We start from the raw sequence: 110010 nt of genomic DNA, 5'->3' as shown, positions 1-110010 counted from the left end.
CGCGACGTCCCCATCTCGGGTCATGCCGTCGAGCAGAGCATCGAGGAGTACGACGAGTGGAGGGGCGCCGCTGCGGCGCTCCCGCGGATCACCCTCGACACGTCCCTCCCGCTGGGCCAGAACGTCGAGGCGGCGATCGCCTTCGTGGAGCGCTAGGGTGCTCATCCTCCTTCCGCCCTCCGAGACGAAGAGGGACGGGGGTACCGGCGCGCCTCTCGCTCTCGATGCGCTGAGCTTCCCCTCGCTCGCACCCGTCCGCCGCGAGATCATCGATGCGGTCCTCGCGCTCTCCGCCGATCGGGACGCTGCGGTGCGTGCGCTCAAGCTGGGCCCGAAGCAGGCGGGGGAGGTCGACCGCAATCGGGCGATCCTCACGTCGCCGACGATGCCGGCGCTCCACCGCTACACCGGTGTGCTCTACGACGCGCTCTCGCCCGAGACGTTGTCTCCGGAGGCCGAACGCTTCGCCGCGTCGACCGTCGCCGTGAAGTCGGCGCTGCTCGGCCTCGTCGGTGCGGCCGACCTCATCCCGGCCTATCGGCTGTCGTTCGATTCGCGGCTCTCGCTCGAGCGCGGGGTGCCGTCGCTCAAGAAGCGATGGGCGCCCGCCTCCGGCGCCGCTCTGCAGGAGCACGGCGGCCTCATCCTCGACCTGCGGTCGGAAGGATATGCCGCCCTCGGCCCGATTCCACGGCGCGACGGTGCCCACTACGTACGCGTGCTGGCGCGGGACGAGAGCGGGAACGTGCGCGCCCTCAATCACTTCAACAAGCAGGCCAAGGGGCTGCTCACGCGTGCTCTGGTGGAGGCCGGCGTCGACTTCGCCACGACCGCGGAGCTGCTCGACTGGGCGGCGTCCGAGCGCTACGAACTGACCGAGACCACGGACGGCTCGGGGGACCTCGAGCTGGTGGTGCCCGAGGTGGCAGGTTCGCCGGGAAAGCTCATGGCCGTCCTGCGCACTGCAGGCGCCTGACGATTTCGCTCGCGCGGAGCATTTTCCTCTTGCATTGACGCAAAAGTGAGATAAGCTCATAATAAGCGAGAGGGTCCTCCAAGACCCGAGAAGCGGGACGCCGCGGGGGTGTCAGCGCGACTCGCAGAATAGTCGGGCCGACGAAGCTCTCGACGTGTCATCCCACGTCGACGTCGGGGTCGTGTGTGAGGGAGCGGAGAGCCGCGTGCGGTCGGGCACGAGCGGACGCTCCCATCGCCAGCGAGAACGATCCCGTCGACAGAGTGTCGGCCCGACTTTTCGTTGCGTCCCTAAGGGTGTTGCGCGCGGAAGCAGCCGACGAAGTGGTCGTCGACCATCCCGGTCGCCTGCATGAGCGCGTACATGGTCGTGGGACCGACGAACCGGAACCCGCGGCGGCGTAGCTCCTTACTCATCGCCGTCGACTCCGGGGTGACCGCGGGGACGTCCGCCCAGGCGCGCGGGCGCGCGCTCTCGGGTGCTCGAGGGGGTGCGAAGCTCCACATGAGCTCATCCAGCGGCACGTCGAGCGCCAGGGTCGCACGTGCGTTCGAGATGGTCGCCTCGATCTTGCCCCGGTGCCGGATGATGCGCTCGTCGCCCAGGAGGCGCAGCACGTCCGCCTCCGTCATCGCCGCGACGCGCTCCGAATCGAAACCGTGGAACACCTCCCGGAACGCCGGCCGCCGGCGCAGGATGGTGATCCAGGACAGCCCGGCCTGGAAGCCTTCGAGGCACAGCTTCTCGTAGAGCGCGCGCGGGTCGCGCTGCTCGCGCCCCCACTCCTCGTCGTGGTAGCGGCGGTACTCCGCATCCGCGCCCGGCCAAGAACAGCGGTCGAGGCCGTCGTCGCCGTGGATGATCGCGGCGCGTGCGGAGGGCGGGGGTGTGGTCTCGGTGGTCGTCGAACCGGCGGCGGTCGTGTCGTCGGCGCTCATGCGGCCAGCATGATCCCTTCGTGCTCGAGCAGCCACAGTTTGGTCGGCACCCCTTCGCCGCCGCTGTAGCCGGTGATCTTGCCGCTCGTGGACAGCACGCGGTGGCAGCCGACGATGATGGGGACGGGGTTCGCCCCGACGGCCCCTCCGATCGCGCGCCCGTAGCCGGCGTAGCCGAGGGAGAGCCCGAGCTCGCCGTACGAGGTCAGGGTGCCGAACTCGAGGCTCTGCAGTCTCTCCCACACGGCGACGCGGAAGGGGGTCCCTTCGAACCGCACGGGGACGTCGAACTCGCGCCGGTCGCCGGCGAAGTACTCGTCGAGCTGCCGCACCGCCTCGTCGAGCACGGCGGTACCGCGCTCGGGGTGCTCGTCGAGCGGGAGGCGGCCGCCGCGCTCGATGGAGAGCGACGTCACGGCCTCACCGTCGCTCGTCAGCTCGATCCGCCCGATCGGGCTCGGTGTGCGAAGGAGGTACGCGAAGCTGGTCATGAGTCGACTCTAGAAGCAGCCACCGACGGAGTCTCGCGGAAATCGGACATCGGGGAGAACTCTCCGATCGCTCCCGGCTGTGGAGCGGACGATGCCCTTTCGGGCTCCGGCGTGGCCCCGAGCCCGGCCTAGACTCGGACCATGGCGAACATCGAATACCGCACCCTCGGCCGTTCCGGCCTCGTCGTCTCGACCATCGGTCTCGGCTGCAACAACTTCGGCCGCACGGGGACCGCCACGGAGACCCAGGAGGGCACGGACGCCGTGATCGGCGCCGCCATCGACGCGGGGGTCACGCTCTTCGACACGGCCGACATCTACGGGGCGGAGCGCGGCCTCTCCGAGTCGTTGATGGGCAAGGCGCTCGCCGGCAAGCGCGACCGCATCGTCCTGGCGACGAAGTTCGGGATGGACATGGCCGGCACCAACGGTCCGGACTGGGGCGCCCGCGGCTCGCGACGCTACATCCGCCTGGCCGTCGAGGCCTCCCTGCGCCGGCTGCGCACCGACTGGATCGACCTCTACCAGCTGCACCGCCCGGACGGCGTGACGCCGATCGAGGAGACCCTCGACGCGTTGGACGACCTCATCGCCGAGGGGAAGATCCGCTACATCGGCCACTCGAACCTCGATGGCTGGCAGATCGCCGAGGCCGAGTTCACGGCCCGGTTGCACGGCCACCCGAAGTTCATCTCGGCTCAGAACGAGTACAGCCTCCTGGTGCGCGACGCGGAACGCGAGGTGCTCCCGGCCGTCAACGCATACGGTCTGGGCTTCCTGCCCTTCTTCCCGCTCTACAACGGCCTCTTCACCGGCAAGTTCTCGCGCGACGGCGGTCCGGCGGACAGCCGCATCATGTCGATCCGCAAGCACCTGCTCGACGACGCCCCCTGGGACCGAATCGAGGAGTACCGGGCGTTCTGCGACGAGCGCGGCGTCAGCATGCTGGCGGCGACCTTCGCCTGGCTGCTCGCCCAGCCGGGGCTCACGAGCGTGATCGCCGGCGCGACGAAGCCGGAGCAGATCGTCGCCAACGCGGACGCGGCCACGAGCTGGACCCCGACGGCGGACGAGGTCGCCCGGATCTCGGAGATCTTCGCGCCCACCGCTTAGACCGGAGCGAAGTTCGCTCTGAGCGAACGCATGGACCGTTGTGAGTGAGCACTCACTCCGCGTAAAGTCACTCCGTGATTCCCGAAGAAGTCGCGCCCGATCAGGATGAGGTCGTCGACGCGTCCCCGCGCCAACGTGCCCAGCCCCTGTCTCCGGACGAGCGCAAGGCGATGATCATCGACGCGGTCATCCCCCTGCTGATCGAGCACGGACGCGCGGTCACGTCGCGCCAGATCGCCGAGGCGGCGGGCATCGCCGAGGGGACCGTCTTCCGCGCCTTCGGCGACAAGGAGACCCTGGTCACCGCGGCGATCGAGAAGTACCTCGACCCGGAGCCGCTGCGCGACGCGCTCCGCGCCATCGACCCGGCCCTGCCCCTCGAGCACAAGGTCCGGGCCGTCATCCTCCTGATGCGCGAGCGCTTCCAGAGCGTCATGCGCATCATGGCCGTCATCGGTGCCGAGCGCCCGGCGGTGCCGCAGGAGCGGCACGAGTTCGCGCGGATCATCGCCCGCATCATCGAGCCGGAGGCGGCGGCCCTCAACCTCCCGCCGGAGCGCGTCGCCTACGTGCTCCGGCTCCTCAGCTTCGCGTCCGCGTTCCCCGCCCTCAACGAGGGGATGGAGTTCAGCGTGGACGAGCTCGCCCGGATCGCCCTCCTCGGCGTCGCCGGACGGCCGTTCGTCGTCTTCACGCCCGCGGGCGCATCCACCGGCATCACCACCAGCACCAGCGGCGCCGACGCGGCGCACGAATAGGAGGTCGCACATGCTCCTGAAACTCCTCGGCCGGTACCTCCGGCCCCACTGGCGGCTCCTCGTCGGAGTCGTCGTGTTCCAGCTCGCGCAGTCGCTGCTCTCGCTCTGGCTGCCGACGCTCAACGCCGACATCACCGACAACGGCATCGCCAAGGGCGACACGGGCTACATCCTGATGGTCGGCGCCCAGATGCTCGGGGTGACCCTGGTGCAGGTGGCGTGCTCGATCGCCGCGGTCTACTTCGGCGCCAAGGTCGCGATGCGGGTCGGCCGCGACCTGCGGACGGCGATCTTCCACCAGGTGGGGGAGTTCTCGGAGCGCGAGGTCTCGCGGTTCGGGGCGCCCTCGCTCATCACCCGCAACACGAACGACGTGCAGCAGGTGCAGATGCTCGTGCTGATGACCTGCACCCTGCTGGTCTCCGCGCCGATCCTGGCGATCGGCGGCATCATCCTGGCGATGCAGCAGGACATCGAGCTCTCCTGGCTCATCGCGGTGAGCGTGCCCGTGCTGCTGATCGCGGTCGGCCTGATCATCTCGCGCATGGTGCCACTGTTCCGCCGCATGCAGGAGCGGATCGACCGCGTCAACCGCGTCCTCCGGGAGCAGCTGACCGGCATCCGCGTCATCCGCGCGTTCGTCCGGGAGGACGTCGAGACCGACCGGTTCGCGGTCGCCAACGACCAGGTCACCGAGACCGCACTCAAGGCCGGGCGGCTGTTCGCGCTGATGTTCCCGATCGTCATGCTGGTCCTGAACGTCTCCAGCGTCGCGGTCATCTGGTTCGGCGGCTTCCGGGTCGACGACGGATCGATGCAGATCGGCACGCTCACCGCCTTCCTCCAGTACCTCATGCAGATCCTCATGGGCGTCATGATGTCGACGATGATGGCGGTGCTCGTGCCCCGTGCGGCGGTGTGCGCCGACCGCATCAGCGAGGTCCTGGGCACCGAGGCGTCGGTGCGCGCCCCCGAGAACCCGGTGACCGAGCTGCCCGCCCACGGCACCGTCGAGTTCGTGGACGTCGGTTTCGCTTATCCCGGCGCCGAGCAGCCGGTGCTCAGCGATGTGACCTTCCTCGCCCGGTCCGGCGAGACGACGGCGATCATCGGCAGCACGGGTTCCGGAAAGACCACGCTGGTGAACCTCGTGCCGCGGCTCTTCGATGCCACGAGCGGTCTCGTCCTGGTGGACGGGGTGGATGCGGCCGAGCTCGACCCCGAGCTGCTCTGGTCGCGCATCGGCCTCGTCCCGCAGAAGCCGTACCTGTTCTCCGGGACGGTCGCCACCAACCTCCGCTACGGCAAGCCGGACGCGACCGACGAGGAGCTCTGGCACGCGCTCGAGGTCGCGCAGGCCGAGGACTTCGTCCGGGCGATGCCCGAGGGGCTGGACTCGCCGATCGCCCAGGGCGGCACCAACGTGTCCGGCGGTCAGCGGCAGCGCCTCGCGATCGCCCGCGCGCTGGTGAAGCGGCCCGAGATCTACGTCTTCGACGACTCGTTCTCGGCGCTCGACACCGCGACGGACGCCCGGCTGCGCGCGGCCCTCGCCCGCGACGTCGCCGACGCGACGATGATCGTGGTCGCCCAGCGCGTCTCCACCATCGTCGACGCCGACCAGATCATCGTGCTCGAGGACGGCCGCGTCGTCGGCCGCGGCACCCACGACGAGCTCGTCGAGAACAATCCGACCTACGCCGAGATCGTCTCGTCGCAGCTGACCGCGGAGGAGGCGGCATGAGCCAGGACACCGAAGACCGTCCGGCGCCCGCGCGCCCGCCCGTCCGGCGCGGCCCCGGCGGGGGCGGCCCGTTCGGCGGCATGGGGATGCCGGCGGAGAAGTCCCTGAACTTCGGCCCCTCCGCGCGGAGGCTGGCTAGCCGGCTGAAGCCGGAGCGGTGGGCGATCGTATTCGTCACCCTGCTCGCGGTGGTCAGCGTGTTCTTCGCCGTGCTCGGACCGAAGCTGCTCGGCAACGCGATCAACCTCGTCTTCGCCGGCGCGCTCTCGAAGCAGTTCCCGAGCGGCGAGACGCAGGCGCAGGTGATCGCCAAGCTGCGCGCGGACGGCCAGGGCCAGTTCGCCGACCTGCTCTCGGGCACGACGTTCACACCCGGCGCCGGCATCGATTTCGTCGCCGTCGGACACGTGCTGATGTGGGTGCTCGCGCTCTACATCGCCTCGTCCGTCTTCAGCTACCTGCAGGCCTACGTGCTGAACGGGGTGACCCAGCGCACGGTGTACCGGCTCCGTGAGGACGTGGAGGCGAAGATCCACCGCCTCCCGCTGACGTACTTCGACAAGATGCAGCGCGGCGAGCTGCTCAGCCGCGTCACGAACGACATCGACAACATCTCGCAGACGCTCCAGCAGACGATGAGCCAGCTGCTCACCTCCCTGCTCACGGTGGTCGGCGTGGTCGTGATGATGTTCGTCGTCTCGCCGCTGCTCGCGCTGATCGCGCTGATCACCATCCCCCTCACGCTGCTCGTGACCTCGCTGATCGCCAAGCGCTCGCAGAAGCTCTTCGTCGCGCAGTGGCGCAGCACCGGCGAGCTGAACGGCCAGATCGAGGAGGCCTTCACCGGGCACTCCCTCGTGAAGGTCTTCGGCCGTCACCGTGAGGTGGAGGCCCGGTTCGGCACGAAGAACGAGGAGATGTACGAGGCCAGCTTCGGCGCCCAGTTCATCTCGGGCATCATCATGCCGGCGATGATGTTCGTCGGGAACCTGATGTACGTCGCCATCGCCGTCGTCGGCGGCCTCCAGGTCGCGAGCGGCGCCATGCAGCTCGGCGACGTGACCGCCTTCATCCAGTACTCGCGCCAGTTCACCCAGCCGCTGACCCAGCTCGGGTCGATGGCGAACCTGCTGCAGTCCGGGGTGGCGAGCGCCGAGCGCGTGTTCGAGCTGCTCGACGCCGACGAGCAGTCCGCCGATCCCGAGCGGCCGCAGAGCCCCGAGGGCACCAAGGGCCGTCTCGCGTTCGAGGACGTCTCGTTCCGGTACAGCCCCGACAAGCCCCTCATCGACGATCTCTCGCTGGTGGCCGAACCCGGGCAGACGGTCGCGATCGTGGGCCCGACGGGTGCGGGCAAGACCACGCTCGTCAACCTGATGATGCGGTTCTACGAGCTGGACGGCGGGCGGATCACCCTCGACGGCGTCGACATCGCGGCGATGACCAGAAACGACCTCCGCAACCGGATGGGCATGGTGCTCCAGGACACCTGGCTGTTCAAAGGCACCATCCGCGACAACATCGCCTACGGCCGCCCGGGGGCGACCGAGGACGAGATCGTCGACGCCGCGAAGGCGACCTACGTCGACCGCTTCGTGCGCTCTCTGCCCGACGGCTACGACACCGTGCTGGACGACGAGGGCGGCAACATCTCGGCGGGGGAGAAGCAGCTGCTGACGATCGCGCGGGCGTTCCTCGCACGGCCGAGCGTGCTCATCCTCGACGAGGCCACCTCGTCGGTGGACACGCGCACCGAGCTGCTCGTTCAGAAGGCGATGAGCGCACTGCGGGCCGACCGCACCTCGTTCGTCATCGCCCACCGGCTGTCGACCATCCGGGACGCCGACCTCATCCTGGTCATGGAGGCCGGGAGCATCGTGGAGCAGGGCACGCACGCCGAGCTCCTCGCCCGGGGAGGCGCGTACTACACGCTCTACAACGCGCAGTTCGCGGCCCCTGCGGAGGAGGCCTAGAGCCGGGCGGCGACCGAGCGGACCAGCCAGAAGACGCCGTAGGCGATCAGCCCGAGCGCGATCAGCGCCAGGAGCACGGGGCCGAACGGCAGCCCGACGAGCGCCTTGAGGCTGCCGTCGAGCCCGCCGGCCTTCTGCGGGTCGTACGTGATCGCGCCGGCGACGACCAGGCCGCCGACGAGGATCAGCGCGATGCCCTTCGCGATGTAGCCCACACGTCCGAGCGTCTTCGTGATCCCGGCGATGGCGTTCGGCGGCAGGCGCAGGTCGCGCTCGAACCGATTCGTGATCCCGTTGCGGAGGAAGACGATGCCGCCCGCCACGATCCCGAGGCCGATGAGGGCGAGCACGAACACTCCGCCCGGCATGGCGAGGAGGCGCGCGCTCATCGTCTTCTCGGACGAGGACGCGTCGTGGCCTCCGCCGAGGGCGATCGAGGCGGCGACAACGGCGAGGAACCCGTAGACGACGCACTTGCCGAGCTCGGTGAGCCGCTTGCCAGCGCCCTGCACCGTGACGGCGACGAGGATTTGCCAGAGGGCGAGCACGACGAGCCCGGCGACGGCGAGCCAGACGACGAACAGGCCGCCCGGGACGGCGACGATCGCCTGCAGCGCGCCGGACTGGTCGGCGTCGCCCGTGCCGCCGAAGGCGATCGCGAGGGCGATGCCGCCGATCAGGATGTGGAGCAGGCCGATGGTGGCCAGCCCCACCCGGGCGAGGGCGCGCACGGCGGGGTTGCGTTCGGCTCGGGAGGCGGTTCGGGTCGGTGCGGTCATGAGGGGCACGGTACCCGCTCCGAGGCGGCAGCGGACGAGGGTCCCGCCGCCGCCGAAACTCAGGTACCGTAGATACTCGAGTCCGCCGCGCCGTCGCGCAGCGGCGCAATGTGAATAGAGGAGGCCGGCATGGACATCGACCTCAGCGTCTTGCGTCTCATGGAGCGCGAGAAAGAGATCCCGTTCGACGAACTGGTGCACATCATCGAGCAGGCGATCCTGACCGCCTACCTGAAGCACACCAACCAGGCCGAGCACAAGCACGGGCACGGCCACACCGACGAGGCCCCCGCCGCGCGTGTGCAGCTCGACCGCAAGACCGGCCATGTGACCGTCTACGTACCCGAGCTCGATGAAGAGGGCAACGTCATCGGTGAGGCCGAGGACAGCCCGAGCGACTTCGGCCGCATCGCCGCCTTCGCGGCCAAGCAGGTCATCAATCAGCGTCTGCGCGACATCGCCGACGACGCCGTGCTCGGCGAGTTCCGCGGCCGCGAGGGCGACATCGTCGCCGGAGTGATCCAGCAGGGCCCCAACCCGCGCATGATCCACGTCGACCTGGGCAGCGTGGAGGCCATCCTGCCGCCCGAGGAGCAGGTGCCCGGCGAGGAGTACACCCACGGCTCGCGCATCCGCGTGTACGTCACGAGCGTCGCGAAGGGCCCGAAGGGTCCGTCGATCACCGTCTCGCGCACGCACCCCGCGCTCGTCCGCAAGCTGTTCGCGCTCGAGGTGCCGGAGATCGCCAGCGGCGTGGTGGAGATCGTCTCCCTCGCCCGCGAGGCCGGTCACCGCACCAAGATCGCCGTCCGCGCGACCGAGCCCGGCGTGAACGCCAAGGGCGCCTGCATCGGCGAGCTCGGCCAGCGCGTCCGCGCCGTCACCGCCGAGCTGAACAGCGAGAAGATCGACATCGTCGACTATTCGCCCGACCTCGCGACCTTCGTCGCGAGCGCGCTCTCGCCGGCCAAGGTCACCAGCGCCTTCGTCATCGACGAGTCGCTGAAGGCGGTCCGCGCGCTCGTCCCCGACTACCAGCTGTCGCTCGCGATCGGCAAGGAGGGGCAGAACGCCCGCCTCGCCGCGAAGCTCACGGGCGCGAAGATCGACATCCAGCCGGACTCGATCCTCGATCGCGAGTAGGTGCGCGCCGGGTCACCGGGCGCGCGGGTGTAAGATGGAAGCTGTCAGAACGTGCGTCGGATGCCGTTCTCGCGCTCCCCGATCCTCTCTTCTGAGGGTCGTCGCCCGGAATTCGGAACTCGTGGTGGATCACTCCGCCACGCTCCCCGGGCGAGGCGCGTGGCTGCATCCGGTCGACGAGTGTCTCGACATCGCCCTCAAGCGGCGGGCCTTCGGGCGTGCGCTGAGGGTGGAGGGAGCACTCGACCCGACGGCCATCCGGGCCGCACTGAGAGAACAGGCTGAAGAACCAGTGACTTCACATGAGTGACAACCGATGAGCGGCTCGAAATGAGTTCCGTCCGCTACTAACGCCTGCCCTGTCCGGGGTGGGCCCCAGACAGGAGAATTGTGGCTGCAAAACCACGCGTACACGAGGTCGCGAGCGAGCTCGGCGTCGACAGCAAGGTCGCGCTCGCGAAGCTCAAGGAGATGGGCGAGTTCGTCAAGGGACCGTCCTCCAGCATCGAGCCCCCGGTCGCACGCAAGCTGCGTGCCGCCCTCGAGGCCGAAGGCTTCACCCCCGACAAGGCGGCTGCCGCCGCTCCCAAGGCGCCGGCTCCCGGCCCGCGCCCGGCCGCCCCGCGCCCGCAGGCCGCCGAGGCGGAGGCCGATTCCGGCGCTCCGAAGCCGCAGGCGCCGATGTCCGTCGCCGAGCGTCAGGCCGCTGCCGAGAAGGCCGCGGCTGAGAAGGCCGCTGCCGAGATGGCTGCGGCTCAGACCGCCACGGAGGCCGCGCCTCAGGCCGGCACGCCGGCCGACGGTCCGTCCGACGCGGTGAAGCCGTCGTCGGCTCCCCGTCCCGGCGGCAGCGCCGGCGGCAACAGCAGCATCCCGCGTCCCGGCGCCCCGCGTCCGGGCAACAACCCGTACTCGTCCAACCAGGGCATGGGCCAGCGCCCGAGCACCCCGCGTCCGGGCAACAACCCGTTCTCGAGCTCGCAGGGCATGGGCCAGCGTCCGACCCCCAGCAACATCCCGCGTCCGGCTCCGCCGCGTCCGGGCTCGCCGCGCATCGGCGCGCCGGGTCAGGGTGGCGGCCAGGGTCGTCCCGGCGGCAACCGCCAGGGCGGCGGCGCTCGTCCCGGCTTCCAGCAGCGCCCCGGCGGCGCTGGTGGCGGCGCGGGCTTCCAGCGCCCCGGCGGCGCACCGGGCACGGCCGGAGGCTTCTCCGGTCCCCGTCCGGGCGGTGGCGGCGGTCGCGGTCGTGGACCGGGCGGCGGCACGGCCGGCGCGTTCGGTCGCGGTGGCGGCAAGAGCAAGGCTCGCAAGTCGAAGCGCGCGAAGCGTCAGGAATTCGAGATGCGGGAGGCCCCGTCGCTGGGCGGCGTGTCCGTTCCCCGCGGCGACGGCGGCACGGTCGTCCGACTGCGTCGCGGCTCCTCGATCTCGGACTTCGCCGACAAGATCGACGCGAACCCCGCGTCGCTGGTCACCGTCCTCTTCCACCTGGGCGAGATGGCGACCGCGACCGAGTCTCTCGACGAGGCCACCTTCCAGATCCTCGGTGAGGAGCTGGGCTACAAGATCCAGGTCGTCTCCCCGGAGGACGAGGACAAGGAGCTCCTCGAGGGCTTCGACATCGACCTCGACGCCGAACTGGAGAACGAGTCCGACGAGGACCTCGAGATCCGCCCGCCGGTGGTCACCGTCATGGGTCACGTCGACCACGGTAAGACGCGACTGCTCGACGCCATCCGCAGCGCGAACGTCGTGGAGGGCGAGGCCGGCGGCATCACCCAGCACATCGGTGCGTACCAGGTGTGGACCGAGCACGAGAACATCGAGCGCGCCATCACCTTCATCGACACCCCTGGTCACGAGGCGTTCACCGCCATGCGTGCCCGTGGTGCGCAGGTGACCGACATCGCGATCCTCGTGGTCGCGGCCGACGACGGCATCATGCCGCAGACGGTGGAGGCGCTCAACCACGCCCAGGCGGCCGGTGTGCCGATCGTGGTCGCGGTCAACAAGATCGACAAGCCCGAGGCCAACCCGGCCAAGGTGCGCCAGCAGCTGACCGAGTTCGGTCTGGTCGCCGAGGAGTACGGCGGCGACGTCATGTTCGTCGACGTCTCCGCGCGGAACAACATCGGCATCCAGGACCTCCTGGACGCGGTGCTGCTCACCGCCGACGCCGGTCTCGACCTGCGTGCGAACCCGAACAAGGACGCCCGCGGTGTCGCGATCGAGGCCAAGCTCGACAAGGGCCGCGGTGCGGTCGCGACCGTGCTCATCCAGTCCGGAACGCTGCGCGTCGGCGACGCGATCGTCGCCGGCACCGCCTACGGCCGCGTGCGCGCCATGGCGGACGAGAACGGCGACCCGGTCTTCGAGGCCGCCCCGTCGCGTCCGGTCCAGGTGCAGGGTCTCTCCAGCGTCCCGCGCGCCGGTGACACCTTCCTCGTCACCGAGGAGGACCGCACCGCGCGTCAGATCGCCGAGAAGCGCGAGGCCGCCGAGCGCAACGCGCAGCTGGCGAAGGCCCGCAAGCGCATCTCGCTCGAGGACTTCACCCGCGCTCTGGAAGAGGGCAAGGTCGAGGCGCTCAACCTCATCATCAAGGGCGACGTGTCCGGTGCCGTGGAGGCGCTGGAGGAGTCGCTCATGAAGATCGAGGTCGACGACTCGGTGTCGCTGCGCATCCTGCACCGCGGCGTCGGTGCGATCACCGAGTCGGACATCGACCTGGCGACCATCGACAACGCGATCGTGATCGGCTTCAACGTCCGCCCGGACGTCAAGGCCCGCGAGCGCGCTGCCCGCGAGGGTGTCGACGTGCGCTTCTACTCGGTCATCTACAACGCGATCGAGGACATCGAGAACTCGCTCAAGGGCATGCTGAAGCCCGAGTTCGAAGAGGTCCAGTCGGGTGTGGCCGAGATCCGCGAGGTGTTCCGCTCCTCCAAGTTCGGCAACATCGCCGGTGTCATCGTCCGGTCCGGAACGATCACGCGCAACGCCAAGGCGCGCGTCATCCGCGACGGCGTCGTGGTGGGGGACAACCTCGCCATCGAGTCGCTGCGCCGGTTCAAGGACGACGTCACCGAGGTGCGTACGGACTTCGAAGCCGGTATCGGCCTCGGCAAGTACAACGACATCCAGATCGGCGACGAGATCGAGACGACCGAGCTTCGCGAGAAGCCCCGCGTCTAGATCGATGCTCAGAAGGCCCGGCGGTTCATCCGCCGGGCCTTCCGGCTTCGCCACCACTGCGGAACGAAGGAGAAGCACTCATGGCCGACCCGGCACGCGCGAGGAAGCTCGCCGACAGAATCAAGGTCATCATCGCCAAGCGGCTCGACCGCGGTCTGCGCGATCCCCGTCTCGGTTTCGTGACGATCACGGACGTCCAGGTGACGGGTGACCTGCAGCACGCGACCGTGTTCTACACGGTCTACGGCACCGACGAGGAGCGCGAGGGCACGGCGGCGGCCCTCAAGGCCGCGACCGGCCTGCTCCGCACCGAGGTCGGCAAGAACATCACCGCCCGGCTGACGCCGACGCTGGAGTTCCAGCTCGACGCCATCCCGGAGAACGCCGCGCACATCGAGGACCTGCTCCGCGAGGCGCGCGAGCGCGACACTGCGGTGGCGGGGCTGGCGGCCGGTGCCGTTTACGCCGGCGACGAGGACCCGTACGTCAAGCCGCGCGACCTCGACGACGAAGACGACGAGGCCGACGAAGAGGAATGACCCGGCGCATGCCGCCGGAGACTACTCTGGCGGCATGTACGCCGTCTCGTTCTACGAGCCCGACCCGGACGCCGGGCAGGAGCATTTCGCTCGCCTCGTCGAGGCCTACCCACGGCATCGCGCGTATCTGGACGCGTTCGCCGAGACCGGCGACGTGGTGATGATCGGGACGTTCGGCGACGCGGCGAACGAAGGATCCATGGCGATCTTCCGCACCCGTGAGGCTGCCGAACGCTTCATCGCCGGGGACCCCTTTGTCATGGAGGGCCTGGTGAAGCGCGCCCGCGTGCTCGATTGGGATCCGCTCGTCTTCGCCGAGCGCTGATCGGTTAGGGGAGCGTGTAGCCGCCCTGCGCTTCGACGGCCAGGCCGTCGGCCAGGAGGCCCGCCAGTGCGCGGTCCCGCTGGGCCGCGTCGGGCCAGACGCCATCGAGCTCGGCTGCGGTCACCGGGATGTGCGACGCGCGCAGCTCGGCCATGATGAGTCCGCGCACCTGGCGGTCGCTGCCCTCGTACTTCTTCTGCACGGCTTTGCGCGGTCCCACGTAGGCCGGATAGCCGGCCGCCCGCCAGGCGCACGTCGCTGCGAGAGGACACACGTCGCAGCGCGGGGTGCGGGCGACGCACACGATCGCGCCGAGCTCCATCATGCCGGCGTTGAAGGCGGCCGCAGCCGGTCGATCGTCCGGGAGCAGAGCCTCCATCGCCGCGAGGTCGCGCCGCGCGCTCGGCGGACCGGGCTCACCCTGCCCCTCGACGGCGCGGGCGATCACGCGCCGAATGTTCGTGTCGACGACGGGATGCCGCTCGCCGTATGCGAAGACCGCAACGGCGCGGGCGGTGTAGTCGCCGATACCGGGGAGGGCGAGCAGCTCGGTCACGTCGTCGGGCACCACCCCGCCGTGCCGCTCCGTGATCGCGACCGCCGCGGCGTGCAGCCAGAGGGCGCGGCGCGGATAGCCGAGGGACTGCCAGGCGCGCACGGCCTCGCCGGGCGGCACGGCGGCGAGGTCGGCCGGGGTGGGCCAGCGCTCCAGCCACTCTTCGAGGCGCGGGATGACGCGGATCACCGGCGTCTGCTGCAGCATGAACTCGCTGACCAAGGTGCCCCAGGCGGTGAAGCCGTCGCGGCGCCACGGCAGGTCGCGGCGGTTGGCGTGGTACCAGTCGACGACGGTCTCGGCGAAGGTGTCACGCATCCTTCGAGGGTAGTGCCAGGGCGGTCGGCCTATGCTCGGGGCATGAGACTCCCGCCGACCCCGCGCGTGCTGCTCCTCCGGGAGGTGGTGGGGGCGATCCGTGCGGCGTCTCCGCTCGGCCGGGTCGTCGTCGCGGTGGACGGCGGCGGAGGCACGGCTGCCTTCGCCGACGATCTGGCGGAGGTGTTCCGCGAGGCGGGCGTTGACACGTTCCGCGCCTCCATCGGCGACTTCCACCGCTCGCGTGCCGCGCGGACGCGCCTCGGACCGGAGACGCCCGAGGACTACTACCGGTCGTCGTTCGACTATGTGACGCTGCGTCGGGTGCTGCTCGACCCGTTCCGCATGGCGGGGAGCGCCGGGTTCCAGACCGCGGCGTTCGACGAGGTGCGGGATCAGCCGGTCGAGAGCAGCTGGGAGACGACGGGCCCGGATGCCGTGCTCGTCATCGACGGCGAGTTCCTGCTGCGACCCGAGCTGCGCGGCGAATGGAGCGCGTCGGTGCTGCTGGTGAACGCGCCCGAGTGGGAGCTGTACGAGCGGGAGGCGCGGCCGGCCGAGGTGGCGGACATCCTGGTGGACGACTCCGACCCGGAGCATCCGGTGCGCGTGGCCCGCTGACGTCTCAGCGCTGCAGCAGCGGGCGGAGGCGCACGGCGACCGCCTCCGGCGGGATGAAGGCGCCGGAGCTCTCGACCTCGTGCACGAGCGCGGTGAGCGCGGCATTCACCGGGGCCGCGCGACCGATGGCCGCCGCCTCGGCCACGACGGCGCCGTTCAGGTAGTCGATCTCGCTGCGCTGTCCGCGCCGGATGCTCTGCAGCGTCGAGCCGGGGTTGGGCGTCGCGCCCATCCGCCGCCTCATGAGCAGCGGCACGGCCTGCGCGGCCCAGCGGGGGGCGCCGGCGACGAAGCGCAGGATGCGGTGATCGAGGCCCTGGATGCTGCCGTAGTGGATGCCGCGATCGAGGCCGACGCGCGTCGCCTCCTGCATGCTCGCGGTGATGACGGCCCGCAGCCTCTGGTCGCCGAGTGTCTCCTGCGCGCTGAGGCCGGTGATCGCGGGCATCGCGTTGACCTGGTTGACGATGAGCTTGGTCCACTGGCAGCCCGTGAAGTTCTCGACGGCGAAGGCGGGCATCGCGGCGTCGAGGATGCGCGCGGCCTCCACGGCGGCGGCGGGAGGGGGTCCGTCGCCCGCGCCGAGGTAGGTGTTGGCGGTCGTGGTCACGGTGATGCGGCCGGGGGAGAGGTAGCTGGAGGCGTAGAGGGCAAGGGCGCCCACGCAGTTCGCATCCGGTAGCAGCTCGACCGCCTGGCGCAGACCGGCGAGGCCGTTCTGGACGACGACGACGGTGATGCCGTGCAGAAGATGCGCGTTCTCCTCGATGGCGGCGCGGGCGTCCTGCGCCTTCGTGCAGAGGAAGACCAGCTCGGGCGCGGTCTGCAGCGTCTCGGCCGCCTCAACGCGGGCGATGTGCTCGCCCCAGCCGCCGTCGAGGCGGAGCCCGTCCGCGCGGATGGCCGCGAGGTGGTCGCCGCGGGCGGTCACCTCGACGAGATGTCCGACGCGGTCGAGCAGCGCCGCGACGGCGCCGCCGATCGCTCCTGCTCCGATGACGCCGATCCGCACGACGTCCAGCCTACGACGAGTGCGTCGGTCGGACGGCGTGCGGATCGGTGGTCGGCGATCGGAACGGTCAGGCGATCGGGATGGCCGTGGGGGCGTCGACCGGCGCGCTGGCGGATCCCGACGCGGTGTCCTCCGCCTCGTGGTCGGTGGCGGCCGCTGCCAGACGCGCGGCGAGTCGGCGCCCCGGCAGGGCGAGCGCGAACACGGCGGCGAGGGCGAGTACGGCCGCGCCGACCCACACCGCCGGGATGGCCGCGTCCACGTAGCCGGTCGGGGTCAGGGTGCCGCCCGCTCCCGTGAACACCGCGGTGAGGACCGCGACGCCGAGGGCGACGCCGATCTCGCGCAGGGTGGAGTTCGTTCCGGACGCCTTCGCGTGATCGGCCGGGCGCATGTTCGCGAGGACGGCGGTCGAGCTCGGGGCGAAGACCAGCCCCATCCCGATGCCGGCGAGCAGGAACGGCGGCCAGATCTCGGAGTAGGCGACGGTGGCGGAGAGGGTCAGGGCGATCCAGCCCATCGAGACCGTGAGCAGCACGAGTCCGACGACGATGGGCAGGCGGGTGCCGGTCCGCGACGAGACGAGACCGGTCAGCGGAGCGACGATCATCGGGGCGAGCGTCCACGGCATCGTCATGACGCCGGCCTCGAGGGGCGTGTGCCCCTGCACCACCTGGAGGAACTGGATCAGGATGAACACGGCCCCGAAGATCCCGAAGCTGAACGTCATGCCGACGAGGTTCGCCGTGGTGAAGCTGCGGTCGCGGAAGAGGCGCAGGGGGAGGAGCGGAGCCGGCGTGCGCGACTCCCAGAGCACGAACGCCACCAGCAGCACGCCGCCGCCGATGAGGGAGATGAGCACCTCCGCGCTGTCCCAGCCCGCGTCGTTGCCGCGGACGATGCCGTAGACCAGTCCGAAGACGCCGGGGGCGGCGAGCAGCAGGCCGACGATGTCGGAGCGCACGCGGGCGCCGAAGCTGTTGGGCAGGGCGAGGAGCACCAGTGGCACGGCGATGACGCCGAGCGGGACGTTCAGCCAGAAGATCGCCTGCCAGTTCCATCCCTCGACGACGGCACCGCCGATGAGCGGGCCGAGCGCGACGCCGAGGCCGGAGATCCCGCCCCAGATGCCGATGGCGGCCGGGCGGAGGCGTGCGCTCACGCTGCCGGCGAGCAGGGTGAGGGACAGCGGGAGGAGCGCTGCGGCCCCGGCGCCCTGCACGGCGCGCGCCGTGATGAGCATCCACGGTTCGGTCGCGAGGGCCGCCGCCGCGCTGGAGAGGGTGAAGACGACGATGCCGCCGAGGAAGACGCTGCGGCGGCCGAAACGGTCGCCCAGGCCGACGGCCATCAGCATGAGCGTCGCGAAGCTGAGCGTGTAGGCGTTGACGACCCACTGGAGCTCCTCGATCGAGGCGCTGAGGTCGTGGGCGATCACGGGGAGGGCGCTCGTGACGACGAGGTTGTCCAGGGTCGCCATGAACATCGGCAGCGAGGCCGCCACGATGGCGAGCCACACCGGGATGCGGCGGCCCGCGATGGTGCGGGCCGGTGCGGAGTCTGTTGCGGTCATGGGGCGGGCTTCCTGTTCGCGGATCGGGTACCGGATTTATGTTGTAATCGAATGATTACTCCGCACTTTAGTAATCGACTGATAACCTGTCAAGCGTGACGGACAAGATCAGCGAGCGGATCCCCTCGGCCGAGCGCCGGGAGCAGATCCTCGGCGCCGCGGGCCGCGTGTTCGGCGAACGCGGCTACTTCGGCGCGACCACCGACCAGATCGCCAAGGCGGCCGGCATCAGCCAGCCCTACGTGGTGCGGATGTTCGGCGGCAAGGAGAACCTCTTCGTCGAGGTGCTCGGCCGCGCGCTCGACACGCTGCTCGTCGCCTTCACCGAGACGATCGGGGAGTGGAACGCCCAGGGCCGCCCGGCCGGTGACAACGAGAGCGAGCGCAAGGAGATCAGCCGCCGCCTCGGGCTCACGTACGTCAACCTGATCGAGGACCGCGGCATCCTCCTCTCCCTGATGCAGGCGTTCGGGATGGGCCACGACCCCGTCATCGGCGGCAAGGCGCGCGCCGGCTTCATCGCGATCTACCGCATGCTCCGCGAGGACGCCGGATTCGAAGCAGACGAGGCGCGATCGTTCCTGGCCGAGGGGATGCTGCTGAACACCCTCCTGGGCCTGCGCCTGCCCGACGAGTACGGCGACGACCCGTGCGCGACCGAGCTGCTCGAGAGCACGTTCCGCACCAAGCTCCAGCTCGTGCTCGACACCACCGGGGCCGACGCGTGACCGGCAGCGGTCTGCTCCTGGTCGACAAGCCCGGCGGCATGACGAGCCACGACGTCGTCTCACGGGTGCGACGCCTCGCCGGGACCCGCAAGGTCGGCCACGCCGGGACGCTGGACCCGATGGCGACCGGCCTCCTCATCGTCGGCGTGAACTCCTCCACCCGGCTCCTCACCTACGTCGTCGGTGCCGACAAGGAGTACTTCGCGACCATCCGCCTCGGCTCCACGACCACGACCGACGACGCGGAAGGCGACGAGACCGCCCGCGCCGATGCCGAGGAGATCGCCGCGGTCGAGGGCGCTGCGATCCGCGCCGGGATCGCCGAGCTGACGGGCGAGATCCAGCAGGTGCCGAGCGCCGTCAGCGCCATCAAGGTCGACGGCAAGCGCGCCTACGCCCGCGTCCGCGCGGGGGAGGAGGTCGTGCTCGAGCCGCGTGCGGTCACCGTGAGCGAGTTCGAGCTCCTCGAGGAGCGGCGCTCGGCCGACGCGATCGACCTGGACGTGCGCGTCGTGTGCTCGTCCGGCACCTACATCCGCTCGCTCGCCCGCGACCTCGGCGCCGGACTCGGGGTCGGCGGCCACCTGACCGCCCTCCGCCGCACCCGCGTCGGCGACTACGACGTGCGCGACGCCCACGACCTCGATACGCTCGACCCGGAGACGGCGCTGCTGCCGGCGGTGGACGCGGCCACGGCGCTGTTCGAGCGCCTCGACCTCACCGAGCAGCAGGCGATCGACCTGACGCACGGCCGCCGCATCCACCTCGCCGACCGGGAAGGACCGGGCGGCGTCCCGGTCGCCGCCGTCGCGCCGACCGGCCACCTGGTAGGGCTCGTCGAGTTCCGCGGAAAGGAAGCGCGCACCCTCGTGAATTTCCCGACGGACGAGATCGCCACGGCATGATCGAGTGGTTCACCACGGTCCAGGTGATCGTCGCCTGCGTCGCCGGCCTCCTGTGCCTCGTGCTCGGCTTCGCCGGTCGCGTGCCGAACGACCTCACGATGGGCGCCGTCGCGCTGGTGGAGCTGCTGCTGATCGCCCAGCTCGTCGTCACGATCGTGTCGCCCGCGGTCGGGAACGAGCCGAGCGGCAGCCTCCCCGAGTTCTACATCTACCTGATCTCCGCGCTCATCCTCCCGGCCGCCGGCGGTTTCTGGGCCCTCATCGAGCGCAACCGCTGGAGCACGGTCATCCTGGGCGGCGTCTGCCTCGCCATCGCCGTCATGGTGTACCGGATGGGGCAGATCTGGTTCGTGCAGGGCGCCTGAGCCCGCGCGCGCCGCGAGCTCGCCGCGGACGCGAATAGAATCGTCTTCGATGTCTCCCCTCACCGAGTCCGCGAGCGAGCGCGTGCAGCGCCCGTCGAAGCGGCGCATCTCCGGCATCGGCCGGGTGCTCGTCTTCGTCTACGGCGTGCTGGCGCTCGCCGCCACCGGCCGCAGCGTCTTCCAGATCATCGACCGCTTCGACGAGGCGCCCGTCGCCTTCACGCTCTCCGCCGTCGCCGCCGTCGTCTACATCGTCGCCACGATCGCCCTCGTCGCGCCCGGCCGCGTCTGGTACCGGGTCGCGTGGATCACGATCACCTTCGAGCTGGTCGGCGTGCTGGTCATCGGCTCGCTGAGCCTGTTCGCCCCCGAGACCCTCGGGCTGCACGACGTCGACCCGTTCGGCCGTGACGCCACGGTCTGGTCCGTCTACGGGATGGGCTACCTGTTCATCCCGCTCGCGCTGCCGATCCTCGGCCTGATCTGGCTGCGCGGCCACCGCCCCCGGACGGACGCCTCGTGAAGGTCTTCCGTTCCGTCGAGGAGGTGCCGGACGGCTTCGGCCCGAGCGCGGTCACGATCGGCAAGTTCGACGGCGTGCATTCCGGCCACCGCGCGGTCATCGGCCGACTGCGGCAGGTCGCGGCCGACCGCGGGCTCACCGCCGCCGTGATCACCTTCGACCGCAACCCGCTCGAGCTGATCGCCCCTGAGAAGTGCCCGGCCTCGCTGGTGAGCAACGGGCAGAAGCTCGACCTGCTCTCCGGCACCGGCATCGACGCGACCCTGATGGTCGCCTTCGACCAGGCGCTCGCCGCCCTCGAGCCGGAGGAGTTCGTCCACCGCATCCTGGTCGACCGGCTGCACGCCGCCGAGGTGCTCGTCGGCAGCGACTTCCGCTTCGGCCACCGCGGCGCCGGCGACGTGCGCCTGCTGCGCGAGCTGGGGGAGAAGTACGGCTTCGCGGTCGAGCTGATCGATGACGTGCGGCCCGAGCACGGCCGGCGCGTCTCCTCCACCTGGATCCGCGAGCTCCTCGCCGACGGCGATGTCGCGCACGCCGCCGAGCTGCTCGGCCACATACCGACCCTGCGCGGCGTCGTCGTGCACGGGGCGGCCCGCGGCCGCGAGCTCGGCTACCCGACGGCCAACCTCTCGCCGGAATCCGAGGGGCTCATCCCGGCCGACGGCGTCTACGCCGGCTGGCTGACGGACGGCGACGAGACCTATCCCGCCGCCATCTCGGTCGGCAACAACCCGACCTTCGAGGGCGTGCCGCACAAGCAGGTCGAGGCCTACGTGCTCGACCGCGAGCTCGACCTCTACGGCCACTGCGTCGAGGTCTCGTTCGTGGAGCGCATCCGCGGCATGGTCGCCTATCAGGGCGTCGAACCGCTGATCGCCCAGATCGCCGACGACGTCGAGAAGGCGCGCGGCATCCTCTCGGCCGAGCCCGCGTGAGCGCCCCCGCGCCCGGTGCGCGGCCGCTCTGGCACGGGCGCGCCATCGCGCTCATCGGCATCCTGCTCGTCGCCGCGAACCTCCGCACCGCCGTCGCCGCCCTGTCGCCGATCTACGCCGAGATCCGCACCGAGTTCCCGGTCAGCAGTCTGGGCGTCGGGCTGCTCGGGATGCTGCCGCCGATCTGCTTCGCCGTGTTCGGTCTGATCGCGCCGACGTTCACCCGCCGGCTCAGCCTCGAGGCCGTGATGCTGAGCGCCCTCGGCGTCATGCTGGCCGGGCACCTGCTGCGCGCCTCGGCGCCGTCCTTCGTCGTGCTCGCGCTCGGCTCCGCCCTCACCTTCGCGGGCATGGGTGTCGGGAACGTGCTGCTGCCCCCGCTGGTCAAACGCTACTTCCCGGACCGCATCGGACTCGTCACGTCGCTCTACGCGACCGTGATGTCGGTGAGCACATTGCTGCCACCGCTCATCGCGGTGCCGGTCGCCGACGCGGCGGGCTGGCACGTCTCGGTCGGGATGTGGGCGGCCGTCAGTCTGCTCGCCGTGCTGCCGTGGCTGCGCATCCTGATCTCGCACCGCCCGTCGCATCCCGCGCACGACGTGGAGGTGGAGGGCGCCCCGCCCGCCATGGTCGGGAAGGTCTGGCATTCGCCGCTGGCCTGGGCGATGGCGATCGTCTTCGCCGTCTCGAGCCTGAACGCGTACGCGATGTTCGCCTGGCTGCCGCAGATCCTGCACGACGTCGCGGGCACGCCACCGGCGGAGGCGGGAGCATTGCTCTCCGTGTATGCCGGGATGGGCATCCCGGCCGGACTGCTGGTGCCCCTGCTCGCCGCGCGGCTGCGCAGCGTCGCCGGGCTGATCTACCTCGCCGTCGCGTTCTTCGTCGCCGGGTACCTCGGGCTGATCCTCGCGCCGGGCGCCGCCACCTGGCTGTGGGTGACGTTCGCCGGGCTCGGCCCGCTGCTCTTCCCGCTGGTGCTCGTGCTGATCAACATGCGCACGCGCACGCACGCCGGGTCGGTCGCGCTGAGCGGCTTCACGCAGGGAGTCGGCTACACGCTGGGCGCGCTCGGTCCGCTCGTCGTCGGCCTCCTGCACCAGACGACGGGCGCCTGGACCGTCCCGCTCATCGTCCTCACGGTGACGGCGCTCGCGGCCGCGGCCGCGGGGGCGGTCGTCGCGCGTCCGCGCGCGCTCGAAGACCGCTGACCCGCACCGAGACGGCGGAAGGCTCCGCTAGGCGGGGAGCAGGTTCGCGCGGTGGATGAGGGCTGCCGCTCCGATGAGCGGACCCTCGGACGAGAGCGCCGACGGGACGATGCGCACCTTGCGCACGAACGGGAAGTAGTGCTTCTCGATGACCTCGCGCATGTGCGTGAAGAGGTCGGGAGTCGAGTGCGAGAAGCCGCCGCCGATCGCGACGAGCTCAAGGTCGAGTAGGGCGGTCGCGGAGGCGATGGCGTGGCCGACCGCGCGCCCGGTGCGGGCGATCGCGTGCCGGGCGACCTCGTCGCCGGCGGCATAGGCCGCGGCGAGCTCCTCGCCCGTCGTGCCCGTGAAGCCGTGCTTCTGCGCCCAGGCGACCGTGTGCGGGCCGGAGGCCATGGCCTCCAGTGCGTACGGGTTGCCGAAGGTGTCCTCGCCGCGGATGTCGCCGACCTCCACGTGCCCGATGTGCCCGGCATTGCCGGTCGGGCCGGTGATGACCCGGCCGCCGACGATGAGGCCGCCGCCGATGCCGGTCGAGATGACCATCCCCATGACGTTGTCGACGCCCTGGGCCGCGCCGACCCAGTGCTCGGCCATCGTGATCGCGACGCCGTCCATCTCGAGCGTCACCGGGACGTCGAGGCCGGCGGAGCGGACCTCCGTCCCGATGAAGTCGCGCATGGGGTAGTCGCGCCAGTGCGGAACGTTGAGCGGCGAGACCAGGCCGCGGACGCGGTCGATCGGTCCGGCGCAGCCGATGCCGACGCCGACGATCTCCGCCCCCTCGGGGAGGGAGGCGAGCGCGTCGTGCACGACACCGCCGACGGAGGCCTCCAGATCGTCGACCGTCGCGGTGCGGCCGGTCGGGCGGCGGAAGCGGGAGTCGGGCACGAGCCGGCCATCGGCGTCGACGAGCGCCGCCTCGACCTTCGTGCCGCCGAAGTCGACGGCGAGAGCGAGGGGTGTGGACACGACCATTACCCTAGACGATCCCCTCCTGCTCATTTGAGCAACGCGTGCGCAAAGGTTGCTCACGTCTTAGGCTGTGAACGTGGCCCTGAACGATACCGACGAGATCCTCGCCGTCAAAGCCGCAGAGCTGTACTACGAGGCGGGCAAGACGCAGGACGAGATCGGCGTCGCCCTCAACGTGAGCCGATGGAAGGTCGGCCGGCTCCTGGTGGCGGCGCGCGAGCACGGCTTCGTGCGCATCGAGATCGTGCATCCGAGCGCCAGGCGGTTCTCCCTCGAGCGTGAGCTGTGCGGCTTCTACGGCCTGGAGGACGCGGTCGTCGTCCCCGCCGCGGAGACCGAGTCCGAGACGCAGGCGCGCGTCGCGCAGGCCGCAGCGGACTACCTCACCACCCTCCGTCCCGTGCCGCGGACGCTCGGAGTCAGCTGGGGCCGCACGCTGCACGCGGTCGCCGCCCGGCTGCGCCCGGGCTGGGCCGTCGGCGTCAACCCCGTGCAGATCAACGGCAGCGTGTCCAGCACCCGCCAGGCGACGGCGGCGGCCGACACCGCGGTCGTCATCGCGCGCAAGGCGCAGGGCACCGCGACACTGCTGCCGAGCCCCGCGATCTTCGAGCACGCGGCTACTCGCCGCGCGATCGAGGCCGACCGCTCGGTGCAGTCCGTGCTCGACCTCGCGCGCGGCGCGAGCGCCTTCCTCTTCAGCGCGGGTGTCGTCGACACCAGCTCCGTCCACGTCGACTCCGGCTACCTCTCCCCGGAGGACGTCACCGGCCTGGCGGACAAGGGTGCCGTCGGCGACGTCGTCGGCCGGTTCATCACCGGCACCGGCGAGGTCGCCGATCCCGAGCTCGACGGCCGCACCCTCGGCCTCTCGCTCGAAGAGCTGCGGAACGCGCGCACGAGCATCGCCGTCATCGCGGGCGAAGCCAAGCACCGGGTCGCGCACGCCGTCGTCGCGAGCGGCCTGTGCACCACCATCATCACCGACGAAGCCACCGCGAACGACCTCCTCGGCCGCAGCCAGCCGGGCTCGTGAGCAGAACCAGTAAGGAATGACGTGACCATCGAAACCACCGTCCCGCCCGTGCGCACGCTCGCGCCGGCGGCACGTGCCGTCGAGGTGCTCGGCGGCGACCTCACCGAGGCGTCCCTGCGGCGCTACCTGAACGGCATCCCGGGTGTCGACGCCGTCGGGCTCGAGCAGCGGGCGGCGGGCCTCGGCACGCGCTCCATCAAGACCACCAGCAAGCGCTGGGCGCTCGACAAGATCATCGAGCTCATCGACCTCACCACCCTCGAGGGGGCCGACACCCCCGGCAAGGTGCGCTCGCTCGTCGCGAAGGCGCTCACGCCGGACGCCGGCGACCCGTCGACGCCGCGCCCCGCCGCCGTCTGCGTGTACGGCGACATGGTGCCGTACGCCGTCGAGGCGCTCGGCTCGTCCCACGCCGAGGCCCCGGCCGGGGTCGCCGTGGCCGCCGTGGCGACCGCGTTCCCGAGCGGACGCGCCTCCCTCGCGGTCAAGCTGGCCGACACCGCCGACGCGGTCGCGGCCGGCGCGGACGAGATCGACATGGTCATCGACCGCGGCGCCTTCCTCTCGGGCCGTTACGGCCTCGTGTTCGACGAGATCGTCGCGGTGAAAGAGGCCTGCCGCCGCACCGACGGCAGCTACGCCCACCTCAAGGTCATCCTCGAGACCGGCGAGCTCAACACGTACGACAACATCCGCCGCGCGTCGTGGCTGGCGATCCTCGCCGGGGGCGACTTCATCAAGACCTCCACCGGCAAGGTCTCCCCGGCGGCGACGCTGCCCGTCACCCTCCTGATGCTGGAGGTCGTGCGCGACTGGCACCGGCTCACCGGCGAGGAGATCGGCGTGAAGCCCGCGGGCGGCATCCGCTCCTCGAAGGACGCGATCAAGTACCTGGTGACCGTCGCCGAGACGGTCGGCGAGCACTGGCTGCAGCCGCACCTCTTCCGCTTCGGCGCGTCGAGCCTCCTGAACGACGTGCTCCTGCAGCGCCAGAAGCTCGCGACCGGGCACTACTCCGGCGCCGACTACGTGACGATCGACTGACGAAAGCAGACCCAGAATGAGTTTCCTCGAATACGCTCCGGCCCCGGAGTCGCGGTCGATCCTCAGCCTCCGCGACGAGTACGGCCTCTTCATCGACGGCGAGTTCGTCGCCGGCCACGGCACTCCGTTCCAGACCATCTCCCCGGCGACGGAGGAGCGCATCGCCACGATCGCGACCGCCGACACCTCCGACGTGGACGCGGCCGTCGCCTCCGCCCGCCGCGCCTACGAGAAGGTCTGGTCGCGGATGAGCGGCACCGACCGCGGCAAGTACCTGTTCCGCATCGCCCGCCTCGTCCAGGAGCGCGCCCGCGAGCTGGCCGTCGCCGAGAGCCTCGACAACGGCAAGCCGATCAAGGAGAGCCGGGATGTCGACGTCCCGCTCGTCGCCGCCTGGTTCTTCTACTACGCGGGCTGGGCCGACAAGCTGGAGCACGCCGGTCTCGGCCCCGCGCCCCGCGCGCTCGGCGTGGCCGCGCAGGTCATCCCGTGGAACTTCCCGCTGCTGATGCTCGCGTGGAAGATCGCGCCCGCGCTGGCCGCCGGCAACACCGTCGTGCTGAAGCCCGCCGAGACCACGCCGCTGACGGCGCTGCTCTTCGCCGAGATCGTGCAGCAGGCGGGCCTGCCCGCCGGTGTCGTGAACATCGTCACCGGCGCGGGGGAGACCGGCCGCGACCTCGTCGCCCACCCGGACGTGAACAAGGTGGCGTTCACCGGCTCCACCGCCGTCGGGCGCGAGATCGCCCGCTCCGTCGCGGGCACCGACAAGAAGCTCACGCTGGAGCTCGGCGGCAAGGCGGCCAACATCGTCTTCGACGACGCGCCGATCGACCAGGCCATCGAGGGCATCGTCAACGGCATCTTCTTCAACCAGGGCCACGTGTGCTGCGCGGGCAGCCGCCTCCTGGTGCAGGAGAGCATCCACGACGAGGTCGTCGACCGGCTGAAGAGCCGCCTCTCGACGCTTCGCCTGGGCGACCCGCTCGACAAGAACACCGACATCGGCGCGATCAACAGCGCCGAGCAGCTGCAGCGCATCCGCGAGCTCTCCGACATCGGGGAGGCCGAGGGCGCCGAGCGCTGGACCGCCGACTGCGCCATCCCCGAGAACGGGTTCTGGTTCGCTCCGACGATCTTCGACAACGTGTCGACGAGCCACCGGATCGCCCGCGAGGAGGTCTTCGGACCGGTCCTCTCGGTGCTGACCTTCCGCACGCCCGCCGAGGCGATCGCCAAGTCGAACAACACGCCGTACGGCCTCTCCGCCGGCATCTGGAGCGACAAGGGCAGCCGCATCCTCGCGGTCGCCGACAAGCTCCGGGCCGGTGTGATCTGGGCCAACACGTTCAACCGGTTCGACCCGGCGAGCCCGTTCGGCGGGTACAAGGAGTCCGGCTACGGGCGCGAGGGAGGCCGTCACGGCCTCGGCGCGTACCTCGTGCCGGGCCGCGCGCTGCCGGCCGCCGTCACCTCCTCCTCCACCCGCTCGACCCGCAAGGGAGCCACGAAATGAGCCGCCTGGCCGTGCCGAAGACCTACAAGCTCTACATCGGCGGGAAGTTCCCGCGCAGCGAGTCCGGCCGCACCTACGAGGTGCTCTCGGCCTCCGGCGCGTTCCTGGCGAACGCTGCCCAGGGCTCCCGCAAGGACGCCCGGGATGCCGTGGTCGCCGCCCGCGCCGCGGTCTCGGGCTGGGCCGGTGCCACCGCGTACAACCGCGGACAGGTGCTCTACCGCATCGCGGAGCTGATGGAGGGTCGCCGGGCGCAGTTCGTCGACGAGATCCAGAACGCCGAGGGCGTCTCCGCCGCTGCGGCGGGGGCGCAGGTCGACGAGGCCATCGACCGCTGGGTCTGGTACGCCGGCTGGGCCGACAAGTTCGCGCAGGTGGTGGGCAACGCCAACCCGGTCTCCGGGCCGTACTTCAACATCTCCGTGCCGGAGCCGACCGGTGTCGTCGCCGTCATCGCGCCGCAGGACTCCAGCCTGCTCGGCTTCGTGAGCGCCGTCGCCCCCGCGCTCGTGGCGGGCAACGCCGTCGTCGTGGTCGCCAGCGAGCGCTTCCCGCTCTCGGCGATCAGCCTGAGCGAGGTGCTCGCGACGAGCGACGTCCCCGGCGGCGTGGTCAACATCCTCACCGGGGCCCCGGCGGAGATCGCGCCCTGGCTCGCGTCGCACGCCGACGTCAACGCGCTCGACCTCGTCGGTGCGGGCGCGCTGGAGTGGGTCGACCTGCAGATCGCCGCCGCGGAGACGCTCAAGCGCGTCCTCACCCCCGAGAACGGGCCGGACGCCGCTGCGCCCTCGCTCGACCGCATCGCGTTCTTCACGGAGACGAAGACCGTCTGGCACACCAAGTCGCTGGTCTGAGCGCGCCGGCCTCCCCGACCCCCTCGCCTCCTCGCCCGATCTGGGGGAGGATGGAGGGAGCCGGGGAGGATGGTACGGATGCCGGAGGAATGGGAAACGGGGCGAGGCCCGCTCGCCCTCATCGGAGACAGCCTGACGCAGGGCGGTGACTGGGCGGCTCTGCTGCCCGGCGAGACCGTCTGGAATTTCGGCGTCGCCGGAGACACGACGGACGACGTGCTCGCACGTCTCGACGATGTGATCGGTTCGGGGCCGGCGACGGTGGCCCTGCTGATCGGGACGAACGATCTGGCCTGGCGGCGCTCGGCCGAGCATGTGGTCCGCAACGTCGAGACCGCGCTCGTGACGATCCGCAAGGAGCTGCCGGAGGCGCGCATCCTGGCGCAGTCCGTGCTGCCGCGGGGTGCCGAGTTCGCTGATCAGATCAAGGACATCAACCGGCACCTCTGGCAGTTCGCGCCGACGGTGCACGCCGGCTGGCTCGACCTGTGGCCGGCCATGGCGGTCGAGGACGAGCTGAACCCGGCCTTCACCGAGGACCGGCTGCACCTGAACGCGGAAGGCTACCGGGTGTGGGCGAGCGAGCTCATCCCGGCGCTCGAAGTCGTGCGGGAGCTGCCGCCATCGACCCGGGCGATCGAGCTGCCGGACCTCGGCGGGGCGGCCTAGGCGCCTCGGCCCGCGTCAGCTGGAGCGCAGCAGCAGCGCGTAGACGTCGATGCCGCGCAGCCAGGTGCGCACGTGGATGCGCTCGTCGCGCGCGTGTAACGTCCCGCGCTCCTCGGTGCTCATCTCGAACGGGGTGAACCGGTAGACGGTGTCGCCGATGGCGGTGAAGTGCCGGCTGTCGCTCGCCCCGAGCATGATGTACGGCGTCACGATCGCGTGCGGATGGACCTGCGCGAGCGCTCCCGCGACGCGATCCCACTCCGCTCCCTCGCTCGGTGAGACCGGAGAGGGCTCGCTCGCGTCGACGGCCTCGATGCGCACCTGCGGGTCGCGGACGGCGCGCCGGATGTGCTCCATCGTCTCGGCGACCGTCGAGCCGACGGCGATGCGGACGTTCACGATCGCCTCCGCCGTCTCGGGCAGCGCGTTGGCGGCCAGGCTGCCGCGCAGCTGGGTGACCGCCGTGGTCGTGCGGACGATGGCGCGGGTCTCGTCGCTCAGCCGGCCGAAGCCGGCGCGGAGCAGCGGCTGGAGCCGTCGCGCCCGGGTGAAGACGGCGCGCAGCGGTCCGGAGGCGTGGGCGCCGAGCGTCTCCACCATTTGCAGATTCGTCTCGGTGAGGCGGGCCGGGAAGGGCTTGGCGTTGAGTCGCGTAATGGCGCGGGCGAGGCGCACGGTGGCGGTCATCTTCGGGGGAGTGGAGGCGTGGCCCCCGTGCTGCTCGACCGTGAGCCGCACGGAGGTGATGCCCTTCTCGCTCACGCCGACGACCGCGATGGGGCGCGCGACGCCGGGGAAGATGCGCTCCACGATCGCGCCGCCCTCGTCGAGCACGAGCGCCGGGCGGATGCCGCGCTCGCGGAGCGCCGCCACGATCGTCTGCGCACCCGTGCCGACCGTCTCCTCGTCGTGGCCGAAGCTCAGGTAGACGTCCTCGGTCGGGGTGAAGCCCTCGCCGAGCAGACGCTCCGCGGCCTCCAGGATCGCCACGACGGCGCCCTTGTCGTCGAGGGTCCCGCGGTTCCACAGCACCCGGCCGTCTCCGGTGCCGGTGATCTCTGCCGCGAACGGCGGGTGCTGCCAGCCCTCGTCGGTGGCGGGGACGACGTCGTAGTGCCCCATCAGGATCGTCGGGCGGCCGGTCGGCGCGCTCCCGGCCCAGCGGTAGAGAAGGGAGTGGCCGTGCTGCTCGCGCTCGAGCGCGGCGTGCACGGCGGGGTAGAGCCCGGGCAGCGCCGCGATGAACGCGTCGAACGCCGCCCAGTCGGTCAGTTCGACGTCGTTGCGCGACATCGTCGGGATGCGCAGGAGGGTGCGGAACCGGTCGAGCGCGGCGTCCTCGCGCGCCGCCACCGGCGCCTGGTCGACGGCGCTCACTCGCCGGCTGCCGCGCGGAACGCCGCCAGGGCCTCATCGCTGAAGAGCACGAAGCGCACGAGCTCGACGGAGCCGACACCGGAGGAGAGCACGGCGCGCACGGTGCTGACGGCGATGCGTGCGGCATCCTCCATCGGCCAGCCGTAGACCCCTGCCGACACGGCGGGGAAGGCCACGGTCACCGCTCCCAGCTCGCGTGCGACGCGCAGGGAGGAGCGGTACGCGTTCTGGAGCAGGGGAGTGCGATCCTCGGCGTCGGTCCAGACCGGGCCGACGGTGTGGATGACCCACTGCGCGGGCAGGTCGCCCGCCGTGGTGGCGACGGCCTGGCCGGTGGGCAGCCCGTCGGGCAGCGTCGTCGCGCGCAGCTCGCGGCAGGCGTCGAGGATGGCGGGGCCGCCGCGGCGGTGGATGGCGCCGTCGACACCGCCCCCGCCGAGCAGGGAGCTGTTGGCCGCGTTGACGATCGCGTCCACGGCCTGGTCGGTGATGTCTCCGCGGACGATCTCGATGGGGTCCGTCATCTCAGCCCCGGTTGTTCGAGAGCTCGTAGACCTTCAGCAGCTCGAGGATCGCGTCGTCGCGCTGGCTGCCGCCCTCCTCGAACATCTCGGACACGTGGGTCCGGAGGTGGTTCTCGACCAGCAGCTTGTTGAGGGAGCCGAGCGACTTCTGGATGGCGAGGGACTGCGTGATGATGTCGACGCAGTAGTCCTCGTTCTCGATCATCTTCTCGAGGCCCCGCAATTGGCCTTCCAGGATGCGCGTGCGGTGGAGGGCACGCTTCTTGATGTCCGCGATCACCCCTCCAGGATACCCCGCATCCCATATACCCCTATGGGGTATGTGCTACGGTGGTGGACATGGAAACGACCTACGACATCCTCGGCATGACCTGTGCACACTGCGCGCGGGCCGTCACAGACGAACTCTCGACCCTCGACGGGGTCGAACGCGTCGAGGTGGATGTGGCCGCCGGCCGGGCCACGGTCGCCCACACCCAGCCGCTCGGCGATGACGCGGTCCGCGCCGCCGTCGAGGAGGCGGGCTACACCCTCGGCCGCCCCGACCGGCTCCCCCTGCTGTGACGGCCGTCGAGAGCCTCGCCCGGGTCGACCTGGCGATCGAGGGGATGACCTGCGCGAGCTGCGTGGCGCGCGTCGAGAAGCGGCTGGGCCGCGTGGAAGGCGTGACCGCGACGGTCAACCTCGCCACCGAGCGCGCCAGCGCCCTCGTCCCCGCGGATCTCGATGTCGCGGCCCTGGTCGCCGAGGTCGAGAAGGCCGGATACGGTGCCCGCCTGCTCCACGATGAGCGGGACGCCTCCGCCGGCTCCGGCCCCGACGACGCGGGGGAGGCCCGGGACGGCCGCCGCCTTGTGCCGCGGATGCTCGTGAGCGCCGCGCTCAGCGTGCCGATCGTCCTGATCGCGATGATCGAGCCCCTGCACTTCCCGGGCTGGGAGTGGGTCTCGCTGCTGCTGGCCACGCCCGTGGTCCTCTGGGGCGGCTGGCCGTTCCACCGGTCCGCCGCCGTGAATCTGCGACACGGCGCGACGACGATGGACACGCTCGTCTCGCTCGGCACCCTCGCGGCCTATGTCTGGTCGCTCGCCGTGCTCCTGCTCGGTGCGGGCGGTCACGTCTACTTCGAGGTCGCCGCCGTCGTGACGACCTTCCTGCTGCTCGGCCGCTACGCGGAGGCCCGCTCGCGTCGCCGGGCGGGGGAGGCGCTGCGCGGGCTGGCGCAGGCGTCGGCGCGGGAGGTCTCCGTGCTCGACGAGTCCGGGAGCGAGCGCCGTCTCCCGGTCGCTCTGCTGTCGGCCGGAGACCGCTTCGTGGTGCGGCCTGGCGAGCGGATCGCCGCCGACGGCGAGGTGCTCGAGGGGGAGGCCGCGGTCGACGCGTCCGCGATGACCGGCGAGTCCGTGCCGGTCGAGGTGTCCGCGGGCGACGACGTCACGGCCGGGACGGTCGCCGCGGGAGGCATGCTCGTGGTGCGGGCGGTGCGCGTCGGCGCCGACACCCGCGTCTCCCGGCTCGCCGCCCTGGTCGAGCAGGCCCAGCTCGGCAAGACCCGCGCACAGCGCTCCGCCGACCGGGTGTCGTCGGTGTTCGTGCCGATCGTGATCGGGCTCGCCGTGCTGACGTTCGCGGTGTGGTGGTTCGTCACCGGCGATGCGGCCGCGGCCGTCTCCCCGGCGGTGGCGGTGCTGATCGTCGCCTGCCCGTGCGCCCTCGGCCTCGCGACCCCGACCGCCCTGCTCGTGGGCACCGGTCGCGCCGCCCAGCGCGGCATCCTGATCTCCGGACCGGAGGCCCTCGAACGCGCCGGACGCATCGACACGGTCGTCTTCGACAAGACCGGCACGCTGACCACCGGCCGCATGTCCGTCGCGCGGACCGTCGTCGTGCCGGACGCGTCCCTCGATGAGGTCCTGCGGCTGGCGTCCGCGGCGGAGCGCGGCTCCGAGCATCCCCTCGGCCGGGCGATCGCGGAGGCCGCTCCGTCCGATGCCGTCGTCGCGGGGTTCCGCGCCGTGGCAGGATTCGGCGTCACTGCGGTCGTGGAAGGCCGGGAGGTCGTGGTCGCACGAGCGGCCGACGGACTGCCCCCTCTCCTGCAGGACGCCGTCGGCGAGATCCGCGCCGCCGGGGCGACGGCGGTCGCCGTGTCGATCGACGGCGCGCCGATGGCCGTGCTCGCCGTGAGCGACCCACTCCGGGCGGACGCGGCGGACGCCGTCGAGCGTGTGCGCGCGCTCGGCGCCGAGCCCGTCGTCTTGAGCGGCGATCACGAGGCGACCGTGCGGGCGACCGTGGCGGGCCTCGGCGCCGTGCGCGCCGTCGGCGGTGTGGCGCCGGAGGGCAAAGCGGCGGAGATCACCCGCTTGCAGGCCGGCGGCCGCGCAGTCGCGATGGTCGGCGACGGCGTGAACGACGCCGCCGCGCTCGCGACGGCCGATCTCGGCATCGCGCTGGGCACCGGCTCCGACATCGCCATCGAGGCGGCCGACCTCACCCTGCTCCGACCCGAGCCGAGTCTGGTGGCGGACGCCCTGCGGCTCTCGCGCCGGATGCTCGCGGTGATCCGCGGCAACCTGTTCTGGGCCTTCGCCTACAACGTGGCCGCCCTCCCGATCGCCGCCCTCGGCCTCCTCGACCCGATGATCGCGGGAGCGGCGATGGCGTTCTCGAGCGTGTTCGTGGTGCTGAACAGTCTGCGGTTGCGGCGGTTCTGAACCCCGGCCGCGCAGAGCGGATCGATAGCAGGTGCGAAACCGCGGAATCGGGATGTCGCACGGCGCGTCCACCCGGTCTCCCCTTAAAGGGGGGTAGGGGAGGACATACAAGCGGGTCTATCCTCAGCGCAGGGGTTGAGAAATATTCGTTTTGCAGGAAAGGCCCGACTTTGCTGAAGAACCTCAGCCCGCTGCTGTCCGGTGCACTCTTGAGCGCACTGGATTCGATGAACGACGGCGAGACGCTTACCCTCGTCGGCAGCGGCTATCCAGAGAACACGATCACCGCGCCCATCGTCCGCCTCGAGGACGACACCACCACCGAGGACGCCGCCCAAGCGATCCTCAGTGTGTTCCCGCTCGACAACATCCACCCGTCCCCGATCGCATTCCTCGACCTGACAGGAGAGTCCTACGACGTCCCCGACGTCGCCTTCGCCGTGAACGGCATCGCCTCCGATGCCGAGCTGCGGCGCGTCCCGATGGAGCGTCTGGGCCTCGAGGAGTTCCTCGAGCAGGCCCGTTCGTCCTCCGTGGTCGTCCGCGTCGGCTCCGACGCCCCGCCGTGCGCCTTCCTGTTCCGCAGGGGAGCGCTCTGACGGGTTAGCCGCTCCCGGCGGCATCCGCTCCTCGAGGAGGTCTCGTCTCGAGAGCGGGTGCCGCTAGGGTGGTGGGGATGTCCACACCCCGCACTCCGCAGCCGCCGGCCTTCAATCGCGCGGCGCTCGCGCCCGGAATCATCGGCGCGATGGTGCTCCTCGCCGGCCTCGCCCTGATCGGCGGCCCCTGGTACCTCTACGTCCAGTACGCGGTCGCCATCCTCGCGCTGATCATGTGCGTCTTCGCCGGTCAGGCCAAGCAGTGGTGGTGGCTCGTCGGTCTCGTCCCGATCGCCGTCGTCTGGAACCCGGTCTGGCCGATCACGATCGACGACACGATCCTGCGCGCCCTGCACGTCATCGCGGCCGTCTTCCTGGTCTGTGCGGCGACGCTCATCAAGATCCCGGCCGACACTCGTCGCTGAACGGCCCCGCATCCGGTAAAATGGATGTGCGCGGCGATTCCTGTGCCGCGCTCCCGGCGTCCCCGACGCCCGGTCGGGGCCACTCGGTCCTCCGATCGGAGGTCGCGCCGGCCCTCACGCCTTAGGCGCCGTGCCCTCGGACAGCGCGCGGCGCACCTTCATGGAGGACCATGTCTCGTTCCGGTCAGCGCACCAGCTCGTCGCGCCCGCAGCAGCAGCGCCGGAACCGGCACGCCAACAACGACGGACTCATCCCGGTCCTCGCCCGCAAGGTGCGCGAGGTCGAGGCGAAGGCCGCGGACGGCAAGAAGCTCGGCCCCACGAACCGCACCAAGTTCCAGGTGATCGCGTTCCTCATGCGCGAGGAGCGCGCCAGGGCCAAGGCCGACAGCGAGCTGAGCGACGCCGCGCGCGCGGAGCAGCTGAAGCGCCTCGACGGCATCGCGACGATCCTCGCGAAGACCGCGGCACGCGACACCTCCCTGATCTCGCTGCTCGAGAGCGAGGCCCCGCCGACCGCCACCGCCCAGAAGATGCGGCGCGACTGGCTGCTCGAGTCGGGCACCGAGCTCAGCCCCGACGACCTCATCATCACCATCGAGCGCCCCGCTGCCAAGACCGACAGCGTCATCCCGCCGGAGCTCGCGGAGAAGCAGGTCGTTCCGCAGTCGGTGAAGGCGCGCCAGCTGTCCAACCCGTTCCTCGCCCCCGACTTCTCGCGCCTCACGCCGGCACAGCCGACGCCGCGTCGCCGGCTCGACTCGTGGGAGCTGCTCGGGCCGCTCTTCAAGTCGTTCGAGTACGGTGCGGGCGGCCAGGCGGCGAGCATGGACCTCCCGCCGGCTCCCGCGATCGACCGCTACTCGCCTCCCGGGCTGGAGCTCATGCACCACCAGGCCCGCTTCGTGGAGAGCGTCCGCCAGGGCCACCGCACGTTCCTCCTCGCCGACGAGCCCGGCCTCGGCAAGACGGCCCAGTCGGTCCTCGCCGCCTCCGTCGCCGGGGCGTACCCGCTGCTCGCCGTCGTGCCGAACGTCGTGAAGATGAACTGGGCGCGCGAGGTCGAGCGCTGGACGCCGCAGCGCCGCGCCACGGTCATCCACGGCGACGGGGAGGGCCTCGACGCCTTCGCCGACGTCGTCATCGTCAACTACGAGGTGCTCGACCGCCACCTCTCCTGGCTGAGCACGCTCGGTTTCAAGGGCATGGTCGTCGACGAGGCGCACTTCATCAAGAACCTGCACTCGCAGCGCTCCCGCCTCGTCCTGGGACTGGCCGACGCCATCCGGTCGAACACGCCGGACCCGCTGCTGCTCGCCCTCACGGGCACGCCGCTCATCAACGACATCGACGACTTCCGCGCCATCTGGCAGCTGCTCGGCTGGATCGACGGCAGCAAGCCGACCGCGCAGCTCATGGAGCGCCTCGAGGAGACAGGACTCACCCCGGCCGAGTTCGGCTTCTACGCCGCCGCGCGCGAGGCCGTCATCGACATGGGCATCGTGCGCCGTCGCAAGCTCGACGTCGCCGCAGACCTGCCCAGCCGCCGTGTCGTCGACCTGCCGGTCGAGCTCGACGGCGACCTCGGCCGCTCCATCCGCCAGGCCGAGAAGGAGCTCGCCGACCGCCTCGTCGCCCGCTTCCACCGCGCCGCAGCCGCAGGCCGGCCGGACACCTTCGACGGCGACGACGAGGCGCACCGCCGCCACCTCATCCGGCTGGTCGCCCAGTCGGAGCTCGAGGAGTCGAAGTCGGCCAAGACCGGCGACAACGTCTTCACCATGGTCCGCAAGATCGGCCAGGCGAAGGCCGGCCTCGCCGCCGACTACACCGCGCAGCTCGCACGCTCGGTCGGCAAGGTCGTGTTCTTCGCCAAGCACATCGACGTGATGGACCAGGCGGAGGAGGCGTTCGCAGCCCGCGAGCTGAAGACCATCTCCATCCGCGGCGACCAGAGCGCGCTGTCGCGGCAGAAGGAGATCGACGCCTTCAACAACGACCCGGACGTCTCTGTCGCGGTCTGCTCGCTCACCGCGGCGGGGGTCGGCCTCAACCTCCAGGCCGCGTCGAACGTCGTCCTGGCGGAGCTGTCCTGGACCGCCGCGGAGCAGACGCAGGCCATCGACCGCGTGCACCGCATCGGTCAGGAGGAGCCGGTCACCGCGTGGCGCATCATCGCCGCCCAGACCATCGACTCCAAGATCGCCGAGCTCATCGACGCCAAGCAGGGCCTCGCGGCCCGCGCCCTCGACGGCAGCGACGTCGAGGCGGGATCGGCCGACTCGGTGCAGCTGGACGCGCTCATCCACCTGCTCACGGACGCACTCGACTAGGCGCGGCGTCGGCACATTCGTGCCGAATGTGGGGTATCGCGCGCGCTATCTCGACATTCCGCACGAATGTGCCGGGCGGCGTCAGGCGATGCCGGCGTCGTCCGGGTCGAGTGGCACGGGCCGATCGTCGTCCGGGAGGATGCGGTCGGTCTCCTCGTCGTCCGTCACGGGGACGTCGTCGGCATCGTGGAGCACAGGATCGGGCTCGTAATCGCCCTCCTGCGACTCCCGGAACTCGTCCAGATCCTCGTCGCGTCGGTCGCTCATGACACCGAGGGTACCGCTCGCGCCGGGCGGGGTCGAGGGTGCTCAGCCCGCGAGCGAGAGCACGAAGAACGGGCCGCGCTCGTCATGCAGGATGCGCGCCTCGCCCCGGAACGCGGCGAAGTCCCCGGTGCCGGTGCCCGGGACGATGTACCCGAAGGCCGAGGGGTCGTCGGGATGCTGCAGCGCCCCGTGGTGCACCGTGAAGGAGCCGTTCCGGCCGTCAGGCAACGTGCCCGTGACGCGCTCGGCGGCGAGGTAGCCGCGGCCGCCCTCCTCCGTCCCCGACGACACGAAGTGCGCGACGGACTCGCCGAACAGCCCCTCCGTGTAGCGCTTGCGCATGACGATGGCGCCGACCCAGTCGCCGTCGAGACCGGCGAGCGGCTCCGGGTCCCAGCCGGTGACCTCGAATCGGGCGGTGATCGTCTCCGTGGTGTCCATGCCCCGAGCCTAAGCACTGCGCTCCCCGGCGCTCTTGTGATTTCGCGACACGGCCGAAGTGGGCTAGACAGGGGGCATGGAGCACCAGAGCCAGGTCGAGATCGAGCGCAAGTACGACGTCGCTGAGGACACCGTTCCGCCCGACCTCGTCGGCGTCGGTGCGGTCGCGGTCGTGGCGGAGCCCGAGACGGCGGAGCTCGTCGCCACCTACTACGACACGGGCGACCTGACCCTCGCCCGCAACCGCATCGCCGTGCGCGCCCGCCGCGGCGGTGCGGACGAAGGCTGGCACGTCAAGCTCGCGCCCGGCGACGAGGGGCGCGTCGAACTCCACTGGCCGCTCGGGGACGGTGAGCGCGAGCCTCAGGAGCTGCGCGACGCGGTGGCCGACGCCCTCGGGTCGGTGCTGGGGGACGAGCAGCTCGTCCCGATCGCCCGCATCGTGAACACGCGGGTGACGACCGTGCTGCGGGATGCGGCCGGCTTCGACCTCGCCGAGCTCTGCGACGACCACGTGCGCGGCGAGAACCTGCGCAGCGGCGGCCGCGACGAGTGGCGCGAGTGGGAGGTCGAGCTCCTGAGTGGGGCGCCCGACACGCGGTCGGGCCGCACCGCCCTGCTCGACGGCGTCGAGGAGCGGCTGCTGGAGGCCGGCGCACGGCCGTCGGCGAGCGGCTCGAAGCTGCAGCACGTGCTCGAACTCTGACCCGCGCAGTGGACGGAGCGGTCCACGTGCGCGCGATACCTCACGGTCCCCCCGAAGTCCAGTGCGCTTTTGTGCTGCGGCGGGAGGTCGGGCATGATGCCTAGGGGCGTTACAGAAACGGCGAGAGACGGAGCACCATGAAGATCGGCATCCTCACCAGCGGCGGCGACTGTCCCGGACTCAACGCGGTCATCCGCGGCGCGGTCCTGAAGGGCGACCGCGTGCACGGCTCGGAGTTCGCCGGCTTCCGCTACGGCTGGCGCGGCGTCGTCGACGGCGACATCATGCCGCTCGACCGCCACAGCGTCCGCGGCCTCTCGCGCCAGGGCGGCACCATCCTCGGCTCCAGCCGCACGAACCCGTTCGAGGGCGAGAACGGCGGCCCCGAGAACATCCAGCGGATGATGGACGAGAACGGCATCGACGCGATCATCGCGATCGGCGGCGAGGGCACGCTCACCGCGGCCCGCCGCCTCACCGACGCCGGCCTGAAGATCGTCGGCGTCCCGAAGACCATCGACAACGACCTCGCGGCCACCGACTACTCGTTCGGCTTCGACACCGCGGTCGAGATCGCCACCGAAGCGATCGACCGCCTCCGCACCACGGCGGAGTCGCACCAGCGCTGCATGGTCGTGGAGGTCATGGGCCGCCACGTCGGCTGGATCGCGCTGCACTCCGGCATGGCGGGCGGCGCGCACGCCATCCTCATCCCGGAGCGGCCGCAGTCCATCGAGCAGGTCGTCGAGTGGGTGGAGTCGGTGCGCGACCGCGGCCGCGCCCCCGTGCTCGTCGTCTCCGAGGGCTTCCACCTCGACACGATGGAGGAGGCGCACTCGCACAAGGGCCTCGACGCGTTCAACCGCCCCCGCCTCGGCGGCATCGGCGAGATGCTCGCGCCGATGATCGAGGAGCGCACCGGCATCGAGTCGCGCGCGACGGTCCTGGGCCACATGCAGCGCGGCGGCGTCCCGAGCGCCTACGACCGCGTGCTCGCGACGCGCCTCGGCATGGCCGCGGTCGACGCGGTCTACGAGGGCCGCTGGGGCTCCATGGTGTCCCTGCGCGGCACGGACGTCGTCAACGTCTCGATCGCCGACGCGACCGGCGGACTCAAGACCGTTCCCGACGCGCGCTACGAAGAGGCCGCCCTGCTGTTCGGCTGAGTCGCCTCCCGGGCGACGGGCACTTCTGGCGCACGGGTGGCGGGTCTAGGCTCCCTCCTACGAGAGTGAAGGGATGCCGTATGCCCAGATTCGTCCAGTTCGAGGAGTTCGGCTCGCGCGATTTCCTGCAGGTGGTGGAACGCGAGCGACCGTGGCCCGGGCCGGGTCAGCTGCTCGTGCGGGTGATGGCGGCGGGGCTCAACCCGATGGACTACAAGGCCTATCGCGACGAGCGGTCGGCCGGGCGGATGGGCGTCACGCTCCCGAGCGGCATCGGTCAGGACTTCGCCGGGTACGTCGAGGACGTCGGCGAAGGCGTGACCCGGTTCGCGGCCGGTGACGCCGTGTTCGGCACGGCTCCGTTCGCCGCGGTCGCGGACTTCGTCGTCGTCTCGGAGGAGGGCCAGGTCGTCGCCAAGCCCGAGCCGCTGACCTTCGAGGTCGCCGGCTCGCTCGGCGTCGTCGGACGCACCGCCATGGCGACCACGCGCTCCCTCGGCCTCGGCGAGCACGACACCGTGCTGGTGAGCGCCGCGGCGGGCGGCGTCGGCGTGCTCGCCGCCCAGCTCGCCGTGCGGGCGGGGGCGACCGTCGTCGGGACGGCGGGGGAGGAGAACCACGAGTTCCTCGAGACGCTCGGCGTCATCCCCGTGACCTACGGCGACGGCCTCGCCGAACGGGTGCGCGATCTCCTGGACGGCGACCGCGTCACCGCCGCGCTCGACAACCACGGCGGCGGGACCATCGAGGCTGCGCTCGAGCTCGGGGTGCCCGTCGAACGGATCAACACGATCGCCGTCTTCGGCCCTGACGCGCACGGGGCGCAGAACGTCGGCGGCGCCTCCGCCGGCAACGACGAGCTGGCCGAGCTGGCGTCCCTCCTGGCCGAGAATGAGCTCGTCCTCCCCATCGACTCCATCTACCCGATCGAGCGGACGGGCGAGGCGTACGGGCGGCTGGAGGCCGGGCACCTGCGCGGCAAGATCGTCGTCGTGACGGACTGAGGGGTGGGGATGATCGACGACGACACCGCACGGCTGCTGCGGCAGGCGGGGCTGCGCTGGCAGCCGCAGTCCGGCGACACCTTCGCCATCGACCGGCCCGGGATGGCCGGCGAGCGCTTCACCGTCAGCGAGATGACGATCGAACCGCACCACTTCGAGAGCGGCACCATCCTCGGCTTCAACGGCACGACGGAATGGGCGCTCGACTCGCTGGCGGTGGAGGACGCCCTCTGGATCCCGCGCGAGGACCAGCTGCGCGAGCTGCTGGGCGGCTCGTTCCGGCACCTGGCGCGCACGGCCGACGGCTACCGCGTGACGACGGTGCTGGGCGGGGCCGAGCGGATGTTCGAGCACGACGACCCGGCGACCGCGTACGCGCAAGCGCTGCTCGCCCTCATCGGGGCGTCGATCGACTAGGGGAGGTCGCCGGCCTCAGGAGTCGGAGCGACGGGCGGCGCGCTCGGCGTCGCGGGCCTTGACCCGCGCGTTCTCGGCGCGCACGGCGGCCAGCGTCGCACGCTCGGTGACGAGCCACTCCGGCGGGTCGGCCAGTAGCGCCTTGATCTCGGCGGTGGTGAGCGCCTCGTCGACGCCGCCGCGGGCGAGACCGGAGTTGGAGACGCCGAGCTTGCGGGCGACCTCGTCGCGCGGGTGCGGCCCCTCGGCGCGCAGGGTCTGCAGCCACGCCGGCGGCTCGGCGTTCAGCGCGTCGAACTCGGTGCGGCTGATCTCGCGCTCGCGGAACTCGGCGGGGGCGGCGGGCAGGTAGATGCCGAGCTTCTTGGCGGCGGTGGCCGCCTTCATGGTCTGGGGTCGCTTCTCGGCACTCATGGGTTCCAGGTTACCGTTCGGTACGCTCGGGGGATGACCTCCCGATTCGCCCTGTCGTTCCCGCGGGGCGTCGCCGTCGGCAAGTGGACCCGCGAGTTCGAGCGACGGCACCCGCACGTCGAGCTCGTCGTGGCCCCCAGCGCCGATCCGGTGTCCGCCTTGACGGCGGGGGAGGCCGATATGGCATTCGCCCGCGACGCCGAGTCCGACGATGCGCGGCACCTCATCCCGCTGTACGCGGAGGACGTCGTGCTCGTCATGCATCACGAGCATCTGCTCACCCTCGAGAAGAAGCTGCACCTCGCCGATCTGGAGGGCGAGCCGCGCGTCGAGGGGGAGCCGTCGGACGCGCTGATGCGCCGCATCGCGGAGGGCGAGGGCATCGCCCTGTGGCCGGCTTCCGTCGCCAAGGCGCTGCGCCGCAAGGACGTCGTCGCCGTGCGGCTGGAGGACGGCGAGCAGAGCAGCATCGGCCTGACCTGGCCGCGGGACGGGCAGCATCCCCTCGTCGACGAGTTCATCGGCATCGTGCGCGGACGTACCGCGCACAGCTCGCGCAATCCGGAGGTCGCCGCGGAGCAGGCGGCCACGGGCAAGCGGGCCGGGAAATCGGCGTCGGGCACGGGTGCGGCAAGCAAGGGCGGTGCCGGCACGAGCGGCGCAGGCAAGGCCCGGCCACGGACCACCGGAAAGTCCGCGCCGCGGGCCGCGCGGGGCCGCAAGCGCCGCTGAGGGGCAGAATGGCGGCATGGCAGCCAGTGCGGGCCGCGACGCCCAGTCCGAGATCTACCGTGCGGGAGTGAGCGGGAGCAGACCGCGCGTCCCGGTCGGTCCCGTTGCCCTGGAGCGCGCGGCGCAACGGCGGATGTCGCGGGCGGCGTTCGCCTATGTCGCGGGTTCGGCGGGGGCCGAGCGCACCGCGCAGGCGAACCTCGACGCCTTCCGAGCGCGCCGGATCGTGCCGCGGGTGCTGCGGGACGTCGCCGATCGCGACCTCGGGGTGGAGCTCTTCGGCGTGCGCCGCCCGACCCCGCTGCTGCTCGCCCCGATCGGCGTGCTCCAGCTCGCGCGGCGCGGAGGCGACGCCCTCGCGGCACGGGCGGCCGCCTCCCTCGGCATCCCCGCCGTGCTCTCCAACCAGGCGTCGGCTCCGATGGAGGAGGTCGCCGCGGCCATGGACGCCGCGCATCCGGGCGCGGCCCGCTGGTTCCAGCTCTACTGGAGCTCGTCGCGCGACCTGGTCGCGAGCCTCGTCGAACGCGCCGAGCGCAGCGGGTGCGAGGCGATCGTCGTCACTCTCGACACCCACGTGCTCGGCTGGCGCCCGCGCGATCTCGATCTCGGCTATCTGCCGTTCAGCCGCGGGCTGGGGATCGCGCAGTACACCAGCGACCCGGTGTTCCGGCGGCTCGTAGCGGAGCGCGTCGCCGCGGGCGGGGAGCGGGAGCCCACCCGGGTGACACCGGCAGCGATCGCGGCGTTCGCGAGCATCCTGCGCCACCATCCCGGCGGACTGCGCGCGAACCTCCGGTCGCCGGAGCCGTTGGCGGCCGTCGAGACCTTCCTGGACGTCTTCGCCGACCCGTCCCTGAGCTGGGACGATCTCGCCTTCCTGCGCGAGCGCACGCGGCTGCCGATCGTGCTGAAGGGCATCCTGCATCCCGACGACGCGCGGCGTGCGGTGGACGCCGGGGTGGATGCCGTTCAGGTGTCGAACCATGGCGGCCGTCAGATCGACGGGGAGGTCGCGGCCCTCGATGCGCTCCCGGGAGTCGTGGAGGCCGTCGGCGGCAGCCTGCCCGTCCTATTCGACAGCGGCGTGCGCGGCGGCGCGGACGTCGTGATCGCGCTGGCCCTCGGAGCACGCGCCGTCGCGATCGGGCGCCCGTACGTCTACGCGCTCGCGCTCGCCGGAGAGGCGGGCGTGCGCGAGCTGCTCCGCAACGTGATCGCCGAGCTGGACATCACCCTGGGGCTGGCGGGGGTGCGATCGCTGGGGGAGTTGGGCGAGGAGGTGCTGGAGGGCCGATGATCGACGTCCGAAGGCCCGACCGCTCGGGCGGACGGCCGGGGCGGGTGGTGCTCGATCGCATCTGAAGTATCATGCACGCAACGCAGAGTATCTGCTGCTAGTGTGCAGACTACATTTCGTCGAAGGAGCTGAGATGGAAACCCTGGGCCTGATTCTCGCCGCTCTCGCCGGTGCGCTTTATCTCGCCGCTCTCGTGTACGCGGTGATGCGGATCATCTGCACGGACCAGCTCACCCGGATCGAGCGGTTCGTGTGGATTTTCGCCGTCATCGCATTCCCTCTCGCCGGACCGATCGTCTGGTTCCTGCTGGGCCCGCATCCGCTGGGCCTGCGCGCGCCGCAGATCAAGCGCTGAGACCCGTCCCGCGACCCGGCAGTCGCCGGCGCACTCAGCTGGTGGCGGGAGGCTCACCGGCGCGGCGGGCGGCCTGCGCCAGCACCTGCGGCCCGGTGACGAGCGCGCGCTTCCAGGGCGCGACGCCGTCGATCTCGACCTGGAGCGAGAAGCTCAGGATGGTCCGGATCAGCACGATGATGCCGAGCACGACGGCGTCGGTCAGGGTGGGGCTGGAGGTCACCGTCTTGACCAGGTCGGCCGCGACGAGGATCTCGAGCCCGAGCAGGATCACCCCGCCGAACGTCTCCCGCAGCGTGCGGAACGCGACGGTCCCGCTGCGGTGGCGGCGCCAGGCGACGAGAGAGATCACGACCGCGACGACGAAGCCGAGCGCCATCGCCAGCACACCGGCGAACTCGAAGGCGACGCCGATGGCCTCGAAGAACGCGTGTCCGCTCATGCGGTCATGGTGCCACAGGGCGGCGCGGATCAGGAGACGTGGACGGCCGGTCGCCGTTTCACATCCTTCTCGGCCTCGCGCAGCACCTCGCGCGTGACCGGGGCGACCTCGCCGACGCCGGTGATGAGGAAGCGGAACATGTTCGAGATCGGGTTGCCCTCTGTCCACTCGAAGTAGATCGTCGGCACGATGCCGGTGATGTCACGGATCTCGAGCAGCACGGCCGCGATCGTGTTCGGGACGTTGCCGCTCTTGACCTGCAGCACGCGGTAGCCGTGCTTCACGACGCCGTGGACCACCAGATCCTCCTCGAAGTCGGAGGAGTCGGAACGGAGCACCTCGAGGAAGATCGTGCGGGCACGCTGCGGGATGTGGCTGAACTTGCGCTCGTCCTTGTTCTTCTGCGCGTACTCCGTCGTCGTGTCGACGTCGGGCTCGTGCGAGATGATGCGGATCTCGCCCTCCTCCGCGTCCTCCAGCACGAAGTCGAGGGCCGTGACGTCGAGCGTCACGGAGGTGGCCCGCAGCTCGAACGACCGGCCGATGCGCGAGACGATCGAGACGACGAGGATGCCGAGGATGAACAGCGTGGCTATGCGCAGGCCGTCCGGGCGCTCGATGACGTTGACGATCGTCGTGTAGACGAAGATCGCGGTGATGATGCCGAAGAGCACGAACCGGCGCGGCTGCTTCTTGCGCCGCGCCGAGAGGGCCACCGCCAAGGAGGCCGAGGTGATGAGCACCAGCACGCCGGTCGCGTACGCGCCGCCCTGGGCGTCGACGTTGGCCTGGAAGACGAGGGTGATCAGGAACGCGATCGCGGTGAAGACGAGGACGAGGGGTCGCACCGCGCGCGCCCACTGCGGCGCCATCCCGTAGCGCGGCAGGTACCGCGGCACGAGATTGAGCAGTCCCGCCATCGCGGACGCGCCGGCGAACCACAGGATGAGGATGGTGCTGATGTCGTAGACCGTGCCGAACACGTTGCCGAGGTACTCGTGCGCGAGGTACGCGAGGGCGCGGCCGTTCGCCGAGCCGCCCGCCTGGAACTCCTTCTGCGGGATGAGCAGTGTCGTGGTGAAGCTCGACGTGATGAGGAAGACGCTCATGATGATCGCAGCGGTCGTCAGGAGCCGGTGGGCGCCGCGGATCCGTCCGACCGGGTAGGCGGGGTCGTCGTCGGGCTTGCCCTTGATCTGCGGCATCACGGCGACACCGGTCTCGAAGCCGGAAAGACCCAGGGCGAGCTTCGGGAAGACGAGCAGGGCGACGCCGACGATCATCAGCGGGTTGCCGTTCTGCCGGAACAGCATCCCCCACCAGTCGGAGATCGCGGTGGGGTGGTGGAACACCTCGACGATGGAGGTGCCGACGACGATGACGTTGAGCGCGAGGTACACCGCCACCAGCACGACGGCGATCCCGATGGCCTCCCGGAACCCGCGGAGGAACACGGCCCCGAGCAGGGCGAGCAGCACGAGCGTGATGATGACGTTCTGCCCGTGGAACCAGTCGGGGGCGAACGGGTTCTCGATCGCGTGCGCCGTCGCGTCCGCCGCCGACAGCGTGATCGTGATCATGAAGTCGGTGGCGGCGAAGCCGAGGAGCACGAGCACGAACAGCTTGCCCGCCCACCAGGGGAGCAGCCGTTCCAGCATCGCGATCGACCCGGAGCCGCGGAAGCTCTCCCGGGCGACCCGGCGATAGACGGGCAGGGCGCCGAGCAGCGTCAGCGCCACGAGCACGAGGGTCGCGAACGGCGAGATCAGCCCGGCCGCGAGGGCCGCGATCGCCGGCTGGTAGCCGAGGGTGGAGAAGTAGTCGACGCCGGTGAGGCACATGACCTGCCACCACGAGTGCGTGCGCTCGGGATTGCGGCCGTGCGGTCCCTGCTGGGTTCCGCGCTCGTCGACGAGCCCCGAGAGCAGCCAGTGCCGGAAGCGGCCCGCCTTGGATCCCGCGGCCCGGCCAGGGTGCGTCTGGCCGGGGACAGGGACGGGCGCGGGTGCGCCGTCCGCCGGTGTGGTCGACATCGTCGCTCCTCGTGCTGGGCCTACGACCTCACACTAGTTCGCTCACCACGCCGACGCGCGGTAGTCCTTGAGGAACACTCCGTAGACGTCCTCGCCGGCCTCGCCGCGCACGACCGGGTCGTAGACGCGGGCGGCGCCGTCGACGAGGTCGAGCGGGGCGTGGAAGCCCTCCTCGGCGAGGCGCACCTTCGTGTAGTGCGGGCGCTCGTCGGTGATCCAGCCGGTGTCGACGCTCGTCATCAGGATGTTGTCGGTCTCGAACATCTCGCCCGCGCTGGTGCGCGTGAGCATGTTGAGCGCCGCCTTCGCCATGTTGGTGTGCGGGTGCCCGGGGCCCTTGTATCGGCGGCCGAACACGCCCTCCATCGCCGAGACGTTGACGACGTACGCCCGACCCGACTCCGTCGCCGCGAGGGAGGGGCGCAGACGGTCGATCAGGATGAACGGCGCGGTCGTGTTGCAGAGCTGCACCTCCAGCAGCTCGAGCGGGTCCACGTCGCCGATCGCCTGGGTCCAGCTGTTGACGGTCTTCACGTCCGGCACGAGGCCGCCCGCATCGATGGCGGTGCCGTCGGCGTGCTTGGCCAGCGACGACGACCCCGGCGCCATCGCGAGCGTCGCCAGGTCGTGCGCGGTGATGCCGCCCTGACCGCCGAGCTCCGCGATCGTGCCGGCGATCGTCGTGCGCGAGAGCAGCGGGTGGGCCGCGACCGAGGCCTCCAGGGCCTGGGGGTGCGGGTCGGCGGTGTGGCCGAAGGTCTCCATCTCAGGCAGGGGGCCGTCGGGCAGCGGCTGCGACTCGGCCTCCGCCAGCAGCGAGTACGAGCCGGGGGAGCGGCGCACCGTCTGGGCGGCGTTGTTGATGAGGATGTCGAGGGGGCCCTGCGCCGCGACCGAGTCGGCCAGCGCGATCACCTGGGACGGGTCGCGCAGGTCGATGCCGACTACTCGCAGCCGGTGCAGCCACTCGCCGGCGTCGGGCAGCTGCGAGAAGCGGCGCACGGCGTCGCGCGGGAAGCGCGTGGTGATGGTCAGGTGCGCGCCGTCGCGCAGCAGCCGCAGCGCGATGTGCATGCCGATCTTGGCGCGGCCGCCCGTGAGCAGGGCGCGCTTGCCGCGCAGGTCGGTGCGCGCGTTGCGCTTGGCGTGGCTGAACGCGGCGCAAGAGGGGCAGAGCTGGTGGTAGAACCAGTCGACCTCGGTGTAGTCCTGCTTGCAGATGTAGCAGGCGCGCGCCTTGAGCAGAGTGCCTGCGGTGGTGGAGGGCGTGGTGCCGGAGGTCAGCTCACGACCGCGGGTCTCGTCGTCGATCCGGTCGGGGGCGCCGGTCGCGGTGGCCGCGACGACGGCGCGGTCGGCCTCGGCGACGGCATCGCGCAGCTCGCGGCGACGCGCCTGCTTGACGGCCTTGAACATGTGGCCGGTGGCCTGGCGGACGGCCACGAAGTCGGGGTGCTCGCGGTCGAACTCGTGGAGGCTCCCGAGCACGCGCAGCGTGATCTCCAGGTCGGCGGGATCGATGCCGACGGCGGGGGAGTCGGAGGGAGGGGTCGTGGATGGCACCGGAGAATTCTACGGTGCCCTCCTGCACAGTCCCTGCCTGCGCCGGGGCCCGGATGCTAGCCTTCCGAAAAGGGGGTGCACGATGAGTGTGCTGATGCAGGAGTTCGAGCAGGCGCGACGCCGCCGCTCACGTTTCGGTCTGCTGGTCGCGGGGGCGATCGTGGCCGGTGTCGGAGCCTGGCTGACCGGGCCGTACGGGGTCGTCCTCGTGGTCGCCGGTGAGCCGATCGGCTGGGCGCTCGCCGCCTTCGGGCTCGTGCTGCTCGCGGGCTGCGTCGTGGCTATCGTGGCAGCGGCTCGCACCCGGGCCGTGCCGGCGAGCCTTCCTGGCAAGGCCAATCCGGGGTTCGACGAGCCGCGACCGTCGGAGAACCCGAGGGGCGGCTACTCGATGTCGGGCTCGTACCTCGGTTCGTAGGAGCGGGACGCCGACTGCGGCGGTGGGCGGCTGACCTCCTCGTCAGATCCGCACCTGCAGCCAGGCGAGGCCGCTGAGGTCGAGGCACACGGAGTCCTCCATCTCGGTCGCCCGGGCGAGCACCTCGCCGCAGACGGCGCACCGCAGGACCATCCCGTTGCCGTGCGGATAGAGTCGCGCGGCGGCGACGACGTTCTCGTCGCCGCAGTGGGCGCAGCGACCGCGGGCCGCCGTGACGTCGACGGCGAAGATCTCGGAGAGCAGGCCGGCGGCGGCATTGCCGTCGAGATAGCCGGGCTCGGCGGGGTCGGCCTGCTCGTTCTGGTCGGTCATGAGGCACCTCCGATGCCGCCGTAGCGCTCGGTGCGGATGCGCTCGGGCGCGTGACCGGCGTCCACCAGCCAGCCCGACACCGTCTCGACGAAGGGCGTCGCCCCGCACAGATAGAACGTGGGCGACTCGGCCGCGGGCACCACGGCGGCGGAGAGCGCTTCCGCCGTCAGACGGCCGGGCGGCGTCGCGGCACCGGCCGGCGCGGTGCGGGTGTAGACGTAGTCGACGGAGAGCGGCGCTGCGGCGTCCCGGCTCAGGTGCTCCAGCTCGTCGCGATAGAAGCCCGACTCCGGCGTGCGCACCGAGTAGAGCAGCCGGAACGGTGCCGCGCTTCCGGAGGCGGCGTGCGCCCGCGCCATCGACATGAGCGGCACGACCCCCGAGCCGCCGGCGATGAGCTGCACGGGCCCGGTGTCGGTCGGGCGCCAGACGAACCAGCCGCCGACCGGGCCGCGCACCTCGAGCTGTCCTCCGACCATCAGCCCGTGGACGAGGTAGGGGGAGACCTCGCCGTCGGGGAGCTCCTCCACCGTCAGTTCCAGCTCATCCTCCGCCACGCCGTTCGCGCCGGTCGCCGAGGCGATCGAGTAGGAGCGCACGGCCTGGTAGCCGTCGGGAGCCGTCAGCCGCACATCCACGTGCTGACCGGCGAGGTGCCCGTGGAGGCCCGGGATGCGCAGGCGGATGGTGCGCGCGGACGGTGTCTCGGCCCGCACGTCCACGACGTCGGCCACGCGCCAGACGGTGCTCACCAGTAGCGCTGCTCTTTCCAGGGGTCGCCGTACATGTTGTAGCCGTTCTGCTCCCAGAACCCGGGCTGGTCCTGCGGCAGCATCTGCAGCCCGCTGACCCATTTGGCGCTCTTCCAGAAGTACAGGTGGGGCACGAGCAGGCGGGCGGGGCCGCCGTGCTCGGGAGCGAGGTCCTCCCCGTCGAAGCTGTGCGCGACCCACGCCTTGCCGTCGAGCAGGTCGGCGAGCGGGACGTTCGTGGTGTAGCCGCCGTAGGAGTGCGCCATCGTGTACTCGAAGGTCGTGTCGACCTCCGCGAACAGGGTGTCGAGGGCGACTCCCCGCCACGACGTCCCGAGTTTCGACCAGCTGGTGACGCAGTGGATGTCGGTGCTCACGTCCTCTTGCGGGAGGGCGAGGAACTCGCTCCAGCTCCACCGGCGGACGTCGCCGGTCTCGTTGGTGATCGTGAACGCCCAGTCCTCTTTCGAGATGCGGGGCGTGGGACCGGCCGACAGCACGGGGAACCCGTCCGTGGCGTACTGGCCGGGCGGAACGCGCGGGTCGTCGGTTCTGCGACGTCCCAGGAATCCGGAGGAGACGATGCCCATGCGCGAAGCATATTGCGCGGGGCCGCGGGACACGAGACCCCGCGGCATGGTTGGCTGTGCGTATGGCCCTCCCGCCGCTCGTCGAACCCGCACCGGCGCTCCCCGCGGAGCGCGAGGCGCGATACGCCCGCACCGCACGCCTCCCTGGCTTCGGGATGCTCGCGCAGCGCCGGCTGCACGCGGCGCGCGTGCTGGTGGTGGGCGCGGGCGGGCTCGGCTCCGCCGTCCTGCCGCTGCTCGCGTCCGCCGGGTTCGGCACCATCGGGATCGTGGACGACGACCGGGTCGAGCCGAGCAACCTGCCGCGCCAGACCGTCCACACGCCCGCCGATGTCGGCCGCCTCAAGACGGAGTCGGCGGCCGAGGCGGTGCGCGCCCTCGATCCCGAGACCGACGTCCGGGTGTTCGCCGAGCGGCTGACCGCGGACAACGCCCGGGGAATCCTCGCCGGGTTTGACCTCGTGCTCGACGGCAGCGACAACTTCCCCACCCGGTACCTCGTGAACGACGCCGCCTTGCTCGCCGGCCTGCCGGTCGTCTGGGGCGCCGTGCACCAGGCCGGCGGCCAGGCGGGGCTCAGCTGGGCGGCCCACGGGCCGCACTACCGCGATCTGTTCCCCGTGCCGCCCGAGCCCGGCAGCATCCCGAGCTGCGCGGAGGCCGGCGCGCTGCCGAGCGTCTGCGGCACGATCGGCTCGCTGATGGTGAGCGAGGCGATCAAGCTCGTCACCGGCACGGGCGAGCCGCTGCTCGGCCGGGTGATCGTGCACGACGCGCTGCGGGGGACCTTCCGTGAGCTCGCGTACGATCGGGACCCGGCGGCCGACCCCGTCACCGAGCTGATCGACTACGACCTGTTCTGCGGGGTCACGGACACCGTCTCGGCGGCGGAGCTGCATGCCCGCCTGCTCGCCGGCGAACCGCACACCCTGCTGGACGTGCGCGAGCCGTGGGAGGCCGACGTCGCGGAGATCCCCGGCTCGCTGCTGGTGCCGCTCGGTGTGGTGCAACGGGACCCGGCGGGTGTCGCGGCGCGGCTCGGCGCCGACCCGCTCGTCATCGTCTGCCATCACGGTGTGCGCGCCGAGACGGCACGGCGCCTGCTGGCCGAGGCCGGCGCGCCCGGGCTCGTCCTGGCCGGCGGCATCGACGCGTGGTCGCGCGATATCGATCCGGCCATCCCGCGCTACTGACCGCGGACTAGGGTGAGGAGATGACCGCCGTCAACCTCGGCTCGCCCGTGCGGATTCCCGTGCGCGCCGAGGGTTCCGGTGCGGCGGCGCCGAGCCTCGCCGGTCGTCCCGAGCACCCGGGGCTGGTCGACCGCTTCGGGCGGGTGGCGCGTGACCTGCGCGTCTCGGTGACCGAGAAGTGCTCGCTGCGCTGCACGTACTGCATGCCGGCCGACGGCCTGCCCGCGATCCCGCGGGAGAGCCTGCTCACGGCGACGGAGATCGCCCGGCTGGTCGGCATCGGCGTGCGCGACCTGGGGGTCCGGGAGGTGCGGTTCACCGGCGGCGAACCGCTCATGCGGGCCGACCTGACCGAGATCGTCGCGCGCTCGGCCGCGGTCGCGCCCGGCATCGACCTCAGCATCACGACGAACGGCATCGGCCTCGACCGCCGCGTGGGCGCGCTCGTCGGGGCCGGCCTCACCCGCGCGAACATCTCGCTCGACACCGTGGACAGCGCTCACTTCGCGACACTCACCCGCCGCGACCGCCTGCCCGCGGTGCTCGCCGGCATCCGGGCGGCACACGACGCCGGCCTCACGCCGCTTAAGCTGAACGCCGTCATGATGCGGGACACCCTGGCCGACGCGCCGGAGCTCCTCGCGTGGGCGCTCGAGAACGGCTGCCGCCTGCGCTTCATCGAGCAGATGCCGCTCGACGCCGACCGCTCGTGGCTGCGGGACAACATGGTGCCGGCGAGCGAGCTGCTCGAGACGCTCGGCACCCGCTTCGCGCTCACGGAGGCGGGCCGCGACGACCCCTCCGCACCGGCCGAGGATTGGCTGGTCGACGGCGGTCCGGCCACCGTCGGCATCATCGCCTCCGTCACCCGCTCGTTCTGCAGCGCCTGCGACCGCACGCGCATCACAGCGGAGGGGACGGTGCGCTCCTGTCTGTTCGGCGACGACGAGACGGATCTGCGCGGCCTCCTCCGGGGCGGCGCCGACGACACCGAGATCGCCCGCTGGTGGCGCGGTGCGATGTGGGGCAAGCAGGCGGGGCACGGGATCGACGCGGCCGGGTTCCTGCCTCCCGTCCGGAGCATGGGGGCGATCGGTGGCTGAGGTGCTGGTGCGCTATTTCGCCGCGGCGGAGGAGGCCGCGGGACGCGCGGAGGAGCGCATCCCCCTCGCCGAGCCGACGCTGGGCGCACTGCGCGACGAGCTCGTCGCCCGCTACGGCGAACCGATGCAGCGTGTGCTGCGGAGCGGCTCGTTCCTGGTGGACGGCGTGGTCGCGCGCGACGCCGGCCGTCCACTCGGCGAGCGGGTGGACGTGCTGCCTCCGTTCGCCGGCGGCTGACCCGCCTTCCGTCAGGCGGGCGCGATCGCCACGTCACCGGGCGCGACACGCAACGTGACCTGGGTCCCCGGTGCGAGACGCAGCTCGGCGACGACCGCGGCCGGGAGTAGCGCCGTGAGCCGGTCGGTGCGTACGCGCACCAGGTCGTCTCGGGGTTCGAGCGCGGTGACCCGAGCGGGGATACCGCCGGACCCGGCCGGGTGGAGGCCGACCGAGGAGGGCCGGATCACCGCCGTCACCGGTATCCCGGCGCCGATCGGCTCCAACTCCGTGCCGGCGAGCTCCAGCCCGTCGTCCGTGCGGATCCCGTGCTCGGTGCGCCGGCCGGTCAGCAGGCTGAGGCCGGCGATCTCCGCCGTGAACGGGTGGCGTGGGCGGGCGAGCACCTCCCGGGTGGGTCCCTGCTCGACCACCGTCCCCTCGTGCAGCACGGCGACGCGGTCGGCGAGCAGGTAGGCGTCGAGCACGTCGTGTGTGACCAGCACGGCGGTGCGGTCGGCCAGCACCTCGGCGAGGGTCAGCCGCAGTTCGGCGGCGACGCCGACGTCGAGGGAGGCGAGTGGCTCGTCGAGCAGCGTCAGTCGCGGTTCGGCGGCGAGCGCCCGCGCGATCGCGACCCGCTGGGCCTGGCCGCCGGAGAGCTCGGCGGGGCGCCGTTCGGCGACGGCGTCCGCCCCGGTGCGCGTCAGCCAGTCGTCGGCGCGGTCGCGGGCCGCCGCGCGGCTGAGGCCGGTCGCGTGTGCCGCGAAGGCGACGTTGCCGCGCGCGGTCAGGTGCGGGAACAGCAGCGCTTCCTGCGCGAGCAGAGCAACACCCCTGCGGTGCGGCGCGAGCCAGGTCGACGGGAGGTCGAACAGGGTCGTACCGTCGAGCGCGGCCGTGCCCTCGTCGGGGCGGACGAGGCCGGCGAGCATCCCGAGCACCGTCGATTTGCCCGCGCCGTTCGGGCCGAGCAGGGCGAGGGTCTCCCCGGAGGCGAGAGCGAGGTCCACCGCGACCCCGCGTTCGGCGAGCGACGCCGTCAGCCGCAGGCTCATGCGGTGCGCCTGCGGAGCGGTTCGCCCGCTCCGTGTGCGACGGCGACGACGGCGATCGCGACCGCGATGAGCACCAGCGAGAGTGCGACCGCCGCGTTGGGATCGGTCTCCCGTTGCAGGTAGATCTCCAGCGGTAGCGTGCGGGTGACGCCCTGCAGGCTGCCCGCGAAGGTGAGGGTGGCGCCGAACTCGCCGAGGGCGCGGGCGAACGAGAGCACGGCGCCCGAGACGATGGCGGGCACGACGAGCGGCAGGGTGACCCGGAACAGCACGGTCGACGGGCCGGCACCGAGGGTGGCGGCCACCGCCTCGTACCGATCGCCCGCCGTGCGCAGAGCGCCCTCCAGGCTCAGGACGAGGAACGGGAGGGCGACGAACGTCTGGGCGATCACGACCGCCGGGGTCGAGAACGCCACCGGGAGGGCACCGTCGAGCAGGCCGCGCCGGCCGTAGAGCGCGAGCAGCGCCAGGCCGCCGACGACCGGCGGCAGCACGAGCGGCAGCAGCACGATGGCCCGCACGAGACCGCGGCCGCGGAAGGGAACGCGCGCCAGCACCACCGCCATCGGGATGCCGAGCACGAGACAGGCGGCGGTGGCCGTGAGCGAGGTGCGCAGGCTGAGCAGGAGGGCGTCCACCGAGGAGGGAGAGCTGATCAGAGCCGGGAACTGCGCCCAGTCGACCTGCAGCACCATCGCCGCAACGGGGAGGAGGACGAACAGGGCGCCCACTGCGGCGATCACGAGGAGCCAGGCGGGGACGCCGGTGGTGGAGGGTCGGGAGGTCGCGGGCCGACGTGACGCGGACGACCGCGCGCTCGTGGTCACGGCGCGCCGAATCCCGCGGCCCGCAGCACCTTCTGACCCGTGGGGCCCGTCACGAAGGCGATGAAGGCCTTCCCGCCCGCAGCATTGGCGCCCTGCCCGACGGCGACGATCGGGTACGTGTTGACCACATCCTTCGCCTCGGGGAAGGGCACGGAGTCGACCTTGCCGCCGGCGCCCCGGACGTCTGTCGCGTAGACGATACCCGCGTCCGCCTCGCCGGATATGACCTTGCCGAGCACGTCCGTGACCGACGACTCCTGGCTGACCGGCGTGAGCGTGGTGCCGGTCGAGGCCTCCACCTTCGCCGTCGCCGCCCCGCACGGCACCTGCGGTGCGCAGACGACCGTGGCGACGCCCGGCTTCGCCAGATCGGCGAAGCTCTCGATGTGCGCGGGATTGCCGGTCGGCACGGCGATCGCGAGCACGTTCGTGGCGACGTCGACGGGGTCGCCCGCGGTGACGCCGGCCGCGACCGCCTTCTGCATGGTGGCCTCGTCCGCCGAGGCGAACACGTCGGCGGGCGCCCCGGCCGTCAGCTGGGCGACGAGGTCGGACGAGCCCGCGAAGCTGAAGGTCACGGAGCTGCCCGGGTTCGCCTTCTCGAACTGCTTGCCGAGCTCGGTGAACGTGCTCGTGAGCGACGCCGCGGCGAACACCGTGATCGTCCCCGTCGCCCCGCCGGTCGCGGACGAGGTGGGAGTGGCGGTGCCGGAGGGGGAGCCGGAGGCCGAGCAGCCCGTCACCGCGAGGAGGAGGACGGCGAGGGAGGCGGCTGCGGCGGTGAGGCGGTCGGACACGGTCATGACGGTGCTCCCGGGGTCTCGACGATGACGGTGGTGGCCTTGACGACGGCGACCGCGACGGAACCGGGCTCCAGCCCGAGCTCGCGCACGGCCTCGCTGCTCATGAGCGAGACGACGCGGTGCGGGCCGCACTGCAGCTCCACCTGCGCCATGACGCGATCGGCGACGATGTCGGTGACGATGCCCACGAATCGATTGCGGGCCGACCGGCCGACCCCGGACGGGTCGATCGGCAGCACGGCGTTCTGCTTGGCGAGCACCGCGAGCTCCAGGCCGTCGACCACCGTGCGGCCGGCGTCGTCGCGTTCGCTCGACAGCAGTCCGCCCTCGATCCAGCGGCGCACCGTGTCGTCGGAGACGCCGAGGAACAGCGCTGCGTCCTTCACCCGTATCTGCGGCATGGCAGCCATCCTAGGGTCGCATCCGCGGTTCGGGGAGGGGTCAGAGACCGACCCATTCGGACGCGCCGGTGGCGAAGTGCTGCCGCTTCCAGATCGGCACGCCGGCCTTGATCGCCTCGACGAGTTCGGCGCACGCGGCGAACGCCTCGGCCCGGTGCGGCGCCGCGACGGCCGCGACGAGCGCGAGGTCGCCGACCGTCAGCGACCCGACCCGGTGCTGCGCGGCGACGCGCAGTCCGGTGCGTGCGGCGACCTCCTCGCAGCAGGTGCGGAGGAAGTCCTCGGCGTCGGGATGCGCGCGGTAGTCGAGCGAGACCACCGCCTGGCCGCCGTCGTGGTCGCGCACGATGCCCTGGAAGGAGACCACGGCTCCCGCCTCCGCGCGCCAGACGAACTCGTCCACGACCGCGGGATCGAGCGGGTCGGTGCTGATGTCGGCGAGCACCGCGTACTCGGCCGTCAACGCTCGCCGCCGTGACGGCCGCCGCGGTCTCCATTGCGGTCGCCGCGGTCTCCGGCGTGGTCGCCGCCGGCGATCTGGTCGAGCAGATGGGGCAGCAACTCGGCGAGTACCGCGAGACCGTCGGCCACCCCGCCGCGCGACCCCGGCAGGTTCACGATGAGGGTGGCGCTTGCGACTCCCGCTCGCCCACGACCGAGGGCGGCGAGCGGTGTGCTCGCCGCGCCGCGGGCCCGGAGCGCCTCGGCGACGCCCGGCAGGTCACGGTCGAGGACGGCTGCCGTCGCCTCCGGCGTGAGGTCGTCGGTGGCGAGCCCGGTGCCGCCGGTCGTGAGCAGGACGCGGGGGCCCTCGTCGACCGCCGCGCGCACCGCGTCGCCGACCGCCCGGTCGGGCACCACACGCACGTCGGCGGGGAGCCCGCGCTCGGCGAGCCAGGCGGCGATCACGGGACCGGTGGCGTCCTCCGCCGTCCCGGCGGCCGCCCGGGTCGAGGCGACGAGCACGATCGCGGCAGGCGCCGGGGGAGCAGCCTGCGCGGGGTGGTCCGCGGCCTCCGGGGAAGGTTGGGTGCCGGCCTCCCCGTCGCGTCGCCACTCGCCGCGTTTGCCGCCGCTCTTCGCGACCACGCGGACATCCGTCAGCACCGCCGCGGGATCCACCGCCTTGACCATGTCGTGGAGGGTGAGCCCGGCCACCGCGACGGCGGTGAGCGCCTCCATCTCCACGCCCGTGCGCCCGTGCGTGCGCGCCACCGCCTCGATGGCGACGGACCCCTCCGCGCGGTCGAGCGCGAAGTCGACGCGCACCGAGGTGAGCGGGAGGGGGTGGCACAGGGGGATCAGGTCGCTGGTGCGCTTCGCGCCCGCGATCCCGGCGATGCGCGCGGTGGCGAGCACGTCGGCCTTGGGGAGATCGTCCGCGGCGATCGCCGCGACCACGGCGGGCGTGGTGCGGAGCAGGCCACGCGCGACGGCCTCCCGGTCGGTCTCGGCCTTGCCGCCCACGTCGACCATGCGGGCACGTCCGTCGGCATCCAGGTGGCTGAGCTCGGTCATAGGGTCCAGACTGTCACGTCGGCCCCCGCGGGCAGGGACTCCACCTCGGCGGGGACGTCGATGAGCACGTCGGCGCGGGCCATCGCGGCGACGAGGTGCGAACTCGGCCCGGAGACGGGCGTCACGGCATCCTCCGCCGATCGGGCCCGCAGGAACTGGCGCTTCCCCGGCACCGACCGCACAGGCTCGGCGAGCCGGGTGCTCGACGGTGCGACCGGCGGCAGTCCGGCCGCCTCGCGCAGTGGTCCCCGCAGGAACACCACGAACGACACCTGCGTGCTCACCGGGTTGCCGGGGAAGCAGAACACCGGAACGCCGTCCACCACCGCGGTCGCCTGCGGTCCGCCCGGCTGCATCGCCACCGTGGTGACGACCGCGCCGCGCGGCTCGAGCACCTCCCTGACCACCTCGTAGGCACCCTGGGAGATGCCGCCCGACGTGATGACGAGGTCACTGACCGCGACGGCCGCATCGAGGAGCCGCCCGAACGTCGCGGGATCATCGTCGCTCGCCTCCCGCGACGACACCACCGCACCGGCCTCCTCGACCAGGGCGGCCAGGGCGACGCCGTTGGCGTCGAAGATCTGGCCGAAGGCGGCCGGGCCGCCGTCGGTCACGAGCTCGGAGCCGGTGGTCAGGATGCCCACCCGCAGCCGCGACCGCACCGGCACGCTCCGCACGCCGGCGGCGGCGAGCGCGGCCAGATGGCGCGGGGCGAGCCGCGTGCCATCTGGCACCAGCACCTCGCCGCGACGCACGTCGCTGCCGCGTTCGCGCACGTACTCGCCGCGGCGACGCGGCCGGCGGATCTCGACGACGGCGCCGCGGAGGTCGTCGTCGCGGCCGAGGACGAGCTCGGTGTCCTCCACGGGGATGACCGCGTCGGCGCCGTCCGGCATCGGAGCGCCCGTCATGATGCGGATGGCGGTTCCGGCGGCGTGGGGCACCGCGACGGCGTGCCCGGCGGGGATGTCGCCGGCCACCTCGAGCGCCACCGGCGCGTGCGCGACGTCGGCCGCCCGTACGGCGAAGCCGTCCATCTGGGAGTTGCGGAACAGGGGGAGGTCGACCTCCGAGCGCACGTCGGAGGCGGTGACGCGACCGCGCGCCTCGGCCAACGGCGCCGATTCCACGGTCGGTTCGGCAGCCAGCGGGGCGAGCAGCCTCGCGACGGTCTCGGCGTGCTCGTCCACGGTCGGGCTCATGGGTCCCAGTATCGTGCCTCGCCCCGCGACCCGCGAGAGCCTCCGGGGGTCAGGCGACCGTGACGGTGATGGTGTGCAGGCCCGTCGCACCGTCGGGCACGACGTCCTGCTCCTTCGCGGTCTGCACCGTTCCCCGGGCGTCCGTTGCGCGCACCGTCAGCGTGTGGGTGCCCGGTTCGGCGGCCCACTCGTACTTCCACTGCCGCCAGGTGTCGATGGAGATGGCGTCCGCGAGCTGTGCCGGGACCCAGTCACCGTGGTCCACCCGCACCTCGACCGCGCTCACTCCGACGTGCTGCGACCAGGCGACGCCGGCCACCGCCACCGTCCCCGCCTTCACCTGGCGGCCCGCCGCCGGGACGTCGATGCGGGACGACAGCTTGACCGGGCCGCGCTCGGACCATCCCCGATCCGTCCAGTACGAGGTGACGGCGTCGAACCGGGTCACCTGCAGCTCCACCACCCACTTCGTCGCCGAAACGTAGCCGTAGAGTCCCGGCACCACCATCCGCACCGGGTAGCCGTGCTCGAGCGGCAGGGGCTGGCCGTTCATCCCGACCGCCAGGATCGCCGCACGCTCGTCGGTGAGCGCCTCGATCGGTGTGCTCGCCGTCCAGCCGTCCTGGCTGCGCGAGAGCACCATGTCGGCCCGCGCCGTCGGCTTCGCCCGGGCCAGGAGGTGCCGGATCGGGTAGCCCAGCCAGCGCGCGTTGCCGATGAGGTCGCCGCCGACCTCGTTCGAGACGCAGGTGAGCGTCGTCACGGACTCCTCGAGCGGCAGGGCGAGCAGCTGGGCGTACGACAGCTCCACCTCGTGCTCGACCATCCCCGTGATGCGCAGGCGCCAGTCCTGGGGCTGGATGCCGGGGATCTGGAGGGCGGTGTCGATCCGATAGAAGTCCGCGGCGGGCGTGACGATGGGGGAGAGGCCGGGGATGGGGAACGACGCCCCGGCCGGGATGGGCGGCGCCGTCGTCGCGGGCGTCGGCAGATGGAACGCCGCGCGGGCGGCCGCCGCGGCCCGGTAGCCCGTCGCCACGACCTGGCCGGCGACCACCGCGATCGCCCCCGCAACGGCCGTGCCCGACGCGGCCAGCACGAAACGCCGCCTGGTCACCTCTCCCTGCGGCGCGACCCTCGTCGGCTCGGTGCCGCGCAGCAGCCGGATCAGCCAGGCGAGGACGAGGACGCCCACCAGCGCGGCCAGGACCGACGGCACGGCGTCGACGATCCCCGCACCGGACCGGGTCAGCGCGGCCAGCACGCCGACGGCGCCGCCCGCCGCGATGAGCACCCGCCCGAACGGCGGACGGCGCAGCTCCAGCCAGCCGGCGAGCGCACCCCCGGCCAGCACCAGCACCGCGAGCAGCGCGATCAGGAAGGCTTTGTCGCCGGTGCCGAACACCGCGATCACGGCCTCCTTCACCCATCCAGGCGCCAGGTCGATCACCAGCGAGCCGACGACGAGCACCGGGCTGCCGTCCTGCACCACGAAGGCGCTCACCAGCTCGGCGGCCCCGACGCCGGCCACGACGCCCGCGACACCGGCCAGGGCCGCACGCGCGCGCATCGACATCATGATCGAAGCGTAGGGGCGCCGGCTGTGCGTCGGAAGAGAAGGCGGGGCGCGGCATGAGAGCCTTGGAGGCATCATGACGTCTCCTGCACCCGTCCGGCTCCTCGTCGACGACATCCCCGGCCACACCGGCCCGGGCACCGCGAGCGAGGACGCCGTCTACGAGACGTTCGTCGCCTGGGCGGAGGCCGGAGGCATCTCGCTCTACCCGGCGCAGGACGAGTCCGTCATCGAGATCGTCGCCGGCGCGAACCTCATCCTGAGCACGCCGACCGGCACCGGCAAGTCGCTCGTCGCGGTCGCCGCGCACTTCGCCGCCCTCTCCCGCGGGGAGCGCAGCTACTACACGGCGCCGATCAAGGCACTCGTCTCCGAGAAGTTCTTCGCCCTGGTCGACACCTTCGGAGCCGAGAACGTCGGAATGATGACCGGCGACTCCGCCGTGAACCCCGATGCGCCCATCATCTGCTGCACGGCCGAGATCCTCGCCAACCTCGCCCTCCGCCACGGCGAGGACACCCCGGTCGGCCAGGTCGTGATGGACGAGTTCCACTTCTACGCCGACCCCGACCGCGGCTGGGCGTGGCAGGTCCCGCTGCTGACCCTCCCGCACGCCCAGTTCGTGCTGATGTCGGCCACCCTCGGCGACGTGACGGCGCTCGCCGCGGACGTCACCCGGCGCACCGGCCGCGAGACCGCCACGGTCACGGGCGTCGAGCGCCCGGTCCCGCTGCACTACTTCTACGAGCTGTCGCCCATCCACGAGACGATCGACGACCTCCTGCACACCGGGCAGGCGCCGATCTACGTCGTCCACTTCTCCCAGCTCGCCGCGCTCGAACGCGCCCAGTCGCTCTCCAGCGCGAAGATCGCCGACCGCGAGCAGCGCGACCGCATCGCCGAGCTGATCGGCGACTTCCGCTTCACGACGGCGTTCGGCAAGACGCTCTCGCGCCTTCTCCGGCAGGGGATCGGCGTGCACCACGCGGGGATGCTGCCGAAGTACCGCCGCCTCGTCGAGCAGCTCGCCCAGCGCGGCCTGCTCCGCGTGATCTGCGGGACGGACACCCTCGGGGTCGGCATCAACGTCCCGATCCGAACCGTGTTGCTCACCGCGCTCACCAAGTTCGACGGCACGCGGATGCGGCAGCTCAACGCCCGCGAGTTCCACCAGATCGCAGGCCGGGCCGGGCGCGCCGGATACGACACGGCGGGGACCGTCGTCGCCCAGGCGCCCGAGCACGAGAGCGAGAACCTCAAGGCGATCGAGAAGGCCGGCGACGACCCGAAGAAGCGGCGCAAGATCGTCCGCAAGAAGGCGCCGGAGGGCTTCGTCTCCTGGGGCGAGCCGTCCTTCCGCAAACTGATCGACGCCGAGCCCGAGACGCTCACCTCGTCCATGCAGATCACGAGCGCCATGCTCATCAACGTGATCGGCCGCGGGGGCGACGTCTACGGCCACGTACGCGCCCTCGTCTTCGACAACCACGAGCCGTGGAAGCGGCAGCTCGCCCTCGCCCGCCGCGCGATCGAGCTGTACCGCTCGCTCCTGACCGCCGGGGTGATCGAGAACGTGGGCGGGGAGATCCGGCTCACCGTCGACCTCCAGCCCAACTTCGCCCTCAACCAGCCGCTCTCGCCGTTCGCGCTCGCCGCGTTCGAGCTGTTCGACGCGGAGTCGCCGCAGTTCGCGCTCGACATCGTCTCCGTCGTCGAGTCGACGCTCGACGACCCGCGTCCGGTGATCTCCGCCCAGCAGTTCCAGGCGCGCGGCGAGGCCGTCGCCGCCATGAAGGCCGAGGGGATCGAGTACGACGAGCGGATGGCCGCGCTCGAGGAGGTCACGCACCCGAAGCCGCACGACGAGCTGCTCCACGAGGCCTTCGCGACGTACGCCTCCAGCCAGCCGTGGGTCGCCGACTTCGAGCTGCGCCCCAAGTCGGTCGTGCGCGACCTGTACGAGCGGGCGATGACGTTCGGCGAGTTCATCGCCTTCTACAAGCTCGCGCGTTCCGAGGGCGTCGTGCTGCGGTACCTGTCCGACGCGTACCGCGCGCTGGGGCAGACGGTGCCGCTCGACCTGCGCACCGAGGACCTCCGCGACATCATCGAGTGGCTCGGCGAACTCGTCAGGCAGGTCGACTCGAGCCTGCTCGACGAGTGGGAGGAGCTCATCCACCCCGACGCCGCCCGGCACGCCGCCGAGTCGACCGAGCTCGCGCCTCCCGCGCCGCGCAACGTCACCACCAACCGGCGGGCGTTCTTCGTGCTCGTGCGCAACGAGCTGTTCCGTCGTGTGCAGCTGGCCGCCCTGGACCGGGTGCCCGAGCTCGGGACGCTCGAGGCGGAGGCTGCGGCGCTGGCCGAGTCCGCGGTGCCGTCCTTCACCGAGCAGCAGTGGGATGCGGCCCTCGAGGACTACTACGAGGAGCACGACGTGATCCTCACCGACGCCGCCGCGCGCTCGGCGACGATGATCGTCGTCGACGAGACCCCCGCCGCATCCGAGGGCGTCTGGCGGGTGCGGCAGATCCTCGCCGACCCGGCCGGCGATCACGACTGGGGCATCAGCGCGGACATCCTGCTCGAGGCGTCGGCCCGGGCGGGCGTGGCCGTGGTGCGGGTGACGGGCGTCGAGCGGCTCTAGCGATTTTGACGGCGGACCGCCGCCGTGTGAGTATCTACACGGTCGCTTGATCGCGCGCCAGGTCACTTGCATGACATCCCGGTGAACGGTTGTATCGGGGTGGATCGCATCCCCCACACGAGAAAGAATCCGGTGGACCTCACCCTCATCATCGTGCTGGTCATCGCGCTGGCCCTGTTCTTCGACTTCACGAACGGTTTCCACGACACCGCGAACGCGATGGCGACGCCCATCGCGACCGGTGCGATGAAGCCGAAGGTGGCCGTGGCTCTGGCCGCCGTCCTCAACCTGATCGGCGCTTTCCTCTCGACGGAGGTGGCGAAGACCATCTCCGGCGGCATCATCAAGGAGGGATCGGGCGGCGTGCAGATCACGCCGGAACTGATCTTCGCCGGACTGGTCGGCGCGATCGTGTGGAACATGGTCACCTGGCTGTTCGGCCTGCCGTCCTCGTCCAGCCACGCGCTGTTCGGCGGGCTCATCGGCGCGGCCATCGTCGGCGCCGGGATCGGGGCGGTCGACTTCCTCGTCGTGCTCGACAAGGTCATCCTGCCGGCGCTCATCGCGCCGGTGACGGCGGGTGTGGTTGCGTACTCCGCGACCAAGCTCGCCTACTGGATCACCCGCCGCTACGACGGTCGGCCCGACGGCCGCGGCGGCTTCCGGTACGGCCAGATCTTCTCCTCCTCGCTCGTCGCGCTGGCGCACGGCACCAACGATGCCCAGAAGACGATGGGCGTCATCACCCTCACGCTCATCGCGGCCGGCCTGCAGACCGCGGGCACCGGCCCCGAGCTGTGGGTCGTCGTCTCCTGTGCCCTGGCCATCGCGATCGGGACGTACTCGGGCGGCTGGCGCATCATCCGCACCCTCGGCCGCGGCCTCACCGAGGTCAAGCCCGCCCAGGGTTTCGCCGCCGAGACCAGCACCGCGGCGACCATCCTCGCCTCCAGCCACCTCGGCTTCGCCCTCTCGACCACGCAGGTCGCCTCCGGCTCGGTCATCGGCTCGGGCCTCGGGCGCCGCGGGTCGTCCGTGCGCTGGGGGACCGCCGGGCGCATCGCGATCGGCTGGCTCCTCACGCTTCCCGCCGCGGGCATCGTCGGCGCCGTCGCCGCCCTCATCGCCGGCCTCGGGCCCGTGGGAATCCTCATCGACACCGTGCTCGGCGTCGGCGTCGTGACCCTCATCTTCTGGCTGTCGCGCCGCAACCAGGTGCACAGCGACAACGCGGTCGAGCCCGCGCCCGTCCAGGGCCAGAGCGAGGTCGCCGCGTCGGCCAGGGCCGTGAAGATCAAGAAGGTCAAGCCGCTCAAGAAGGAGCGCACGCGCAAGGAGTCCGCATGATCGGCATCGACTGGGTCGCGTTCGTCATCGTCTTCGCCGCCGCCATCGTCGGCGCGTGCGTCGTCGTGAGCCTCTACGCCCTCGGCACGCGGCTCCTGGCCGTCGCCGGCCGCGCGCTCGTGGTCGAGCCGGTCGAGTTCACGGACGCCATCACGGTGATCACGCCGGAGGAGGCCGCCAAGGCCCAGCGGAAGGCCGCCAAAGCCCGCAAGAAGAACCCGCTGACCGCGGGGCAGAAGCGGCTGGCCCTCACCGGCGCGTACGTCTGCTTCGTCCTGACTGGCTGCGCCGTGCTCTACGGCCTGTACCTGATCATCCCCTTCTTCCACGCCTCCTGAGGCGCGCCCCGCGCGGGCCTGCGCGCCCGCCTGCGCGGCTGCGCGAGGGGTGACTTGTTGCGGGTATTCCGCGCCCGCTACCCGCAACTACTCACCCTTCGCGAGCTGCGGAGTGCGGGGATGCGCGAGGGGTGACTTGTTGCGGGTATTCCGCGCCTTTTACCCGCAACTACTCACCCTTCGCGGGACAGGAAGCAGCGGGCCTTCGCGAGGGGTGACTTGTTGCGGGTATTCCGGGTGGTTTACCCGCAACTACTCACCCCTCGCGGACAGGCGCGGACAGGCGCGGACGCGCCCGCGCTCAGTCCGTGCCGCGGAGCCGGGCGACGGTGCGCATGAGGTGGTAGACCACGATCGCGGCGATGGTGCCGAGGGCGATGCCGTTGAAGGTCAGCTGGCCGAGGTTCAGCGTGAAGTCCGCGATGCCGACGACGAGAGCGGTGGCCGCGGTGAACTGGTTGACGGGCTTCGAGAAGTCCACCTTGTTGTCGAGCCAGATCTTCACGCCGATGATGCCGATGAGGCCGTACAGGGCCGTCGTCACGCCGCCGAGCACGCCGGCCGGGATGGTGTTGATGACCGCACCGACCTTGGGGGAGAGACCGAGCAGGATCGCCACGATGCCCGCCACCCAGTACGCGGCGGTCGAGTAGACCTTGGTCGCGGCCATGACGCCGATGTTCTCGCCGTACGTCGTGGTGCCCGAACCGCCGAAGAAGCCGGCGACGGTGGTCGCGAGCCCGTCTGCGAAGAGCGCGCGGCCGGTGAGCTTGTTGACGGAGGGATCGGTCAGCTGGGCGACGCCGCGGATGTGCCCGACGTTCTCGGCGACGAGCACGAGCACGACGGGGAGGAAGGCGGGGAGGATGCCGAAGGTGGCGCCCGGGTTCTCGAACGGGTTGGCCGGGAGGGCGAAGGTGGGCAGCCCGATCCAGTCGGCCTTCGCCACCGCGGAGAAGTCGATCTCTCCCGCGATCGCGGCGAAGACGTACCCGACGGCCACGCCGACGAAGATGGAGAGGCGGCCGAGGAGGCCCTTGAACAGCACGGTGCACAGGATGACGGCGAGCAGCGTCACGAGTGCGGTCCACGGCGCCTGCACGAAGTTGTTCTTCGCCGCGGGCGCCAGGTTGAACCCGATCAGGGCCACGATCGCACCGGCCACGACGGGCGGCATGAGTGCGTCGATCCAGCCCGTGCCGGTGAGGATAACGATCCCGCCGACGATGGCGAGCAGCACACCGACGGCGACGATCCCGAACAGGGCGCTGCCCATCCCGTTGCTGGCCGTCGCAGCGGTGATCGGCGCGATGAAGGCGAACGACGAGCCCAGGTAGCTCGGGAGGCGGTTGCCGGTGATCAGCAGGAACAGGATGGTGCCGACGCCCGAGAAGAGCAGCGTCGTGCTCGGCGGGAAGTGCGTGAGCACCGGGACGAGGAAGGTCGCACCGAACATCGCGACCACGTGCTGGGCGCCGAGCCCGATGGTGCGGGGCCAGGTGAGACGCTCGCCGGGGAGCACGATCTCGTGGGCGCCGACGTTCTTCCCGTCGCCGTGCAGCGTCCAGGGCAGGGCCATGTGTGTCCTCCGATAGGTGGCTTGGAATTAGGCTGGTACACGGCGCGTCGCGCCCATCGGCCGTCCGATCCGGTGAACAACCGGTGTACCGCCCTACGAGATACTACGGGAGACCATCATTTCCGCTCCGACCTCCACGACCGAGCCGACCGCCACGGGGCGCTTGGACCGCTTCTTCGAGATCACCAAGCGCGGCACGACCTGGGCCACCGAGGTCCGCGGCGGCGTGCTGACGTTCGTGACGATGGCGTACATCGTCATCCTGAACCCGCTCATCCTGGGCGGCACGCCGGACGTTTCCGGCCACTCGCTGCAGGGCGCGCAGGTCGCCGCGGTCACCGCGCTGAGCGCGGGCGTCATGACGGTGCTGTTCGGTCTCGTGGCGCGTCTGCCGTTCGCGTTCGCCGCCGGACTGGGCATCAACTCGTTCCTCGCGGTGAACGTGGTGCAGGTGCTCACCTGGCAGGAGGCGATGGGGCTCGTCGTCATCAACGGCCTCATCATCGTGCTGCTGTCGGCGACCGGCCTGCGCAAGCTGATCTTCAACGCCGTCCCGGCGCAGCTCAAGACGGCGATCACGGTCGGCATCGGCCTCTTCATCGCGTTCATCGGCTTCGTGGACAGCGGCTTCGTGCGCAGCACGAACATGTCGTCGCCGCCCGTGCAGCTCGGCGAGGCGGGCTCCATCGCGACCGTCCCGACCCTGATCTTCCTGCTCGCCCTCGTGATCATGGGCGTGCTCATGGCCCGCAAGGTCAAGGGTGCCCTGCTCATCGGCATCGTCGCAGCCACCGTCGTCGCGATCATCGTGGAGGCCATCTGGCCGGTCGGCCCGTCGATGGGCGGCAAGAACGCGGGCGGCTGGAACCTCACGGTCCCGCAGCTCCCGAGCTCCCTCGTCTCGCTGCCGAACCTGGGCCTCGTCGGCCAGGTCGACATCTTCGGCTCCTTCGGCCGCATCGGCGCGCTGGCCGCGATCATGCTGGTCTTCACCCTCGTCTTCACGAACTTCTTCGACGCCATGGGCTCGATGACCGGCCTCGCGCGCAGCGCCGGGCTGGCGAAGGAGGACGGCACGTTCCCGCGCCTGCAGCCCGCGCTCATCGTGGAGGGCGTCGGCGCGGTCGTCGGCGGTGCGACCTCCTCGTCGTCCAACACGGTGTTCGTCGAGTCCGCGTCGGGCATCGGCGAGGGCGCCCGGACCGGTTTCGCATCGGTCATCACCGGTGTGCTCTTCCTGCTCGCGATGTTCTTCACCCCGCTGACGCAGGTGGTCCCGCTGGAAGTCGCGGCCGCGGCGCTCGTCATCGTCGGTGCGCTCATGGTCGTCCAGATCCGCCACATCGACTTCAGCGAGTTCTCGAGCGTGCTGCCGGTGTTCTTGACGATCATCGTCATGCCGCTGACCTACTCGATCGCCAACGGCATCGGCGTCGGCTTCATCAGCTGGGTGCTGGTCCGGTCGCTGTCGGGCAAGGCCCGCGAGATCAGCCCGCTGCTGTGGGTCGTGGCCGCCGGCTTCCTGATCTACTTCGCCCGCGGGCCGATCGAGGCGTTCCTCCCGCACTAGGCGGCGTCGCGCGATCCGGCTCGGGGAAACCCCCGAGCCGGATCCGGGGGTTTCCCCGATACCGGCGGAGCACGCCGCCCGCTTGACTGGACGCATGACCAGCACGGACACGCAGAGCCCGCCTTCCCCGCACGCCTACCCGCAGTCCGCGGCCCCCGCCGTCGCCGCGGACTATCGCACCCTCAGCGTCACGAGCTTCGTGCTCGGCCTCGCCTCGATCGTGTTCGGCTGGACCTTCGTCGCCCCGATTGCGGGCCTGGTCGTCGGCATCATCGCGCTCGGCCGCGAACCGCTCGGCCGGACCTTCGCCGTCTGGGGGATCGTGCTGAACGCGCTCATGCTGTTCGGCGTCCTCCTCGGCCTCGTGCTCGCCCTCGCCGGGATCGGCCTCGGGCTGAGCTTCCTGCCGTTCGCCTTCCTCTGACGCGGGAGGCTCTCTGATCAGGGCGGCGCTCATCGCCTGAGAGAATGGACGGATGGAACAGCCTCACCTCGTCCGCCCGCACAGCTACGTCGTGCGCGGACGGAAGACCGAAGCGCAGCAGCGCGCGATCGACGAGCTCTGGCCCGCCTACGGCGTGGACTTCGACGGCTCGCCCCTCGACCTGGACACGATCTTCGGCCGCACGGCGCCGCGCACGGTCGAGATCGGCTTCGGCAACGGCGAGAACCTGCTCACGCTCGCCGAGCGGCATCCCGAGCGCGACTTCCTCGGCGTGGAGGTGCACGGTGCCGGCGTCGGTCGTGTGCTCGCCGGGATGCGCGACCGCGGGCTCACGAACATCCGGGTGGTGCGGCACGACGCGGTGGAGGTGTTCCACACCGGGCTCGCCGCGGGCAGCGTGGCGGAGGTGCTGATCTTCTTCCCTGACCCGTGGCCGAAGGTGCGCCACCACCGCCGGCGGCTCGTGCAGCCGGACGTCGTGAAGATCATCCTCCCTGCACTCGCCGCCGACGGCGTGTTGCGGCTCGCGACGGACTGGGAGCCGTACGCCGAGCACATGCTCGAGGTGCTCGACGCCGAGCCCGCGCTGGTGAACGTCGCGGGTGACGCGCACTTCGTCCCGCGACCGGAGGACCGCCCCGTCACGAAGTTCGAACGGCGCGGCGAGAAGCTGGGCCACGCGATCTTCGACCTGGAGTACCGCCCCCGTCCGTAGGATGGGCGCATGACCACTGGGCTCACCGCCATCGGGCAGACCGCCGACGCTCTGCGCACGACTTTCGACAGCGGGGCGACCACGCCCCTCGCGTGGAGGGTGGCGCAGCTCAGGGCACTCAGGAGGCTGCTCACCGAGCGTGCCGCGGAGCTGGAGGACGCGCTCCTCGCCGACCTCGCGAAGAACCCGACGGAGTCGCAGATCGCCGAGATCGGCTTCGTCGTCGGCGAGATCGACCACATGCTGCGCAACCTGCGCCGCTGGCTGCGGCCCAAGCGTGTGAGCGTGCCGGGGGCGCTCCTCCCCGGGAAGGCCTTCACGATGCTGGAGCCGGTCGGCGTCGTTCTCGTCATCGCGCCCTGGAACTACCCGGTGCAGCTGCTGCTCGCCCCGCTCGTCGGGGCGCTGGCGGCCGGGAACGCGGTCGTGCTGAAGCCGTCGGAGCTCGCTCCCGCCACCTCCGCGGCGATGGCGCGTCTCATCCCGCAGTACCTGGACACGCGGGCGGTCGCGGTCGTGGAGGGCGCCGTGCCCGAGACGACCGAGCTGCTCGCGCTCCGCTGGGACCACATCTTCTTCACCGGGAACGGCCGGGTCGGCCGCATCGTGGCCGCCGCGGCCGTCGAGCACCTCACGCCGGTCACGCTCGAGCTCGGCGGCAAGTCGCCGGTCTACGTCGACGACTCGGTCGACATCGCGGCCGCCGCGCGCCGCATCGCCTGGGGCAAGTTCATGAACGCCGGGCAGACCTGCGTCGCCCCCGACTACGTCCTCGCGACGTCGTCGGTCGCCGCCCGGCTGGCCGATGCGCTGCGCGTCGCGATCCGCGAGCTGTACGGCGACGACCCGGCGCAGAGCCCCGACTACGGGCGCATCGTCGACGACCGCCAGTTCACGCGGCTGGCCGGCCTCCTCGACGGCGCCGGGGCCACGGCGGTCGGAGGCGGTCAGGATGCGGCGAGCCGTTATCTCGCCCCGACGGTGCTCACCGACGTGCCGCGCGACGCCGCCGTGATGGCGGAGGAGATCTTCGGCCCCATCCTCCCGATCGTGCCGGTGACCGGCCTCGACGACGCGATCCGCTTCATCCGGGCGGGCGACAAGCCGCTCGCGCTCTACGCCTTCACCGAGCGCGCCGCGGTGCGCCGCCGCATCCTGACCGAGACGAGCTCCGGAGCGGTGGGATTCGGGGTCCCGGCGGCGCACCTGGCCGTCGGTGGACTGCCGTTCGGCGGCGTGGGGGAGAGCGGGGCCGGCGCGTATCACGGCGAGCGGTCCCTGCGGGTCTTCAGCCACGAGAAGGCCGTGCTGAGCAAGCCCCTCGCGCCCGACACCATGAAGCTGATCTACCCGCCGTACACGGAGGGCAAGGACCGCTTCGCGCGCGGCCTCCTGCGCAAGCTGGGCTGAGCGGCCGGCCGAGCGGGCACCCACGAGCAGCTCGCTCGGCGGTGTCTCGGATTCGAGACGGATCGTCCACCGCGCCTCCAGGGCCCCGCGGTAGGTTGGTGCTGTCGGCGGCCACGAACGGCCGACACCCCCGCGCCGGTCCGTCCGGCGAGCCAACCGCACAACGAGAGGCAACGGTGCCAACCGTGAACCCGCCAACCATGATGGATGATCCCCAGACCCAGCCCGTCCCCGTGATCCCGGCGTCGATCGTCGACGCCTCGGAGAACGTGTCCGACGTGCCCGATCCGAGCGCGGCGACCGGGCCGACCCGCACCGAGACCGACTCGCTCGGCAGCCGTGAGATCCCGGCCGACGCCTACTGGGGCGTGCACACCTCCCGTGCGCTCGAGAACTTCTCCATCGCCAAGCGACCGATCTCGGTCTACCCCGATCTGATCGTCGCGCTCGCCAGCGTCAAGCAGGCGGCCGCTCGCGCCAACCTCGAGATCGGCGTCCTGGAGCCGCACAAGGCCGACCTGATCGACCGCGCCTGCCAGCTCATCATCGACGGCCGCTTCCACGACCAGTTCGTGGTCGGCGTCATGCAGGGCGGTGCCGGCACGTCGACGAACATGAACGCCAACGAGGTCATCGCCAACGTCGCGCTCGAGCTCGACGGCCGGCCGAAGGGCGACTACGCGACGCTCAGCCCGATCGACGACGTCAACCGCAGCCAGAGCACGAACGACACGTACCCGACGGCGATCAAGATCGCTCTCACGTTCGCTCTCGCCCATCTCCTCGACCAGCTGGCCCTGCTGCGCGACTCGTTCGCGAGCAAGGGGGAGGAGTTCCGGCACATCCTGAAGGTGGGCCGCACCCAGCTGCAGGATGCCGTCCCGATGACCCTCGGCCAGGAGTTCCACGGCTTCGCCACCACCCTCACGGAGGACCACGCGCGCCTCACCGAGACCAAGTGGCTGCTCGCCGAGATCAACCTCGGTGCGACCGCCATCGGCACCGGTATCACGGCCGACCCGGGATACGCGGCCGCCGCGGTGCGCCATCTCAACGCGATCACCGGTCTCAACCTCGAATCCGCGCCCGACCTGATCGAGTCGACCAGCGACGCGGGCGCGTTCATGTCGTTCTCCGGCTCGCTCAAGCGCAGCGCGATCAAGCTCTCGAAGATCTGCAACGACCTCCGGCTGCTCTCCTCGGGCCCGCAGGCGGGGCTGGGCGAGATCAACCTCCCGCCGCGCCAGGCCGGCTCCAGCATCATGCCGGGCAAGGTCAACCCGGTCATCCCGGAGGTCGTCAACCAGGTGGCCTTCTCCGTCGCCGGCGCCGACGTCACCGTCACGATGGCGGCCGAGGGGGGTCAGCTGCAGCTCAACGCGTTCGAGCCCGTCATCGCCCATTCGCTGCTGCAGAGCATCACGTGGATGACGCAGGCCTTCCACACCCTGCGCGTCAACTGCGTCGACGGCATCACGGCCAACGTGGAGCGGCTCGGCGCGATGGTCGGCTCGTCGGTCGGCGTCATCACCGCACTCACCCCGCACATCGGCTACGCGGCCGCGGCCGCCCTCGCCAAGTCGGCGCTGCTGACCGGCCACAACGTGGCCGACCTCGTGGTGGACGCGAAGCTGATGAGCCGCGAGGAGGTCACCCGCCTGCTCTCGCCGGCCCGCCTGAGCGGACTGGAGACCGTCACCACGGCCATCCCGGTGATCGACGTGGAGGCGGCGACGGACTAGCGCCCGGGCGCTCAGGCGCGCGCGTCCGCCTCGCGGAACAGGGCGATCATGTCGCGCCCGAGCTGGTGGGGCGCCGTCTCGCACGGGCTGTGCCCGGTGCGGTAGACGGCGAGGCGTGCGCCGAGCGCGTCCGCGTTCGCGGCGTGGAGAGGCGTCGGCCACAGATCGTGGTCGCCCGTCGCCACCAGCACCGGGATGCCGCTCGCGGCGACGCGGGCGCGCACGTCCGGCACGTGCTTCATCAGGCCGACCATGTCATCCACGCTGGACCGCCGCGTCAGGTCGAAGCGCGAGCGCACGAAGGCGAGACGGCTGGGCGGGACCTTGTTCTTGTTCGTGACGATGCCCCAGATCATCAGGCCGGCGCCCTGGTGCCCGTTCAGGAGCCAGCTGAGCCAGCCGATCACTCGCACGCCGCGGAATGCCTGCCCCGGCTCCGGCGGCGTCGTCAGCAGCGTGAGGGAGCGGAACAGTTCGGGATGCTCGACCAGCGCGAGCTGCGCCACGATGCCGGCGAAGGAGTAACCGAGCACGTGCGCCGCGCCGCCGTCGCGGAGGAACGCGACGAAATCGGCCACCAGCAGGTCGTAGGTGTAGTGGCCGCCCGGGGGAGGCCCGGCGTCGGCCGACTCGTACTGCCCGGCGAGGTCGTAGCTCTGCACGAAGTAGCCGGCGGCGACCAGGATGGGCGCGAGGAGGTAGAAGTCCTCCTTCGACCCGGTCGCTCCCGGCACCATGACGACGCGCGGGTCCGCCGGGTCGCCGAGGGAGGCGACCGCCAGCTCACCGCTCGGTGCGGCGAAGCGCGAGAAGACCGTGCCGACGGGCGCGATCGACCAGTCGATGTCGGGCAGGGCGGCGTCGAGGCGTGCGGCCTCGCCGCCGTCTCCCGTGATGCCGGGCCGGCGCTCTCCGATGGACATGCATTCACGCTAGCCGACGGCGGGCGCGATTGCAGTCACCGCGTCACGTGACGCGGCAGTAGGTCGTCAGGTAGCCGATCCCGCCGATGGAGACGGTCACGGTGGACTTGTCGCGGAGGAACACCGGGGGAGTGCGCGAGTAGCCGGCGCCGCCCGGGCTGCCGGTCGAGATCAGCGTGCCCGGCTGGATGGTCGCGGAGTGCGAGAGGAACTCGATGATCTGCGCCACCGAGCGCACCATGTCGGCCGTCGACGCGTCCTGCAGGATGGTGCCGTCGACATTGGTGGTGAGCCACAGATCCTGCGGGTCGGCGACCTCGTCGGCGGTGACGACGACGGGCCCGTTGGGGGTGAAGCCGTCGAACGACTTGCAGCGCGACCACTGCGCCTCGGAGAACTGGAGGTCGCGCGCCGTGATGTCGTTGACCACGGTGTACCCCCACACGTAGTCGAGGGCGTCGCGGGCGGAGACGTTGCGCGCCGGGCGCCCGATGATCACGCCGAGCTCGGCCTCGTAGTCGACCTGCGTGGTGAGGTCTTCGGGCCAGGAGGTGGTGCCGCCGTGCCCGGCGAGCGAGTTCGGCCAGAGCGAGAACACGGTCGCCGCCTTCTCGCTGCGCAGCTTGAGCTCCGAGGCGTGGGCCGCGTAGTTGGCGCCGATCGCGATGACCTGCGGGGGCCGCAGCACGGCCGAGGCGTGCCGCAGCTCCGCCACCGGGGCGAGCGGACGACCGGTCGCGACCGTTTCGTCGACGATGGAGCGCACCTGCTCGAGGGCGCCCTCCCCGCGTTCGATGAGGTCCTGGAGGTCGCGCGGGGCGTCGGGCATGACCTCGTCGAGGAAGAGGGCGCCGTCGGCCACGACGGCGGCCAGGCGCGGCGCCGCGTCGGGGGTGGTGCTGAGGTGCGAGAATCTCACACCCTCCAACCTATCGGGGAGGCGGGGGCCGCGGTACTCGACAGGCAGTCGGTTCGAAGGCTGTCCGGTCGACGCGGTGTCGAACGTGAGAGAGCGTTCAGGCCACCGCGCCGGTCGCGTCCTCCGCGTGCTCCTCGCGCCAGCGGCGGCGGGCCGCGCGGCGCCGCCACGGCGACTCCTCCGGCAGGTGCATCCACAGCGTCCCGAACGCCCAGGAGAGCCGCCGGCCGAAGCCGTGCCAGGTCGAGAACGGGCGCGCCGAGATCCCGACCGTGAGCCGCTCGTCGTAGCGCACGATCACGCCCGGGTCGAGGTGGAACGCGAGATCGAGGTCGTCGTGCACCTCGCGGAGGTCGCGGTGGACGCGGCTGCGCGCGTCGGCCCAGACCTCCCGGCGCATGGCGAAGTTGGAGCCGAAGATCGGGGGATGCCCGAGCCAGATCTCCATCGACCAGAAGTAGCCGCCGATGTAGAGCACCTGGCCGAGTCCGGCGACGAACGGGTTGCCGTCGTAGAAGACGCCCGGGCCGGTGAGCACGCCGATCTCGGGGGCGTCCACGAACTCGGCCTCGATGTGCAGGAGCCAGTCGACGGGAGGGCGGGAGTCGGCGTCGATGCGGGCGATGATGTCGCCGGTGGCCGCGTCGTAGCCGGTGGCGGCCGCGGGCCAGATGCCGCGGACGGGCTGCTCCAGGACGCGGGCGCCGGCGGCGCGGGCCACGGCCGCCGTGTCGTCGCTGCTGCCGTTGTCGACGACGATGATCTCGTCGGCCGGACGCAGCTGCGTCGCGAGGTCGCCGAGGCTGCGCCGGAGCATCTCCGCGTCGTCGAGGGCCGGGATGACGACGGTGATCGTGGGCACTTCTGGCGTCACCCCTCCCACCTCGTCCGACCGGTTGTGATGCGATCCTACGCTTTGCTCGACCGCCAGAGGTGCATTCCGGCGTAGCTGCGCCACGGGGCCCAGCGGGCGCCGTACGCCGCGAGGGCACGTGCCTCGCCGGGCAGGCCGAGCCGGGCGGCGCCCTGTCGCAGCGCGAGATCGCCGGTGAGCAGGATGTCCGGGCTGCCGAGCACGCGCAGTGCGATGTAGCCGGCGGTCCACGGGCCGATGCCGGGCAGGGCGAGGAGGCGCGCCTCCAAATCGTCGCGGGACTCGCCGACGTCGACGTGTAGCGAGCCGTCCGCGAGGGCGCGCGCGACGCCGATGATCGCCTCCACTCGGCGCGCCGGACCGCGCAGCACCTCGTGGCCGCGCTCGGCGATCGCGGCGGCGGTGGGGAAGAGCCGGGTGAAGCCGCCGAGATCGATGGGCTCGCCGAGCGCGTCGGTGAGCCGGGTCAGCGCGGTGCGGGCGGCCGGCACCGAGACCTGCTGGCCGATGAGGGCGCGGAAGACGATCTCCTCGGCATCGACCGCGCCGGGCACGCGCAGGCCTGGGGCGGAGCGGACGCTCGCGGCGAGAGCCGGATCCGCCGAGAGGGCAGCGTCGATCGCGGCGGCGTCGGCGTCGAGGTCGAGCAGACGCCGCACCCGGGCCACCAGCGGAGCCAGGTCGGTGACGTCGGCGAGGGTCGCATCGCACTGGACGGCCGGTGCCTCGGCGGTGCCGATGAGGGTGAGGCGCACGACGGCCGGGCCATGCGGGAGGCGCAGCGCGCGGGAGTAGGAGGTGTCGCCTCCCGACTCCATCCCCGCGACCGACCGTGCCGAGAGGAAGGCGAGGAGGGAGGCGCCGTCGAACGGCGCGCGGGCCGGGAGCCGCAGGCTCAGCGTCGCCGCGCCCGCCTCGGTCTGGGCTGCTGCTGCCGGGCGGCGGGCCGCCGCGCGGATGCCGCCCGGCGTGGTGCGGTAGATCTCGGCGATCGTCTCGTTGAACTGGCGGACGCTGGTGAATCCCGCGGCGAACGCCACATCGGTGATCGGGAGGTCGGTGCCGGTCAGGAGCAGCCGCGCCGTCTGCGCGCGATGCGCCCGGGCCAGGGCGAGCGGTCCCGCGCCGAGCTCGGCCGTGAGCACGCGCCCGAGGTGGCGCGGCGTGTAGCCGAGCCGGTGCGCGAGGCCGGGGACGCCCTCCCGCTCCACTGTGCCGTCGGAGATCAGGCGCATGGCGCGGGCCGCGAGGTCGTCGCGCATATTCCATTCCGGTGAGCCGGGCACGGCGTCGGGGAGGCAGCGCTTGCACGCGCGCAGCCCGGCCTCGTGTGCGGCGGCCGCGGTGAGGTAGAAGGTCACGTTGCCCGGCTTCGGACTGACGGCGGGGCAGCTGGGGCGGCAGTAGATGCCGGTGGAGTGGACGCCGGTGATGAACTGGCCGTCGAATCGGGTGTCGCGCGCGTTCATCGCGCGGTAGCGCTCGGCGAAGACGGGATCCTCGAGGGGGTTGGAGGTGGGGCCGGTGGTGCGTGCCATGGCCCCAGCCTGACACGGGCCGCCGACATCGGATAGCGGAAAACGGACATGAGTGATCGGCCGCACCCGCCGCCGTCGCTAGCCTGGGCGGATGGACGTACTCGACTGGCTGACCGCGGCCCTCGGCGACGAGGCGATCGCGGCGGGTGTTCTCACGACGGATCCCGTGCTCCTCGACGCGGTGCGCACCGACCGCTCCGGCTGGATCGCCGACGGAGCGCCGCTCGCGCTCGTGAACGCGACCCGGGTGGAGCACGTTCAGGCGACCCTGCGCGCGGCGAACGAGTTCCGCCTCCCGGTCGTCCCGCGCGGTGCCGGGACGGGGCTGGCCGGCGGCGCCAACGGCACGGACGGCGCGATCGTGCTCTCGGTCGCGGGGATGGACCGCATCGTCGAGATCTCCGCCGAGGACCAGCTCGCCGTGATCGAGCCCGGCGTCGTGAACTCCGACCTGAACGATGCCCTCGAGCCGTACGGGCTGTTCTTCGCCCCCGACCCGGCGAGTCGGGCGATCTCGACCATCGGCGGCAACATCGCCACCAACGCGGGCGGCCTGCTCTGTGCGAAGTACGGCGTGACCCGGGAGGCGGTGCTGGCGCTCGACGTCGTACTGGCCGACGGCCGGCTCATCCGGACGGGCCACCGGACGGTGAAGGGCGTGACGGGGTTCGACCTCACGGCCCTTTTCGTCGGCTCGGAGGGCACGCTCGGCGTCATCGTCGGGGCGACCGTGCGCCTGCTCCCGATCCCGGCGGGGGAGCCGCGGACCCTCGGGGCGATCTTCCCGGACGTCCGCACCGCGGCCGCGGCGGCCGCCCGGGTCTCCGCGGCCCGACTGCGCCCGGCGGTGATGGAGCTGATCGACGGCCCGGCGCTCGAACGCATCTCCGCGTACCTCGGCGAGCAGACGATCGCCGACGCCTTCGGCACGACGGGCGGCGGCAGCTTCCTCCTCGTGCAGTTCGACGGCCCGTCGGCGGGCGCCGATGCGACGGCCGCCGGCGCCCTGATCGCTGAGAACGGCGGCACGGTGAGCGTCGCCGCCGACACCGCGGAGGGCGAGCGGCTGCTGGCCATCCGCCGCGCCTTCCATCCGGCGCTCGCCGCGGGCGGCGAGGTGCTCATCGAGGACGTCGCGGTGCCGCGCTCGCGCATGCCCGAGATGTTCGCAGCCATCGAGAGCATCTCGCAGCGGTACGGCATCCCGATCCCGACGGTCGCGCACGCCGGCGACGGCAACCTCCACCCGAACTTCGTCTACGAGGGGGAGGAGGCGCCGGCAGCGGTCTGGGAGGCCGCGGGCGACCTGTTCCGCACGGCCGTCGAGCTCGGCGGCACGCTGACGGGCGAGCACGGCGTGGGCGTGCTGAAGCGGCGCTGGCTGGCCGACGAACTGGGCCCGGACTCGTACGAGCTCCAGGTGAAGCTCAAGTCGGTCTTCGACCCGCTCGGCATCCTCAACCCCGGCAAGGTGTTCGGCTAGGGCCGAGCTCGACAGGGCCGTCGACAGAGACAGGGCCGTTAACAGACTCGACGCCCGGTGGTGCGGCGATGCCTGCAACGCTCCCGGGACGTCGAGTTATACGACTAGGGTGCCCCTCCACGGCGAGAACCGCAAGACCTTTCTCGCGAGCAGGCCGACTGCGCGCAGAGCGAACGGGCTTTGACGCGGTGCCCCGTCACCGGTTGGATGGAGCACATGGCAGAGAACACCAACCAGAAGCCCGAAGTCGACGCGCCCGAGGGCCCGGCTCCGGCGACGCTCGAGATCGTCGACATCGTCGAGGGCACCGGCGCCGAGGCGACGCCCGGCGCCAAGGTCGACGTGCACTACCTCGGCGTGGAGTACGAGACCGGCGAGGAGTTCGACTCCTCGTGGAGCCGCGGGCAGTCCATCAACTTCCCGCTCAACAACCTCATCAAGGGCTGGCAGGAGGGCATCCCGGGCATGAAGGTCGGCGGTCGCCGCAAGCTCACCGTCCCGCCGGCGCTCGCGTACGGCCCGGCCGGCGGCGGTCACCCGCTCTCGGGCAAGACCCTCATCTTCGTCATCGACCTGCTCGGCGTCAGCTGATCCGACCGCACGGCACGAAGCGCTCCCTCGGCATGGCCGCAGGGAGCGCTTCGTCGTTCGGGGGCGTGGGATCGATCGGACGACTCAGAGCGCCGGCGGCCGCATGTGGGTCGGGACGGCGATGCGGTTCCAGATGTTGATGGTGCCGATCGCGAGGATCAGATTCGCGAGCGCTTCGTCGCCGAACTCGGCCAGCGCCCGGTCGTAGAGCTCGTCGGAGACGCCGCCGTCGTGGATCAAAGTCACGGCCTCCGTCAGCTCCAGGGCGGTCCGCTCGCGCTCCGTGAACCACGTCGACTCGCGCCAGGCGGAGACCGCGAACACCTTGCGGAGCGGGTAGCCGCCGCCCTGCAGGTCGACCGAGTGCATGTCGACGCAGAAGGTGCAGCCGTTGAGCTGCGAGGCGCGCAGCTTGATGAGGTCGCCGAGCGGTGCCTCGACGTGCTCGCCGACGTAGCTGTCGAGCGCGACGACCGCGCGGTAGCCCTCTCGGGCGAGGGAGGAGATCTGGATCCGTTCTGTCATGCCTCCACGCTAGGAGCGGCATTGGTTCGGTGTAAGTTCCAATTTGAGCGATTGCGAACAGACCGATTTCCGACAGACCGACTCCTGGAGGCGCGATGGAACTGCACGTGGCGCTGGAGGGACGGGGCGACCGCGCCGACCGGATCTACCGCGCCCTCCGCGACGCCGTCCTCGACGGCCGCCTGCGCCCGGGGGAGCGCGTGCCCCCGACGCGGCAGCTCGCCGCGCGGCTGGAGGTCGCCCGCGCGACGGTGACCACGGCGTATGAGCGTCTCACGGCGGAGGGGTACCTCGTCTCCCGCGTCGGGTCCGGGACCTTCGTGGCGGCGGTCACGGGTGCTCCGGGCATCCGTCGGTCCACCCCGGGAGCCGCCCACCCGGCTCCGGCCTGGCGTGGGCGCGACGACCCGCTCTGGAGCGAACCCCATCCCGTCGCCTACGACTTCGGGGTGGGGACCCCCGACCCCGCGCTCTTCCCGCTCGCGGACTGGCGGCGCTACGTCGACGCCGAACTGCGCGGGCGGCTCCTGCGCACGGCGCACTACGGCGACCCCGCCGGGGTCGAGCGGCTCCGCTCCGGCATCGCGCGGCACCTGGGGCTGGCTCGCTCGGTCGTCGCAGATCCTGACGACGTGCTGGTGACCAGCGGCGCGCAGCAGGCATTCGACCTGATCGGAAGGGTCGTGCTCCGGCCCGGAGACACCGTCGCGGTCGAGGATCCCGGCTACCCTCCGGTGCGGCAGCTGTTCGAGACGATGGGCGCGCGAGTCGTGCCGGTGCCCGTGGACGACGACGGGCTGCGGGTGGACCTCCTGCCCCCGGCGCGCCTGGTCTACGTGACGCCGTCGCACCAGTTCCCGCTGGGTGGTGTGCTCCCGATCGAGCGCCGCGTCGCGCTGCTGGAGTGGGCCGCACGGCACGACGCGGTGATCGTCGAGGACGACTACGACAGCGAGTACCGCTTCCGTTCGCGGCCGCTCGATCCGCTGCAGCGTCTCGACGCGGACGGCCGCGTGGTCTACGTCGGCACGTTCTCGAAGACGATGCTCGCGACCCTCCGGCTCGGGTTCCTCGTGGCGCCGCCCTCGCTGCTCCCGGCCCTGCGCGACGCGAAGCGCCTGACCGATTGGCACGGCGAGCCGGTCTCGCAGCACGCCATGGCGCGCTTCCTCGATTCCGGCGGATTCGCGCGGCACGTGCGCCAGGCGACCCGGGTCTACGAGGGGAGGCAGCGGATCGTGGTCGAGGAGGCGGGGCGCCTGCTGGGGGAGCACCTCGTCGTGGTGCCGTCCGTGGCCGGCCTCCATCTCGCGCTGCGCCCGAGCGGCCCGGGCTTCGACTCCGACCGGATCGCGGCCCGTGCTGCGACGGCGGGCGTCGCCGTGCAGCCGCTCCCGCGGTTCAGCGCGGGCGAGCGGAGAGAGGGACTGCTGCTGGGGTTCGGGGCGATCGCCGCCGAGGACATCCCGGACGGCCTGCGGCTGCTCGCCGACGCGGTGTCGCGCGAGCAGCCGCGGCCGTGAGCCGCGCGTCCGGACTCCGGGCGCCCGGCCCCGGGATCAGATCGCGGACCAGCCGCCGTCCGAGGCGAGCACCGCGCCGGTGACGTTGGCCGAGTCGTCGCTCAGCAGCCAGGTGATGGAGGCGGCGAGCTGCTCCGCCTGCGCGACCGGCGGGACGACCGTCTGCAGCAGCGGTCCGAGGCGCTCGCCGGCCCACGCGGAGCGCATGGTGCCCTCGACGTTGGTCGCGACGCCGCCGGGGGCGACGGCGTTCGCACGCACGCCCTTCGGTGCGTAGAACACGCTGGTGCTCTTGGTGAGGCCGATGACGGCGTGCTTGGAGGCGGTGTACGCCGCGCCGGCGGCGGAGCCGCGGAGGCCCGCCTCGGACGAGACGTTCACGATCGAGCCGGAGCCGGCCTCGACCATGAGCGGCAGGACGGCGCGGCTGAGGCGCATGATCGCGGTCACGTTGACGGTGAACACGCGGTCCCAGGTGGCGTCGTCGACCTCGGCTGGCGGCAGGAAGCCGTCCATGATGCCGGCGACGTTCGCGAGGGCGTCGACCCGCCCGCCCGCGGCCTCCAGCAGTTTCGCGATGGTCTCCTCGCTGGAGACGTCGCCCGCCACGGTGGCGATCTCGAGGCCGGGGTTCTCGTCGACCAGCGCGGCGAGCCGCTCGGCCGAGATGTCGCTGCCGATGACGCGGGCGCCCTCGGAGGCGAGGCGCAGCGCGGTGGCCTTGCCGATGCCGGAGCCGGCTCCCGTGACGATGGCGGTCTTGCCGGCGAAACGGCCGGGCGTGGTGGTGCTCATGGTGTTCTCTCCTCGGGTCTTCCTCGACGGAACCTGTCGACGCCCGCACCGGGCGTCGACCTATTTATAGCACTCGGTGCCATAATGGAACCCATGAGTTCGCCGACAGCCGATCCCGCTCCCCGCCGCCGCGGGCGTCCCGTCGACGTCGACCCGGAGAGCGTCGCGCTCCTCGCGCTGCGGCACTTCGACGAGCACGGCTACGAGGCGACGACCATGGACGACATCGCCGAGCTCGCGGGCATCGGCCGGCGCACCCTCTTCCGCTACTTCCCGAGCAAGCCCGCCCTGGTGTGGGGCGGGATGGAGCCGGTCGTCGAGCGGATGAACGCCGTGCTCGAGACGGCGCCCGACGACGAGCCGGTACGGGATGCGCTGGCCCGCGCCATCACCGCCTCCCTCGACCTCGCCCCCGACGCCGTGGAGGCGACCCGCCGGCGACTGCGCCTGCTCGGCTCCGACCCGGCGCTCATCGCGTTCGGCCTCGCGCGGCTGAGCGCCGACCAGGGGATGGTCGCGGCCTTCCTCGCCCGGCGACTCGGGGAGCCCGTCGACGGCCTCCGGGTGCAGGTGCTCGCGGGCGCCCTCGGCTCCGCCAACTTCTCGGCGCTGATCTGGTGGGCGCGCAACGACGAGGGCGACCCCGCTGCGATCGCGGTGGCCGCCCTCGACGAGCTGCTGCGCGGGTTTTGACCCGCGGTTCCTTCCGGCTCGGCCTCAGCCGTTCGGGAGGATGACCGCGCGCCCGCGGATCTTCCCCTCGTGCAGGCGCTCGTACGCCTTCGGGGCCTCGTCGAGCGAGTACGTCTCGATCTCGACCTCCACCTGCCCGGAGCGCGCCAGGTCCAGGACCTCGATCAGCTCGGCGCGCGAGCCCCAGTACGGCGTCCGCACCGCCACGTCGTACGCGATGCGGCCGAAGCCGACCGCGAGTGCTCCTCCGCCGATCCCGACGATGGTGACGTCCCCCTCCGCCGCCGCCATCGCGCCGGCGAGCTCGACCGTCGGCTGCACTCCGACGAAGTCGAAGACCGCGTCCGCGCCGCGCCCTCCCGTCAGCTCCTTCACCGAAGCGATCGCGTCCGGGTTCGACAGGAACGTGTGGTGCGCACCGACGGCGGTCGCGAGGTCGAGCTTCTCCTGGTTGACGTCGAGCGCGATCACGGTCGCTCCGCTGATCGCGCGCAGGATCTGGATGCCGACATGGCCGAGGCCGCCCGTCCCGATCACGACGGCGGTCGTGCCGGCGCCGAGCTTCGGCAGCGAGTTCTTGATGGCGTGGTACGGCGTGAGGCCGGCGTCGGTGAGCGAGACGTTCTTCACCGGGTCGAGGCCGTCGAGCGGCACCAGGTGGCGCTCGCTGTCGACGATCATGTACTCCGCCATCGAGCCGGGCGCTCCGAGCCCGGGCGGCCGGATCTGCTCCGCTTGGGCGTTGAGGCAGTAGTTCTCCTTGCCCTGCGCGCACATGTGGCAGCGCCCGCAGCCCCACGGCCCGTACACCGCCACCGCGTCACCGGGGTGCACACCCGTGACGCCGGCGCCCACGGCCTCCACGATTCCGGCACCCTCGTGGCCGAGGGTGAGGGGCAGGCCGTAGACGTACTGCTCGGCGGGGAGACCCATGATGAACTCGTCCGAGTGGCACACCCCGGCGGCCGTGACCTTCAGCAGGACCTGGCCGGGCCCGACCTCCGGATCGGGGACCTCGACGACGACGGGACGGGAGCCGATCTCGCGATATTGCAGTGCCTTCATGGTCAGGACGCTACTCCGGGGGATCGCGCCGCTCTAGGACCGCGCGAGGCCTCGCCACGTCCACCCGCGCGGCGGTACCGTGTGCGCATGCCGACCATCGAGAGCTTCCCGCCCGGCACGCCGATCTGGGTCGACCTCCAGTCGTCCGACCAGCCGGCCGCCGTCGCGTTCTACCGCGCCTTCTTCGGGTGGGATGCGCCCGACGCCACCGCCGAGACCGGCGGCTACTCCATCGCGACCCTTCACGGCATCCCCGTCACCGCGGTCGGTCCGCTGCCGGCGGGTGTCGAGCGTTCCGTGTGGACGCTCTACTTCGCCGTCGCGGACATCGATGCGTCCGCTGCGGCCGCGACGGCCGGCGGGGGAGCGGTGCTGCTTCCGCCGGGCGACCTCGCACCGGCGTCCGGCTCGCGATCGTCGCCGACCCGGCCGGTGCCGTCTTCGGCCTCTGGCAGCGGGAGCATGACTCACCCTGGCTGCGCGACGAGCCCGGCGCCGTCGACTGGCTGGAGCTCGTCGAGCACGGGGTGGAGGGGTCGTTCCCCTTCTACGTCTCCGTGCTGGGCGTGAGCGTCAGCGAGATGCGCGTCGGCGACGCCCCGTACGGGTTGTTCGACGTCGGTACGACGAGCGTCGCGGGCGCCACGGAGGCCCCCGAGGGTACGACCGCGCACTGGCTCGTCTACTTCACCGTCGCCGAGCTCGACGAGGCGCTGGAGCGGTTCGTCGCCCTGGGCGGGATGGTGCTGGAGCAGCCCATCGCGGCGCCCGGCGTCGGGCGCTGGGCGGTCGTCGCCGACCCCCAGGGAGGCGGGTTCGCGCTGCTCGAGCCGGAGCGCCCGGCGGGCTGAGACACCGGCACCGTCTGGTAGACTCCTCAGGTTGCCGTCTAACGGCCGCGGAGAAAGAGAGCCCAGGCATCAGGCCCCGGGCACCGCGCAACGAACAGGAAGGGGATCCCGTCTATGGCACTGGATGCTGATATCAAGAAGGCGATCATCGAAGAGTACGCTACCCACCCCGGTGACACCGGTTCCCCCGAGGTCCAGGTCGCGATCCTGACCAAGCGGATCAAGGATCTCACCGAGCACCTCAAGGAGCACAAGCACGACCACCACTCGCGTCGTGGCCTGCTTCTCCTGGTCGGTCAGCGTCGTCGTCTGCTGGGCTACCTGTCGGACATCGACATCAACCGCTACCGTGCGCTCATCGAGCGCCTCGGACTGCGTCGCTAGTCTCCGCAGATGTCAGCTCTTCGCTGACACCGCGAACTTCTTCGGAACGGGCCGTCACCTTCGGGTGGCGGCCCGTTCTGTGTGTGCGGACGTCGTCCGCGAGGTCAGCGGTGCTCGGGATCGGTCCCCGGCCGCACGGGGGAGTCGTCGCGGAGGTCGATCCGCGTGCGGCCCTCGTCGCCTTCGCCGACCTCGATGCGGGGTGCGGCATCCTCCTCGGTCGCCTTCGGCGCGGTGGTCAGCTGGTCGGTGCGGGCGTCGTCGTGGTCTGGCGTGTCAGCCATGGTGCTCCTCGGGTCGGTCGGACTCCACCATCCCGCGCCACGGCCCTCCCGACAACCCCTAGTGGAACTGCGGGATGACCAGCCAGATCCCGTAGAGCACCGCAGCGACGCAGATGGCGATGCACACCACGGCCGCGACGGTGGCGAGCGGCGGCCGGTGGAGCGTCGCGGCGGCGGCCGGGGCCGTCGAGCGCTCGTCCGAGCCGTCCAGGGGAGCACCGAGCGACAGCAGCCGGAGCGCGAGGGCGTAGAAGCAGACGATCACCACCGTCGCGGCGAGGGCGATGAGGAGTACCACGACGAACGAGCCCCAGTCGACGCCGAGGAACTGGCCGGCTCCCGGGTCGTCCGCGGCGTGCAGGGTGTGTGTCGCGTTCATCGTGCCGCCGTCCCCGCCGACGCGGTGGCGCGTGCGTCGGGCGTCTGCTCATCCACGTCGTTCACGTTCTCGCGCGTGACCGGGTGCCGCCGCGCCAGGGCGTAGAGCCCCAGCCCGCCGAGCAGGGCGACCACCGCGACCACGATGAGCCCGATGACGCTGGTCGACGCAACCCAGGCCGCAAGACCGCCCACGAGGGCGGCGGCCGGCAGCGTGACGACCCAGGCGGTCGCGATCCGCCCGACGATGCCCCAGTGCACGGAGGCGAGCTTCTTGCCCAGCCCGCTGCCGACCACGGCGCCCGAGGTGACCTGCGTCGTCGAGAGCGCGAAGCCGAGGTGCGACGACACGAGGATGGTCGCGGCGGCGCTCGTCTCGGCCGCGAAGCCCTGCGGGGACTTCACGTCGGTGATGCGCTTGCCGACGGTGCGCATGATGCGCCAGCCGCCGAGGTAGGTGCCGAGGGCGATCGCGAGTCCGCAGGACAGGATCACCCACAGTTCGGGGCCGGAGTCGGCGCTCTGGTACCCGGCCGCGATGAAGGTCAGCGTGATGACGCCCATCGTCTTCTGCGCGTCGTTCGTGCCGTGCGCCAGGGAGACGAGGGAAGCCGAGACGGTCTGTCCGTGCCGGAACCCCGCCTCCGCCCCGTGCGCCCGCACGTTCGCGGTGATGCGGTAGGCCGCGTAGGTGGCCAGCAGCGCGACCAGGCCGGCGACGGCGGGGGAGAGCAGCGCCGGGATGACGACCTTCGTCAGCAGCACGCCCCAGTTCACGGCGTTCAGCCCGCCGCCGATGATCGCGGCGCCGATGAGTCCGCCGAACAGGGCGTGGGTGGAGCTCGACGGGAGGCCGAGGTACCACGTCGTGAGGTTCCACAACACGGCGCCGACCAGACCCGCGAAGATCAGGGTCGGCGTGATCTCGACGCCCGATCCGCCCTCCTGGATGATGCCACCGGAGATCGTCTTGGCGACCTCGGTCGAGAGGAACGCCCCGACGAGGTTCAGCACGGCCGAGATGGCGACCGCCACCCGTGGTTTCAGCGCCCCGGTCGCCACCGAGGTCGCCATCGCGTTGGCCGTGTCGTGGAAGCCGTTCGTGAAATCGAACACGAGGGCGATCACGACGACCAGCACGACGGTGATGAGCACATCCATCTGCGTCCGCCTTCCGTCAGGTTCCCGTTACGGTCTCCTGAGTACGCCGGATCGGCGCGGCGCGTGTGAACGCGGGATGAACTCTGCGCGGGGTGTGATCGTGGGCCGCGCGGTACCGCGCGTTATGCGGTCGGCTCGGCGGCCCCGTCCGCGGCGCCTGCCGCGTCCGTGGTCGCGCGCGCGGCTATCGCCCGGTCGACGAGCGTCGCCGCGACGAGGGCGGCCGCGACCACGGCGATCCCGATCATGACGCCCACCAGGCCGATGAGCGGCGACGCGAGGGGGAGGGCCAGCACCAGGACGATCGCCGCCGCAGTCTTGAGCGGCCGGATGACGACCTCCGGCACCAGCGGCGCGTGCAGCACGTAGAGCATGAGCAGGAACACGGCGACCGGGATGGCGACCGCGTACTCCACGGCCGTGTCGGACGCGGCATGGTGCTCCGCGCCCGCCTGCACCGCCACCTCCAGTCCTGCTCCGAGCGCCGCCAGGGCGGCGAAGACGAAGTAGTGGCCGTAGCCCCAGTAGAAGGCGCGCCCGCGCTTGCTCGACAGCCCCTCGCCCGCGGGTTCGAGGAAGTACAGCCACCACAGCGCGAACAGCAGCACCAGGCCGGCGATGGCGATGGCGACCAGGGCGGCAGAGACGCCGTGCGCGGCCAGCCCCTTCTGCACGCCGATGGCGGACGCCGAGACGGACTCCCCGAGCACGATGATCGTGAACAGCCCGTACCGCTCGGCGATGTGGTGCGGGTGCCAGGAGGTCATCCCGGTCCGCTCCGCCCACATCGGCACCGACAGCTCCAGCACCACGCCGAGCAGGAAGAGCCACGGACGCATCCCGGGCGGAAGGAAGCCCCAGGCGACCCACAGCACCTGCACCGCAGCGACCCCGCTCGCGTACCGCACCGCGGTGGCGCGGCCGTCGGCGTGCTCGATCGCGGCCCTGACCCACTGCCCGACGAGGGCCAGTCGCATGATCAGATAGCCGACGATGATCGCGGTGAAGTCCGACTGCGCGAACGCGGCGGGCACTCCGGCCGCGAGCACCAGCACGCCGCCCATCTGCACGAGCGTCATCAGCCGGTACGGCACGTCGTCGGTGTCGTAGGCGGAGGCGAACCAGGTGAAGTTCATCCACGCCCACCAGATGGCGAAGAACACCATCAGGTACGGGCCGAGCTTGTCGAGCGCGTGCCCCTCCTCGCCGGCGTGGGCGAGCTGGGAGGCGACCTGCGCGATCGCGACGACGAACGTCAGATCGAAGAGCAGCTCCAGCGGACTGGAGACGCGGTGCCGCTCCTCCGTCGAGCGACCGGACATCGGGATGCGGAACGCGATGCTCATGTGCGCAAGCATAGGAGGATGCCCCGTCGCGTCCTCGCCGCCGTCACCGCCGTGTATCTGCTCGTGGTCGCGTGGATCACGCTGAACCCGTTCCCGCCGGACCCGCACGGCAACCGCCTGCTCACCTCGCTGCTCGCGCTGTTCGCCGACACCCCGCTGCTGGCCTGGGTGACCTACGACGTCGTCGAGTTCAGCGCGAACATCGTCATGTTCGTACCGATGGGCGTGCTGCTGACGCTGCTGCTCGGCCGCGAGCACTGGTGGCTCGCGCTCGCGCTCGGCGTCGTCGCGACCCTCACCATCGAATTCGTGCAGCTGTTCCTGCCGGCGCGCTTCAGCGACCCGCGCGACCTGCTGGCGAACACGCTCGGCACCGTCGTGGGCATCGCGATCGTGCTGGTGGCCTCGGCCTCCCGGGTCAGACGAGCCCGAACGCGCTGAGTTCGGTGTCGGTGAGCATCCGGGACCGGATCAGGAACCGCTTGCCCTCGGGCGCCTCCACCGAGAAGCCGCTGCCGCGGCCGTCGACCAGGTCGATCGTCAGGTGCGTGTACTTCCAGTACTCGAACTGCGACGCCGACATGTAGACGCTGACCGGGTCGATCCCGTCGACGTCGAGATCGCCGAGGTGGACGTCGGAGGCGCCCACCCGGAACATCCCGACCGGGAAGCACATCGGCGAGGAGCCGTCGCAGCAGCCGCCGGACTGGTGGAACATGAGCGGTCCGTGGGTGGCGGCCAGCCGCCGCAGCATGTCCGCTGCGGCGGCCGTGACATCCACCCGCGTCTCGTGCGGGTCCGTCATCGCGACTCCTAGAAGAAGCCCATGGGACCGTCGGCGTACGAGACGAGCAGGTTCTTCGTCTGCTGGTAGTGGTCGAGCATCATGCGGTGGTTCTCCCGCCCGATGCCGGACTGCTTGTAGCCGCCGAAGGCCGCGTGCGCCGGGTACTGGTGATAGGTGTTCGACCAGACGCGGCCGGCCTCGATGGCACGGCCCGCGCGGTAGAGCTGCGCGCCGCTGCGGCTCCACACGCCGGCGCCCAGACCGTACAGGGTGTCGTTGGCGATCGAGATCGCGTCGTCGAAGTCGCTGAAGCTGGTCAGCGCGAGCACCGGCCCGAAGATCTCCTCCTGGAAGATGCGCATCGAGTTCTGACCCTCGAAGACCGTCGGCTGCACGTAGTACCCGCCGGCCAGGTCGCCGCCGAGGTCGGCGCGCTCGCCGCCGATGAGGAGCTTGGCGCCCTCCTGCTTGCCGATGTCCATGTACGACAGGATCTTCTCCAGCTGGTCGTTGGACGCCTGCGCGCCGATCATCGTCGACACGTCGAGCGGGTTGCCCTGCTTGATGCGCTTGACGCGCTCCAGGCCGTCGGCGACGAAGCCGTCGTAGATCGAGCGCTGCACGAGCGCGCGCGACGGGCAGGTGCAGACCTCGCCCTGATTGAGCGCGAAGAACGAGAAGCCCTCCAGGGCCTTGTCGTAGAACGAGTCGTGCTCGGCGGCGACGTCCTCGAAGAAGACGTTCGGGCTCTTGCCGCCCAGCTCCAGCGTGACCGGGATGAGGTTCTCGCTCGCGTACTGCATGATCAGGCGCCCGGTGGTCGTCTCTCCGGTGAAGGCGACCTTGCGGATGCGCGGGTGGGAGGCGAGCGGGGCGCCGGCTTCGAAGCCGAAGCCGTTCACGATGTTGAGCACGCCGTCCGGGAGCAGGTCGCGCACGAGGTCCAGCCACACGTGGATGGAGGCGGGCGTCTGCTCGGCCGGCTTCAGCACGACGCAGTTGCCGGCCGCGAGCGCGGGTGCGAGCTTCCACGTCGCCATCAGAATCGGGAAGTTCCACGGGATGATCTGCCCGACCACGCCCAGCGGCTCGTGGAAGTGGTAGGCGATCGTGTCGTGGTCGATCTCGCTGATCCCGCCCTCCTGGGCCCGGATCGCTCCGGCGAAGTAGCGGAAGTGATCGATCGCGAGCGGGATGTCGGCCGCGAGCGTCTCGCGCACCGGCTTGCCGTTCTCCCAGGTCTCGGCGACGGCGAGCAGCTCGAGATTCGCCTCCATGCGGTCGGCGATGCGGGTGAGGATGAGCGCGCGCTCGGCGACGGAGGTCGTGCTCCAGGAGGGGAAGGCGGCCCAGCCGGCCTCGACGGCGCGGTCCACGTCGGCGGCCGTGCCGCGGGCGATCTCGGTGAACGGACGGCCGGTCACCGGCGTGATGTCCTCGAAATACTGGCCGCCGGCGGGAGCGACGTAGCGGCCGCCGATGTAGTGGTCGTACCGGTTCGCGTAGCTGACCACGGACCCGTCGGTGCCGGGCTGCGCGTAGACGCTCGGCGATTCCTTCGCGGCCTCCTGGGCCTCCTGGGCGGCGGTCTGCTCGGGGCTCAACGTCATCGAAGTCTCCTTTGACTCGCGCGGCGCGCGCCCATCGCGCACCGTCGCGGCCGACGCTACGCACCGCAACGTTGCATCCCGTTGCACCCGCCCCACCCCCTCCGCACATTCGTCACGAATGTGGGCTTTGAACTCGCCAATCACGACATTCGGCACGAATGTCGGTGCGAGGTCAGGACTCGAGGGCGAGGAGGCGCGCGACGACCTGCGCGCGGCGGGGGGAGTGCAGGGGCAGCGCGTGCAGGGCGGCGCGCCAGATCTCGTCGTCGAAGGCGCCGCGCTCGGTCTCGCCCCAGGCGATCAGGAGGTCGGCGGAGCCCGATTCGAGCAGCGCCTCCCGCAGCCGGGCGACGACGTCGTCCCTCAGCTCCTCCAGCCCGGGCGCAGCGGAGCCGGGGAGCGGGCCGCCTCCGTACGCCGCGACGGCCGCGCGGTGCGCGCCGCGCCGCTGCAGGTCGACGACACCGCCGATGTCCGTCTCCAGCGGAGCCGCCAGCCGGTACGGGCGGGCGAGCGGACCGAGCTCGGGAGCGAGCGACGCGAGCACCCGGCGCAGCCGCACCATCTCGGCGCGCAGCGTGACGGTGCTGGCGGCGTCGCCGTAGACGAGCTCGGCGAGCCGCTCCGCGGACAGGCCCTCGCGGTGCCAGGCGAGCAGGGTCAGCAGCTCGCTGTGCCGGCTGCTCAGCGTGCCCGACCGGCCGTTCGTGCCGGTGAGCTCGCCGGTGTCCCGGCCCAGGATCCGCAGCGACGGGATGGCCGGCCGCGGCCGTTCGCGACGGCTGCGGCCGCGCGCGCTCGACTCCCGCAGCCGCTCGATGAGCAGCTCCCGCTCGACGGCCGCGACGGTCGCCTCCAGCATCGGCAGCACGTGCGGCGCGGCGACCTGGTCGCCTCCGGTCACGTCGAGCACCCCGATGATCTCGCCCGTCTCGGGGTCCCGCACCGGCACGGCGGTGCAGCTCCACGGCTTCACCTCGAACGCGAAATGCTCGTCCCCGCGGATCTGCACCCCACCCCCGATCGCCAGGGCAGTCCCCGGCGCAGAGGTGCCGACGTCGCCCTCCGCCCACGCCGCGCCCGGCACGAACAGCATCCCCTCAGCCTGACGGCGCAGCTCCGGATCGCCCTCGACCCACAGCAACCGGCCGCGCGCATCCCCGACGGCGACGACCACGCGGCTGTCCTGCTCGGCCTCCCGCACCAGCAACTGGCGGATGACGGGGAGGGCCGCGGCGATGGGATGCGAGCGGCGCGCGTCCTCGAGGCCCGGACCGTCCAGGAGGAGCGGAGCGACGACCCGCTCGGGATCGAGCCGCGCCTGCTCGGCCCGCTGCCACGATGCGCCGACGACCGGCCGCACCCGCCGGGAGACTCCCTCGTCCATGCGCAGATCGTACGCCGGGTACCGTGGAACGGGTGCAGACGATCCTGAAGGAGCGCCCCGACGCGCCCGACCGGTTCTTCGAGGCGGAGGCGGCGGGTCTCCGCTGGCTCGCCGCGGCCGAGAGCGAAGGAGGCGCGCGCATCGTCCGCGTCGCCTCCGTCGAGCCCGGCCGCATCGAGCTGGAGCGCATCGCCGAGTCGCGGCCGACCGCCGATGACGCGCGGGCGTTCGGCGCGGCGCTCGCCGTGACGCACGCATCCGGGGCGGCCGCGTTCGGCGCACCGCCGGACGGCTGGGACGGCCCGCTCTACATCGGCCGACGCCCGCTGCCCATCGCCCACGAGACGTCGTGGGGCCGCTTCTACGCGCGGGACCGTGTGCAGCCGTACCTCGACATCGCGGTGGAGGTCGGGGGAGTCACGGCCGCGCAGCTCCCCGTCATCCGGGAGGCGGTGGAGCGCGTCGCCTCGGGCGAGCTCGACGACGGCGAGCCTCCCGCGCGCCTCCACGGCGACCTCTGGAACGGCAACGTGCTCTGGTCGGCCGACGGCGCCGTCCTGATCGACCCGGCCGCGCACGGCGGCCACCGCGAGACCGATCTCGGGATGCTCGCGCTCTTCGGCCTCCCGTTCCTGGACGACGTGCTGGCCGGCTACGACGCCGCGCGCCCGCTGCGGCCGGGCTGGCGCGAGCGCATCCCGCTGCACCAGTTGCACCCCCTCGCCGTGCACGCCGCCGGCCACGGCCCGGCGTACGGGCGGGCGCTCGCCGCGGCCGCGCTGGCCACGCTGGCGCTCTGACCGCCGCTCAGCGGGGTGCGACTGATAGGATGCTCATGGTCGGCTGTGTGCCGGCCGCCGGAGCAGGCTGGCAGGAGCTGGTCCTCGGTGGTGGTATCCGGATGCGCGACGAGCGCAGCCGTGTATTTCTACTGATGGCCAGACGGGCTCAGCCCACGCACCCGCATGGGATGCCGCGTACACGTCGGACGTGTCGATCTGCCTGCTCGCTCCTTGGAGAGTCGCGCCCACACGGGGCCGCGACGTTAAACAAAGGAGAAAGACCTCTTGGAAGGTCCCGAAATCAAATTCGCCGAAGCCGTGCTCGACAACGGCCGCTTCGGCACCCGCACCGTCCGGTTCGAGACCGGACGCCTCGCCCAGCAGGCGCAGGGCGCCGTGGCCGCGTACCTCGACGAGGAGACGATGCTGCTGAGCGCGACGAGCGCCAGCAAGCACCCGAAGGACAACTTCGACTTCTTCCCGCTGACCGTCGACGTGGAGGAGCGCTCCTACGCCGCCGGCAAGATCCCCGGCTCGTTCTTCCGTCGTGAGGGCCGCCCCTCGACCGAGGCGATCCTCGTCTGCCGTCTGATCGACCGCCCGCTGCGCCCCTCGTTCGTCGAGGGTCTCCGCAACGAGGTCCAGATCGTCATCACCGTCCTGAGCATCGCCCCGGACGAGTTCTACGACGCTCTCGCGATCAACGCGGCCAGCGCCTCCACCCAGATCTCCGGTCTGCCGTTCTCCGGCCCGATCGCGGGTGTGCGCCTGGCGCTCATCCCCGGCAACGGCCAGCACGCCGACCAGTGGATCGCCTTCCCGAAGGCCTCGCAGCTCGAGGAGGCCGTCTTCGACCTCACCGTCGCGGGCCGCGTCCTCACCAACGCGGACGGCTCCGAGGGCGACGTCGCGATCATGATGGTCGAGGCGGAGGCCACCGAGCACAGCTGGAACCTCATCCAGGGCGGCGCCGTCAAGCCGAACGAAGAGGTCGTCGCACAGGGCCTGGAGGCGGCGAAGCCGTTCATCCGCCAGCTCGTCGGCGCCCAGAACGTCATCGCGCAGCAGTCCGCGAAGGCGATCGCCGACTACCCGGTGTTCCTGCCCTACTCGAAGGCGACCTACGACAACGTCGCCGGTCTCGCCTACGACGAGCTGGTGAACGTCTACCAGATCGCCGACAAGATCGAGCGCCAGAACGCCGACGACGCCCTCAAGGAGCGCGTCAAGGCGGCCCTCACCGAGAAGGTGGAGGCGGGCACGGTCGACGCCGAGGCCCTCACCCAGTTCTCGGCGGCCTACAAGTCCGTCTCGAAGGTGGTCATGCGCGGTCGTGTGCTGCGCGAGGGCATCCGCATCGACGGCCGCGGCCTGACCGACATCCGTCCGCTCGACGCCGAGGTGCAGGTCATCCCGCGCGTCCACGGCTCGGCGATCTTCCAGCGCGGCGAGACCCAGATCCTGGGCGTCACCACGCTGAACATGCTCAAGATGGAGCAGCAGATCGACTCGCTGTCGCCGGTCACCAAGAAGCGCTACCTGCACCACTACAACTTCCCGCCCTACTCGACCGGTGAGACCGGCCGGGTCGGTTCGCCGAAGCGTCGCGAGATCGGGCACGGCTTCCTCGCCGAGCGCGCCCTCGTGCCGGTGCTGCCGAGCCGCGACGAGTTCCCCTACGCGATCCGCCAGGTGTCCGAGGCTCTCGGCTCCAACGGCTCGACGTCGATGGGCTCCGTCTGCGCCTCCACCCTGTCGCTGCTCAACGCCGGTGTGCCGCTGCGCGCCCCGGTCGCCGGCATCGCCATGGGCCTGATCTCCGACGTCGTCGACGGCGAGACCCGCTACGCGGCCCTCACCGACATCCTGGGCGCCGAGGATGCGCTGGGCGACATGGACTTCAAGGTCGCCGGCACGAGCGAGTTCGTCACCGCGATCCAGCTCGACACCAAGCTCGATGGCATCCCCTCGGAGGTCCTCGCGGGTGCGCTGACGCAGGCGAAGGATGCTCGTACGACCATCCTGAGCGTGCTCAACGCCGCGATCGACGCGCCGGACGAGATGGCCCCGACCGCGCCCCGCGTGATCTCGGTCCAGATCCCCGTCGACAAGATCGGCGAGCTGATCGGCCCGAAGGGCAAGACGATCAACGCGATCCAGGACGAGACCGGCGCCGACATCTCCATCGAGGAGGACGGCACCGTCTACATCGGCGCCGTCGACGGTCCGTCGGCCGAGGCCGCTCGCGCCCAGGTCAACGCGATCGCGAACCCGACCAACCCGGAGATCGGCGAGCAGTTCCTCGGAACCGTCGTCAAGATCGCCGCGTTCGGCGCGTTCGTCTCGCTCCTGCCGGGCAAGGACGGCCTGCTGCACATCTCCGAGGTGCGCAAGCTCGCCGGTGGCAAGCGCGTCGAGAACGTCGAGGACGTGCTCGGCGTCGGCCAGAAGATCCTGGTGGAGATCACCAAGATCGACGACCGCGGCAAGCTCTCGCTCGCCCCGGTGATCGCCGACGAGGCCGACACGCACGGCCGCGACGCCGCTTCCGAAGGCCCCTCGGAGCCGGCGGAGGGTTGATCCCCGCTCGCTGATCCAGCACACGAAGGCCGCGCCGACCCCCTGGTCGACGCGGCCTTCGCGCGTTCCCGGAGCAGCCATCGCTTCCGGACTTCTGCACGCAACACGCCGGGCGGATGCGCACACAAGTCCGGAAGCGATGGCTCAGCGGGTGAGGAGGGGGCGCAGGCGGAAGGGGATGAGCTCGCCCATGTCGAGGGAGGTCTCGGCGCGGACGACGCCGTCGGTGGACTGGATGGCGCCGGTGATGCGGAAGAGGTCCTCCGCGTCGCGCGCCAGCACGCGCAGGAGCAGGTCAGAGGACCCGGAGAGGCCGTGCGCCTCCACGATCTCCGGGATCCCGGTGAGGTGCTCGACGATCGCGGCGAGCAGCTGCTGCTGCACGTGAACCGTTACGTAGGCAGCCAGCGGATAGCCGGCGGCGCGGGCGTCAATGCGTCGCTCGAACGACAGGAACGCGCCGCTGCGGTCGAGCTCGGCGAGGCGCGCCTGGACCGTGTTCCGGCTGAGCCCGAGGCGGTCGGCGAGGGAGACGTTGGTCGATCGCGGGTCGTCCGCGAGGGCGACGAGGATGCGGCGGTCTGTGCTGTCGAACGTGCGCATAGTGTGAAAGGTAGCACCGCGGCCGGGCCGCGGATAGGGCAGTGTGCACGGTCGACACGCCGCTGGTTGTGCGTCCTGATCGCACAGCGTAGCCTTCCGATTAATTCCGGCAAAGGGGCCGGAGGCCGGAGCGGCCCGTCACGAGCGAGCCGCCCCGGGCATGAGAGTGAAGGTTGCGTGAACCGTGACGATCGACAATCAGCCTGGTGTGCACCTCGGCCGCGATGGCGGCCTCGACGACGTGCGACTCCCCGCGGGAGCCGACACCGTCCAGCTCCTGACGCCGACGGGGGAGCGGCTGAGCGACGACCGGTACGACGCGTGGGTCTCCGACATCGGCCCCGACCAGCTGCTCGACCTCTACGAGGACATGGTGGTCATCCGCCGCATCGACGCGGAGGCCACCGCTCTCCAGCGTCAGGGCGAGCTCGGCCTCTGGCCTCCGCTGCTCGGCCAGGAGGCCTCCCAGATCGGCTCCGGACGCGCGCTCCGCTCCGACGACTTCGTCTTCTCCAGCTACCGCGAGCACGGCGTCGCCTACTGCCGTGGCGCCGGACTCGTCGATCTGCTGCGCGTGTGGCGCGGCACGGCGCAGAGCGGCTGGAACCCGTACGACATCAACATGGCGACGCCGCAGGTCATCATCGGCGCGCAGACGCTGCACGCGACGGGATACGCGCTCGGCATCCAGGCCGACGGCACCGACGCTGTCGCGGTCGCCTACTTCGGCGACGGCGCGACCAGCGAGGGCGACGTGAGCGAGGCCCTGATCTTCGCCGCGACCTACGCCGCCCCGGTCGTGTTCTTCTGCCAGAACAACCAGTACGCGATCTCCGAGCCCGTCGGGCTGCAGGCACAGCGGCCGATCGCCGAGCGCGCCCCGGGGTTCGGTGTGCCGAGCATCCGCGTCGACGGCAACGATGTGCTCGCGGTGCTCGCGGCCTCCCGCGCCGCCCTCGACCGCGCCCGCTCGGGAGGCGGTCCGACGTTCATCGAGGCCGTCACCTACCGGATGGGCCCGCACACCACGGCGGACGACCCCACCCGCTACCGCGACCCGTCCGAGCTGGACGAGTGGCGCGGCCGCGACCCGATCTCCCGGGTCGAGGCGTACCTCGACGCCCAGGGCCGCCTCGACGAGGAGCGTCTCACGAGCATCCACGCCAAGGCGGATGCCGTGGCCGCCGAGATGCGCGCGGGCTGCCTCGCCCTGCGCGACCCGGAGCCGCTCACGGTCTTCGACAACGTCTACGCCGAGCCGCACACCGGGATCGCCCGTCAGCGCGACCACTACTCCCGCTACCTGCGCACGTTCGTCGGGGGTGACGGACGGTGACCACCCTCACGATGGCGAAGGCCATCAACGCCGGGCTGCGCAAGGCGCTCGCGGGCGACCCGCACGTGGTGCTGATGGGGGAGGACATCGGCACGCTCGGCGGCGTGTTCCGGGTGACCGACGGACTCCAGACGGAGTTCGGCCCGCGCCGGGTGATGGACTCGCCGCTAGCCGAGTCGGGCATCCTGGGCACCGCGGTCGGGATGGCGTACCGCGGCTACCGCCCGGTGGTCGAGATCCAGTTCGACGGCTTCGTCTACCCCGCGTTCGACCAGATCGTCAGCCAGGTGGCGCGCATGCACTACCGGACGGACGGCGCCGTGCGCATGCCGATCACGATCCGGGTGCCCTTCGCCGGCGGGATCGGCGCGGCCGAGCATCACTCCGATTCGCCCGAGGCGTACTTCGCCCACGCTGCCGGGCTGCGGGTGGTGAGCCCCTCCGATCCGCAGGACGCGTACACGCTGATCCAGCAGGCCATCGCCTCCGACGACCCCGTGCTCTACTTCGAGCCGAAGCGCCGCTACCATGCCAAGGGCGAGGTGGACGAGGCCGCCCCGATGGCGGACGCGCGCCCGATGGGCACCGCACGCGTCATGGCGACCGGAGGCGACGTGACCCTGGTGACATACGGCGGCCTGGTGCAGCTGGCCCGGGATGCGGCCGTGGCGGCCGGCGACGAGGGGGTCTCCGTCGAGGTGATCGACCTGCGCTCGCTGTCGCCGCTCGACCTGGACACGGTCGTCGCCTCGGTGCGCAAGACCGGCCGGCTCGTGGTGACGCACGAGGCGGCGCTGTCCGGCGGACTCGGGGCGGAGATCTCGGCGTCGATCACCGAGCGCTGCTTCTACGAGCTCGAGCACGCGCCGGTGCGCGTCACCGGGCACGACATCCCCTACCCGGCGGCACGGCTGGAGTCGGCGCACCTGCCCGACCTCGACCGCATCCTGGACGGCATCGACCGCGTCATGGACCGGCCGAACTCGCTCTCGGGGGTGGAGGACTGATGGCGGTCAAGGATTTCGCCCTGCCGGATCTCGGCGAGGGCCTCACCGAGTCGGAGCTGGTGAGCTGGAAGGTCGCGGTCGGCGACAGCGTCCACCTCAACCAGATCATCGCGGAGGTGGAGACGGCCAAGGCGCTCGTCGAGCTGCCCGCGCCGTACGACGGTCGCGTGTCGCGCCTCTATGTCGAGCCGGGGGTGACGGTCGCGGTGGGGGAGCCGCTCGTCGCCTTCGAGGTGGCGGGAGCGGAGCTCGAGCCTCCGGGTGCTGCCGACGAAGCGGACGATCGCGCCGATGCGCCCGAGCCGACGCTGGTCGGCTACGGCGCGCGTCCCGACGCGACGACCCGGCCCGCACGCCGGGCGCGCCCCGGGCTCGCTCCGGCGGAGCCGACACGGGAGGCAGCGCCTGCGCGCAAGACCGCAGTCGCGTCCGCGCCCGCAGCCGCGCCGGCCGCCACCGCGACGGCCCTGGCCGAGCGCCCCCGCGCCACCCCGCCGGTGCGCAAGCTGGCCCGCGAGCGCGGCATCGACCTCAGCGCCGTGACCGGGACCGGGGCGCGCGGCCTGATCACGCGGCAGGATCTCGACGCCGCGGCGACGGGTGGGCCGGCGACGGCGGATGGATCGCACCGCCTTCCCGTGTCCGCGACGACGACCGCTGCGGCGGCCCCGGGCCGCGGCGACGTGCGCATCCCGATCCGCGGGGTGCGCAAGGCGACGGCCGAAGCCATGGTCCGCAGCGCGTTCTCGGCGCCACAGGCCACGGTCTTCCTCACGGTCGACGTGACTGCGACGTCCGAGCTCGTCGAGCGGTTGCGCGCGCGCACCGCGGACGGCGAGGCCCGCCCAGGGCTCCTCACCGTGGTGGCGAAAGCCTTGTGCCTGGCGATCCGGCGCACTCCCGAGGTGAACGCGCGGTGGGACGACGACGCGCACGAGATCGTGCAGTCGGGCGCCGTCCATCTCGGCATCGCCGCGGCGACCCCGCGCGGGCTGCTCGTCCCGGTCGTCCGGGATGCGGACCTGCTCCCGCTCGCCGACCTCGCCGGCGCGATCCGCACGCTCGCGGAGACGGCGCGGTCCGGACGGACGGCTCCCGCCGATCTCTCCGGCAGCACCATCACGATCACGAACGTCGGTGTCTTCGGCGTCGACGCGGGCACGCCGATCGTGACGCCGGGGGAGGCCGCCATCCTGGCGCTGGGTGCGGTGCGTCGTCAGCCGTGGGAGCACGACGGCGGCATCGCGCTGCGCAACGTGCTCACGCTGGCGCTGTCGTTCGACCACCGGATCGTGGACGGTCAGCAGGCATCGGTGCTGCTCGCCGACCTCGGCCGCATCCTGAGCGACCCGGCGTCGGTGCTCGCGTTCGTCTGACCGGAGGGGCGCGCCGTCGAGGAGGGGCGGCTACGCGTGCAGCGCCGCGTTGAGCTCCACGCCGGAGCCGGCGCGGCGCAGCACCTCGACGGCGCCGGAGACCGAGTTGCGGCGGAAGAGCAGGCCGGGCACGCCGGAAAGCTCGACGGCCTTCACCGTCTGCGGGCGTCCGTCGGCGGTGGGGGCGGCGTCGACGACGACGACCTTGGTGCCGGCGGTGACGTACAGGCCCGCCTCGACGACCGAGTCGTCGCCGATGGAGATGCCGATGCCGGAGTTGGCGCCGAGCAGGGCGCGCTCGCCGATCGCGACGCGCTGGGTTCCACCGCCGGAGAGGGTGCCCATGATGGACGCGCCGCCGCCGATGTCGGAGCCGTCGCCGACGACGACGCCCTGGGAGATGCGGCCCTCGACCATCGAGGAGCCGAGCGTCCCCGCGTTGAAGTTGACGAATCCCTCGTGCATCACGGTGGTGCCCGGCGCGAGGTGCGCTCCGAGGCGCACGCGCGACGCGTCCGCGATGCGCACGCGGTCGGGCGTGACGTAGTCGAGCAGGCGCGGGAACTTGTCGATGCCCGTGACGTGGATGCCGGCGCGCTGGAGCGCGGGACGCAGGCGGTCGAAGTCGGCCGGGAGCACCGGGCCGGCGTTCGTCCAGGTGACGATCGGCAGGTGGCCGAAGATCCCGTCGAGGTTCAGGGTGTTGGGCGCGACGAGGAGGTGTGAGAGCAGGTGCAGGCGCAGGTACGCGTCCGGGGTGGAGGCCGGTGCGGCGTCGAGGTCGATCTCGACCGTGACGGTGTCGATGCGCACGTTGCGGCGGGCGTCCTCGCCGGCCAGGGCCTCCAGCTCGGCCGGTGCGATCCAGGGCTCGCGGCCGGCCGGGATGCGGCCGAGCTGCGGCGACGGGAACCACGTGTCGAGGACGGTGCCGTCGCCGGCCACGGTCGCGAGTCCGTAGCCCCACGCGGTGCGGGAGGTGGCGGGCGCGGCGGACTCGTCAGCAATCTCGGAAGGCATGGCTCTAGATTAGTAGGGTGCCTCTCGACCTCACCGCCACCTCCACCGACCTCACCCGCCAGATCTGCGACATCGAGTCGGTGTCCGGAAACGAGAAGGAGCTCGCCGACGCGATCGAGGAGGCGCTCTCCGGTCTCGCGCACCTCGAGGTGATCCGCGACGGCGACACGATCGTCGCCCGCACGAACCTCGGTCGTGAGCGTCGCGCCCTGATCGCGGGGCACATCGACACCGTCCCGCTCAACGGCAACCTCCCGACGCGCTTCGAGACCGTGGGTGGCGTCACCTACCTCTGGGGACGCGGCACCGTCGACATGAAGGCCGGTACGGCCGTGCAGCTGAAGCTCGCCGCCGAGCTCACCGACCCCGCGATCGACGTGACATGGATGTGGTACGACCACGAAGAGGTCAACGCCGAGCTCAACGGGCTCAACCGGCTCTCCCGCAACCGCCCCGACCTCTTCACCGGCGACTTCGCCATCCTGGGCGAGCCCAGCAACGGCGTCGTCGAGGGCGGCTGCAACGGCAACCTCCGCGTCGAGGTGCGCACCTACGGCCTGCGATCGCACTCGGCGCGCGGCTGGGTCGGCGACAACGCCATCCACAAGGCGGCGCCCATCCTCGACATCCTCGCCGCGTACCAGGCGCGGGAGGTGGAGGTCGACGGCCTCGTCTATCGCGAGGGCCTCAACGCGGTCGGCATCACCGGCGGCATCGCGGGCAACATCATCCCCGACGAGTGCATGGTGCACATCAACTACCGGTTCGCCCCCTCCCGCAGCTCGCAGGAGGCCATCGACCACATGCACGAGCTGTTCGGCGACTACGAGATCACCGTGGTCGACCGGGCCGACGGCGCCCGCCCCGGGCTCGACGCGCCCCTGGCGCAGGAGTTCGTCGCGGCCGTCGGCGGTGTCGCGAAGCCGAAGTACGGCTGGACCGACGTCGCTCGGTTCAGCGCGATGGGGATCCCCGCGGTCAACTACGGCCCCGGCGACCCGCTGAAGGCCCACGCCGACGACGAGCGCGTCGACGTGGAGCAGATCGTGGCCGTGGAGGCCGGACTCCGTGCCTGGCTCACCGGCTCCGGCACCCGCTGACGAGGCCGCCGCGGTCCACTCCGCGGCGCAGCCCGGCTCGTGGTGGACCCGCTGGTGGGTCCGGGTGCTCGCGATCTTCGTCGCGAGCCGGGTCTTCACGACCGTCGTCCTGCTGATCTTCGCGGCCAACCAGGGGCAGAACCCGTGGACGGGCCCGAAGCCCGATTACTTCTCGTTCGCGACCATCTGGGACGGGCTCTGGTACAACATCATCGCGGTGTCGGGCTATCCGGCATCCTTGCCGACCGACGGCGTGCACGTCACCGAGAACGCCTGGGCGTTCATGCCCGTGTACCCGGGCGTCGTCGACGCCGTGATGTTCGTGACGCGGCTCTCCTGGGCGCCGGCAGCCGTCCTCGTGTCGGTCGTCTGCGCTGCCGGGGCCGCTCTCGTGCTGCATCGGTTGCTCCGGCGCGTCGGGCTGTCCGAGTCGACGACGCTCTTCGCAGTCGTGCTGTTCTGCGTCGCGCCGGTGTCCCCGCTCTTCCAGCTCGCGTACGCCGAGTCGTTGCAGCTCCTCCTGCTGGCCGTCGCCCTGCTCCTGCTCGTCGACCGCCGGTACGGCTGGTTGTTCCCGGTGACGCTCGTGATGGCCTTCACCCGGCCGAGCGGCCTCGCCTTCGCCCTCGCCCTGGGACTGCACGTCGTGTACCGCTGGGTGCGCCGCCGCGACGACCCCTTCCCGGTCCGCGAGCGGGTCCAGAGCGTGTCGCTGACCGTGTTCAGCGGGCTCGCGGGTCTCGCCTGGCCGGCGATCGCGGGTATCGCGACGGGGTCGTGGACGGCCTACACCGACACCGAGCTCGCCTGGCGCGCGGCGTACATCGGTTACCAGCACCTCGTCCCGTTCGCGGCGTGGTTCCAGGGGGCCGAGTGGTGGACGACCGTCATGCTCGGCCTGCCGGGCTGGATCGGCATCGTCGTGCTCGTCGTCATCGTCGCCCTGTACGCCGTGCTGCTCTTCTCGCCCGCGGTGCGCAAACTCGGACCCGACCTGCTCTTCTGGGTGATCGCCTACTCGGTGTACCTCTTCGCAGTGTTCTTCCCGCAGTCGAGCACCTTCCGCCTCCTGATGCCGCTCTTCCCGCTGCTGGGCGCTCTGGCGCTGCCGCGCAGCCGCGTCTACCGGGTGGCGATGGTCGTGCTGTTCCTGGCGATGCAGGTCGGCTGGATCGCGATCTGCTGGGGCGTCGACGGCGCGGATTGGTCACCGCCGTGACCCGTGGCACCCGCTCGGGGTGGGTGCCGATTTCCACAGGTCGCCGCGGATGTCGGATAATAGGGGGACATCCACGAAAGGGGAGCTGCATGGCGGCCATGAAGCCGAGGACCGGGGACGGGCCAATGGAGGCTGTGAAGGAGGGACGGCTCATCATCGTGCGTGTCCCGCTCGAAGGTGGGGGGCGCCTGGTCGTCTCCGTCAACGACGCGGAAGCCAAAGAACTGCACGATGCTCTCGCGAGCGTCGTGAGTGCCTCCTGAACGAATAACACGTAACACGTCGAACGGACCCTGAATGCTCAGGGTCCGTTCGTAGTTTCTGGGATGCGTCTACGGTGCGAGCTTGGTCAGCTGCAGCAGGCCGTCGCCGGCGGGGGAGAGCGCGCTGATCACGGCGCCGGAGCGCGCGGTCTCGGTGATGAGGGTGCGGAAGCCGGTGGCGACGTCGTCGCGTGCAGCGGGATCGGCGACGCGGCCGCGCCACAGGGCGTGCGCGACGAGGACGGTCCCGCCCGGACGCACGAGCCGCAGGCCGTGCTCCACGTACTCGATCACCGACTGCGGGTCGGCGTCGATGAAGACGATGTCGTAGGAGTTCTCGTTCATCCGGGGGAGCACGTCGAGCGCGCGGCCGGTGATGAGGCGCACGCGGTTCGATGCGACGCCGGCCTCGGTGAAGAAGGCGCGCGCGTGCTGCTGGTGGTCGAGCTCCTGGTCGATCGAGGTGAGCTGCGCGTTCGCGCCGCCGGTCAGCAGCCAGAGCCCGGACACCCCGACCCCGGTGCCGATCTCGACGATGTTCTCGGCGGCCGTCGCGGCCACCACGATGGCCGCCTGCGCGCCGGTGCTGGGGGCGATCGGCTCGACTCCCAGTTCCAGCGACTGCTGGCGCGCCCGCGCGATCACGTCGCTCTCGACGATCACGTCGTCGGAGAATCTCCAGTTCGAGTCCTTGTCTGACACAGTGCTCCTTGCCTCCGGTCCAGGATACGGCCCGCCGACCCAGCATCCGCGCAAGCCCGGCGCGATACTCTTGATGCGTGTTCGGACTGACCTTTGACAAGCTGCTCATCGTGGCGGTGATCGCGGCGTTCGTCATCGGTCCGGAACGCCTCCCGTTGTACGCCGGCAAGCTCGGCCAGTTCGTGCGCTCGCTGCGCGACTTCGCGAACGGTGCGAAGTCGCGGATGCGCGAGGAGATGGGCCCGGAGTTCGACGAGGTCGACTGGAAGAAGCTCGACCCGCGTCAGTACGACCCGCGCCGGATCATCCGCGAGGCCCTCTTGGAGGATGCCCCCGCTCCCACGAGCTCGATCAAGCCGGCGAGCCCCGCGGCGGCTGCACAGCGCGCCCTGCCGGCCGGCGCCCTGCCGCCGTTCGACGCCGAATCGACCTAGCCCGCGTCGCGCCGGTCCGCGGGCCGCGCATCCAATACGATTCCGACATGATCGCATCGGAGCAGACGCTCACCCGGCCGACGGTCGCACGCTACGCCATCGGTTCGCTCGGCACCGGTGGCTTCTCCACGCTCCCCGGTCTCGTCCTCGTCTACTACCTGACGGACAGCCTCGGCGTCGCCGCACTGGTGGCGGGCGTCGTCGTGACCGTGGCCAAGGTGTGGGATGTCATCATCGACCCCGTCATCGGCGCCCGCAGCGACCGGATGCTCGCCGTGCGCGGATCCCGCCGGGCGATGATGGTGCTCGGCGCGGCCACGCTTCCGGTGTTCTTCCTGCTCACGTTCGCGGTGCCGGCCGGGATGCCCGAGGGGGTCGCGGCGACCTGGGTCCTGATCGCCTTCGTACTGACCGCCACGTCGTTCAGCCTGTTCCAGGTGCCGTACATCGCGTTGCCCGCGGAGCTGGCCGGCGGGTACGACGAGCGGACGCGCCTCCTCACCTGGCGGGTGGTCGTTCTGACGTTCGCGATCCTGCTGTTCGGCGCAGGCGGACCGGCGCTCCGCTCGCTCGGCGGCTACCCGGTCATGGCGCTCATCGCCGGCGTCGTCATCGGCGGCGGGATGCTGATCTCGGCCTTCGTGGCGCCGCGGCACGCTCCGGCCGCGGTCGCCCCTCCCCGCGAGTCGGTGCTCGTGACGCTGCGCACGAACTATGCGGCCGGGGTGCGCGTGCTGCGGGACAGCCAGCCGTTCCGGGCGCTGCTGCTCACGTTCCTGCTGCAGGGACTCGCCACGGGCCTCATGCTCGCCGGCGCGAACTACGTCGCGACCTGGGTGCTGCACTCCGAGGACGCCGTCACCTTCCTCTTCCTCGCCCTCATCGGACCGGCCCTCGTCGTCACGCCGCTGTGGGGCGTCGTCGCCCGGCGCGTCGGCAAGGAGCGCGGCTTCATCGCCGCGAGCGTGCTCTTCGGGCTCGCCGCCCTCTCGATGGTCGCCCTGCTCTGGGCGCCCGGAGCCTGGGTCTACCTCCCCGTGGCCGTGGCGGGTGCCGCCTACGCCGGCATGCAGTCCCTGCCCATGGCGATGCTGCCCGACGTGATCTCGCACGACGCGCGCCGCAACGGGCCGGGCCGCGCGGGGACGTTCGGCGGGATGTGGACCGCGGGCGAGACGACCGGCATGGCATTGGGCGCGACGGTGCTCACGATCGTGCTCGCCGTGACGGGCTACGTCGTGCGCTCCTCCGACCCCACCCAGTTCGTGGCCGGGGCGACGCAGCCCGCTGCGGCCGTCGCCGGCATCGTGCTCGCGTTCAGCGCGGTGCCCGCTGTCCTGCTCGCCCTCAGCCTCATCCCGCTCGGCCGCTACCGCCTCCGGAAGGACGACATCGATGGTCTCGTTTGACGCCAGGGCGGTCCTCGCCCGCCTCGCCGCCCTGCGCTCGGCCGACGCGCCGACCCACGGCGGCCACGTGCTCAGCTACGTGTACGACTCGGGCGTCGCCGAGATCGACGAGCTGGCCGCCGAGGCCATGCGGCTCGTGCAGCCGGTGAACGGCCTCGATCCGACGACCTTCACCTCCGTCGCCGTGATGGAGCGGGAGGTGATCGGCTTCGCGCGCGAGCTGCTCCACGGGGGCGACGACGTGGTCGGCTCGGTCACCTCGGGTGGCACCGAGTCGTGCCTCCTCGCGGTCAAGACCGCGCGGGAGGCGTGGCGCGCCGCGGGCGGGGAGGGCCGAGCGCGGCTCCTCGCGCCGGTCACGGTGCACGCGGCGTTCCAGAAGGCCGCCGAATACTTCGATCTCGCGCTCGACCTGGTGCCCGTCGACCCGGAGACCGGCCGGATCGATCCGGACCGCCTCCTCGACCGCCTGGGTCCGGACGTCGCCCTCGTGGTCGTCTCCGCGCCCTCCTACCCGTTCGGCACGCTCGACCCCGTCGAGACCGTCGCCGCGGCATGCGAGGAGGCCGGCGTCGCCCTGCACGTCGACGGCTGCATCGGCGGCTGGATCCTGCCGTTCTGGCGCGGTGCCGATGGCGATGCCCTGCCGCTGTGGGACTTCCGCGTGCCGGGCGTCACGAGCATCTCGGCCGACCTCCACAAGTTCGGCTACGCGCCGAAGGGTGCGAGCGTGCTGCTCCAGCGCGGCCGTGACCGCCAGCGCCTGCAGTACTTCGCCACGACGGGCTGGCCGGGCTACCCGGTCGTCAACCCGACGCTCCTCGGCTCGAAGTCCGCTGCGGCCCTGGCCGCTTCGTGGGCGATCACCCAGGCCCTTGGCGCACGCGGGCTGGCCGAGCTGGGCGAATCCTGCCTGCGCTCGACGGCCGCGCTCGCGGACCTGATCGGCGACATCGAGGGACTGCGCGTGCTCGGCACGCCGACCGGCCCGCTGCTGGCGGTGACCAGCGACGACTCCGTTCCCGCGGACCGCCGCGTCGACCCGCACCACTGGGCCGACCGCGCCCGCCTGCGCGGCTGGCACCTCCAGCTGCAGCCCGGCCTGACGCAGGAGGACAGCACGCACCTCCCGCACACGACCCACCTCACGATCACCCCGGTCACCGGCAGCCGCCTGGACGAGTTGGAGGCCGCACTGCGCGCCTCTGCGGACGAGGTGCGCGGCATACCTGCGATCGATCCGGCTCAGCTGCTCGGTGCGCTCCCGCCAGGGCTCGCGGAGGGCCCGCTCGACTCGGAGACCGCCGCAGCCGTGCTGCAGGCCGTCGGGATCGGCGGGGGAGGCGACGGCCGGCTGCCCGACGAGCAGGCCCCGCTGCTCGCGCTCATCGAGGCCCTGCCGCGCCCGCTGACCGAGCGCCTGCTCATCGAGCTGATCGCCCGCATCGTCGAGCCGGTCTAGCGACCGGACGGGTCAGGGGAGCGCGACGCCGACGGCGATCGCGAACAACACGAAGGCGAGCACCGCTGCGCTCGATCGCAGCACGTCGATCCGTTCCCAGCGCACGACGACCGCGCGCCAGTCCGCAGGCGGTGCAGCGGGATCCCAGTCGTTCACGCCGATGTTGATCGGCACGGTGCCGAGGAACGACGCGAGCACGAAGACCAGGAGCGCCGCGGCTCCCGCGATCCGCCAGGCCAGCCCGTCGGACCCTCCCGTGACGACGAGGAGTGCGATCGTCGCGAGCACCGTCGGCGCCATCAGGATCGGCACCACGACCTTCAGCCGCTTCACCAGCGCGATCCGCGCCCGCACGTGGGCGTCGTCCGGCAGCGAGCGCAGCGCCGGCTGCACGCCCCAGCGCACGATCGTCTCCTCGCCGGCCAGCAGACCGGCGAGGACGAGCTGCACGATGGTCAGCACGGTCATGGTCAGCTCCTCGGGGAGAGCCCGAGCTTGCGGCCGGCGAGGCCGCGCGCGCGGGTGGCGAGCCGTTCGGCGACGGCGCGGATCGCGGCCGCCGCGGGATCGGCGGGGTCGGTCACGACGATCGGCGCGCCCACATCCCCGCCGGCGCGCAGCGGGATGCTGAGCGGCACGGAGGCCAGCAGCGGCACCTCCTCGTCCTGGCCGGCCGACAGGCGGCGGGCGACCTCCGCTCCGCCTCCGCTGCCGAAGAGGTCGAGGATGCTGCCGTCGGGCTGCACCAGGCCCGCCATGTTCTCGATCACGCCGACGACCTTCTGGCCGGTCTGCCGGGCGACGACGCCGCTGCGCTCCGCGACGTCGGCTGCGGCGGGCTGGGGAGTCGTCACCACCAGCACCTCCGCCTGGGGGAGCAGCTGCCCGACCGAGATGGCCACGTCTCCGGTGCCCGGCGGGAGGTCGAGGAGCAGGATGTCGAGGTCGCCGAAGAACACGTCGCCGAGGAACTGCTGGATGGTCCGGTGCAGCATCGGGCCGCGCCAGGCGACCGCCGCGGACGCGGAGTCGACGAACATCCCGATCGAGACGACCTTCACGCCGTAGGCGACGGGCGGGAGGATCATGTCGTCCACCCGGGTCGGCCGCGGCGCGACGCCGTTCTCGTCGGTCATCCCGAGCACACCGGGGATCGAGAAGCCGTGCACGTCGGCGTCGACGATGCCGACGCGCAGCCCGCGCTCGGCGAGAGCCACCGCCAGGTTCGCGGTGACCGTGGACTTGCCGACGCCACCCTTGCCGCTCGTGACGGCGTAGACACGGGTGAGGGAGTCCGGGCCGAACTGAGCGGTCCGCTCGGCTTTGCCGCCGCGCAGGCGCTCCGTGAGGGCGCGGCGCTCGGCCGGGGTCATCACGGAGACGTCGACGGTCACGTCCGTCACCCCGGGGACGCTCGCGGTCGCGGCGCGCACGTCCCGCTCGATCGCGTCGGCGGCCGGGCAGCCGACGATCGTCAGCTTGATGCCGACCGTCGCGTGCCCGTCGGGGGCGACCTCCACCCCACCCACCATGTCCAGCTCGGTGATGGGCTTGCGGATCTCGGGGTCGAGCACGGCGGCCAGCGCACGCCCGACGGCGTCCGCCAGCTCAGGCACGGGTGGTCTCGCCTTCTTCCGCGTCCCGCTCCTCGAGGTCTTCGAGCAGGGCGCGCAGCTCGGCGCGGATGAAGTCCTTCGTCGCCATGTCCTTGACCGCCAGCCGCAGGGCGACGACCTCGCGGGCGAGGTACTCCGTGTCGGCCAGGTTGCGCTCGGCGCGCTGGCGGTCCTGCTCGATCTGCACGCGGTCGCGGTCGTCCTGCCGGTTCTGGGCGAGCAGGATGAGCGGCGCGGCGTACGACGCCTGGAGCGACAGCACCAGGGTCAGGGCGATGAAGCCGAGCGCCGCGGAGTCGAACCGCCACGAGGTCGGGAGAAGGGTGTTCCACGCCATCCAGGCGACGACGAAGACGGTGAGGCCGAGGATGAACCACGGCGTCCCCATGGCGCGCGCGATCCACTCGGTGAACCGTCCGAAGCGGTCGCTCTGCTCGGCCCGCCCGCGTCGCGACGACGACCCCAGGACGGGTGTGCGCAGACCTTTCGGCGCATCGAGACGGGTGTCCTGCTTACCTCGTGCCATTCGAACCCCTCCTTCCGTTCACGATCGGGATGCTGCCGGTCTCGTCGGACGAGGCCGTGCGTTTCACGGGCTCGTCCTCGTCTTGGCTCCGCCAGTCGTCGGGGAGCAGATAGTCGAGGATGTCGTCGATGGTCACCACCCCGACGAGCCGGTGCTTGTCGTCGACCACGGGGACCGAGACGAGGTTGTAGCTGGCCAGGATGCGCGACACCTCGGCCGCGGAGGTGTCGGCGGTGACCGGCTCCAGGCTCGGGTCGAGCAGGGTGCCGAGACGCACGTGCGGCGGGTAGCGCAGCATCCGCTGGAAGTGCACGATGCCGAGGAACCGGCCGGTCGGCGACTCGTAGGGCGGCAGCGTCACGCAGACGGCGGCGCCGAGGGCGGGGGCGAGCTCGTGGCGGCGGATGAGCGCGAGGCCCTCGGCGACGGTGGCGTCGGCCGACACGATGATGGGCTCGGTCGTCATCAGACCACCGGCGGTGTCGGGCGCGTAGCTGAGGAGCATGCGGACGTCCTCCGCCTCCTCCGGCTCCATCAGCTCCAGGAGGTGCTCGCCACGCTCGTCGGAGAGCTGGGCGATGAGGTCGGCGGCGTCGTCCGGCTCCATCTGGTCGAGCACGTCGGCGGCGCGGTCGTCGTCGAGCTTGGTGAGGATCTGCACTTGCTCGCTCTCCGGCATCTCCTCGAGCACGTCCGCGAGGCGGTCGTCCGGCAGCTCCTCCGCCACCTCCAGCATGCGCTGGGGCGGGAGGTCGAGCAGCGTGTTCGCGAGGTCGGCCGGCTTCAGCTCGGAGTAGGTGGCGATCAGCTGCTCCGCCGACTGCGCCTCCCCGCCGCGGAGGCGCTCGCGCACCTCGTTCCACGACACGAACGTGGTCGGTCCCTTGCCGAACGGGGACGAACCCGTCTTGGGGCGGCGCACGAAGAGCTGCCCGACCGCCCACTCGCCGGTGGGCGACTCCTCGATGGCGACGTCCTCGATGGTGGCCTCGCCGGTGCCGTCGGCGAAGTCGACCTTGCGGCCGAGCAGCTCCGCGATGACACGCACCTCGCCGCCGCGCTGCTCGAACCGTCGCACGTTGATGAGGCCGGTGGTGATGATCTGGCCGGGGGAGATGCTGGTCACCCGCCCGATCGAGACGAAGACGCGGCGCTTGCCGGGGATCTCGACGATCAGTCCGACGACCGTCGGCGGATCCGATTTGCGGTAGACCACCAGCACGTCGCGCACGCGCCCGACCCGGTCGCCGACCGGGTCGAAGACGCTGGTCCCGGCCAGCCGGGCGACGAAGATCCTGGTGCTACTCACGTGTATAAACCTATGCCCTTCCCGCCGCAGGGGCCGTGAGAATGGAACAATGGGGCGATGAGCTCCCCAAGCCCTCTCGGCGGCCGCAACCGGATCCTGTTCCCGACCCTCCCGCGCGGTGAGGTGGTCGCGACGTTCGACAGTTATCCCGCCGCCCAGGAGGCGGTGGACGTGCTCGCCCGCGCCGACTTCCCGGTCGACAAGGTCTCCATCATCGGCAGCGACCTCAAGAGCGTCGAGCGCGTCACCGGCAAGCTCACCTGGGGGCGTGTCGCTCTCGCCGGTGCGGCGTCGGGCGCCTGGCTCGGCATCTTCTTCGGGCTCCTGCTCGTGATCTTCTCCCCGACGGTCAGCTTCGCCTTCGTGATCGCCGCCGTGCTCATCGGCGCCGGCTTCGGGATGCTCTTCGGCATCGTCTCGTACGCCATCAACCGGCGTCGCAAGGACTACACCTCGGTCATGCAGGTGATCGCCACGAGCTACTCGGTCCTGGTGGACGGCGACCTCGGCAACCGCGCGCGCAACCTGCTCGACGGGCGGCCGGCGGAGCAGCCCCAGGCCGCCGCCGCACACCCGAGCGACCCGCCGGCCGCCCCGCACCCCAGCGACCCGCCGAGCGCGTGGCAGCCGCCCGCGCCGCAGCCGCCGGTCGAGCCGGTCCCGCCGGTGGACGGCCCGGAGGACCCGACGGCGCCACCCGCTCCGCGGGCCTGATCCCCGGGG

General features: G+C 71.6%; 116 protein-coding genes (1 of these 116 running past the window's edge). 67 read left to right on the top strand and 49 right to left on the bottom strand.

What is annotated here, in order from left to right; genetic code table 11:
* Positions 1 to 156, top strand: the final stretch of a protein-coding gene (locus HNR14_RS01085; RefSeq protein ID WP_021763454.1) for a P-loop nucleotide/nucleoside kinase family protein. Its footprint begins 402 nt before the window's first position; the window shows 156 of its 558 coding nt (coding positions 403-558); its start codon lies off the left edge, out of view; its stop codon occupies positions 154 to 156.
* Position 157: 1 nt separating this feature from the next.
* Positions 158 to 976 (top strand): peroxide stress protein YaaA, encoded by an 819-nt coding sequence (locus tag HNR14_RS01080; RefSeq protein ID WP_179699431.1) that lies wholly within the window; start codon positions 158 to 160, stop codon positions 974 to 976.
* Between the two features lie 290 nt (positions 977 to 1266).
* Here the strand turns inward: HNR14_RS01080 and HNR14_RS01075 are convergent, their stop codons facing one another.
* Both HNR14_RS01075 and HNR14_RS01070 read right to left on the bottom strand, forming a co-directional pair.
* Positions 1267 to 1914 (bottom strand): DNA-3-methyladenine glycosylase I, encoded by a 648-nt coding sequence (locus HNR14_RS01075; protein ID WP_179699430.1) that lies wholly within the window; start codon positions 1912 to 1914, stop codon positions 1267 to 1269.
* Positions 1911 to 2405 carry a methylated-DNA--[protein]-cysteine S-methyltransferase gene (locus tag HNR14_RS01070; protein WP_021763457.1) on the bottom strand — a complete coding sequence of 165 codons (495 nt, stop codon included), beginning with the start codon at positions 2403 to 2405 and terminating at the stop codon, positions 1911 to 1913. Before HNR14_RS01070 ends, HNR14_RS01075 begins: the two co-directional genes overlap by 4 nt.
* A 141-nt stretch (positions 2406 to 2546) precedes the next feature.
* Between HNR14_RS01070 and HNR14_RS01065 the strand changes: the two genes are divergently transcribed.
* From HNR14_RS01065 to HNR14_RS01050, 4 genes are all read left to right on the top strand, one after another.
* The gene (locus HNR14_RS01065; RefSeq protein WP_179699429.1) at positions 2547 to 3518 is read left to right on the top strand and encodes an aldo/keto reductase; all 972 of its coding nucleotides are present in this window, start codon (positions 2547 to 2549) and stop codon (positions 3516 to 3518) included.
* A gap of 74 nt (positions 3519 to 3592) precedes the next feature.
* A complete protein-coding gene (locus HNR14_RS01060; protein ID WP_343064382.1) occupies positions 3593 to 4276 on the top strand; it encodes a TetR/AcrR family transcriptional regulator in 684 nt (227 codons plus the stop codon).
* 10 nt (positions 4277 to 4286) lie between these two features.
* On the top strand, positions 4287 to 6020 hold the full coding sequence (locus HNR14_RS01055; RefSeq protein ID WP_179699428.1) for an ABC transporter ATP-binding protein: 1734 nt from the start codon (positions 4287 to 4289) through the stop codon (positions 6018 to 6020).
* The gene (locus HNR14_RS01050) at positions 6017 to 7993 is read left to right on the top strand and encodes an ABC transporter ATP-binding protein (RefSeq protein WP_179699427.1); all 1977 of its coding nucleotides are present in this window, start codon (positions 6017 to 6019) and stop codon (positions 7991 to 7993) included. Before HNR14_RS01055 ends, HNR14_RS01050 begins: the two co-directional genes overlap by 4 nt.
* Here the strand turns inward: HNR14_RS01050 and HNR14_RS01045 are convergent.
* Positions 7990 to 8772, bottom strand: a complete 783-nt coding sequence (locus tag HNR14_RS01045) for a DUF1206 domain-containing protein (RefSeq protein ID WP_179699426.1) — start codon at positions 8770 to 8772, stop codon at positions 7990 to 7992. The two genes, HNR14_RS01050 and HNR14_RS01045, sit on opposite strands and share 4 nt — an antisense overlap.
* A gap of 129 nt (positions 8773 to 8901) precedes the next feature.
* On the opposite strand from HNR14_RS01045, the gene nusA reads away from it, so the two are divergent.
* From nusA to HNR14_RS01020, 5 genes are all read left to right on the top strand, one after another.
* Positions 8902 to 9915, top strand: a complete 1014-nt coding sequence (nusA, locus tag HNR14_RS01040) for a transcription termination factor NusA (protein WP_179699425.1) — start codon at positions 8902 to 8904, stop codon at positions 9913 to 9915.
* Between the two features lie 34 nt (positions 9916 to 9949).
* Positions 9950 to 10225 carry a YlxR family protein gene (locus HNR14_RS01035; RefSeq protein ID WP_081703873.1) on the top strand — a complete coding sequence of 92 codons (276 nt, stop codon included), beginning with the start codon at positions 9950 to 9952 and terminating at the stop codon, positions 10223 to 10225.
* Positions 10226 to 10305: 80 nt separating this feature from the next.
* Complete coding sequence (gene infB / locus HNR14_RS01030) at positions 10306 to 13110, top strand: translation initiation factor IF-2 (RefSeq protein WP_179699424.1); 2805 nt, start codon at positions 10306 to 10308, stop codon at positions 13108 to 13110.
* 80 nt (positions 13111 to 13190) lie between these two features.
* Positions 13191 to 13649, top strand: a complete 459-nt coding sequence (gene rbfA / locus HNR14_RS01025; RefSeq protein ID WP_179699423.1) for a 30S ribosome-binding factor RbfA — start codon at positions 13191 to 13193, stop codon at positions 13647 to 13649.
* Positions 13650 to 13683: 34 nt separating this feature from the next.
* Positions 13684 to 13974, top strand: coding sequence for a YciI family protein (locus HNR14_RS01020; protein WP_179699422.1), 291 nt, complete (start codon positions 13684 to 13686; stop codon positions 13972 to 13974).
* Between the two features lie 4 nt (positions 13975 to 13978).
* Here HNR14_RS01020 and HNR14_RS01015 read toward each other — a convergent pair whose 3' ends face one another.
* The gene (locus tag HNR14_RS01015; protein ID WP_179699421.1) at positions 13979 to 14848 is read right to left on the bottom strand and encodes an HhH-GPD family protein; all 870 of its coding nucleotides are present in this window, start codon (positions 14846 to 14848) and stop codon (positions 13979 to 13981) included.
* Between the two features lie 42 nt (positions 14849 to 14890).
* On the opposite strand from HNR14_RS01015, the gene HNR14_RS01010 reads away from it, so the two are divergent.
* Positions 14891 to 15469: a nucleoside/nucleotide kinase family protein gene (locus HNR14_RS01010; protein ID WP_179699420.1), complete on the top strand. Its 579-nt coding sequence runs from the start codon at positions 14891 to 14893 to the stop codon at positions 15467 to 15469.
* Positions 15470 to 15473: 4 nt separating this feature from the next.
* On the opposite strand, the gene HNR14_RS01005 is transcribed toward HNR14_RS01010, so the two are convergent.
* Positions 15474 to 16481, bottom strand: a complete 1008-nt coding sequence (locus HNR14_RS01005; protein WP_179699419.1) for a 2-dehydropantoate 2-reductase — start codon at positions 16479 to 16481, stop codon at positions 15474 to 15476.
* 67 nt (positions 16482 to 16548) lie between these two features.
* Positions 16549 to 18054: a DHA2 family efflux MFS transporter permease subunit gene (locus HNR14_RS01000; protein WP_246311501.1), complete on the bottom strand. Its 1506-nt coding sequence runs from the start codon at positions 18052 to 18054 to the stop codon at positions 16549 to 16551.
* 95 nt (positions 18055 to 18149) lie between these two features.
* On the opposite strand from HNR14_RS01000, the gene HNR14_RS00995 reads away from it, so the two are divergent.
* From HNR14_RS00995 to HNR14_RS00970, 6 genes are read left to right on the top strand one after another with little or no spacing between them, the layout of a single operon-like run.
* Positions 18150 to 18782, top strand: coding sequence for a TetR/AcrR family transcriptional regulator (locus HNR14_RS00995; RefSeq protein ID WP_021763417.1), 633 nt, complete (start codon positions 18150 to 18152; stop codon positions 18780 to 18782).
* Positions 18779 to 19687 carry a tRNA pseudouridine(55) synthase TruB gene (truB, locus tag HNR14_RS00990; RefSeq protein ID WP_179699418.1) on the top strand — a complete coding sequence of 303 codons (909 nt, stop codon included), beginning with the start codon at positions 18779 to 18781 and terminating at the stop codon, positions 19685 to 19687. Before HNR14_RS00995 ends, truB begins: the two co-directional genes overlap by 4 nt.
* On the top strand, positions 19684 to 20052 hold the full coding sequence (locus HNR14_RS00985; RefSeq protein ID WP_179699417.1) for a hypothetical protein: 369 nt from the start codon (positions 19684 to 19686) through the stop codon (positions 20050 to 20052). Before truB ends, HNR14_RS00985 begins: the two co-directional genes overlap by 4 nt.
* Positions 20053 to 20101: 49 nt before the next feature.
* Positions 20102 to 20575: a hypothetical protein gene (locus tag HNR14_RS00980; protein WP_179699416.1), complete on the top strand. Its 474-nt coding sequence runs from the start codon at positions 20102 to 20104 to the stop codon at positions 20573 to 20575.
* Positions 20572 to 21513, top strand: coding sequence for a bifunctional riboflavin kinase/FAD synthetase (locus HNR14_RS00975; protein ID WP_179699415.1), 942 nt, complete (start codon positions 20572 to 20574; stop codon positions 21511 to 21513). Before HNR14_RS00980 ends, HNR14_RS00975 begins: the two co-directional genes overlap by 4 nt.
* Positions 21510 to 22727 (top strand): MFS transporter, encoded by a 1218-nt coding sequence (locus HNR14_RS00970; protein ID WP_179699414.1) that lies wholly within the window; start codon positions 21510 to 21512, stop codon positions 22725 to 22727. Before HNR14_RS00975 ends, HNR14_RS00970 begins: the two co-directional genes overlap by 4 nt.
* Before the next feature lie 27 nt (positions 22728 to 22754).
* Here HNR14_RS00970 and HNR14_RS00965 read toward each other — a convergent pair whose 3' ends face one another.
* On the bottom strand, positions 22755 to 23699 hold the full coding sequence (locus HNR14_RS00965) for an ROK family protein (protein ID WP_343064381.1): 945 nt from the start codon (positions 23697 to 23699) through the stop codon (positions 22755 to 22757).
* Positions 23700 to 23778: 79 nt separating this feature from the next.
* Here HNR14_RS00965 and HNR14_RS00960 point away from each other — a divergent pair, with 79 nt between their 5' ends.
* The 5 genes from HNR14_RS00960 to HNR14_RS00940 all read left to right on the top strand — a co-directional run bounded on the left by HNR14_RS00960 (position 23779) and on the right by HNR14_RS00940 (position 28824).
* On the top strand, positions 23779 to 24738 hold the full coding sequence (locus HNR14_RS00960) for a sugar-binding transcriptional regulator (protein ID WP_179699412.1): 960 nt from the start codon (positions 23779 to 23781) through the stop codon (positions 24736 to 24738).
* Positions 24739 to 24759: 21 nt separating this feature from the next.
* Positions 24760 to 25782, top strand: a complete 1023-nt coding sequence (deoC, locus tag HNR14_RS00955; protein ID WP_179699411.1) for a deoxyribose-phosphate aldolase — start codon at positions 24760 to 24762, stop codon at positions 25780 to 25782.
* A 16-nt stretch (positions 25783 to 25798) separates the two neighbouring features.
* Positions 25799 to 27298, top strand: a complete 1500-nt coding sequence (locus HNR14_RS00950) for an aldehyde dehydrogenase family protein (protein WP_179699410.1) — start codon at positions 25799 to 25801, stop codon at positions 27296 to 27298.
* Complete coding sequence (locus HNR14_RS00945) at positions 27295 to 28155, top strand: aldehyde dehydrogenase family protein (protein ID WP_179699409.1); 861 nt, start codon at positions 27295 to 27297, stop codon at positions 28153 to 28155. Before HNR14_RS00950 ends, HNR14_RS00945 begins: the two co-directional genes overlap by 4 nt.
* Positions 28156 to 28233: 78 nt before the next feature.
* On the top strand, positions 28234 to 28824 hold the full coding sequence (locus HNR14_RS00940; protein ID WP_179699408.1) for a GDSL-type esterase/lipase family protein: 591 nt from the start codon (positions 28234 to 28236) through the stop codon (positions 28822 to 28824).
* A 15-nt stretch (positions 28825 to 28839) separates the two neighbouring features.
* Here HNR14_RS00940 and HNR14_RS00935 read toward each other — a convergent pair whose 3' ends face one another.
* The 3 genes from HNR14_RS00935 to HNR14_RS00925 are packed head-to-tail and all read right to left on the bottom strand — an operon-like array spanning position 28840 to position 31005.
* Positions 28840 to 30201, bottom strand: coding sequence for a M20/M25/M40 family metallo-hydrolase (locus HNR14_RS00935; protein WP_425485014.1), 1362 nt, complete (start codon positions 30199 to 30201; stop codon positions 28840 to 28842).
* Positions 30198 to 30725 (bottom strand): O-acetyl-ADP-ribose deacetylase, encoded by a 528-nt coding sequence (locus HNR14_RS00930; protein WP_179699407.1) that lies wholly within the window; start codon positions 30723 to 30725, stop codon positions 30198 to 30200. The genes HNR14_RS00935 and HNR14_RS00930 overlap by 4 nt, the downstream gene beginning before the upstream one ends.
* Before the next feature lies 1 nt (position 30726).
* Positions 30727 to 31005, bottom strand: a complete 279-nt coding sequence (locus HNR14_RS00925; protein WP_021764665.1) for a metal-sensitive transcriptional regulator — start codon at positions 31003 to 31005, stop codon at positions 30727 to 30729.
* Between the two features lie 59 nt (positions 31006 to 31064).
* Here HNR14_RS00925 and HNR14_RS00920 point away from each other — a divergent pair, with 59 nt between their 5' ends.
* The 5 genes from HNR14_RS00920 to HNR14_RS00900 all read left to right on the top strand — a co-directional run bounded on the left by HNR14_RS00920 (position 31065) and on the right by HNR14_RS00900 (position 36799).
* Positions 31065 to 31289 carry a heavy-metal-associated domain-containing protein gene (locus tag HNR14_RS00920; protein ID WP_021764666.1) on the top strand — a complete coding sequence of 75 codons (225 nt, stop codon included), beginning with the start codon at positions 31065 to 31067 and terminating at the stop codon, positions 31287 to 31289.
* Positions 31286 to 33442, top strand: coding sequence for a heavy metal translocating P-type ATPase (locus HNR14_RS00915; RefSeq protein ID WP_343064380.1), 2157 nt, complete (start codon positions 31286 to 31288; stop codon positions 33440 to 33442). Before HNR14_RS00920 ends, HNR14_RS00915 begins: the two co-directional genes overlap by 4 nt.
* A gap of 170 nt (positions 33443 to 33612) precedes the next feature.
* Positions 33613 to 34041, top strand: a complete 429-nt coding sequence (locus HNR14_RS00910) for an RbsD/FucU domain-containing protein (RefSeq protein WP_039923475.1) — start codon at positions 33613 to 33615, stop codon at positions 34039 to 34041.
* Positions 34042 to 34118: 77 nt separating this feature from the next.
* Positions 34119 to 34466 (top strand): DUF6804 family protein, encoded by a 348-nt coding sequence (locus tag HNR14_RS00905; protein ID WP_179699406.1) that lies wholly within the window; start codon positions 34119 to 34121, stop codon positions 34464 to 34466.
* 170 nt (positions 34467 to 34636) lie between these two features.
* A complete protein-coding gene (locus HNR14_RS00900; protein ID WP_179699405.1) occupies positions 34637 to 36799 on the top strand; it encodes a DEAD/DEAH box helicase in 2163 nt (720 codons plus the stop codon).
* An 81-nt stretch (positions 36800 to 36880) separates the two neighbouring features.
* Here the strand turns inward: HNR14_RS00900 and HNR14_RS00895 are convergent, their stop codons facing one another.
* Entirely contained in the window at positions 36881 to 37066 is a 186-nt protein-coding gene (locus HNR14_RS00895) for a hypothetical protein (protein ID WP_179699404.1), read from the bottom strand.
* A 42-nt stretch (positions 37067 to 37108) separates the two neighbouring features.
* Positions 37109 to 37507, bottom strand: a complete 399-nt coding sequence (locus HNR14_RS00890; RefSeq protein ID WP_179699403.1) for a DUF3224 domain-containing protein — start codon at positions 37505 to 37507, stop codon at positions 37109 to 37111.
* Positions 37508 to 37583: 76 nt separating this feature from the next.
* Between HNR14_RS00890 and HNR14_RS00885 the strand changes: the two genes are divergently transcribed.
* From HNR14_RS00885 to HNR14_RS00870, 4 genes are all read left to right on the top strand, one after another.
* Positions 37584 to 38213, top strand: coding sequence for a CYTH domain-containing protein (locus HNR14_RS00885; protein ID WP_179699402.1), 630 nt, complete (start codon positions 37584 to 37586; stop codon positions 38211 to 38213).
* Between the two features lie 137 nt (positions 38214 to 38350).
* Positions 38351 to 39379, top strand: coding sequence for a 6-phosphofructokinase (locus HNR14_RS00880; protein WP_021758361.1), 1029 nt, complete (start codon positions 38351 to 38353; stop codon positions 39377 to 39379).
* A gap of 80 nt (positions 39380 to 39459) precedes the next feature.
* Positions 39460 to 40383 carry an NADP-dependent oxidoreductase gene (locus HNR14_RS00875; RefSeq protein ID WP_179699401.1) on the top strand — a complete coding sequence of 308 codons (924 nt, stop codon included), beginning with the start codon at positions 39460 to 39462 and terminating at the stop codon, positions 40381 to 40383.
* Positions 40384 to 40392: 9 nt separating this feature from the next.
* Positions 40393 to 40800, top strand: a complete 408-nt coding sequence (locus tag HNR14_RS00870; RefSeq protein ID WP_021765152.1) for a cupin domain-containing protein — start codon at positions 40393 to 40395, stop codon at positions 40798 to 40800.
* Between the two features lie 15 nt (positions 40801 to 40815).
* On the opposite strand, the gene HNR14_RS00865 is transcribed toward HNR14_RS00870, so the two are convergent.
* Positions 40816 to 41214, bottom strand: coding sequence for a DUF5997 family protein (locus HNR14_RS00865; protein WP_179699400.1), 399 nt, complete (start codon positions 41212 to 41214; stop codon positions 40816 to 40818).
* Between the two features lie 33 nt (positions 41215 to 41247).
* Here HNR14_RS00865 and HNR14_RS00860 point away from each other — a divergent pair, with 33 nt between their 5' ends.
* From HNR14_RS00860 to HNR14_RS00850, 3 genes are all read left to right on the top strand, one after another.
* Positions 41248 to 41946 carry a LysR family transcriptional regulator substrate-binding protein gene (locus HNR14_RS00860; RefSeq protein WP_179699399.1) on the top strand — a complete coding sequence of 233 codons (699 nt, stop codon included), beginning with the start codon at positions 41248 to 41250 and terminating at the stop codon, positions 41944 to 41946.
* Positions 41947 to 41962: 16 nt separating this feature from the next.
* Complete coding sequence (locus HNR14_RS00855) at positions 41963 to 43246, top strand: alpha-hydroxy-acid oxidizing protein (RefSeq protein ID WP_179699398.1); 1284 nt, start codon at positions 41963 to 41965, stop codon at positions 43244 to 43246.
* Positions 43247 to 43379: 133 nt separating this feature from the next.
* On the top strand, positions 43380 to 43601 hold the full coding sequence (locus HNR14_RS00850; protein ID WP_179699397.1) for a PLDc N-terminal domain-containing protein: 222 nt from the start codon (positions 43380 to 43382) through the stop codon (positions 43599 to 43601).
* 34 nt (positions 43602 to 43635) lie between these two features.
* Here HNR14_RS00850 and HNR14_RS00845 read toward each other — a convergent pair whose 3' ends face one another.
* From HNR14_RS00845 to HNR14_RS00835, 3 genes are read right to left on the bottom strand one after another with little or no spacing between them, the layout of a single operon-like run.
* A complete protein-coding gene (locus tag HNR14_RS00845; RefSeq protein ID WP_021764349.1) occupies positions 43636 to 44043 on the bottom strand; it encodes a DUF1622 domain-containing protein in 408 nt (135 codons plus the stop codon).
* A gap of 29 nt (positions 44044 to 44072) precedes the next feature.
* A complete protein-coding gene (locus tag HNR14_RS00840) occupies positions 44073 to 46076 on the bottom strand; it encodes an APC family permease (RefSeq protein ID WP_179699396.1) in 2004 nt (667 codons plus the stop codon).
* A 42-nt stretch (positions 46077 to 46118) separates the two neighbouring features.
* A complete protein-coding gene (locus HNR14_RS00835; protein WP_179699395.1) occupies positions 46119 to 47639 on the bottom strand; it encodes an SDR family NAD(P)-dependent oxidoreductase in 1521 nt (506 codons plus the stop codon).
* A gap of 82 nt (positions 47640 to 47721) precedes the next feature.
* Here HNR14_RS00835 and HNR14_RS00830 point away from each other — a divergent pair, with 82 nt between their 5' ends.
* The gene (locus HNR14_RS00830) at positions 47722 to 48057 is read left to right on the top strand and encodes a hypothetical protein (RefSeq protein ID WP_179699394.1); all 336 of its coding nucleotides are present in this window, start codon (positions 47722 to 47724) and stop codon (positions 48055 to 48057) included.
* Between the two features lie 42 nt (positions 48058 to 48099).
* Here HNR14_RS00830 and HNR14_RS00825 read toward each other — a convergent pair whose 3' ends face one another.
* The 3 genes from HNR14_RS00825 to HNR14_RS00815 are packed head-to-tail and all read right to left on the bottom strand — an operon-like array spanning position 48100 to position 49732.
* Positions 48100 to 48390: a DUF6510 family protein gene (locus HNR14_RS00825; RefSeq protein WP_179699393.1), complete on the bottom strand. Its 291-nt coding sequence runs from the start codon at positions 48388 to 48390 to the stop codon at positions 48100 to 48102.
* The gene (locus HNR14_RS00820) at positions 48387 to 49142 is read right to left on the bottom strand and encodes a ferredoxin reductase (protein ID WP_343064379.1); all 756 of its coding nucleotides are present in this window, start codon (positions 49140 to 49142) and stop codon (positions 48387 to 48389) included. The genes HNR14_RS00825 and HNR14_RS00820 overlap by 4 nt, the downstream gene beginning before the upstream one ends.
* Positions 49139 to 49732 (bottom strand): sulfite oxidase-like oxidoreductase, encoded by a 594-nt coding sequence (locus HNR14_RS00815; protein WP_179699391.1) that lies wholly within the window; start codon positions 49730 to 49732, stop codon positions 49139 to 49141. The genes HNR14_RS00820 and HNR14_RS00815 overlap by 4 nt, the downstream gene beginning before the upstream one ends.
* A 62-nt stretch (positions 49733 to 49794) precedes the next feature.
* Between HNR14_RS00815 and HNR14_RS00810 the strand changes: the two genes are divergently transcribed.
* From HNR14_RS00810 to HNR14_RS00800, 3 genes are read left to right on the top strand one after another with little or no spacing between them, the layout of a single operon-like run.
* Complete coding sequence (locus tag HNR14_RS00810) at positions 49795 to 50925, top strand: ThiF family adenylyltransferase (protein ID WP_179699390.1); 1131 nt, start codon at positions 49795 to 49797, stop codon at positions 50923 to 50925.
* 20 nt (positions 50926 to 50945) lie between these two features.
* Complete coding sequence (gene moaA / locus HNR14_RS00805; protein WP_179699389.1) at positions 50946 to 52028, top strand: GTP 3',8-cyclase MoaA; 1083 nt, start codon at positions 50946 to 50948, stop codon at positions 52026 to 52028.
* Positions 52021 to 52266, top strand: coding sequence for a MoaD/ThiS family protein (locus HNR14_RS00800; RefSeq protein ID WP_179699388.1), 246 nt, complete (start codon positions 52021 to 52023; stop codon positions 52264 to 52266). The genes moaA and HNR14_RS00800 overlap by 8 nt, the downstream gene beginning before the upstream one ends.
* Before the next feature lie 11 nt (positions 52267 to 52277).
* On the opposite strand, the gene HNR14_RS00795 is transcribed toward HNR14_RS00800, so the two are convergent.
* From HNR14_RS00795 to HNR14_RS00760, 8 genes are read right to left on the bottom strand one after another with little or no spacing between them, the layout of a single operon-like run.
* Positions 52278 to 53303, bottom strand: a complete 1026-nt coding sequence (locus HNR14_RS00795; protein ID WP_179699387.1) for a sulfate/molybdate ABC transporter ATP-binding protein — start codon at positions 53301 to 53303, stop codon at positions 52278 to 52280.
* Positions 53300 to 54130 carry an ABC transporter permease gene (locus tag HNR14_RS00790; protein ID WP_179699386.1) on the bottom strand — a complete coding sequence of 277 codons (831 nt, stop codon included), beginning with the start codon at positions 54128 to 54130 and terminating at the stop codon, positions 53300 to 53302. Before HNR14_RS00790 ends, HNR14_RS00795 begins: the two co-directional genes overlap by 4 nt.
* Positions 54127 to 54933, bottom strand: coding sequence for a molybdate ABC transporter substrate-binding protein (gene modA / locus HNR14_RS00785; RefSeq protein WP_179699385.1), 807 nt, complete (start codon positions 54931 to 54933; stop codon positions 54127 to 54129). The genes HNR14_RS00790 and modA overlap by 4 nt, the downstream gene beginning before the upstream one ends.
* Positions 54930 to 55334, bottom strand: coding sequence for a TOBE domain-containing protein (locus tag HNR14_RS00780; RefSeq protein WP_179699384.1), 405 nt, complete (start codon positions 55332 to 55334; stop codon positions 54930 to 54932). Before HNR14_RS00780 ends, modA begins: the two co-directional genes overlap by 4 nt.
* Before the next feature lie 40 nt (positions 55335 to 55374).
* A complete protein-coding gene (locus HNR14_RS00775; RefSeq protein ID WP_218874948.1) occupies positions 55375 to 55797 on the bottom strand; it encodes a molybdenum cofactor biosynthesis protein MoaE in 423 nt (140 codons plus the stop codon).
* The gene (moaCB, locus tag HNR14_RS00770; RefSeq protein ID WP_179699383.1) at positions 55794 to 56852 is read right to left on the bottom strand and encodes a bifunctional molybdenum cofactor biosynthesis protein MoaC/MoaB; all 1059 of its coding nucleotides are present in this window, start codon (positions 56850 to 56852) and stop codon (positions 55794 to 55796) included. Before moaCB ends, HNR14_RS00775 begins: the two co-directional genes overlap by 4 nt.
* Entirely contained in the window at positions 56849 to 58057 is a 1209-nt protein-coding gene (locus tag HNR14_RS00765) for a molybdopterin molybdotransferase MoeA (protein ID WP_179699382.1), read from the bottom strand. The genes moaCB and HNR14_RS00765 overlap by 4 nt, the downstream gene beginning before the upstream one ends.
* Before the next feature lie 49 nt (positions 58058 to 58106).
* Entirely contained in the window at positions 58107 to 59636 is a 1530-nt protein-coding gene (locus HNR14_RS00760; protein WP_425485013.1) for a molybdopterin-dependent oxidoreductase, read from the bottom strand.
* Positions 59637 to 59709: 73 nt separating this feature from the next.
* Here HNR14_RS00760 and HNR14_RS00755 point away from each other — a divergent pair, with 73 nt between their 5' ends.
* The 3 genes from HNR14_RS00755 (at position 59710) to HNR14_RS00745 (ending at position 63965) form a co-directional block, all read left to right on the top strand.
* Positions 59710 to 62280, top strand: a complete 2571-nt coding sequence (locus HNR14_RS00755; protein ID WP_179699381.1) for a DEAD/DEAH box helicase — start codon at positions 59710 to 59712, stop codon at positions 62278 to 62280.
* Positions 62281 to 62412: 132 nt separating this feature from the next.
* Positions 62413 to 63627: an inorganic phosphate transporter gene (locus tag HNR14_RS00750; protein ID WP_179699380.1), complete on the top strand. Its 1215-nt coding sequence runs from the start codon at positions 62413 to 62415 to the stop codon at positions 63625 to 63627.
* Positions 63624 to 63965: a peptidase gene (locus HNR14_RS00745; protein WP_179699379.1), complete on the top strand. Its 342-nt coding sequence runs from the start codon at positions 63624 to 63626 to the stop codon at positions 63963 to 63965. The genes HNR14_RS00750 and HNR14_RS00745 overlap by 4 nt, the downstream gene beginning before the upstream one ends.
* Positions 63966 to 64266: 301 nt before the next feature.
* On the opposite strand, the gene HNR14_RS00740 is transcribed toward HNR14_RS00745, so the two are convergent.
* On the bottom strand, positions 64267 to 65544 hold the full coding sequence (locus HNR14_RS00740) for a uracil-xanthine permease family protein (protein ID WP_179699378.1): 1278 nt from the start codon (positions 65542 to 65544) through the stop codon (positions 64267 to 64269).
* Between the two features lie 115 nt (positions 65545 to 65659).
* Between HNR14_RS00740 and HNR14_RS00735 the strand changes: the two genes are divergently transcribed.
* From HNR14_RS00735 to HNR14_RS00715, 5 genes are all read left to right on the top strand, one after another.
* On the top strand, positions 65660 to 67114 hold the full coding sequence (locus HNR14_RS00735; protein ID WP_179702474.1) for an NCS2 family permease: 1455 nt from the start codon (positions 65660 to 65662) through the stop codon (positions 67112 to 67114).
* 94 nt (positions 67115 to 67208) lie between these two features.
* Complete coding sequence (locus HNR14_RS00730) at positions 67209 to 67538, top strand: DUF4190 domain-containing protein (RefSeq protein WP_246311498.1); 330 nt, start codon at positions 67209 to 67211, stop codon at positions 67536 to 67538.
* Positions 67539 to 67590: 52 nt separating this feature from the next.
* Positions 67591 to 68274, top strand: coding sequence for a tRNA (guanosine(46)-N7)-methyltransferase TrmB (gene trmB / locus HNR14_RS00725; RefSeq protein ID WP_179699377.1), 684 nt, complete (start codon positions 67591 to 67593; stop codon positions 68272 to 68274).
* Positions 68275 to 68283: 9 nt separating this feature from the next.
* Positions 68284 to 69684 carry an aldehyde dehydrogenase family protein gene (locus HNR14_RS00720; RefSeq protein ID WP_179699376.1) on the top strand — a complete coding sequence of 467 codons (1401 nt, stop codon included), beginning with the start codon at positions 68284 to 68286 and terminating at the stop codon, positions 69682 to 69684.
* A gap of 203 nt (positions 69685 to 69887) precedes the next feature.
* Positions 69888 to 71426, top strand: a complete 1539-nt coding sequence (locus tag HNR14_RS00715) for an aspartate ammonia-lyase (RefSeq protein ID WP_039922526.1) — start codon at positions 69888 to 69890, stop codon at positions 71424 to 71426.
* Between the two features lie 11 nt (positions 71427 to 71437).
* Here HNR14_RS00715 and HNR14_RS00710 read toward each other — a convergent pair whose 3' ends face one another.
* From HNR14_RS00710 to HNR14_RS00695, 4 genes are all read right to left on the bottom strand, one after another.
* Positions 71438 to 72349, bottom strand: a complete 912-nt coding sequence (locus HNR14_RS00710) for an alpha/beta fold hydrolase (RefSeq protein WP_179699375.1) — start codon at positions 72347 to 72349, stop codon at positions 71438 to 71440.
* Between the two features lie 43 nt (positions 72350 to 72392).
* A complete protein-coding gene (locus HNR14_RS00705; RefSeq protein WP_179699374.1) occupies positions 72393 to 73268 on the bottom strand; it encodes a fumarylacetoacetate hydrolase family protein in 876 nt (291 codons plus the stop codon).
* Between the two features lie 97 nt (positions 73269 to 73365).
* Positions 73366 to 74142, bottom strand: a complete 777-nt coding sequence (locus HNR14_RS00700) for a glycosyltransferase family 2 protein (protein WP_343064378.1) — start codon at positions 74140 to 74142, stop codon at positions 73366 to 73368.
* A gap of 35 nt (positions 74143 to 74177) precedes the next feature.
* Positions 74178 to 75680 (bottom strand): AlkA N-terminal domain-containing protein, encoded by a 1503-nt coding sequence (locus HNR14_RS00695; protein WP_179699373.1) that lies wholly within the window; start codon positions 75678 to 75680, stop codon positions 74178 to 74180.
* A gap of 91 nt (positions 75681 to 75771) precedes the next feature.
* Between HNR14_RS00695 and HNR14_RS00690 the strand changes: the two genes are divergently transcribed.
* Both HNR14_RS00690 and HNR14_RS00685 read left to right on the top strand, forming a co-directional pair.
* Positions 75772 to 77163 carry an FAD-binding oxidoreductase gene (locus tag HNR14_RS00690; RefSeq protein ID WP_179699372.1) on the top strand — a complete coding sequence of 464 codons (1392 nt, stop codon included), beginning with the start codon at positions 75772 to 75774 and terminating at the stop codon, positions 77161 to 77163.
* 216 nt (positions 77164 to 77379) lie between these two features.
* Positions 77380 to 77754 (top strand): FKBP-type peptidyl-prolyl cis-trans isomerase, encoded by a 375-nt coding sequence (locus HNR14_RS00685; protein ID WP_039921815.1) that lies wholly within the window; start codon positions 77380 to 77382, stop codon positions 77752 to 77754.
* 84 nt (positions 77755 to 77838) lie between these two features.
* Here the strand turns inward: HNR14_RS00685 and HNR14_RS00680 are convergent, their stop codons facing one another.
* Positions 77839 to 78279: a carboxymuconolactone decarboxylase family protein gene (locus HNR14_RS00680; RefSeq protein WP_179699371.1), complete on the bottom strand. Its 441-nt coding sequence runs from the start codon at positions 78277 to 78279 to the stop codon at positions 77839 to 77841.
* A 95-nt stretch (positions 78280 to 78374) separates the two neighbouring features.
* On the opposite strand from HNR14_RS00680, the gene pdxR reads away from it, so the two are divergent.
* Positions 78375 to 79802, top strand: a complete 1428-nt coding sequence (pdxR, locus tag HNR14_RS00675) for a MocR-like pyridoxine biosynthesis transcription factor PdxR (RefSeq protein WP_179699370.1) — start codon at positions 78375 to 78377, stop codon at positions 79800 to 79802.
* A 36-nt stretch (positions 79803 to 79838) separates the two neighbouring features.
* Here the strand turns inward: pdxR and HNR14_RS00670 are convergent, their stop codons facing one another.
* Positions 79839 to 80597, bottom strand: a complete 759-nt coding sequence (locus HNR14_RS00670) for an SDR family NAD(P)-dependent oxidoreductase (protein ID WP_179699369.1) — start codon at positions 80595 to 80597, stop codon at positions 79839 to 79841.
* A gap of 93 nt (positions 80598 to 80690) precedes the next feature.
* Between HNR14_RS00670 and HNR14_RS00665 the strand changes: the two genes are divergently transcribed.
* A complete protein-coding gene (locus tag HNR14_RS00665; RefSeq protein WP_179699368.1) occupies positions 80691 to 81290 on the top strand; it encodes an acyl-CoA-like ligand-binding transcription factor in 600 nt (199 codons plus the stop codon).
* 24 nt (positions 81291 to 81314) lie between these two features.
* Here the strand turns inward: HNR14_RS00665 and HNR14_RS00660 are convergent, their stop codons facing one another.
* Positions 81315 to 82355: an NAD(P)-dependent alcohol dehydrogenase gene (locus HNR14_RS00660; protein ID WP_179699367.1), complete on the bottom strand. Its 1041-nt coding sequence runs from the start codon at positions 82353 to 82355 to the stop codon at positions 81315 to 81317.
* A gap of 87 nt (positions 82356 to 82442) precedes the next feature.
* On the opposite strand from HNR14_RS00660, the gene HNR14_RS20685 reads away from it, so the two are divergent.
* The 3 genes from HNR14_RS20685 (at position 82443) to rpsO (ending at position 83590) form a co-directional block, all read left to right on the top strand.
* Positions 82443 to 82925: a VOC family protein gene (locus tag HNR14_RS20685; RefSeq protein ID WP_246311497.1), complete on the top strand. Its 483-nt coding sequence runs from the start codon at positions 82443 to 82445 to the stop codon at positions 82923 to 82925.
* A complete protein-coding gene (locus HNR14_RS20680; protein ID WP_343064377.1) occupies positions 82883 to 83206 on the top strand; it encodes a VOC family protein in 324 nt (107 codons plus the stop codon). Before HNR14_RS20685 ends, HNR14_RS20680 begins: the two co-directional genes overlap by 43 nt.
* A 114-nt stretch (positions 83207 to 83320) precedes the next feature.
* Positions 83321 to 83590 carry a 30S ribosomal protein S15 gene (rpsO, locus tag HNR14_RS00650; protein ID WP_021758795.1) on the top strand — a complete coding sequence of 90 codons (270 nt, stop codon included), beginning with the start codon at positions 83321 to 83323 and terminating at the stop codon, positions 83588 to 83590.
* Between the two features lie 104 nt (positions 83591 to 83694).
* Here the strand turns inward: rpsO and HNR14_RS00645 are convergent, their stop codons facing one another.
* The 4 genes from HNR14_RS00645 to HNR14_RS00630 form a co-directional block, all read right to left on the bottom strand.
* Positions 83695 to 83874, bottom strand: coding sequence for a multidrug transporter (locus HNR14_RS00645; protein ID WP_179699366.1), 180 nt, complete (start codon positions 83872 to 83874; stop codon positions 83695 to 83697).
* A 58-nt stretch (positions 83875 to 83932) separates the two neighbouring features.
* Positions 83933 to 84253, bottom strand: coding sequence for a hypothetical protein (locus HNR14_RS00640; RefSeq protein WP_179699365.1), 321 nt, complete (start codon positions 84251 to 84253; stop codon positions 83933 to 83935).
* Complete coding sequence (locus tag HNR14_RS00635) at positions 84250 to 85413, bottom strand: inorganic phosphate transporter (protein ID WP_179699364.1); 1164 nt, start codon at positions 85411 to 85413, stop codon at positions 84250 to 84252. The genes HNR14_RS00640 and HNR14_RS00635 overlap by 4 nt, the downstream gene beginning before the upstream one ends.
* Before the next feature lie 122 nt (positions 85414 to 85535).
* Positions 85536 to 86759 carry a low temperature requirement protein A gene (locus HNR14_RS00630; protein WP_246311496.1) on the bottom strand — a complete coding sequence of 408 codons (1224 nt, stop codon included), beginning with the start codon at positions 86757 to 86759 and terminating at the stop codon, positions 85536 to 85538.
* A gap of 18 nt (positions 86760 to 86777) precedes the next feature.
* On the opposite strand from HNR14_RS00630, the gene HNR14_RS00625 reads away from it, so the two are divergent.
* A complete protein-coding gene (locus tag HNR14_RS00625) occupies positions 86778 to 87200 on the top strand; it encodes a VanZ family protein (protein WP_179699362.1) in 423 nt (140 codons plus the stop codon).
* Here HNR14_RS00625 and HNR14_RS00620 read toward each other — a convergent pair.
* From HNR14_RS00620 to HNR14_RS00610, 3 genes are all read right to left on the bottom strand, one after another.
* A complete protein-coding gene (locus HNR14_RS00620; protein WP_021758809.1) occupies positions 87178 to 87564 on the bottom strand; it encodes a DUF779 domain-containing protein in 387 nt (128 codons plus the stop codon). The genes HNR14_RS00625 and HNR14_RS00620 overlap by 23 nt on opposite strands.
* A gap of 8 nt (positions 87565 to 87572) precedes the next feature.
* A complete protein-coding gene (gene exaC / locus HNR14_RS00615; RefSeq protein WP_179699361.1) occupies positions 87573 to 89156 on the bottom strand; it encodes an acetaldehyde dehydrogenase ExaC in 1584 nt (527 codons plus the stop codon).
* A gap of 172 nt (positions 89157 to 89328) precedes the next feature.
* Entirely contained in the window at positions 89329 to 90543 is a 1215-nt protein-coding gene (locus HNR14_RS00610; RefSeq protein WP_246311495.1) for a GAF domain-containing protein, read from the bottom strand.
* 41 nt (positions 90544 to 90584) lie between these two features.
* Between HNR14_RS00610 and HNR14_RS00605 the strand changes: the two genes are divergently transcribed.
* Together HNR14_RS00605 and HNR14_RS00600 are read left to right on the top strand one after the other, a co-directional pair.
* Complete coding sequence (locus HNR14_RS00605) at positions 90585 to 91343, top strand: fructosamine kinase family protein (RefSeq protein ID WP_425485046.1); 759 nt, start codon at positions 90585 to 90587, stop codon at positions 91341 to 91343.
* Between the two features lie 267 nt (positions 91344 to 91610).
* Positions 91611 to 93905, top strand: coding sequence for a polyribonucleotide nucleotidyltransferase (locus HNR14_RS00600; protein WP_179699359.1), 2295 nt, complete (start codon positions 91611 to 91613; stop codon positions 93903 to 93905).
* A 144-nt stretch (positions 93906 to 94049) separates the two neighbouring features.
* Here the strand turns inward: HNR14_RS00600 and HNR14_RS00595 are convergent, their stop codons facing one another.
* A complete protein-coding gene (locus HNR14_RS00595; RefSeq protein WP_179699358.1) occupies positions 94050 to 94508 on the bottom strand; it encodes an Lrp/AsnC family transcriptional regulator in 459 nt (152 codons plus the stop codon).
* Between the two features lie 208 nt (positions 94509 to 94716).
* On the opposite strand from HNR14_RS00595, the gene pdhA reads away from it, so the two are divergent.
* Genes pdhA through HNR14_RS00580 form a run of 3 tightly spaced genes read left to right on the top strand, consistent with a single transcriptional unit; the run spans position 94717 to position 98227 of the window.
* Positions 94717 to 95844, top strand: coding sequence for a pyruvate dehydrogenase (acetyl-transferring) E1 component subunit alpha (gene pdhA, locus HNR14_RS00590; RefSeq protein WP_021764743.1), 1128 nt, complete (start codon positions 94717 to 94719; stop codon positions 95842 to 95844).
* Entirely contained in the window at positions 95841 to 96851 is a 1011-nt protein-coding gene (locus HNR14_RS00585) for a transketolase C-terminal domain-containing protein (RefSeq protein WP_179699357.1), read from the top strand. The genes pdhA and HNR14_RS00585 overlap by 4 nt, the downstream gene beginning before the upstream one ends.
* Positions 96851 to 98227 carry a dihydrolipoamide acetyltransferase family protein gene (locus tag HNR14_RS00580; RefSeq protein WP_179699356.1) on the top strand — a complete coding sequence of 459 codons (1377 nt, stop codon included), beginning with the start codon at positions 96851 to 96853 and terminating at the stop codon, positions 98225 to 98227. The genes HNR14_RS00585 and HNR14_RS00580 overlap by 1 nt, the downstream gene beginning before the upstream one ends.
* A gap of 30 nt (positions 98228 to 98257) precedes the next feature.
* Here HNR14_RS00580 and dapD read toward each other — a convergent pair whose 3' ends face one another.
* The gene (gene dapD / locus HNR14_RS00575) at positions 98258 to 99247 is read right to left on the bottom strand and encodes a 2,3,4,5-tetrahydropyridine-2,6-dicarboxylate N-succinyltransferase (RefSeq protein WP_021764144.1); all 990 of its coding nucleotides are present in this window, start codon (positions 99245 to 99247) and stop codon (positions 98258 to 98260) included.
* A gap of 17 nt (positions 99248 to 99264) precedes the next feature.
* Between dapD and dapE the strand changes: the two genes are divergently transcribed.
* The 3 genes from dapE to HNR14_RS00560 all read left to right on the top strand — a co-directional run bounded on the left by dapE (position 99265) and on the right by HNR14_RS00560 (position 101829).
* Positions 99265 to 100347, top strand: coding sequence for a succinyl-diaminopimelate desuccinylase (dapE, locus tag HNR14_RS00570; protein WP_179699355.1), 1083 nt, complete (start codon positions 99265 to 99267; stop codon positions 100345 to 100347).
* On the top strand, positions 100316 to 101566 hold the full coding sequence (locus tag HNR14_RS00565; protein ID WP_179699354.1) for a hypothetical protein: 1251 nt from the start codon (positions 100316 to 100318) through the stop codon (positions 101564 to 101566). The genes dapE and HNR14_RS00565 overlap by 32 nt, the downstream gene beginning before the upstream one ends.
* A gap of 89 nt (positions 101567 to 101655) precedes the next feature.
* Positions 101656 to 101829, top strand: coding sequence for a DUF3117 domain-containing protein (locus HNR14_RS00560; protein WP_021764147.1), 174 nt, complete (start codon positions 101656 to 101658; stop codon positions 101827 to 101829).
* 69 nt (positions 101830 to 101898) lie between these two features.
* Here HNR14_RS00560 and HNR14_RS00555 read toward each other — a convergent pair whose 3' ends face one another.
* On the bottom strand, positions 101899 to 102531 hold the full coding sequence (locus HNR14_RS00555; protein ID WP_021764148.1) for an O-methyltransferase: 633 nt from the start codon (positions 102529 to 102531) through the stop codon (positions 101899 to 101901).
* A 77-nt stretch (positions 102532 to 102608) separates the two neighbouring features.
* Between HNR14_RS00555 and HNR14_RS00550 the strand changes: the two genes are divergently transcribed.
* Genes HNR14_RS00550 through HNR14_RS00540 form a run of 3 tightly spaced genes read left to right on the top strand, consistent with a single transcriptional unit; the run spans position 102609 to position 105836 of the window.
* Positions 102609 to 102965, top strand: coding sequence for a twin-arginine translocase TatA/TatE family subunit (locus tag HNR14_RS00550; protein WP_179699353.1), 357 nt, complete (start codon positions 102609 to 102611; stop codon positions 102963 to 102965).
* 47 nt (positions 102966 to 103012) lie between these two features.
* Positions 103013 to 104374 (top strand): MFS transporter, encoded by a 1362-nt coding sequence (locus tag HNR14_RS00545; protein WP_179699352.1) that lies wholly within the window; start codon positions 103013 to 103015, stop codon positions 104372 to 104374.
* Entirely contained in the window at positions 104361 to 105836 is a 1476-nt protein-coding gene (locus HNR14_RS00540) for a pyridoxal phosphate-dependent decarboxylase family protein (RefSeq protein WP_179699351.1), read from the top strand. The genes HNR14_RS00545 and HNR14_RS00540 overlap by 14 nt, the downstream gene beginning before the upstream one ends.
* A gap of 12 nt (positions 105837 to 105848) precedes the next feature.
* Here HNR14_RS00540 and HNR14_RS00535 read toward each other — a convergent pair whose 3' ends face one another.
* The 4 genes from HNR14_RS00535 to HNR14_RS00520 are packed head-to-tail and all read right to left on the bottom strand — an operon-like array spanning position 105849 to position 109287.
* On the bottom strand, positions 105849 to 106304 hold the full coding sequence (locus HNR14_RS00535; protein WP_179699350.1) for an anthrone oxygenase family protein: 456 nt from the start codon (positions 106302 to 106304) through the stop codon (positions 105849 to 105851).
* A 2-nt stretch (positions 106305 to 106306) separates the two neighbouring features.
* A complete protein-coding gene (locus HNR14_RS00530; RefSeq protein WP_179699349.1) occupies positions 106307 to 107452 on the bottom strand; it encodes a P-loop NTPase in 1146 nt (381 codons plus the stop codon).
* Positions 107445 to 107978: a DUF1003 domain-containing protein gene (locus HNR14_RS00525; protein WP_039923341.1), complete on the bottom strand. Its 534-nt coding sequence runs from the start codon at positions 107976 to 107978 to the stop codon at positions 107445 to 107447. Before HNR14_RS00525 ends, HNR14_RS00530 begins: the two co-directional genes overlap by 8 nt.
* Complete coding sequence (locus HNR14_RS00520) at positions 107965 to 109287, bottom strand: magnesium transporter MgtE N-terminal domain-containing protein (protein WP_021764483.1); 1323 nt, start codon at positions 109285 to 109287, stop codon at positions 107965 to 107967. The genes HNR14_RS00525 and HNR14_RS00520 overlap by 14 nt, the downstream gene beginning before the upstream one ends.
* A gap of 57 nt (positions 109288 to 109344) precedes the next feature.
* Here HNR14_RS00520 and HNR14_RS00515 point away from each other — a divergent pair, with 57 nt between their 5' ends.
* Complete coding sequence (locus HNR14_RS00515) at positions 109345 to 110001, top strand: YflT domain-containing protein (RefSeq protein ID WP_179699348.1); 657 nt, start codon at positions 109345 to 109347, stop codon at positions 109999 to 110001.
* The last annotated feature ends 9 nt before the right edge of the window (positions 110002 to 110010 follow it).

It is taken from the genome of Leifsonia naganoensis, from assembly GCF_013410615.1.
Classification (GTDB): domain Bacteria; phylum Actinomycetota; class Actinomycetes; order Actinomycetales; family Microbacteriaceae; genus Leifsonia; species Leifsonia aquatica.
The sequence above is the reverse complement of the archived record's forward strand: the minus strand, read 5'-3'. Positions and strand labels throughout refer to the sequence as shown.

Bases quoted from the DNA above. Each gene is read 5' to 3' on its own strand.
- HNR14_RS01075 (WP_179699430.1), bottom strand. From the start codon at position 1,914: ATGAGCGCCGACGACACGACCGCCGCCGGTTCGACGACCACCGAGACC.
- HNR14_RS01070 (WP_021763457.1), bottom strand. From the start codon at position 2,405: ATGACCAGCTTCGCGTACCTCCTTCGCACACCGAGCCCGATCGGGCGG.
- HNR14_RS01065 (WP_179699429.1), top strand. From the start codon at position 2,547: ATGGCGAACATCGAATACCGCACCCTCGGCCGTTCCGGCCTCGTCGTC.
- HNR14_RS01055 (WP_179699428.1), top strand. From the start codon at position 4,287: ATGCTCCTGAAACTCCTCGGCCGGTACCTCCGGCCCCACTGGCGGCTC.
- HNR14_RS01050 (WP_179699427.1), top strand. From the start codon at position 6,017: ATGAGCCAGGACACCGAAGACCGTCCGGCGCCCGCGCGCCCGCCCGTC.
- HNR14_RS01045 (WP_179699426.1), bottom strand. From the start codon at position 8,772: ATGACCGCACCGACCCGAACCGCCTCCCGAGCCGAACGCAACCCCGCC.
- nusA (WP_179699425.1), top strand. From the start codon at position 8,902: ATGGACATCGACCTCAGCGTCTTGCGTCTCATGGAGCGCGAGAAAGAG.
- HNR14_RS01035 (WP_081703873.1), top strand. From the start codon at position 9,950: ATGGAAGCTGTCAGAACGTGCGTCGGATGCCGTTCTCGCGCTCCCCGA.
- rbfA (WP_179699423.1), top strand. From the start codon at position 13,191: ATGGCCGACCCGGCACGCGCGAGGAAGCTCGCCGACAGAATCAAGGTC.
- HNR14_RS01020 (WP_179699422.1), top strand. From the start codon at position 13,684: ATGTACGCCGTCTCGTTCTACGAGCCCGACCCGGACGCCGGGCAGGAG.
- HNR14_RS01015 (WP_179699421.1), bottom strand. From the start codon at position 14,848: ATGCGTGACACCTTCGCCGAGACCGTCGTCGACTGGTACCACGCCAAC.
- HNR14_RS01010 (WP_179699420.1), top strand. From the start codon at position 14,891: ATGAGACTCCCGCCGACCCCGCGCGTGCTGCTCCTCCGGGAGGTGGTG.
- HNR14_RS01000 (WP_246311501.1), bottom strand. From the start codon at position 18,054: ATGACCGCAACAGACTCCGCACCGGCCCGCACCATCGCGGGCCGCCGC.
- HNR14_RS00985 (WP_179699417.1), top strand. From the start codon at position 19,684: ATGATCGAGTGGTTCACCACGGTCCAGGTGATCGTCGCCTGCGTCGCC.
- HNR14_RS00980 (WP_179699416.1), top strand. From the start codon at position 20,102: ATGTCTCCCCTCACCGAGTCCGCGAGCGAGCGCGTGCAGCGCCCGTCG.
- HNR14_RS00950 (WP_179699410.1), top strand. From the start codon at position 25,799: ATGAGTTTCCTCGAATACGCTCCGGCCCCGGAGTCGCGGTCGATCCTC.
- HNR14_RS00945 (WP_179699409.1), top strand. From the start codon at position 27,295: ATGAGCCGCCTGGCCGTGCCGAAGACCTACAAGCTCTACATCGGCGGG.
- HNR14_RS00940 (WP_179699408.1), top strand. From the start codon at position 28,234: ATGCCGGAGGAATGGGAAACGGGGCGAGGCCCGCTCGCCCTCATCGGA.
- HNR14_RS00930 (WP_179699407.1), bottom strand. From the start codon at position 30,725: ATGACGGACCCCATCGAGATCGTCCGCGGAGACATCACCGACCAGGCC.
- HNR14_RS00920 (WP_021764666.1), top strand. From the start codon at position 31,065: ATGGAAACGACCTACGACATCCTCGGCATGACCTGTGCACACTGCGCG.
- HNR14_RS00905 (WP_179699406.1), top strand. From the start codon at position 34,119: ATGTCCACACCCCGCACTCCGCAGCCGCCGGCCTTCAATCGCGCGGCG.
- HNR14_RS00900 (WP_179699405.1), top strand. From the start codon at position 34,637: ATGTCTCGTTCCGGTCAGCGCACCAGCTCGTCGCGCCCGCAGCAGCAG.
- HNR14_RS00895 (WP_179699404.1), bottom strand. From the start codon at position 37,066: ATGAGCGACCGACGCGACGAGGATCTGGACGAGTTCCGGGAGTCGCAG.
- HNR14_RS00890 (WP_179699403.1), bottom strand. From the start codon at position 37,507: ATGGACACCACGGAGACGATCACCGCCCGATTCGAGGTCACCGGCTGG.
- HNR14_RS00885 (WP_179699402.1), top strand. From the start codon at position 37,584: ATGGAGCACCAGAGCCAGGTCGAGATCGAGCGCAAGTACGACGTCGCT.
- HNR14_RS00880 (WP_021758361.1), top strand. From the start codon at position 38,351: ATGAAGATCGGCATCCTCACCAGCGGCGGCGACTGTCCCGGACTCAAC.
- HNR14_RS00875 (WP_179699401.1), top strand. From the start codon at position 39,460: ATGCCCAGATTCGTCCAGTTCGAGGAGTTCGGCTCGCGCGATTTCCTG.
- HNR14_RS00870 (WP_021765152.1), top strand. From the start codon at position 40,393: ATGATCGACGACGACACCGCACGGCTGCTGCGGCAGGCGGGGCTGCGC.
- HNR14_RS00865 (WP_179699400.1), bottom strand. From the start codon at position 41,214: ATGAGTGCCGAGAAGCGACCCCAGACCATGAAGGCGGCCACCGCCGCC.
- HNR14_RS00860 (WP_179699399.1), top strand. From the start codon at position 41,248: ATGACCTCCCGATTCGCCCTGTCGTTCCCGCGGGGCGTCGCCGTCGGC.
- HNR14_RS00855 (WP_179699398.1), top strand. From the start codon at position 41,963: ATGGCAGCCAGTGCGGGCCGCGACGCCCAGTCCGAGATCTACCGTGCG.
- HNR14_RS00850 (WP_179699397.1), top strand. From the start codon at position 43,380: ATGGAAACCCTGGGCCTGATTCTCGCCGCTCTCGCCGGTGCGCTTTAT.
- HNR14_RS00845 (WP_021764349.1), bottom strand. From the start codon at position 44,043: ATGAGCGGACACGCGTTCTTCGAGGCCATCGGCGTCGCCTTCGAGTTC.
- HNR14_RS00840 (WP_179699396.1), bottom strand. From the start codon at position 46,076: ATGTCGACCACACCGGCGGACGGCGCACCCGCGCCCGTCCCTGTCCCC.
- HNR14_RS00830 (WP_179699394.1), top strand. From the start codon at position 47,722: ATGAGTGTGCTGATGCAGGAGTTCGAGCAGGCGCGACGCCGCCGCTCA.
- HNR14_RS00825 (WP_179699393.1), bottom strand. From the start codon at position 48,390: ATGACCGACCAGAACGAGCAGGCCGACCCCGCCGAGCCCGGCTATCTC.
- HNR14_RS00815 (WP_179699391.1), bottom strand. From the start codon at position 49,732: ATGGGCATCGTCTCCTCCGGATTCCTGGGACGTCGCAGAACCGACGAC.
- HNR14_RS00810 (WP_179699390.1), top strand. From the start codon at position 49,795: ATGGCCCTCCCGCCGCTCGTCGAACCCGCACCGGCGCTCCCCGCGGAG.
- moaA (WP_179699389.1), top strand. From the start codon at position 50,946: ATGACCGCCGTCAACCTCGGCTCGCCCGTGCGGATTCCCGTGCGCGCC.
- HNR14_RS00795 (WP_179699387.1), bottom strand. From the start codon at position 53,303: ATGAGCCTGCGGCTGACGGCGTCGCTCGCCGAACGCGGGGTCGCGGTG.
- modA (WP_179699385.1), bottom strand. From the start codon at position 54,933: ATGACCGTGTCCGACCGCCTCACCGCCGCAGCCGCCTCCCTCGCCGTC.
- HNR14_RS00780 (WP_179699384.1), bottom strand. From the start codon at position 55,334: ATGCCGCAGATACGGGTGAAGGACGCAGCGCTGTTCCTCGGCGTCTCC.
- moaCB (WP_179699383.1), bottom strand. From the start codon at position 56,852: ATGACCGAGCTCAGCCACCTGGATGCCGACGGACGTGCCCGCATGGTC.
- HNR14_RS00765 (WP_179699382.1), bottom strand. From the start codon at position 58,057: ATGAGCCCGACCGTGGACGAGCACGCCGAGACCGTCGCGAGGCTGCTC.
- HNR14_RS00760 (WP_425485013.1), bottom strand. From the start codon at position 59,636: ATGATGTCGATGCGCGCGCGTGCGGCCCTGGCCGGTGTCGCGGGCGTC.
- HNR14_RS00755 (WP_179699381.1), top strand. From the start codon at position 59,710: ATGACGTCTCCTGCACCCGTCCGGCTCCTCGTCGACGACATCCCCGGC.
- HNR14_RS00745 (WP_179699379.1), top strand. From the start codon at position 63,624: ATGATCGGCATCGACTGGGTCGCGTTCGTCATCGTCTTCGCCGCCGCC.
- HNR14_RS00740 (WP_179699378.1), bottom strand. From the start codon at position 65,544: ATGGCCCTGCCCTGGACGCTGCACGGCGACGGGAAGAACGTCGGCGCC.
- HNR14_RS00730 (WP_246311498.1), top strand. From the start codon at position 67,209: ATGACCAGCACGGACACGCAGAGCCCGCCTTCCCCGCACGCCTACCCG.
- trmB (WP_179699377.1), top strand. From the start codon at position 67,591: ATGGAACAGCCTCACCTCGTCCGCCCGCACAGCTACGTCGTGCGCGGA.
- HNR14_RS00720 (WP_179699376.1), top strand. From the start codon at position 68,284: ATGACCACTGGGCTCACCGCCATCGGGCAGACCGCCGACGCTCTGCGC.
- HNR14_RS00715 (WP_039922526.1), top strand. From the start codon at position 69,888: ATGGATGATCCCCAGACCCAGCCCGTCCCCGTGATCCCGGCGTCGATC.
- HNR14_RS00710 (WP_179699375.1), bottom strand. From the start codon at position 72,349: ATGTCCATCGGAGAGCGCCGGCCCGGCATCACGGGAGACGGCGGCGAG.
- HNR14_RS00695 (WP_179699373.1), bottom strand. From the start codon at position 75,680: ATGGCACGCACCACCGGCCCCACCTCCAACCCCCTCGAGGATCCCGTC.
- HNR14_RS00690 (WP_179699372.1), top strand. From the start codon at position 75,772: ATGGACGTACTCGACTGGCTGACCGCGGCCCTCGGCGACGAGGCGATC.
- HNR14_RS00685 (WP_039921815.1), top strand. From the start codon at position 77,380: ATGGCAGAGAACACCAACCAGAAGCCCGAAGTCGACGCGCCCGAGGGC.
- HNR14_RS00680 (WP_179699371.1), bottom strand. From the start codon at position 78,279: ATGACAGAACGGATCCAGATCTCCTCCCTCGCCCGAGAGGGCTACCGC.
- pdxR (WP_179699370.1), top strand. From the start codon at position 78,375: ATGGAACTGCACGTGGCGCTGGAGGGACGGGGCGACCGCGCCGACCGG.
- HNR14_RS00670 (WP_179699369.1), bottom strand. From the start codon at position 80,597: ATGAGCACCACCACGCCCGGCCGTTTCGCCGGCAAGACCGCCATCGTC.
- HNR14_RS00665 (WP_179699368.1), top strand. From the start codon at position 80,691: ATGAGTTCGCCGACAGCCGATCCCGCTCCCCGCCGCCGCGGGCGTCCC.
- HNR14_RS00660 (WP_179699367.1), bottom strand. From the start codon at position 82,355: ATGAAGGCACTGCAATATCGCGAGATCGGCTCCCGTCCCGTCGTCGTC.
- HNR14_RS20685 (WP_246311497.1), top strand. From the start codon at position 82,443: ATGCCGACCATCGAGAGCTTCCCGCCCGGCACGCCGATCTGGGTCGAC.
- rpsO (WP_021758795.1), top strand. From the start codon at position 83,321: ATGGCACTGGATGCTGATATCAAGAAGGCGATCATCGAAGAGTACGCT.
- HNR14_RS00645 (WP_179699366.1), bottom strand. From the start codon at position 83,874: ATGGCTGACACGCCAGACCACGACGACGCCCGCACCGACCAGCTGACC.
- HNR14_RS00640 (WP_179699365.1), bottom strand. From the start codon at position 84,253: ATGAACGCGACACACACCCTGCACGCCGCGGACGACCCGGGAGCCGGC.
- HNR14_RS00635 (WP_179699364.1), bottom strand. From the start codon at position 85,413: ATGGATGTGCTCATCACCGTCGTGCTGGTCGTCGTGATCGCCCTCGTG.
- HNR14_RS00630 (WP_246311496.1), bottom strand. From the start codon at position 86,759: ATGAGCATCGCGTTCCGCATCCCGATGTCCGGTCGCTCGACGGAGGAG.
- HNR14_RS00625 (WP_179699362.1), top strand. From the start codon at position 86,778: ATGCCCCGTCGCGTCCTCGCCGCCGTCACCGCCGTGTATCTGCTCGTG.
- HNR14_RS00620 (WP_021758809.1), bottom strand. From the start codon at position 87,564: ATGACGGACCCGCACGAGACGCGGGTGGATGTCACGGCCGCCGCAGCG.
- exaC (WP_179699361.1), bottom strand. From the start codon at position 89,156: ATGACGTTGAGCCCCGAGCAGACCGCCGCCCAGGAGGCCCAGGAGGCC.
- HNR14_RS00610 (WP_246311495.1), bottom strand. From the start codon at position 90,543: ATGGACGAGGGAGTCTCCCGGCGGGTGCGGCCGGTCGTCGGCGCATCG.
- HNR14_RS00595 (WP_179699358.1), bottom strand. From the start codon at position 94,508: ATGCGCACGTTCGACAGCACAGACCGCCGCATCCTCGTCGCCCTCGCG.
- HNR14_RS00580 (WP_179699356.1), top strand. From the start codon at position 96,851: ATGGCGGTCAAGGATTTCGCCCTGCCGGATCTCGGCGAGGGCCTCACC.
- dapD (WP_021764144.1), bottom strand. From the start codon at position 99,247: ATGCCTTCCGAGATTGCTGACGAGTCCGCCGCGCCCGCCACCTCCCGC.
- HNR14_RS00560 (WP_021764147.1), top strand. From the start codon at position 101,656: ATGGCGGCCATGAAGCCGAGGACCGGGGACGGGCCAATGGAGGCTGTG.
- HNR14_RS00545 (WP_179699352.1), top strand. From the start codon at position 103,013: ATGATCGCATCGGAGCAGACGCTCACCCGGCCGACGGTCGCACGCTAC.
- HNR14_RS00540 (WP_179699351.1), top strand. From the start codon at position 104,361: ATGGTCTCGTTTGACGCCAGGGCGGTCCTCGCCCGCCTCGCCGCCCTG.
- HNR14_RS00535 (WP_179699350.1), bottom strand. From the start codon at position 106,304: ATGACCGTGCTGACCATCGTGCAGCTCGTCCTCGCCGGTCTGCTGGCC.
- HNR14_RS00525 (WP_039923341.1), bottom strand. From the start codon at position 107,978: ATGGCACGAGGTAAGCAGGACACCCGTCTCGATGCGCCGAAAGGTCTG.
- HNR14_RS00515 (WP_179699348.1), top strand. From the start codon at position 109,345: ATGAGCTCCCCAAGCCCTCTCGGCGGCCGCAACCGGATCCTGTTCCCG.